At 50.0% G+C, this 115,343-nt stretch carries 109 protein-coding genes, 1 tRNA gene and 2 pseudogenes (1 of these 112 running past the window's edge); 92 read left to right on the top strand and 20 right to left on the bottom strand.

The annotated features are described in order from the left end of the window. Window positions 1-78: 78 nt before the first annotated feature. From HMPREF1246_RS01130 to yfcE, 7 genes are all read left to right on the top strand, one after another. Window positions 79-1,476: a hypothetical protein gene (locus tag HMPREF1246_RS01130; protein ID WP_035224098.1), complete on the top strand. Its 1,398-nt coding sequence runs from the start codon at window positions 79-81 to the stop codon at window positions 1,474-1,476. A 759-nt stretch (window positions 1,477-2,235) separates the two neighbouring features. Continuing rightward, a complete protein-coding gene (locus HMPREF1246_RS10685; RefSeq protein ID WP_231368193.1) occupies window positions 2,236-3,057 on the top strand; it encodes an MATE family efflux transporter in 822 nt (273 codons plus the stop codon). After that, window positions 3,030-3,617, top strand: coding sequence for an MATE family efflux transporter (locus HMPREF1246_RS10690; RefSeq protein WP_231368199.1), 588 nt, complete (start codon window positions 3,030-3,032; stop codon window positions 3,615-3,617). Before HMPREF1246_RS10685 ends, HMPREF1246_RS10690 begins: the two co-directional genes overlap by 28 nt. A gap of 347 nt (window positions 3,618-3,964) precedes the next feature. Then, window positions 3,965-4,099, top strand: coding sequence for a hypothetical protein (locus HMPREF1246_RS10945; protein ID WP_021736494.1), 135 nt, complete (start codon window positions 3,965-3,967; stop codon window positions 4,097-4,099). A 138-nt stretch (window positions 4,100-4,237) separates the two neighbouring features. Further along, window positions 4,238-5,026, top strand: a complete 789-nt coding sequence (locus tag HMPREF1246_RS01145) for a putative hydro-lyase (RefSeq protein WP_016459460.1) — start codon at window positions 4,238-4,240, stop codon at window positions 5,024-5,026. Window positions 5,027-5,090: 64 nt separating this feature from the next. Next, a complete protein-coding gene (locus tag HMPREF1246_RS01150; protein WP_009015210.1) occupies window positions 5,091-5,633 on the top strand; it encodes a TIGR00730 family Rossman fold protein in 543 nt (180 codons plus the stop codon). Continuing rightward, window positions 5,630-6,184, top strand: coding sequence for a phosphodiesterase (gene yfcE, locus HMPREF1246_RS01155; protein WP_021736513.1), 555 nt, complete (start codon window positions 5,630-5,632; stop codon window positions 6,182-6,184). Before HMPREF1246_RS01150 ends, yfcE begins: the two co-directional genes overlap by 4 nt. Window positions 6,185-6,638: 454 nt before the next feature. Here the strand turns inward: yfcE and HMPREF1246_RS01160 are convergent, their stop codons facing one another. From HMPREF1246_RS01160 to HMPREF1246_RS01180, 5 genes are read right to left on the bottom strand one after another with little or no spacing between them, the layout of a single operon-like run. Then, complete coding sequence (locus tag HMPREF1246_RS01160; protein WP_021736480.1) at window positions 6,639-7,955, bottom strand: CapA family protein; 1,317 nt, start codon at window positions 7,953-7,955, stop codon at window positions 6,639-6,641. Between the two features lie 10 nt (window positions 7,956-7,965). Beyond that, entirely contained in the window at window positions 7,966-8,706 is a 741-nt protein-coding gene (locus HMPREF1246_RS01165; RefSeq protein WP_035224110.1) for an amino acid ABC transporter ATP-binding protein, read from the bottom strand. Between the two features lie 24 nt (window positions 8,707-8,730). Then, window positions 8,731-9,483 carry an amino acid ABC transporter permease gene (locus tag HMPREF1246_RS01170; RefSeq protein ID WP_021736487.1) on the bottom strand — a complete coding sequence of 251 codons (753 nt, stop codon included), beginning with the start codon at window positions 9,481-9,483 and terminating at the stop codon, window positions 8,731-8,733. Between the two features lie 27 nt (window positions 9,484-9,510). After that, the gene (locus tag HMPREF1246_RS01175) at window positions 9,511-10,377 is read right to left on the bottom strand and encodes a transporter substrate-binding domain-containing protein (protein ID WP_021736485.1); all 867 of its coding nucleotides are present in this window, start codon (window positions 10,375-10,377) and stop codon (window positions 9,511-9,513) included. 27 nt (window positions 10,378-10,404) lie between these two features. Further along, window positions 10,405-11,286, bottom strand: coding sequence for a transporter substrate-binding domain-containing protein (locus tag HMPREF1246_RS01180; RefSeq protein WP_021736512.1), 882 nt, complete (start codon window positions 11,284-11,286; stop codon window positions 10,405-10,407). A gap of 651 nt (window positions 11,287-11,937) precedes the next feature. Between HMPREF1246_RS01180 and HMPREF1246_RS01185 the strand changes: the two genes are divergently transcribed. Then, entirely contained in the window at window positions 11,938-12,372 is a 435-nt protein-coding gene (locus HMPREF1246_RS01185; RefSeq protein ID WP_009015201.1) for a hypothetical protein, read from the top strand. Between the two features lie 478 nt (window positions 12,373-12,850). Here HMPREF1246_RS01185 and HMPREF1246_RS01190 read toward each other — a convergent pair whose 3' ends face one another. Beyond that, complete coding sequence (locus HMPREF1246_RS01190; RefSeq protein WP_009015200.1) at window positions 12,851-14,029, bottom strand: MalY/PatB family protein; 1,179 nt, start codon at window positions 14,027-14,029, stop codon at window positions 12,851-12,853. A 603-nt stretch (window positions 14,030-14,632) separates the two neighbouring features. On the opposite strand from HMPREF1246_RS01190, the gene HMPREF1246_RS01195 reads away from it, so the two are divergent. Further along, the gene (locus tag HMPREF1246_RS01195; RefSeq protein ID WP_021736483.1) at window positions 14,633-17,326 is read left to right on the top strand and encodes a YadA-like family protein; all 2,694 of its coding nucleotides are present in this window, start codon (window positions 14,633-14,635) and stop codon (window positions 17,324-17,326) included. A 64-nt stretch (window positions 17,327-17,390) separates the two neighbouring features. On the opposite strand, the gene bioB is transcribed toward HMPREF1246_RS01195, so the two are convergent. After that, entirely contained in the window at window positions 17,391-18,362 is a 972-nt protein-coding gene (gene bioB, locus HMPREF1246_RS01200) for a biotin synthase BioB (RefSeq protein ID WP_009016193.1), read from the bottom strand. 299 nt (window positions 18,363-18,661) lie between these two features. On the opposite strand from bioB, the gene garD reads away from it, so the two are divergent. Next, window positions 18,662-20,182, top strand: a complete 1,521-nt coding sequence (garD, locus tag HMPREF1246_RS01205) for a galactarate dehydratase (RefSeq protein ID WP_016459464.1) — start codon at window positions 18,662-18,664, stop codon at window positions 20,180-20,182. Between the two features lie 93 nt (window positions 20,183-20,275). Then, the gene (locus tag HMPREF1246_RS01210; protein WP_016459465.1) at window positions 20,276-20,515 is read left to right on the top strand and encodes a DUF1653 domain-containing protein; all 240 of its coding nucleotides are present in this window, start codon (window positions 20,276-20,278) and stop codon (window positions 20,513-20,515) included. A gap of 905 nt (window positions 20,516-21,420) precedes the next feature. Here HMPREF1246_RS01210 and HMPREF1246_RS01215 read toward each other — a convergent pair. Continuing rightward, a complete protein-coding gene (locus HMPREF1246_RS01215) occupies window positions 21,421-21,639 on the bottom strand; it encodes a DUF1858 domain-containing protein (protein ID WP_021736499.1) in 219 nt (72 codons plus the stop codon). A 142-nt stretch (window positions 21,640-21,781) separates the two neighbouring features. Then, window positions 21,782-21,922, bottom strand: a complete 141-nt coding sequence (locus HMPREF1246_RS10470; protein WP_155883600.1) for a hypothetical protein — start codon at window positions 21,920-21,922, stop codon at window positions 21,782-21,784. 130 nt (window positions 21,923-22,052) lie between these two features. Here HMPREF1246_RS10470 and mraZ point away from each other — a divergent pair, with 130 nt between their 5' ends. From mraZ to HMPREF1246_RS01325, 22 genes are all read left to right on the top strand, one after another. Beyond that, a complete protein-coding gene (gene mraZ / locus HMPREF1246_RS01220) occupies window positions 22,053-22,475 on the top strand; it encodes a division/cell wall cluster transcriptional repressor MraZ (RefSeq protein WP_016459466.1) in 423 nt (140 codons plus the stop codon). A 21-nt stretch (window positions 22,476-22,496) separates the two neighbouring features. Further along, window positions 22,497-23,426 carry a 16S rRNA (cytosine(1402)-N(4))-methyltransferase RsmH gene (gene rsmH / locus HMPREF1246_RS01225; RefSeq protein ID WP_016459467.1) on the top strand — a complete coding sequence of 310 codons (930 nt, stop codon included), beginning with the start codon at window positions 22,497-22,499 and terminating at the stop codon, window positions 23,424-23,426. 64 nt (window positions 23,427-23,490) lie between these two features. Next, window positions 23,491-23,946 carry a cell division protein FtsL gene (locus HMPREF1246_RS01230; protein WP_035224104.1) on the top strand — a complete coding sequence of 152 codons (456 nt, stop codon included), beginning with the start codon at window positions 23,491-23,493 and terminating at the stop codon, window positions 23,944-23,946. Window positions 23,947-24,051: 105 nt separating this feature from the next. Continuing rightward, a complete protein-coding gene (locus HMPREF1246_RS01235; protein WP_021736501.1) occupies window positions 24,052-25,542 on the top strand; it encodes a UDP-N-acetylmuramoyl-L-alanyl-D-glutamate--2,6-diaminopimelate ligase in 1,491 nt (496 codons plus the stop codon). Continuing rightward, window positions 25,539-26,918 carry a UDP-N-acetylmuramoyl-tripeptide--D-alanyl-D-alanine ligase gene (murF, locus tag HMPREF1246_RS01240; RefSeq protein WP_021736506.1) on the top strand — a complete coding sequence of 460 codons (1,380 nt, stop codon included), beginning with the start codon at window positions 25,539-25,541 and terminating at the stop codon, window positions 26,916-26,918. The genes HMPREF1246_RS01235 and murF overlap by 4 nt, the downstream gene beginning before the upstream one ends. Beyond that, a complete protein-coding gene (mraY, locus tag HMPREF1246_RS01245) occupies window positions 26,915-27,880 on the top strand; it encodes a phospho-N-acetylmuramoyl-pentapeptide-transferase (protein WP_009016202.1) in 966 nt (321 codons plus the stop codon). The genes murF and mraY overlap by 4 nt, the downstream gene beginning before the upstream one ends. Before the next feature lie 16 nt (window positions 27,881-27,896). Continuing rightward, the gene (murD, locus tag HMPREF1246_RS01250) at window positions 27,897-29,276 is read left to right on the top strand and encodes a UDP-N-acetylmuramoyl-L-alanine--D-glutamate ligase (RefSeq protein ID WP_021736481.1); all 1,380 of its coding nucleotides are present in this window, start codon (window positions 27,897-27,899) and stop codon (window positions 29,274-29,276) included. Beyond that, window positions 29,276-30,391: an undecaprenyldiphospho-muramoylpentapeptide beta-N-acetylglucosaminyltransferase gene (gene murG / locus HMPREF1246_RS01255; protein WP_009016204.1), complete on the top strand. Its 1,116-nt coding sequence runs from the start codon at window positions 29,276-29,278 to the stop codon at window positions 30,389-30,391. The genes murD and murG overlap by 1 nt, the downstream gene beginning before the upstream one ends. A gap of 4 nt (window positions 30,392-30,395) precedes the next feature. Continuing rightward, window positions 30,396-31,787: a UDP-N-acetylmuramate--L-alanine ligase gene (gene murC, locus HMPREF1246_RS01260; protein ID WP_021736486.1), complete on the top strand. Its 1,392-nt coding sequence runs from the start codon at window positions 30,396-30,398 to the stop codon at window positions 31,785-31,787. Further along, window positions 31,784-32,722 carry a D-alanine--D-alanine ligase gene (locus HMPREF1246_RS01265; protein WP_009016206.1) on the top strand — a complete coding sequence of 313 codons (939 nt, stop codon included), beginning with the start codon at window positions 31,784-31,786 and terminating at the stop codon, window positions 32,720-32,722. The genes murC and HMPREF1246_RS01265 overlap by 4 nt, the downstream gene beginning before the upstream one ends. A gap of 5 nt (window positions 32,723-32,727) precedes the next feature. Further along, window positions 32,728-33,588 (top strand): cell division protein FtsQ/DivIB, encoded by an 861-nt coding sequence (locus HMPREF1246_RS01270; protein WP_009016207.1) that lies wholly within the window; start codon window positions 32,728-32,730, stop codon window positions 33,586-33,588. A 15-nt stretch (window positions 33,589-33,603) separates the two neighbouring features. Further along, complete coding sequence (locus tag HMPREF1246_RS01275; protein WP_009016208.1) at window positions 33,604-34,296, top strand: DUF881 domain-containing protein; 693 nt, start codon at window positions 33,604-33,606, stop codon at window positions 34,294-34,296. 1 nt (window position 34,297) lies between these two features. Next, window positions 34,298-34,624, top strand: a complete 327-nt coding sequence (locus HMPREF1246_RS01280) for a small basic family protein (protein WP_009016209.1) — start codon at window positions 34,298-34,300, stop codon at window positions 34,622-34,624. Window positions 34,625-34,794: 170 nt separating this feature from the next. After that, on the top strand, window positions 34,795-35,916 hold the full coding sequence (gene ftsZ, locus HMPREF1246_RS01285; protein WP_009016210.1) for a cell division protein FtsZ: 1,122 nt from the start codon (window positions 34,795-34,797) through the stop codon (window positions 35,914-35,916). Window positions 35,917-35,939: 23 nt separating this feature from the next. Next, complete coding sequence (nrdR, locus tag HMPREF1246_RS01290) at window positions 35,940-36,407, top strand: transcriptional regulator NrdR (protein WP_009016211.1); 468 nt, start codon at window positions 35,940-35,942, stop codon at window positions 36,405-36,407. A gap of 328 nt (window positions 36,408-36,735) precedes the next feature. Continuing rightward, window positions 36,736-37,923 (top strand): type II secretion system F family protein, encoded by a 1,188-nt coding sequence (locus HMPREF1246_RS01295; protein WP_009016438.1) that lies wholly within the window; start codon window positions 36,736-36,738, stop codon window positions 37,921-37,923. Between the two features lie 54 nt (window positions 37,924-37,977). Further along, window positions 37,978-38,376: a type II secretion system protein gene (locus tag HMPREF1246_RS01300; RefSeq protein ID WP_014128683.1), complete on the top strand. Its 399-nt coding sequence runs from the start codon at window positions 37,978-37,980 to the stop codon at window positions 38,374-38,376. Further along, window positions 38,357-38,821 carry a hypothetical protein gene (locus HMPREF1246_RS01305; RefSeq protein ID WP_009016440.1) on the top strand — a complete coding sequence of 155 codons (465 nt, stop codon included), beginning with the start codon at window positions 38,357-38,359 and terminating at the stop codon, window positions 38,819-38,821. Before HMPREF1246_RS01300 ends, HMPREF1246_RS01305 begins: the two co-directional genes overlap by 20 nt. Then, window positions 38,802-39,134: a hypothetical protein gene (locus HMPREF1246_RS01310; protein WP_009016441.1), complete on the top strand. Its 333-nt coding sequence runs from the start codon at window positions 38,802-38,804 to the stop codon at window positions 39,132-39,134. The genes HMPREF1246_RS01305 and HMPREF1246_RS01310 overlap by 20 nt, the downstream gene beginning before the upstream one ends. After that, window positions 39,121-39,624: a hypothetical protein gene (locus HMPREF1246_RS01315; RefSeq protein ID WP_014128681.1), complete on the top strand. Its 504-nt coding sequence runs from the start codon at window positions 39,121-39,123 to the stop codon at window positions 39,622-39,624. The genes HMPREF1246_RS01310 and HMPREF1246_RS01315 overlap by 14 nt, the downstream gene beginning before the upstream one ends. Beyond that, on the top strand, window positions 39,611-40,477 hold the full coding sequence (locus tag HMPREF1246_RS01320) for a hypothetical protein (RefSeq protein WP_021736520.1): 867 nt from the start codon (window positions 39,611-39,613) through the stop codon (window positions 40,475-40,477). The genes HMPREF1246_RS01315 and HMPREF1246_RS01320 overlap by 14 nt, the downstream gene beginning before the upstream one ends. Window positions 40,478-40,491: 14 nt before the next feature. Beyond that, window positions 40,492-41,343 (top strand): protease inhibitor I42 family protein, encoded by an 852-nt coding sequence (locus tag HMPREF1246_RS01325; RefSeq protein ID WP_009016444.1) that lies wholly within the window; start codon window positions 40,492-40,494, stop codon window positions 41,341-41,343. A 72-nt stretch (window positions 41,344-41,415) separates the two neighbouring features. Here the strand turns inward: HMPREF1246_RS01325 and HMPREF1246_RS01330 are convergent, their stop codons facing one another. The 3 genes from HMPREF1246_RS01330 to HMPREF1246_RS01340 are packed head-to-tail and all read right to left on the bottom strand — an operon-like array spanning window position 41,416 to window position 44,562. Continuing rightward, window positions 41,416-42,291: an IS3 family transposase gene (locus tag HMPREF1246_RS01330; protein WP_021736474.1), complete on the bottom strand. Its 876-nt coding sequence runs from the start codon at window positions 42,289-42,291 to the stop codon at window positions 41,416-41,418. Further along, window positions 42,222-42,788, bottom strand: coding sequence for a helix-turn-helix domain-containing protein (locus HMPREF1246_RS01335; protein WP_035224106.1), 567 nt, complete (start codon window positions 42,786-42,788; stop codon window positions 42,222-42,224). Before HMPREF1246_RS01335 ends, HMPREF1246_RS01330 begins: the two co-directional genes overlap by 70 nt. 49 nt (window positions 42,789-42,837) lie before the next feature. Continuing rightward, a complete protein-coding gene (locus HMPREF1246_RS01340; RefSeq protein ID WP_021736514.1) occupies window positions 42,838-44,562 on the bottom strand; it encodes an NFACT family protein in 1,725 nt (574 codons plus the stop codon). Between the two features lie 159 nt (window positions 44,563-44,721). On the opposite strand from HMPREF1246_RS01340, the gene HMPREF1246_RS01345 reads away from it, so the two are divergent. Genes HMPREF1246_RS01345 through coaBC form a run of 6 tightly spaced genes read left to right on the top strand, consistent with a single transcriptional unit; the run spans window position 44,722 to window position 48,626 of the window. Next, complete coding sequence (locus HMPREF1246_RS01345) at window positions 44,722-45,345, top strand: hypothetical protein (RefSeq protein ID WP_016459477.1); 624 nt, start codon at window positions 44,722-44,724, stop codon at window positions 45,343-45,345. Between the two features lie 12 nt (window positions 45,346-45,357). Continuing rightward, a complete protein-coding gene (locus tag HMPREF1246_RS01350) occupies window positions 45,358-46,260 on the top strand; it encodes a YicC/YloC family endoribonuclease (RefSeq protein WP_016459478.1) in 903 nt (300 codons plus the stop codon). A gap of 16 nt (window positions 46,261-46,276) precedes the next feature. Then, window positions 46,277-46,561 (top strand): extracellular matrix/biofilm regulator RemA, encoded by a 285-nt coding sequence (gene remA, locus HMPREF1246_RS01355; protein ID WP_009016427.1) that lies wholly within the window; start codon window positions 46,277-46,279, stop codon window positions 46,559-46,561. Next, on the top strand, window positions 46,554-47,183 hold the full coding sequence (gmk, locus tag HMPREF1246_RS01360; RefSeq protein ID WP_009016426.1) for a guanylate kinase: 630 nt from the start codon (window positions 46,554-46,556) through the stop codon (window positions 47,181-47,183). Before remA ends, gmk begins: the two co-directional genes overlap by 8 nt. Before the next feature lie 21 nt (window positions 47,184-47,204). After that, the gene (gene rpoZ, locus HMPREF1246_RS01365; protein WP_014128678.1) at window positions 47,205-47,411 is read left to right on the top strand and encodes a DNA-directed RNA polymerase subunit omega; all 207 of its coding nucleotides are present in this window, start codon (window positions 47,205-47,207) and stop codon (window positions 47,409-47,411) included. Window positions 47,412-47,423: 12 nt separating this feature from the next. Next, entirely contained in the window at window positions 47,424-48,626 is a 1,203-nt protein-coding gene (coaBC, locus tag HMPREF1246_RS01370; protein WP_021736502.1) for a bifunctional phosphopantothenoylcysteine decarboxylase/phosphopantothenate--cysteine ligase CoaBC, read from the top strand. 211 nt (window positions 48,627-48,837) lie between these two features. Here the strand turns inward: coaBC and HMPREF1246_RS01375 are convergent, their stop codons facing one another. From HMPREF1246_RS01375 to hydE, 3 genes are all read right to left on the bottom strand, one after another. Continuing rightward, entirely contained in the window at window positions 48,838-49,581 is a 744-nt protein-coding gene (locus HMPREF1246_RS01375; protein ID WP_021736488.1) for a DNA/RNA non-specific endonuclease, read from the bottom strand. After that, the gene (locus HMPREF1246_RS01380) at window positions 49,578-49,985 is read right to left on the bottom strand and encodes a hypothetical protein (RefSeq protein WP_009015832.1); all 408 of its coding nucleotides are present in this window, start codon (window positions 49,983-49,985) and stop codon (window positions 49,578-49,580) included. Before HMPREF1246_RS01380 ends, HMPREF1246_RS01375 begins: the two co-directional genes overlap by 4 nt. 232 nt (window positions 49,986-50,217) lie before the next feature. Beyond that, the gene (gene hydE, locus HMPREF1246_RS01385) at window positions 50,218-51,276 is read right to left on the bottom strand and encodes a [FeFe] hydrogenase H-cluster radical SAM maturase HydE (protein WP_021736482.1); all 1,059 of its coding nucleotides are present in this window, start codon (window positions 51,274-51,276) and stop codon (window positions 50,218-50,220) included. A gap of 147 nt (window positions 51,277-51,423) precedes the next feature. On the opposite strand from hydE, the gene HMPREF1246_RS01390 reads away from it, so the two are divergent. From HMPREF1246_RS01390 to tnpA, 7 genes and pseudogenes are all read left to right on the top strand, one after another. After that, window positions 51,424-51,512, top strand: a tRNA-Ser gene (locus tag HMPREF1246_RS01390). Window positions 51,513-51,736: 224 nt separating this feature from the next. Continuing rightward, window positions 51,737-52,279, top strand: coding sequence for a nitroreductase family protein (locus HMPREF1246_RS01395; protein ID WP_009015830.1), 543 nt, complete (start codon window positions 51,737-51,739; stop codon window positions 52,277-52,279). Between the two features lie 260 nt (window positions 52,280-52,539). Next, complete coding sequence (locus HMPREF1246_RS01400; protein ID WP_009015829.1) at window positions 52,540-54,117, top strand: TerB N-terminal domain-containing protein; 1,578 nt, start codon at window positions 52,540-52,542, stop codon at window positions 54,115-54,117. Then, window positions 54,114-55,421, top strand: coding sequence for an ATP-binding protein (locus tag HMPREF1246_RS01405; RefSeq protein ID WP_009015828.1), 1,308 nt, complete (start codon window positions 54,114-54,116; stop codon window positions 55,419-55,421). The genes HMPREF1246_RS01400 and HMPREF1246_RS01405 overlap by 4 nt, the downstream gene beginning before the upstream one ends. Before the next feature lie 37 nt (window positions 55,422-55,458). Next, window positions 55,459-57,729, top strand: coding sequence for a DEAD/DEAH box helicase (locus tag HMPREF1246_RS01410; protein ID WP_009015827.1), 2,271 nt, complete (start codon window positions 55,459-55,461; stop codon window positions 57,727-57,729). A 16-nt stretch (window positions 57,730-57,745) separates the two neighbouring features. Next, window positions 57,746-58,627: a DMT family transporter gene (locus HMPREF1246_RS01415; protein ID WP_021736509.1), complete on the top strand. Its 882-nt coding sequence runs from the start codon at window positions 57,746-57,748 to the stop codon at window positions 58,625-58,627. A 1,063-nt stretch (window positions 58,628-59,690) separates the two neighbouring features. Further along, window positions 59,691-60,135: pseudogene (gene tnpA / locus HMPREF1246_RS10185) on the top strand (IS200/IS605 family transposase). A 113-nt stretch (window positions 60,136-60,248) separates the two neighbouring features. Here the strand turns inward: tnpA and HMPREF1246_RS01425 are convergent. Beyond that, entirely contained in the window at window positions 60,249-60,653 is a 405-nt protein-coding gene (locus HMPREF1246_RS01425; protein WP_009015824.1) for a hypothetical protein, read from the bottom strand. A 336-nt stretch (window positions 60,654-60,989) separates the two neighbouring features. On the opposite strand from HMPREF1246_RS01425, the gene HMPREF1246_RS01430 reads away from it, so the two are divergent. Together HMPREF1246_RS01430 and HMPREF1246_RS01435 are read left to right on the top strand one after the other, a co-directional pair. Further along, window positions 60,990-62,600 carry a gamma-glutamyltransferase family protein gene (locus HMPREF1246_RS01430; RefSeq protein ID WP_021736464.1) on the top strand — a complete coding sequence of 537 codons (1,611 nt, stop codon included), beginning with the start codon at window positions 60,990-60,992 and terminating at the stop codon, window positions 62,598-62,600. A gap of 14 nt (window positions 62,601-62,614) precedes the next feature. Then, window positions 62,615-62,893 (top strand): glutaredoxin domain-containing protein, encoded by a 279-nt coding sequence (locus tag HMPREF1246_RS01435; RefSeq protein WP_021736490.1) that lies wholly within the window; start codon window positions 62,615-62,617, stop codon window positions 62,891-62,893. Window positions 62,894-62,954: 61 nt separating this feature from the next. On the opposite strand, the gene HMPREF1246_RS01440 is transcribed toward HMPREF1246_RS01435, so the two are convergent. After that, complete coding sequence (locus HMPREF1246_RS01440; protein ID WP_014128671.1) at window positions 62,955-63,743, bottom strand: HAD-IIA family hydrolase; 789 nt, start codon at window positions 63,741-63,743, stop codon at window positions 62,955-62,957. Window positions 63,744-63,987: 244 nt separating this feature from the next. Here HMPREF1246_RS01440 and HMPREF1246_RS01445 point away from each other — a divergent pair, with 244 nt between their 5' ends. The 17 genes and pseudogenes from HMPREF1246_RS01445 to HMPREF1246_RS01525 all read left to right on the top strand — a co-directional run bounded on the left by HMPREF1246_RS01445 (window position 63,988) and on the right by HMPREF1246_RS01525 (window position 82,352). Beyond that, on the top strand, window positions 63,988-65,358 hold the full coding sequence (locus HMPREF1246_RS01445; protein ID WP_016459482.1) for a sodium-dependent transporter: 1,371 nt from the start codon (window positions 63,988-63,990) through the stop codon (window positions 65,356-65,358). 133 nt (window positions 65,359-65,491) lie between these two features. Beyond that, entirely contained in the window at window positions 65,492-65,902 is a 411-nt protein-coding gene (locus HMPREF1246_RS01450; RefSeq protein WP_009015819.1) for a MarR family winged helix-turn-helix transcriptional regulator, read from the top strand. A 13-nt stretch (window positions 65,903-65,915) separates the two neighbouring features. Further along, the gene (locus HMPREF1246_RS01455) at window positions 65,916-66,761 is read left to right on the top strand and encodes a pirin family protein (protein WP_009015818.1); all 846 of its coding nucleotides are present in this window, start codon (window positions 65,916-65,918) and stop codon (window positions 66,759-66,761) included. A gap of 517 nt (window positions 66,762-67,278) precedes the next feature. After that, on the top strand, window positions 67,279-68,484 hold the full coding sequence (locus HMPREF1246_RS01460; RefSeq protein ID WP_009015817.1) for a dicarboxylate/amino acid:cation symporter: 1,206 nt from the start codon (window positions 67,279-67,281) through the stop codon (window positions 68,482-68,484). A gap of 1,017 nt (window positions 68,485-69,501) precedes the next feature. Next, a complete protein-coding gene (locus HMPREF1246_RS01465) occupies window positions 69,502-70,554 on the top strand; it encodes a sugar-binding transcriptional regulator (protein ID WP_009015816.1) in 1,053 nt (350 codons plus the stop codon). 31 nt (window positions 70,555-70,585) lie between these two features. Beyond that, a complete protein-coding gene (gene gap / locus HMPREF1246_RS01470) occupies window positions 70,586-71,590 on the top strand; it encodes a type I glyceraldehyde-3-phosphate dehydrogenase (protein ID WP_009015815.1) in 1,005 nt (334 codons plus the stop codon). Between the two features lie 95 nt (window positions 71,591-71,685). Beyond that, window positions 71,686-72,698 (top strand): annotated as a pseudogene (pgk, locus tag HMPREF1246_RS10695) (phosphoglycerate kinase); the annotation flags it as partial. A 147-nt stretch (window positions 72,699-72,845) separates the two neighbouring features. Further along, window positions 72,846-73,535, top strand: coding sequence for a triose-phosphate isomerase (gene tpiA / locus HMPREF1246_RS10700; protein WP_231368200.1), 690 nt, complete (start codon window positions 72,846-72,848; stop codon window positions 73,533-73,535). 8 nt (window positions 73,536-73,543) lie between these two features. Further along, window positions 73,544-75,076, top strand: a complete 1,533-nt coding sequence (gpmI, locus tag HMPREF1246_RS01485) for a 2,3-bisphosphoglycerate-independent phosphoglycerate mutase (protein ID WP_009015813.1) — start codon at window positions 73,544-73,546, stop codon at window positions 75,074-75,076. Between the two features lie 28 nt (window positions 75,077-75,104). Beyond that, window positions 75,105-76,388: a phosphopyruvate hydratase gene (gene eno / locus HMPREF1246_RS01490; RefSeq protein WP_009015812.1), complete on the top strand. Its 1,284-nt coding sequence runs from the start codon at window positions 75,105-75,107 to the stop codon at window positions 76,386-76,388. Window positions 76,389-76,883: 495 nt separating this feature from the next. Next, window positions 76,884-78,713: a glutamine--fructose-6-phosphate transaminase (isomerizing) gene (gene glmS / locus HMPREF1246_RS01495; protein ID WP_014128670.1), complete on the top strand. Its 1,830-nt coding sequence runs from the start codon at window positions 76,884-76,886 to the stop codon at window positions 78,711-78,713. A gap of 171 nt (window positions 78,714-78,884) precedes the next feature. Beyond that, the gene (locus HMPREF1246_RS01500) at window positions 78,885-79,262 is read left to right on the top strand and encodes a metal-dependent transcriptional regulator (RefSeq protein WP_009015810.1); all 378 of its coding nucleotides are present in this window, start codon (window positions 78,885-78,887) and stop codon (window positions 79,260-79,262) included. Window positions 79,263-79,387: 125 nt separating this feature from the next. Further along, window positions 79,388-79,723, top strand: a complete 336-nt coding sequence (locus tag HMPREF1246_RS01505) for a YlbF family regulator (protein ID WP_009015809.1) — start codon at window positions 79,388-79,390, stop codon at window positions 79,721-79,723. Next, entirely contained in the window at window positions 79,720-80,637 is a 918-nt protein-coding gene (gene murB, locus HMPREF1246_RS01510) for a UDP-N-acetylmuramate dehydrogenase (protein ID WP_021736476.1), read from the top strand. The genes HMPREF1246_RS01505 and murB overlap by 4 nt, the downstream gene beginning before the upstream one ends. 15 nt (window positions 80,638-80,652) lie before the next feature. Next, entirely contained in the window at window positions 80,653-81,579 is a 927-nt protein-coding gene (locus tag HMPREF1246_RS01515) for a DMT family transporter (protein ID WP_009016343.1), read from the top strand. A 12-nt stretch (window positions 81,580-81,591) separates the two neighbouring features. Beyond that, window positions 81,592-81,957, top strand: coding sequence for a VOC family protein (locus tag HMPREF1246_RS01520; RefSeq protein WP_014128667.1), 366 nt, complete (start codon window positions 81,592-81,594; stop codon window positions 81,955-81,957). 32 nt (window positions 81,958-81,989) lie between these two features. Then, window positions 81,990-82,352: a helix-turn-helix transcriptional regulator gene (locus HMPREF1246_RS01525; protein ID WP_009016341.1), complete on the top strand. Its 363-nt coding sequence runs from the start codon at window positions 81,990-81,992 to the stop codon at window positions 82,350-82,352. Window positions 82,353-82,461: 109 nt separating this feature from the next. Here the strand turns inward: HMPREF1246_RS01525 and HMPREF1246_RS01530 are convergent, their stop codons facing one another. Then, window positions 82,462-83,355 (bottom strand): LysR family transcriptional regulator, encoded by an 894-nt coding sequence (locus tag HMPREF1246_RS01530; protein ID WP_021736461.1) that lies wholly within the window; start codon window positions 83,353-83,355, stop codon window positions 82,462-82,464. A gap of 360 nt (window positions 83,356-83,715) precedes the next feature. Here HMPREF1246_RS01530 and HMPREF1246_RS01535 point away from each other — a divergent pair, with 360 nt between their 5' ends. The 5 genes from HMPREF1246_RS01535 to HMPREF1246_RS01550 all read left to right on the top strand — a co-directional run bounded on the left by HMPREF1246_RS01535 (window position 83,716) and on the right by HMPREF1246_RS01550 (window position 87,708). After that, window positions 83,716-85,344, top strand: a complete 1,629-nt coding sequence (locus HMPREF1246_RS01535; protein ID WP_009016339.1) for a malolactic enzyme — start codon at window positions 83,716-83,718, stop codon at window positions 85,342-85,344. A gap of 35 nt (window positions 85,345-85,379) precedes the next feature. After that, window positions 85,380-85,547, top strand: coding sequence for a hypothetical protein (locus HMPREF1246_RS10705; protein ID WP_231368195.1), 168 nt, complete (start codon window positions 85,380-85,382; stop codon window positions 85,545-85,547). Continuing rightward, the gene (locus HMPREF1246_RS01540; protein ID WP_231368196.1) at window positions 85,495-86,343 is read left to right on the top strand and encodes an AEC family transporter; all 849 of its coding nucleotides are present in this window, start codon (window positions 85,495-85,497) and stop codon (window positions 86,341-86,343) included. The genes HMPREF1246_RS10705 and HMPREF1246_RS01540 overlap by 53 nt, the downstream gene beginning before the upstream one ends. A gap of 113 nt (window positions 86,344-86,456) precedes the next feature. Beyond that, entirely contained in the window at window positions 86,457-87,218 is a 762-nt protein-coding gene (locus HMPREF1246_RS01545) for an HD domain-containing protein (protein ID WP_021736517.1), read from the top strand. A 19-nt stretch (window positions 87,219-87,237) separates the two neighbouring features. Continuing rightward, window positions 87,238-87,708, top strand: a complete 471-nt coding sequence (locus HMPREF1246_RS01550; RefSeq protein WP_021736462.1) for an LURP-one-related/scramblase family protein — start codon at window positions 87,238-87,240, stop codon at window positions 87,706-87,708. Window positions 87,709-88,456: 748 nt separating this feature from the next. Here the strand turns inward: HMPREF1246_RS01550 and HMPREF1246_RS10710 are convergent. Further along, window positions 88,457-91,309, bottom strand: coding sequence for an autotransporter outer membrane beta-barrel domain-containing protein (locus HMPREF1246_RS10710; RefSeq protein ID WP_021736484.1), 2,853 nt, complete (start codon window positions 91,307-91,309; stop codon window positions 88,457-88,459). Window positions 91,310-92,108: 799 nt separating this feature from the next. Next, window positions 92,109-92,774 carry a metal-dependent hydrolase gene (locus HMPREF1246_RS01565; protein ID WP_021736519.1) on the bottom strand — a complete coding sequence of 222 codons (666 nt, stop codon included), beginning with the start codon at window positions 92,772-92,774 and terminating at the stop codon, window positions 92,109-92,111. 201 nt (window positions 92,775-92,975) lie between these two features. On the opposite strand from HMPREF1246_RS01565, the gene HMPREF1246_RS01570 reads away from it, so the two are divergent. The 22 genes from HMPREF1246_RS01570 to HMPREF1246_RS01675 all read left to right on the top strand — a co-directional run. Further along, the gene (locus HMPREF1246_RS01570; RefSeq protein WP_021736497.1) at window positions 92,976-94,397 is read left to right on the top strand and encodes a sodium:solute symporter family protein; all 1,422 of its coding nucleotides are present in this window, start codon (window positions 92,976-92,978) and stop codon (window positions 94,395-94,397) included. 3 nt (window positions 94,398-94,400) lie between these two features. After that, on the top strand, window positions 94,401-95,282 hold the full coding sequence (locus HMPREF1246_RS01575) for a glucosaminidase domain-containing protein (protein WP_021736500.1): 882 nt from the start codon (window positions 94,401-94,403) through the stop codon (window positions 95,280-95,282). A 16-nt stretch (window positions 95,283-95,298) separates the two neighbouring features. Continuing rightward, window positions 95,299-95,766 (top strand): tRNA (cytidine(34)-2'-O)-methyltransferase, encoded by a 468-nt coding sequence (locus HMPREF1246_RS01580; RefSeq protein ID WP_009016409.1) that lies wholly within the window; start codon window positions 95,299-95,301, stop codon window positions 95,764-95,766. Further along, complete coding sequence (gene queD / locus HMPREF1246_RS01585; protein WP_021736467.1) at window positions 95,763-96,125, top strand: 6-carboxytetrahydropterin synthase QueD; 363 nt, start codon at window positions 95,763-95,765, stop codon at window positions 96,123-96,125. The genes HMPREF1246_RS01580 and queD overlap by 4 nt, the downstream gene beginning before the upstream one ends. Beyond that, window positions 96,119-96,886 carry a GTP cyclohydrolase FolE2 gene (folE2, locus tag HMPREF1246_RS01590; RefSeq protein ID WP_009016411.1) on the top strand — a complete coding sequence of 256 codons (768 nt, stop codon included), beginning with the start codon at window positions 96,119-96,121 and terminating at the stop codon, window positions 96,884-96,886. The genes queD and folE2 overlap by 7 nt, the downstream gene beginning before the upstream one ends. Window positions 96,887-96,889: 3 nt before the next feature. Continuing rightward, a complete protein-coding gene (gene folP, locus HMPREF1246_RS01595; RefSeq protein ID WP_021736492.1) occupies window positions 96,890-98,086 on the top strand; it encodes a dihydropteroate synthase in 1,197 nt (398 codons plus the stop codon). After that, entirely contained in the window at window positions 98,077-98,544 is a 468-nt protein-coding gene (gene folK / locus HMPREF1246_RS01600; protein ID WP_009016413.1) for a 2-amino-4-hydroxy-6-hydroxymethyldihydropteridine diphosphokinase, read from the top strand. Before folP ends, folK begins: the two co-directional genes overlap by 10 nt. Before the next feature lie 38 nt (window positions 98,545-98,582). Continuing rightward, entirely contained in the window at window positions 98,583-99,308 is a 726-nt protein-coding gene (locus HMPREF1246_RS01605; RefSeq protein WP_009016414.1) for a hypothetical protein, read from the top strand. Between the two features lie 10 nt (window positions 99,309-99,318). Next, window positions 99,319-100,530 carry a glycosyltransferase family 2 protein gene (locus tag HMPREF1246_RS01610; RefSeq protein WP_009016415.1) on the top strand — a complete coding sequence of 404 codons (1,212 nt, stop codon included), beginning with the start codon at window positions 99,319-99,321 and terminating at the stop codon, window positions 100,528-100,530. A 99-nt stretch (window positions 100,531-100,629) separates the two neighbouring features. Further along, window positions 100,630-102,231, top strand: coding sequence for a DUF4127 family protein (locus tag HMPREF1246_RS01615; RefSeq protein ID WP_021736473.1), 1,602 nt, complete (start codon window positions 100,630-100,632; stop codon window positions 102,229-102,231). Window positions 102,232-102,265: 34 nt separating this feature from the next. After that, window positions 102,266-103,564, top strand: a complete 1,299-nt coding sequence (locus tag HMPREF1246_RS01620) for an amidohydrolase (protein ID WP_009016355.1) — start codon at window positions 102,266-102,268, stop codon at window positions 103,562-103,564. A 178-nt stretch (window positions 103,565-103,742) separates the two neighbouring features. Continuing rightward, window positions 103,743-105,011, top strand: coding sequence for a uracil permease (uraA, locus tag HMPREF1246_RS01625; protein ID WP_009016356.1), 1,269 nt, complete (start codon window positions 103,743-103,745; stop codon window positions 105,009-105,011). 107 nt (window positions 105,012-105,118) lie between these two features. Beyond that, on the top strand, window positions 105,119-106,666 hold the full coding sequence (guaA, locus tag HMPREF1246_RS01630; RefSeq protein WP_009016357.1) for a glutamine-hydrolyzing GMP synthase: 1,548 nt from the start codon (window positions 105,119-105,121) through the stop codon (window positions 106,664-106,666). Window positions 106,667-107,031: 365 nt separating this feature from the next. Beyond that, window positions 107,032-107,199 (top strand): hypothetical protein, encoded by a 168-nt coding sequence (locus HMPREF1246_RS10715; protein ID WP_231368197.1) that lies wholly within the window; start codon window positions 107,032-107,034, stop codon window positions 107,197-107,199. Between the two features lie 189 nt (window positions 107,200-107,388). After that, a complete protein-coding gene (locus HMPREF1246_RS10550) occupies window positions 107,389-107,628 on the top strand; it encodes an aldo/keto reductase (RefSeq protein ID WP_021736511.1) in 240 nt (79 codons plus the stop codon). 257 nt (window positions 107,629-107,885) lie between these two features. Then, entirely contained in the window at window positions 107,886-108,899 is a 1,014-nt protein-coding gene (locus tag HMPREF1246_RS01645; protein ID WP_009016359.1) for an aldo/keto reductase, read from the top strand. Window positions 108,900-109,530: 631 nt separating this feature from the next. Next, the gene (locus HMPREF1246_RS01650) at window positions 109,531-110,310 is read left to right on the top strand and encodes an ABC transporter ATP-binding protein (protein WP_009016360.1); all 780 of its coding nucleotides are present in this window, start codon (window positions 109,531-109,533) and stop codon (window positions 110,308-110,310) included. 4 nt (window positions 110,311-110,314) lie between these two features. After that, window positions 110,315-111,112 (top strand): ABC transporter permease, encoded by a 798-nt coding sequence (locus HMPREF1246_RS01655; RefSeq protein WP_014128655.1) that lies wholly within the window; start codon window positions 110,315-110,317, stop codon window positions 111,110-111,112. A gap of 598 nt (window positions 111,113-111,710) precedes the next feature. Then, window positions 111,711-112,277: a TMEM175 family protein gene (locus HMPREF1246_RS01660; protein ID WP_021736493.1), complete on the top strand. Its 567-nt coding sequence runs from the start codon at window positions 111,711-111,713 to the stop codon at window positions 112,275-112,277. A 125-nt stretch (window positions 112,278-112,402) separates the two neighbouring features. Beyond that, window positions 112,403-113,314 (top strand): LysR family transcriptional regulator, encoded by a 912-nt coding sequence (locus HMPREF1246_RS01665; RefSeq protein WP_014128654.1) that lies wholly within the window; start codon window positions 112,403-112,405, stop codon window positions 113,312-113,314. Window positions 113,315-113,528: 214 nt separating this feature from the next. Beyond that, entirely contained in the window at window positions 113,529-114,407 is an 879-nt protein-coding gene (locus tag HMPREF1246_RS01670; protein ID WP_021736471.1) for an alpha/beta hydrolase, read from the top strand. Between the two features lie 20 nt (window positions 114,408-114,427). Then, window positions 114,428-115,343, top strand: partial view of an aldo/keto reductase gene (locus HMPREF1246_RS01675; RefSeq protein WP_021736475.1) — the 5' portion only. Its footprint extends 83 nt past the window's final position; 916 of the gene's 999 nt are visible here — the first part of the coding sequence; it begins with the start codon at window positions 114,428-114,430; the stop codon falls past the right edge of the window.

The raw sequence follows: 115,343 nt of genomic DNA on the forward strand, positions 1-115,343 counted from the left end.
GATTTTTGCTCTGACTAAAAAAGGTTCTTCATCCCGCCTTCACTTCATTCCCTTATGATAGAATCCGAGGTGATTGCCATGAAAAAAATGACAGCGGCCGTATTGGCGGCCCTTCTTATGAGTCCCCTAGGGACATCTTTTTATGCTGCGTGTGAAGCGGCAAGTACGGACCTGCGTGTTTCCAGTGCCTCTTCACAGCCACTGCCGCCTAGTCCTCCGCCGGATGGAATGCCCCCGCAAGGAATGCCGCCGCAAGGGGGAATGGGCGGCTTCAATCCACCGCAAACGGTGATGCAGGGAACTGCGAAGGTGACCGTAACTAAGGCGCAAACCCTTACGGAAAAGACCTATACCTCCACAGGGAGCAATGAAAATGCCCTGCGCGTCAAAGGTGCCACAGTCACGCTAAAAAGCAGCAAAATCGAAAAATTGGGCGGCACTTCGTCTTCTACGGAAGGCGGCGACTTCTACGGCATGAATGCAGCTGTTTTGGCAACGGATGGGGCAGCGCTTACTGTGGAAGATACAGCCATTACGTCAAACGCACCCAATGGCAACGCCCTTTTTAGCTACGGCAAAGGTACGAAAGTATCGGCACAAAATGTCACCATCCATACGACAGGACGCAATTCCGGCGGTCTTCAGACAACAGGCGGAGCCAGCATGAAGGCCGTTGACGTAAAGGTCTTGACAGAGGGAGATTCCGCCGCGGCCATTCGTTCCGACCGAGGGGGCGGAACGGTCCGCGTTACTGGCGGCACGTTTGAGACCAAGGGACATGGATCCCCGGCCATCTACTCCACGGCAGATATTGCCGTAACAGGAGCGGCTTTGCGTGCGGCCCATTCTGAAGGGGCCGTTATTGAAGGCAAAAATAGTATTTCCCTTACGGACTGCAGTTTGGAAGGCGCCATGGATGAATCGCGCCTGATGGGCCCTAAAACAATCCAAGAAGAAAATACGCAGGGAATCATGATCTATCAATCCATGAGCGGCGATGCGGAAGAAGGCAAGAGTACTTTTTCCATGGTCGGGGGATCCCTTATGGTTCATAAAGGCGATGTCATTTATGTAACCAACACGAAATGCCGTATTTTCCTGGACCATGTGGACATTAAGCAGGAGGATGCCCAAAAAGCCCTTATCCGTGTCTCGGGTAACAGCGCCTCGAGGGGCTGGGGGAAAGCTGGTGTCAATGGAGGAGATGCTGTCATTACGACCAAGGACCAGACTCTTTCCGGCCGCATTGTGACCGATACCATTTCCAAACTGGACCTCACTTTGGGGGCGGGAAGCACTTTTACGGGTTCGACCCAAATTGAAGAAAATCGTGCGGCGTCAAAAGCGGACGGCACCCTTTCTGTGACCGTTGAAAAAGGCGCCGTGTGGGACCTGACAGAAGACTCCGTTGTGACGCAGCTTGTCAATCACGGCACCATCCATAAAAACGGCCATACCTTGACCGTTAAGAAATGAAAGTGATAGGGGATTGATGCAGACGCCTAAACCTGCAAGCAGGAAGGCTAAAGCTGCCTGTGATAACTAGCTGAAAGGCCCAACGCACGGCGCCAAACCATCCCTCTTCAAGAGAGGGCGCCGAATATATTTTTCGATAACACGGTTTTGCGGTCTGCCTGGCCAGCAGAGCTTGTGCCTACGGACAGCCTTGAATCATCGAAAAATGCCCCTTGCTCCTTCTCGTGTGTAGACGTCTTACCAAAATCGCTCCATGAAGGGGTTCAATTCATGAACCCTTTCATGGTCTCCCACCCTGGTAAGGAAGAACAGCATATGCCGTCTCTAAGGAAAAAGATAGAACCAGATAGAGCTAATAAGAAGAAATTGCTTCCTAATTTCATGCTGTAAAACATCTTTAGGTTAATTAAAAATAAAAATATTGCTGGTCCAACAAGAAGGTCTCAAACCGAATTCGTGTCTTGATTCGGTTTGAGGCTTTCTTTATATTTTTTTTCTTTAGGTTCGATGCACGTCTTACGGTCTTTTCCCCTCCGATTTTCAGCCTCCTAGCCTCCTAAGCCAGGCGAATCGTCTTAGCCAAGGGTCATCTTTCATTTCATATCGCCCGCTTTAGCCAAGCTGCCCTAGCAGCGCCTTAGTTAACCGCTTAGGCTCCATCACCCGACTTTTCGCCCAATTTACCCCATAAATTGTTTACAAATAAATCACACAATATGGTAGAATAAGGAAATCATGGAAGCTTGGAGGAACATGGCTGTGAGAAAAAGACGCAATCTTGATATGACGCACGGACCTCTGCTTGGGAAAATTCTTCTTTTCAGTGTGCCCGTCATGCTGACAAGCCTTCTGCAGGTTGCCTTTAACGCGGCCGATGTCATTGTGGTCGGTCAGTTTGCGGGCTATAGCAGCCTTGCTGCCGTTGGCAGTTCGACATCAACCATCTTTCTCTTCATCAACATGCTGGTTGGGATTTCCGTTGGCGTCAATGTCCTCATTGCCAACTATGTTGGCGCCGGAGATAAGGACCGGGAAATTTCCCATGCCCTTCATACGGCGATGACCGTTGCCCTTGTAGGCGGTCTTATCATGGGGAGCGTTGCCATCATCTTCATTCCTTACGTCTTGCACTGGATGAGTACACCGCCGGATGTCTATGATAAAGCGCTCCTTTATATGCGTATCTATTTTTCAGGAACCCTCTTTCTCATGGCCTATAACTATGGGACGGCAGCGCTGCGCGCCATTGGTGATACGGAGCGGCCGCTTTTCTTCCTCATCATTAGTGGCGTGACGAATGTGGTGCTGAACCTCATCTTCGTCATTTTCCTGAAGCTTGATGTGGCCGGTGTAGCTCTTGCGACCATCATTAGTGAGGCCCTCAGTGCCTTCTTGGTCCTTCGCTGCCTTAGCAAGGAAACAGGGCCCTGGCGTTTGACGTTCGGCGCCTTGCCATCCATCGCAACGCCCTTTATGACCTTTGCCGTATCGGTGTTCCTGCGGGCATCCAGGCCTGTCTTTTCAGTCTTTCCAACGTCGTCATCCAAGGCGCTATCAATACTTATGGCAGTCTGGTCGTAGCAGCTTGCGGCGCCGCGGCCAACATTGAAAACGTCATGTATATCCTCATGAATGCCTTCCATCAGGCGAGCATGACCTTTGTGGGACAAAACCTGGGCGCCGGTAAATGGGAGCGCGTGAAACGGGTTGTTACAATCTGTGTCAGCCTTGTGACCTGTGTAGGCATCATGGAGGCCATTGCCGCGCGGCTCTGGGCACCGGAAATGATTGGCCTTTTTAACAGCAACCCTGATGTCATCGCTTATGGTGTAGAACGGCTTTTGTGGGTGACCGCCCCTTATTTTGTTTTTGGCATTGCAGACGTCCTCGTTGGCAGTATCCGCGGCTTCGGGATTTCCGTTGCTCCCATGGTCGTGAACCTTTTTGCGACCTGCGTCTTCCGCCTGGGCTGGATTGCCTACCTCGGCGCCCCGAACTGCCCTGTTTCCCTTGTTTATTTGTCTTGGCCCATTTCCTGGGTTATCCTTCTTACCGTCCTTTCAAGCTACTGGTTCTACCTCTATCACAAGATGGGGCGCCTTCAAAGACGCAAAGGGGATGTGACCATGACCGTTGCCTGAGGATGCTTGTTGTTCAGAAAAATACAGATCCTAAAAAATATTGCCCTCCACATGAGAAAAGGAAATCCTATCTCGTGTGGATTTTTACTGATAAAATAGAACGGTTAAATGAAAATAAACTCAAGAAATTGGTGAAATGTGATAAGTTTTTCGAGATTAAGTAAAATTAATTACAATATAAATGAACTTGCAAATTGAAATTGTGAAGGATTTGTGAAGGCCTTTACGTGAACGAAAAGGAGCGTATAATGAAAAACATTCAAGAAAGGAATAATCAAAATCCGTTTCTTGAAGGGAAACTGATCTTCCCAGCTCATTTGAACCAATCTGAAAGGGAGGGATTCTTCATGATTAAAATGGCAGAAGAAAAGATGTTTCGTACCTGGGACCTCGTTATGGTCTTTCTAGCAACAGGTTCCTTTTCCTCAAAAAAATCTGGCATGACGGGTCCTGCCCGTCAGTGGAACGCACTCATTTCCTGAAATGAAGGCCGCTGCCTACGGGCGGCGGCCTTTGCCGCTGAAAAAAGAGTTCACAAAGCCATCAAGATAGGGTATAGTGAAAGGAGCATAAGTATATTTTACAAGGATGCCGCTTAGACGGCAAAAGGAGGCATGACAATGGACTGCAGTACCATGAAACCGACCGCTTTTCGTGAGCTTGTTCGTTCCGGCCGCTTTACAGGTCAGACTTCTGGCGTTTGCAATGGCTACGCTCAAGCAAACCTCGTCATTTTGCCCAAGGACCTGGCCTTTGATTTTCTCCTTTTTGCAACACGCAATCCCAAACCTTGCCCCATCCTTGATGTAACGGAAGTGGGAAACCCCGAGCCGCGCCTTGCCGCGCCCGGTGCCGACCTGCGCTATGACATTCCCAAATACCGCATCTATCGTCACGGCGAGATGGCAGAAGAAGTGGCCACCCTTGAACAATATTGGCGTGATGACCTTGTCGCCTTTCTTCTCGGCTGCAGCTTTTCCTTTGAAGGACCGCTCCTTGACGCGGGCCTTGAAGTACGCCACATCACGGAAGGGCACAACGTTCCCATGTATATTACGAACCGCGAATGCATCCCCGCCGGCGTCTTCCATGGACCAACTGTTGTTTCTATGCGCCCTATGAAGATGAAGGACGCCATCCGTGCCGTCCAGGTCACAAGCCGTATGCCCAACGTCCATGGCGCTCCCATTCATATGGGGGACCCTGCCGCCATCGGGATCAAGGACATCAATCATCCTGATTTTGGGGAACCAAGCACCATTGGTCCTGGGGAAATTCCTGTATTCTGGGCCTGCGGTGTAACGCCTCAAGCCGTCGCCATGGCCGTAAAACCTGAGTTTATGATTACGCATGCTCCTGGTCACATGTTCGTCACCGACCTTCTTAACTCAGAACTAAGCATTCTCTGATTACTTTGGATCCACGCCCCTTGCGGAGTGGGTCCTTTTCCTCAATTATCCAAAGGAGTTTTCTATGAATATCACCGTCTACTGTGGATCCCAGTTTGGTGCGGATCCCATTTACCAAGAAAAAGCCAAAGAACTGGGACACTGGATCGGCACAAATGGCCATACCCTCATCTATGGAGGTGGCAAGATTGGCCTTATGGGTGCCGTAGCGGACGCGGTGCTTGCCGAGGGAGGTCCCGTCATTGGGGTCATCCCGGAATTTTTGAAGACCCCGGATAAGGTCCATGACCGGCTCACAAAGCTTTATACGGTGAAAACCATGGAAGATCGCAAAAGACGGATGATCGACCTGGGCGAAGCCTTCATTGCCCTTCCCGGCGGGCCAGGAACCTTGGAAGAGATCTCTGAAATCATGAGCCTAAGACGCCTCAAAAAGTGCACCGCGCCCTGCCTCATCTACAATGTAAGCGGCTATTATGATCCTTTGGAATCCATGTGTCAGCGCATGGGCCGGCAGGAATTCATCGTTTCTGACTATGAAGAAATTGTGCTCTTTCCTCGCTGCCTCGACGAGATCCGTTATTATCTGGAGGAGGAAGAAGGATGAAGAAGATTATCGTAGCGTCTGACCTTCATGGTTCGGGTTTTTACACGAAAAAACTCATGGCAGCAGCCGCACTGGAAAAGGCGGAACGAATGCTTCTGTTGGGGGACCTGCTATACCATGGGGCCCGCAATGATCTTCCCAAAGGCTATGCCCCTAAGGAAGTCATTGCGCTACTTACGAACGCGCCTTGCCCCATATCGGCTGTACGGGGCAATTGCGACAGTGAAGTTGATCAAATGGTCCTTGCTTTCCCTATCATGGCGGATTATGCCCTCATGATGGTAGGGGAACGGACCTATTTTGTGACCCATGGCCATCATTATAATCTGAGTGCCTTGCCGCCCTTGGGCCCAGGTGATATCCTGCTCCATGGCCATACCCATGTGCCTAGTTGGACGCCCTTTGGGACAGATCACTGGGTTCTCAATCCTGGGTCCGTGACCTTACCCAAAGAGAATTCGCCCCATAGCTACCTCGTCATAAAGGGCAGCAAAGTCACGTGGAAAACCCTTGACGGGGAGATTTTTCATGAGATGGATCTTGCAAATTAATCCTTATAAAGGAAATTTACGAGAGGCATGAAAAACAGAAGCTGTGAAGAAATGAGTTTACCATTTCTTCACAGCTTCTGTTTATATTGACAAGAAGTATAATTTCGACAACACATTGGATGCTTGTGTCTTGCGGTCTTTTTGCCTTAGAACTCGACTCGTAGAATCAATCCGCCTTTGTCAAAGCGATGGACCGAAATTGGGGAATTTCCATAAACGGCTATGATTAATATTTCCCGGTTTTGGTGGTAGATGAGAAGCAACGTACCGTTTTCCTGAGAGCGCGGCTAGCGAGGCAGATTCGTCTGGATTCTGAGGGTGCTTTAAAGCGCTAGCGGAAAGTCGAAGAAAATGTGTAAGGGTGAATCTAATCGGTGCCCACAACAGTTGGGAGAAGGTTTGGCACCGGCCTTCGTGTTTGTTCCTTGCGGTCTTTATCCTTGTTGTTCACGAATTATTTAATGACGATACGGGTGCCTTTTATTCCGAAGATGGTTCCATATGGTTTACTAATGGCATTTAAACGTGCCAAAATGGATTCCTGTTCCTTTTTACTAGCAAGATGGGGGATTCCACGTTCCAGTGGATTCCTTCGTGTCATATCAAGATTGAGAGGAACTAGAGAAAACGTCATCTCGTTCGGCGTGATTTCAAAATCAATCAGAGCGTTTTGAGAGAATCGGCGTTCCGATCCAAACCCTATGAAATGACCCTCCTTATCCTTACTTCGGTTCCCATGCAAGGTGGAGGGAAGGGTCTCTGGACCATAACCATAGGATTCATACATTTCAGGACAAATGATGGATTCACCGGCTTCAAATTCCATAATGAGACTTCCAATGTTGTAGAAAATTGGTTTTCCTTTATATATTTCAACGCCTCTCATGAAATGCGCACCATGACCAACAAATGCTGCCGCTCCCGCATCAATGGACTTATGAGCATAATCGCGGATAAAAGCGGGCGGCTCATCTGAATACCAGTTTTCATTGACGCCCTCATGAGTGTGGAGGGAAGCTAGAACAAAATCGGAACGCTTTGCAGCATCTCGGATACGAGCCAGTAACGCTTCTTCGTCATAAGGGTTGGCATAGGTCCGAACATGAGGCGTTTCCCCTTTTTCGATGGTGAGACCCCCTTCAAAAAGTGATCCGAATAGGAATGTGTCAGCAGGAAAAGGTTTAAAGGTTTCAATCTTTGCCCCAACACGGTAACTTTCTGCTGTTCCAAGGAGTTCGTCAATTTTTCTCAGCTCATTATATTCCTTTTCTGGAAGGACGAAGGAACGTTTCCAACGTAAGGGTGCGCATCCTGGTCGGCCTTCAACTCCATTTCCGGGATTACTTGCCGCAAACACTTCGGAGCGTGTAGAAGAGGCAGCAACAATGGCGATACGGCCATCTTTGCCATCAAAAAAATGGGCCTTTCGAGCTTCATCGAGAGTTCTTCCAATACCAAGGGCTGTTAGCCCTTGGGCTTTTGCTGCATCTATCGTGTTCAGTATTCCCTCGACACCAAAGTCTCCTGTATGGTTATGAGCAAAATTTACATAGGAGATATGTAAATCGGAAAATTCCTGAAGTGTCTCCGGCGGGACGGATGTAATGTAACCTCGTCCTGCCGCTGGGTAGGAGGAACGTTTTGGTGTACAAAATTCGGCATTTGCAAATGCTACATCAGCATGATCAAATAATGAAATCAATTCTGGGTCTAGTCGGTTTCTAAGATTTCTACTTGAAAACAGCGCATCACCACAAACTAAAAAATGCATGGCAGCCTCCTTATTGTGCCAGAGAAATTGTTTCAAAAAACTGCTTAGTACGGAGTTCTTTCGGATGATCAAAGATTTCTTCCGGTGTTCCTTCTTCTATGACCATGCCGTCAGCCATGAAGACGACTTTATCGGAAATAGTTTTGACAAAATTCATTTCATGAGAAACGATAACCATGGTTTGGCCCTCTTCAGCCAAAGTTCGAATGACTTGAAGTACTTTACCAATCATCTCGATATCAAGGGCTGATGTCGGTTCATCAAAAAGCAGTACTTGGGGAGAAAGAGCAACGGCTCTAGCAATGGCGGCACGTTGTTTTTGCCCACCTGAAAGTTGGGCAGGATAGAATTTACAGCGTTCTTCCATATCGACTTTCCTCAAAAGTCGATGGGCAATTTCCGTTGCTTCTTCCTTTTTCATGTGTTTGACCTTTATAAGGCCAAACACAATATTTTCAAGAACTGTCATTTCACTGAAGAGATTGAATTGTTGAAAAACCATTCCTGTATGAAGGCGGAGGAAATCGATATCATTGTTGGACATATGGGCTGCATCAAACCGATGCCCATCAAAGAGATAGGTGCCGGAATCCGGGTGCTCTAAATAGTTGATACAGCGAAGGAGTGTGGATTTACCGGCACCTGATGGACCAATAATCGAGACAACCTGACTTTTGGCCACGGATAGATAAACGTTTTGTAAGATGTGATTTGTGCCGAAATATTTGTTAATGTTCTGCAGGGAAAGCAATGTGTCATTTTCCATAATGATTCTTTACTCCTTTACCAAGGCTTCTTGCGTTTTGACTTTATTTGAACGAATTGCATTGTCACTACGTTTAAGTCGACGTTCCAGATAGGCAAAAATTCGTTCTGAGATAAGGGATAGAACCCAATAAATGAGGGAGAGCGCAATGTACATTTCAAAGAATCTTAGGTTTCTCCCAGAAATCAATCGGCTAGCGGCTGTCATTTCCACGACAGAGCAGACAAAAGCCAGTGATGTTCCTTTTAGGAGTCCAATGAAAATGTTTCCTAAAGAAGGAATAGCAATCTTTAGTGTTTCGGGAAGAATGATATAGTGAAAAAGTTGCGCTTTGGTGAGACCAATGGAATAACCGGCTTCAATCTGCCCTTTATCAATGGCTTCTAATGCCGCACGGATAGTTTCACTGGCATAGGCGGCTTCATTAAGTGAAAAGGCAACAATGACAAAAATCATTCCCGACAGGGAGTTGATGGAATATTGGGTCTCAAAATAACGGTTAGCGTATTCCAGCGCAATGGGCACGCCGTAAAAGGAAATGTAGAGTTGGACCAGAAGTGGTGTTCCTCTCATATAGGAAACATATATTGTGGCCAAGCGACGAAGGATTGGAACGCGGTACGTCTTGATTAGGGCAATGGCAAAGCCGAGAATCAGGGCGAAGCATGCGGATACCATTACAATTTCCATTGTAATAGGAAGGTATGGCAGTAATTGGGGAATCCCGTCAATGACGACCTGAGGGTCAAATAGTTTCGGCATGATGGTACAGTCCTTTCTGGTACTGAATTATTTTTGGTGGGCTTTATCGTAGTTTGCTTTGTTGGAGTAGTCATTCCCCAAGGTTTCCTTGGATAGTTTGCTCAGCGTATTGTCATCCAGCATGGATTGAATGGCCTTGTCAAAGTCTGCGGCTATCTTGCGACCTTCTTCTGTCTTGGGGAAAATGAACCATTTGTATGGATCTGCCAATTTACTGACTTTATCCATTTCATCCTGAGGAAGGGAGACGTAATCGTATTGGTAGCCAAATTCTTCTGTATAGAGTTTCAAACGTGATTCCATCCCTTTTAAGAGGTTCATGCCATCTCCCATATTGAGCCGCCGGAAATAGGACCCCCAGTCTTCGTCAGAATAGTGGAGAATGATGGGATTGTTGGGGAACATCCTATTGTAGGCCTCGACAAATTGCTGCCACGATTCTCCTTTCGGATTGGTGTAGGTTTCAAGACCTCCCAAGTCTTCTAATTTTTTGATGGGATGAGTCTTCAGAACGCCCTTGGTAACAAAAAAACCTGCCGGTTCATAGTAGTGGGGAACTGAAGTAAATGTATATTTTTCAGCTCTCTGAGCCGTTTTATTGAGGCTCCCAAAACCAATTTGATAGCGTTCAGAATCGATACCTGCAAAAACACTGGCAAATTCCGTTTTATCAAATTTAAGTTCGTAGCCTGCCCGTTTGGCAGCTTCTTTTAGGACAGCGACTTCATACCCCGTTAGCTGTCCATCTTTTCCTATATAGGAAACTGGACGAACCATCCCCTCTGTTGCTGCAACGAGCGTTTTTTTCGGAGCGGAACCTTCTTTTGTTCCGCAGCCTGCCGCTAGGACAGCAACAACCAATAATGAACCTAGAATCCAGGACTTCAAATTCATTTATAATTCCTCCCTAATTGATAGACTTCATCTTAGATGAGCTTTATCATAGTTTTCTTTGCTGGAATAATCATTTCCTAAAAACTGCTTGGAAAGTTTGCTGAGCGTACCATCCTTTTGTAGGGCTTCAATGGCTTTGTCAAAGTCTGCCGCCATTTTGGCACCTTTTTTTGTCTTGGGGAATACAAAATAAGTGTTAGGATTGGTCAACTTTCCAACTTTATCCATTTCCGTTTGGGGTAGAACTACAAAATCAAATTGGTAGCCATACTCCTGCGTTAAGAGGTAAAGACGCGTTTCATTTGTCTTTAGGACATCGATACCATCATCTTGATTCAGTCTCCTATAATAAGCAGCCCATCCTTCGTCAGAGTAGGTGACTTTGATGGGGGAATCAGGATGCAGTTTGTTGAATGCTTCCACATACTGCTGCCAAGCATTTCCTTTGGTTGGGTTAAGATACGTGCGTAGCCCACCGAGATCTTCAACTTTTTTCACGGGATGTTTTGCAAGGAATCCTCTGGGGAAAGCAAATACGGCTGGTTCATAATAATGGGTGACTTTAGTAAAATTATATTTTTCTTCGCGAATTGGCGTTTTTGAAATACTGCCAAATCCGATTTGATATCTTCCTGAATCAATTCCGGCAAAGATGCTAGCAAATTCAGTTGTTTGGAACTGAATATTATAACCAGCTTTCTTAGCAGCTTCCCGCAGAACTTCAACTTCGTAGCCTGTCAGCTTATTATTCTTATCCATGTAAGCAATTCCTTTCATGGAACCTTCCGTTGCTGCAACAATGGTCTTTTTTTGAGTTGGGGAGGTAGTATTGTCAGAACTTCCGCATCCTCCAAGGAGTAAGACAACTGTCATCAAAAAAAACAGCCAGCTTTTTGTCATTTTATTCATCGTGGCGACCTCCTCATCGTAATAAAAGCCCTCATCCCATTTTTTTGTATGGGACGAAGGCTCGTGGTTCCACCCATGATTTACCCCCTATATCGCTATAGGAAATCTTAGCAGGTACAAAGATCTGCATGCGTGATAACAGACGCTGCTGGTGCCGCCTACTCAAGATGTTCGGGGCACAGGCTCCAAAAGGCACTTCCATTGCTGAGACTGCATCCGCTTTCACCATTCGGACTCTCTGTTTCAGTCGTAAAGCAATGTACTCTCTTTCTTCATGGTCTTATTGGGATATTGAATTCATGTGAAATATGTTATTCATAAATTCCTAGTAAGTCAATAAAAATTAGAGAAAAATTATCTATTATTTAGTGGCTGCATAAAAATGTAATATATAATACAGATAAAGTCTTTTAATATGACTAGAAAACAGATTGGAAATCATACTATTATGATGACAAAAGGTGTAAAAAAACGGTGGCTGGAAGAAATTTATAATTATTAAGTTATGAGATACAGTTCTCTAACCAACAAAGGAAAAAGGATGTTTTTTGCTTTCTCAGGAATAACGGGTTTTTCTTTTTGTCACACATTGTCCAATTCTTTTGGGTACAATAGAGAAAACATATCTGCCAGGAAGCAGGAGGACAAAATATGATCAAGAAACAGTTTATTGCAGGTGTTCTTGCCGCATCCCTTTTTGGCTTTGGCGGTGGGGTGATGACGGCTCAGGCTTTTGATTTTGGATCCGTTCTGAAACTCGGCGGTATCAGCTACCTCGTCAATCAGTTTGGCGGAGAAATCAATACCTTCATTAACAAGATTTTTTCCCAAAATGAAGTCAGTACGGACTATGCAACAAAGGTCGTGCCCATCCTCAGTATGGGGACGGGCGGCTACATCGGTGCTGTCCAGGTCGTGGGGCCAAAAGCCCAAGTGGATAAGGTAAAAGCCGTGGGCCAGCTTGAATTCAAATTCAGTAAGATTGCCCGTATCAAAGGCCTCATCCCCATTGACAACATCAATATTACAAACGTGAATCGCGTCGAAGGCGTCGGCGTCTCCGCTGTTATCGATTTTAAGCTGTAAGAGAAAAAGAAAAAGGCCGCACAGAAATGATGGAATCATTTCTGTGCGGCCTTTTTCTGTGATGATGGGGGATGGGCTAACTCGTCACTGGCCTCTCTTTTTTCTGCAGGGACAAGAAACGTACCCCCGACAACACGATGGTCGCGCAGCAGCAATCCGTCCCTTTGCCGGGGCGGGGGACCATCAAGCGGGTGGGAAGGGGGTGCCCCGACATTACAATATGAGCGGGAGCAAGGAGCATTTTTCGATGGTTCAAGGCTCTCTGTAGGCAGACCATTTACCATATCAGGCAGACCGCAGAACCGTGTTATTGAAAAATCAATTCGGCCTCCGGTTCCGAAGGGTGGTTTGGGTCCGCACCCTTAGAGATTGTCTCTTGCGGTCTTTTGGAATCATAACATCAATCGGTGTATTTGGGCCGCCCGATTAAGAGCATATTAAATAAAAGGGTAGCCCGATTTTTGGACTGACCTTTTATTTAATTTTCCAGTGCCTTCTTTAATCTCCCAAAGGCCTCCTCAATCACAGCCCTCGGTGCCGCCATATTGAAGCGCTCGAATTGGGCGGTTTCCGGCCCGAAGATCTTTCCCGAGTCAAGCCAGAGTTTGGCTTTATCCGTAACGGCTTCTTCCAAGCCTTCATCCGAAAGACCATATCCGGAAAAGTCAATCCATACCAGATAGGTGCCTTCGGGATCGGTCATGACTGCTTGAGGAAGGTTCTTCTTGACAAAGTCCCTCGTCCAGTCGATATTGCCCTTGATGTAGGCTACAAGTTCCTTTACCCAGGCGTCCCCTTTGGTGTAGCAGCTTTTTACGGCAATCTGCCCCATGATGCTGCCCTGACTGTAGCCAGACGCGGCATTGGCCCGGCGATACGCTTGGCGGAGTGTTTCATCAGGGATGATGATATTTCCCGGTTGGAAGCCTGCAACGTTGAATGTTTTGCTGGGCGATGTAAAGACAGCGAGGTTCCTGCGATATTTTTCATCAAGGGTCAGGAAACTTGTGAAGTGATGGGGCGCATAGACAAAATCGCAGTGGATCTCGTCGCAGAGGATGATGACATGGTGGGTAAGGCAAAGGTCTCCTAGGCGTTCCAGCTCTTTTCGTGACCAGACGCGTCCCACAGGATTATGGGGACTGCAAAGGAGCAGGGCTTTCACGTTGTGGGCGATCATCTTTTTTTCTACATCGTCAAAGTCAATCGTATAGCGGCCTCCTTCATTACGAAGCTGGCTATTGACAAAGACGCGGCCATTATCTTCAATGACTTCACGAAAAGGGTAGTAGACCGGCTGCTGAATCAAAATCGCGTCATTTGGGCGTGTAAAGGCCTTGATGGCTGTAGCAAGACCATAGACGACGCCGCAGCCCACTGTCACCCATTCAGGTTTGATGTGGTACCCGTGGTGGCGGGAAAACCAGCCATCCAAGGCTTCGTAGTAGTCCGCGTCAGGGTCGGTATAACCAAAGATTCCGTGATCGATACGGGCGTGAAAATCAGCGAGGATATCCTTTGGGAGAGCAAAATCCATATCAGCAACCCACATGGGAAGAAGGTCCGTACGGCCTTTTCGGGCAAGACCAAAATCATATTTGAGGCAGCTTGTTCCGTGTCGGTTCACCAATTCGTCAAAGGGGCTGTTGGGAGCCATTGTGCATCCTTCTTTCCTACTAATTATGTGTGATACATCCTATCATATCGGGGAACACTTTTTCTGTCAATGAATCGCAGGCAGCTTTACTTTTTTAGCTAAGAATAACTTTTTGCTGAAATGTGATATTAAATATCGCAAAAGATTAAATAAATAGCGATAAACAAACTAATATAATATAAAATATAAATATAATTTAAAATAAAATTTAACCGTGATTAATCTAAAATTATCCGTAATATTTACAAAATCATAAAGTTAATATATACTATCAATTAAATAAAGGCCTTTTTTGAGAAAAAGAACCGATAGCCATTTAAAATTATCAATAAAAAACAATGGCTTGTTCGTGAGAATGCCGCTTTGGAGAGCGGTATAAAAAACATACTCCGGATGGGGGAAGGGCTTTACCATGAAGCACTGGGGAAAAGGGTTACCCATACTTACCTTTTATCACCACGGCCATATGAATGGAATTTCAGGACCAAATAATCCAGGGACTATCATCCATACGGTCTTTTGTGCTGTAAATCGTGAAGCGGTTTTTATTTCTGCCGATGGGACCAACAAAAGGGCCATTTTTCAGTGAGAGGAGTCATGACAATGAAACAACACAAGAACCTTTTAACCAAGGGAACGCTCGCCGCTGCCGTGCTTGCCATGGTTTTTGCTGGTACGGCTTATGCCGCTGACACGGCGACCGGTACCGGAAATGGAGTTGCCCAAGGAACCAATTCACAAGCAACGGATGCTACGGATACAGCAGTTGGAAAAACTGCGAAAGCGACGGGAAAGGGAAGTACGGCGATTGGCAACGGTGCCGCTGCGTCCGGGGCTAATTCGGTAGCAGAAGGAAACGGTGCCACTGCATCTGGGGTTAATTCGGTAGCAGAAGGCTACCAAGCGAAAGCAAGTGCTTCAAGTGCCTTGGCTGTGGGAAATGGCGCAAATGCAACGGCAGAAAACGCTGCCGCTTTTGGTGCGTTGTCCCGAGCCATAGGAATCGGCAGTGTTTCGCTGGGTGCTAGTTCAACGGCTAATTCAGAGGGAACCGTGGCGTTGGGCAGAAGTTCGTTCGCCGATGGAAAATCCTCTATAGCGATTGGTGATTATGCCCAGGTAAAATCCAATGGATATTCCCTAACCAGTATCGCTATCGGTCGAAATGCCTACGTCCTCAACGGAACGGGACAGCAGGAATACGAATTCAGCTTTAACAAGGATTCTTGGATAAAGACGAGTAGTGGTTTTTTTAGTTACAAGTATGATCCCAAAGAGGGAACGGATGCACTAGATCGACTTCCCGGCGGCATTGCAATCGGCACCAATGCCTATGCCCGTACGGGTTCTGTGGAAATCGGCAGTCATACTATGCAGGGGATGACTATGGCTGGAACGACTGTTGATAAGACATCGGCGAATATCATTGACATGACGACCATCGGTACGAACTCATACAACAAAGGTATGATGGCGACCATCGTCGGTGCCTATTCCATCAATACCGGAGACTTTGATGGCAGCGGTGGGTCTAATAGCCTTTCTTACGGTTCGCAGAACATGGGGTCCGTCCTCATTGGGTCCTTGAACCAGAACCGTTCCAAGGGAAATGGCCGCTATAGTGGCATTGCCAATACGATGGTCGGCGTTGCCAACATTGCAGAAAACGCGAATGGGGCACTCATTTACGGGGCGGGAAACAAGATTACGAATTCCAATAGTTACATCAACTTTAGTGGAAATACTGGCGCTGATTCGGCAGACGACCTGTTGGATAAACTTGCCACTGCGGTAAAAAATAGCGATGCTGGTGGAGCGGTTCTTGCCATTGGCGGCGGCAACACGGCAGATTACGCAAAGCATTCGATGATGATTGGCGTCAATACCACGCTTACTGGTACACAGAGCGATGTAAGTGAATTCAACATGATCAATGGGTTTGATGTGACGGCAAAAAATGTTGATCATGTGACGTCCATCGGGTACAAGAATACAATCAGTGATTCGAGTACGGTCCAGCTTATAGGCGACAACCGGAAATTGACAAATGTTAAGAACTCCGTGATTCTCGGCTCTGCCGAAAGCGAAATGGAACTGACCGCTTCGAAGGCCACCATCCTTGGCTACAATGCGAACGTACAGGCTGAAGGCGGCGTGGCTCTGGGTGCCGGATCCATTTTGAATGACTCGGAATCGGGATTGGATCAGTCCGGGTATAATCCGGCGACGAAGACAAACTCCACCGACACAAGCTACATTTGGCGTCCGACCCTAGCTGCTGTGTCTGTTGGTGTCAGCGGCACGGATACGCGCCGCATTACGAATGTCGCTGCCGGCATCAATGATACGGATGCGGTCAACGTGGCCCAGCTGAAACAGGTGGCAGGCAGCGCCGGCGGTTCGGCAAACCTCATTGCCGGCGACGGCATCAAGCTCGTCAAGGGTACCGACGGCTCCTGGACAATCAGCACGAACTTCGAGAACTCTGGCTCGGATGAAGTGACGTATAAGGATGCGACGAACACGGGGGATACGACCAACACGGACAGTGGCACGACTTCGGACACAGGCAAGGCGGCTGTCATCGAAACGAAACTTACGGCCGATGACGGCAATACGACAAGCCTTGGGGACAATAAGGACAATCAGCTTGGCATCAAGGGCGACGGCGAAAACATCAAGACCAGCGTCAGTGGCAGTGATGTGAAGGTTGCCCTCAGCAAGGACCTTAGCGTAAGCAGCATCACCATCAATAACGGCGGCCCGACCATCAACGAGGGCGGCATCGACATGAACAATACGAAGATCACCAATATCGCCGACGGGGATGTCTATGAAGGCTCCAAGGATGCCGTGAACGGCGGCCAGCTGTGGAGCGTCCAGCAAGGCATGAATGGACGCATCAGCCGCCTTGATACGAAAATCAATCGTGTCGGTGCCGGTGCAGCGGCCTTGGCAAACCTTCATCCCCTTGATTTTGATCCTGACGACAAGTGGAGTTTCTCCACTGGCTTTGGGAACTATCGCAATGCCAATGCCCTGGCTGTCGGTGCCTTTTATCACCCCGATGAAAAGAGTATGGTAAACATCAGCGGTACCTTTGGCAACGGCGAAAACATGGTTGGTCTGGGTGCAAGCTTCAAGCTTGGCAAGGAATCCTCCGTGACAAAGGGAAATCTCCAAAAGACCATTACAAACCTCCAGACGCTTGTGGCAAGTCAGGATAAAGCCATGAAAGCGCAAAATGAAAAAATCGCCAAGCTGGAAGCCATAGTGGCCCAGCTCATGGCAAAATAAGCTCACCAAAAACAAAAAAACTCCGCCCTTCGGGGACGGAGTTTTTTGTTTTTGGATGATGTGATCAGTGGTTGACTAGGCCAAGGCGGGCAATCATTTCCATGTCTTCTTTGATGGTTGTACCGCTTGTGGTAAGCATATTTCCCGTAATGGAAGCAGATGCACCGTGAAGCAGGGCCGATTCCCCGTTATCAGGAAGCAGCTTCCGGCCTGCGGCAAGACGGATGTTTGCCGTCGGGTTAATGAAGCGGAAGAGGGCGATGGTCCGCAGGATGTCTTCGGCAGGAAGGGAAGGGCGGCCTTCCATCCCTGTTCCGGGAATGGCCATAAGGGCATTGATGGGGATGGACTCGATGCCGAGCTCTTGAAGGGTAAAGGCCATATCGATGCGGTCCTGCCAAGTTTCTCCCATGCCGATGATGCCGCCGGAGCAAACACAGAAACCCGCGCGCTGGGCGGCCTTGATGGTGCGGATGCGGTCATCGAAGGTATGGCTCGTGCAGATATGAGGGAAAAAGCGGCGGCTGGTTTCAATGTTATGATGGTAGCTTGTGACGCCGGACGCAAAAAGGCGGCGCAGCTGGTCTTCGCTTAAGATGCCATGGGACGCGCAGAGGTCAATCGTCAGGTCTTTTTTCATGGCCTTGTAGATGGAAAGCGCTTTATCGAAATCCTTTCCCGTGAGGGCGCGGCCGCTCGTGACCATGGCAAAGCGGTTGGCACCGGCGTCCTGGTCCATTTTGGCCGTTTCCATGATGGTCTTTTCGTCAAGAAAATCGTATTCTTCACAGCTTGTGTGATGGCAGGCAGCTTGGGCGCAGTATTTGCAGTTTTCGCCGCAGCGTCCGCTTCGAGCATTGATGATGGTGCAGAAATCAACATGGTTGCCGCAAAAATGGCGCTGTAGGGCGCCGGCACCTTCTTGAAGTGCTGCAAGCGGCATGGTCAGCATATCCTGAACAAAGGCATCGTCTTTCTTGAGGCGATAGCCATCGATGATGGATTGTGTCATGGTTTTGATCGTTTGATCTGACATGGTCTCATAACCTCCCTTAATTGTACAGGTATCAGTATAACGAAAAAGAAAAACGAGAGTCAACGGTTAAATAATTATGGTTAACATAAAATGAAAGGGAACCGTGGAAAATCAGTTCATTGATATTATCGTGATAAAATCACGAAAATATCATAAATCACTTAATTAAATTAAGTAAAGTACTAAAAAACTAGAAGATACTGGGTGATTGTAATCGTCCGACAACTTGAATTATAATGAAGTCAAGAGAGATGACGGGCTGCCGCGCAGCCTGTCCAAGGAAAAAGGGAGGTTTATTTATGACAGCTCCTCTTGTCATTCGTGTCAAGGACCGCGATAATGTTGCCATTGCCGTCCATGACCTGGAAACGGACGTTGAAGTCATGCCCGGTGTTGTTACCCGTGACCCCATTCCACAAGCCCATAAGGTGGCCCTTGTGGATATACCCAAAGGGGGTGAAATTATCCGCTACGGGGTTGTCCTCGGTTATGCCAAGGACGACATTGCCTGCGGCAGCTGGATCAATGAACATATGCTGAATCTGCCCCAAAGTCCTTCCGTAGAACATATGGAATATGGGACCCATATTGTGCCGATGGAGGAACTCCCCACGCCGCCACGCACGACATGGATGGGTTATAAAAATACCGTCGGGCCTGCCGGTACGCGCAATATCCTCGGTATTGTGACGACTGTCCAGTGCGCTGCCGGTGTGGTCAACGTAGCCGTTCAGAAGATTAAACAGGAACTTTTGCCCAAATACCCTCACGTTGACGACGTTGTTGCCGTGAACCATCCTTATGGCTGTGGGGTTGCTATCAACGCCCCCCTTGCCGTCATTCCCATTCGTGCTGTGAGGAACCTTATCCGTCACCCGAACTTTGGTGGAGAAATCATGCTGGTTGGTCTGGGCTGCGAAAAACTGACCTATGACCGGCTTCTTGAAGAGAATGAAATCAATGCTGAAAACTGTCTCACCCTGCAGGACTGCAAGGGGCATGACGCCATGATGAAAGCCTTGATGGAAATGGCGGAACGGAAACTGCAACGCCTCAATCAGCGGCACCGTGAAGTCCTGCCTTTATCGGAACTGGTTGTAGGTATGCAGTGTGGCGGCAGTGACGCCTTCTCCGGCCTTACGGCAAATCCCAGTGCCGGGTATGCTGCTGATATGCTTGTTAAGGGCGGCGCCACGGTCATGTTCAGCGAAGTTACGGAAGTGCGTGACGGTGTCCATATGCTGGCCGCCCGCTGCGTCAATAAGGAAGTGAGGGACAAACTGGCTGCCGAAATGAAATGGTATGATGATTATCTGGCTGAAGGCGGCGTTGATCGCGATGCCAACCCGACGCCAGGCAATAAAAAAGGCGGCCTTGCCAATATCGTGGAAAAAGCCATGGGTTCCATCGCCAAAAGCGGTACAAGCCCCATTGTGGAAGTCCTGTCGCCGGCTGAAAAACCGACCAAACATGGACTCATCTATGCCGCTACCCCGGCAAGTGACATTGTCTGCGGGCCGAGCCAGCTGGCAAGCGGCATTGGGCTGCAGGTCTTCATGACGGGCCGCGGCACCCCTTATGGCCTTGCCATCGCTCCTGTCATCAAAGTCTGCAGCCGCAATGAAATGAAGGACAACTGGTTTGACCTCATCGATATCTCGGCTGGCGGCGTTGCGACGGGAGAGAAGACCATTCCTGAAGTCGGAACGGAAATCTTCAATTATATCCTGGATGTAGCAAGCGGGACGAAAATCCCCTATTCCGACCAGTATGGCTTCCATAACGACCTATGTATCTTTAATCCGGCCCCGATTACCTGATAAAAAATGAAGCCCTTGCTCCATTTCATAGAGAGCAGGGGCTTTTTTTGCATCTATTTGCTGTGTTACAATGGAAAAAAGGAGGAAAGAGCCATGGAAAGAGCACTGCCTAAAGCTGGGGAAACTTGGCTTCATTTTAAAAATAAACGCTATGAAATCATTGCCTGTCCCGTCATCCATTCAGAAACACGGGAACAGTACTGCGTCTATAAAGCACTTTATGGCGATGGCGGCATCTACTGCCGCCCCCTCGACATGTTCATGAGTGAAGTGGACCATGTCAAGTATCCTGACGTAAGGCAAAAATATCGGTTTGAAAAGATTGGGAAGTAGAAGAAAATCGCTTGGCACCGGCGTAAGGCAAAAGACCCGACAGGGACGGTTCGATGCATTCTGCATCAAACCTAAAGAAGAATAAAAGAGGGAAAGCCTCAAACTGAATCAAGACATGCATTCGGTTTGAGGCTTATTCTTTGGGCTGGCAACGCAGATGGACCGATAGGGACCGTAGGCGAAAAAGGTTTCCTACATCATCCGAAAAAAATCCAAGGAGCGGCCCGCCCAAGGGCTCCATTTTTTCGGACGTCTTAGAAATGAGATTGTGGTACGTACCTTCTTGCGACGGGACATGTCATCATTGGCATCAGATATATCTTTTTAAAGCCAATGATGACACGCAACTGCATCGAATCGGAGCGATTTTTGCTCCGAGTAGATTCTACAGGCAGAAAGGGAAACTTCGTTTTCGTTTGCATGCAAAATCCTCAGCAAAGATGAAGGAGAAGGTGAGGGCCATTCTAGACAGCAACAAACCAACTTCGAATGAGGATAGGTCCATCAGGCTGAAACAGTTCATCTAAGGATGGATCAATGATTTCAAGCTGGCAGACATGAAACAGCTGCTCACGGAAGTAGACACATGGATACGGCGGAAAATCCTGGGCAATCTACTGGAAACAGTGGAAGAAGGTGCGAACAAGGTGCCGCATGATACGCCACTGCGCGATTCCAGAATGGAAAGTGCATGAACTGGTAAATTGCCGAAAAGGACCATGGAGAGCGGCGCTTATGCTGAGCTCGGTCCTTACGAACAAAAAAATAGCCCGCCCTGGTTATATATCCATGACGAGCTATTACAAATAAGTATGTGAAAATGAGGAAACCGCCGCGCTTTGAACGGTACGCACGGTGGTGTGAGAGGAGTGATTTCTATTTAGAAATCACTCCTCTCGATTTTCTTATTCCTTGTCTCCTTCAGCAGCAGCGATGCAGTCGTTGATGTCTGCAATGAGGGCATCGACGTCCAGCCCGTGGGCAGCTGCGCCCTGGCCGATGGTTTCAAAGTTGGCGGCCATGCAGCCGACACAGCCGAGGCCATATTGCATGAAGATTTCGATGATCTCCGGATGCTGCTGCACCGTGAGGATAATCGGGGAATCTGCAGTGACTTTTTCCATGGTAGGATAACCTCCTTGTTCTTTTATCCTAGTCATTATATCGGAGAGGTACAAAGAATGCAATACTTCCCAAAAAGATGGAAGGGAAAGAATACAAGTTCCATACCTAGGTAGGGTAAAAAAGAGGCTTTTTGTTAAAATTTCATATATCTAAATAAAGTGATATAAAAATTTCATAGAAACCACCAAACATACAAGGTATTGTACCTGTTTTCATACCAACCACAATACCTTGTGCTTTTGTTTCTTTGCTTCTTTGGCTGTCCAATTTGATTTCCCCCACATGGGAAAACCCTAGGTAAAATCAGGCTTTTTCGCTCCTAATTGAATTGATTTTTTGGATATTGTGCTTTATAATGGGGAAAAGTGGTGGAAAGTGGTGAATTTCGGAAAGAAAGGTGGGAATTGCAGCCATGCTCATGGGTGAATATGAACATAGTGTAGACGCCAAAGGCCGTCTTTTTGTTCCTGCCAAACTCCGGAGTGAATTGGGAAAGACGTTTGTCATCACCAAAGGAGTCGATGGCTGTATCGATGTCTATCCCATGGATGCCTGGGATCGTCTGCAGCAGAGCTTTGCTCAGCAGACGCTCCCCAAGAAAAAAGCCCGTGATGTTTCCCGCTTCCTTTTTGGCAATTCCATGGAAGTGGAACCGGATAAACAGGGCCGCATCCTTCTGCCGCAAACGCTTCGCAAATTTGCCCAGATCGAGGGCTTGGCGACCATTATCGGTACGGGGACCAAGGCGGAAATCTGGGATACCAAGCGGTATGAAGCTTATAGCAGTGAAGTGGAAAGCGATGTTGCCGCCATCGTGGAAGATCTTGAAATTTAGTGACTGAAAAGAGGGATGACGGTGAACTTTGTACACAAAAGTGTGCTCCTAAGGGAAAGCGTTGACTGGATTGTCACCGATCCCAAAGGGATTTACGTCGACTGCACGTTGGGCGGTGCTGGTCATTCCCATGCTATAGCTGAAGAATTGGACCCGGAAGGTCTCCTTATTGGCATCGATCAGGATGAAGACGCCATTATGGCTGCCTCAAAACGTCTTGAGGATGCTGCGTGCAAGGTCAAGATTGTTCATTCCAATTTCCGAAACCTGGGAACCATCCTTGAGGGACTGAATCTACAGGAAGTGGACGGCATCTTTTTTGACCTCGGCGTTTCTTCTTATCAGCTGGATACGCCGGAACGGGGGTTTTCCTATATGCATGATGGTCCTCTTGATATGAGGATGGACCAGGAGGGAAAACTGACGGCTGCTGACGTGGTGAATACATACAAGGAAGAAGACTTGGCAGACCTGATCTATAAGTATGGGGAAGAACGCTGGAGCCGTCGTATCGCCCAGTTTATTGTGGAAAAACGAAAGGAAAAGCCGCTGCGCACAACAAGCGATCTTGTTTCAGTAATCAAGGCCGCCATTCCGAAAAAGGCCCGTCAAGATGGACCTCACCCCGCCAAACGGACTTTTCAGGCGATTCGGATCGAAGTCAATGATGAACTGAAGATCCTTGATTCGACAATGGAAACGGCTGTCAAACACCTTAAAAAAGGGGGACGCATTGGCGTCATTACCTTTCATTCTTTGGAAGACCGCATCATCAAGCAAAGTTTCAAACGAATGGCCAAAGGCTGCATCTGTCCGCCGGAACTGCCCGTTTGTGTGTGCGGGCACAAACCAGAACTAAAGAAACTGAAGGAATTTATTCCGTCGGAAACGGAATTGGAGGATAATCCTCGCGCTCGGAGCGCACGGCTCCGCGGAGCCATCAAGATATAGGATCCTTACCTTATAAAGGACCATTCCTGATGCGTAAGAAAAGCGGGGAGAGAGTACTCGCTGGATGAATGAATCAGTAGTAGGGGACATTGCCATGCTTAAAAATAAACACAAGGTCTATGGGACCTTTGCCTATCATACGGCTTATAACTATGGAAATACGGCAACACAAGAGGAACCGCTTTACGAGGTACCTTTCTACGAGCCTGCCAAAAAAAGCCGAACTCGGTCCAAGGTGGCTTCCGCTGCTAGCAAGAAATTTGTACTTTCTATCGTAATCATGTTAATATTAGTAGCTGCCAATACCTTTCTTGCAAAAGTTGTCATGGATCAATCCTATAACCTGATCCAGATGAAGAAGCAGGAAGCGGCGCTCATCGACAAGAATGTAACCCTTCGGATTGATGTGAGCCGGCTCAAGAGCCCCAACCGCATTGCTTCGATTGCCAGTAAAAAATTAGGCCTCAATACAGCGAGAGAAAATATCTACGTCAATATTAACGTGCCCCCAATAAAATAGGGTTCCTTTGGCGTGCTGTATTGGGCTTATCCTGAAAAAAGGCAGCCACCATTGGCTGCTCTTTTTACGTGGCAGCGATTTTGTAACCATTGAGGAGGAATTATTATGGAAAGAACGCTTCAAGACGTGATTTCCCATATTAAGGGATGTACCGTGACAGGCGACCCAAAAAACAAAATCATTACGAACCTTACGATTGATTCACGGACGGCAGGCAAGGGCAGTCTCTTCATTTGTCTTGTTGGCGTCCATACAGATGGTCATGCCTATATCGAAAAAGCAGCAAGCTTAGGGGCGGAGGCAGTCCTTGTGGAAAAGGACGTGCCGCCTGTACCGGGACTTGTCATGATCCGTGTGAAGAGTACACAGGAAACCATGACGGAACTTGCTCCGTGGTTTTATGATTATCCTGCTCAGAAGATGCGCATGATTGGCATTACAGGGACCAACGGCAAGACAACAACTACCAATATCCTGCGAACCTTGCTCACTAATACGGGCCATAAAGTAGGGCTCATTGGAACCATCAATATCATGATCGGCGATGAGGTGGAAGCAAGTCACAATACAACGCCCGACGTGGTGGATCTGCAGCGGACCCTTTGCCGCATGGCAGATGCAGGCTGTGATTATGTCGTAATGGAAGTGTCAAGCCACGCCTTGGCCCTGAATCGTGTCGCCGGCATCGAATATGATACGGCGGCCCTTACAAACATTACCCAGGACCATCTTGATTTCCACAAGACCATGGAAAATTACCGTGAGGCCAAGGCACTGCTCTTTACCCATCTCCATGAAGGCCGCAAAAAGGGAAAGACGGCCATCTTCAACATGGATGACGCGTCCAGCCCACTGATCATGAACCGCGTGAAGACAAAGGTCATGACCTTTGGCAAAGCACGGACCAACGATGTGTATCCCATCCGCTTCCATGTCGGGGCCAAACATATGGAACTGTCCCTTCATACGCCGGAAGGGAATATGGACTTAAGGCTTCACATTACAGGGGAATTCAATGTTTATAACGTCATGACCGCGGTCTGCGCTGCGTTAGCGGAAGGCCTCAAGCATGATGATATTGTCCGCGGCCTCGACAATTTTGCCGGTGTGCCCGGTCGCTTTCAGCTCATCGATGCAGGCCAGCCCTTTACGGTTATCGTGGACTATGCCCATACGCCGGACGGTCTGGACAATGTCCTAAGGACTGCAAGACAGATCACCAAGGGCAGATTGTGGGCCGTCTTCGGCTGCGGCGGTGACCGGGATGCCAAAAAGCGTCCCATCATGGGAAAGCTGGCTCTGGAGCTTGCTGATATCCTTGTTGTTACGAGCGACAACCCGCGCAGTGAAGATCCGGACACCATCATTCGCGATATCGAGACGGGTTTTTCAGACAATCCGCAGCATAAAGAAATCTATACTATTTCCGACCGTCGGGAAGCAATTCAATTTGCTATCTCCCATGCACGCCCGGAAGATGTTATAATGATTGCCGGAAAAGGTCATGAGAACTACCAGATCCTCAAGGACCGGACCATTCATTTTGATGATGGGGAAGTTGTTCGCGACTTCTTCCGGAAGGGAAACAGAGCATGATCAAAATCAATCTCATAAAAAAAGCAACGCAGGCAAAGACGCTTCTTCCTGACAGTGTAGATTTTATTGATGTTTCCACTGATTCCAGAAGCATAGGGCCGGGGACGCTCTTTGTAGCACTCCGGGGTGAAAAGTTTGATGGTCATGATTATGTGGCAGCCGCCCTTGAAAAAGGAGCTACAGCCGCTCTCGTAGATCATAATCCGGGTGTGGCGCCGCAAAAATGCATCCTCGTGCCTGACACACTTAAGGCCTATCAGGAGATTGCCTCAGCGTACCGACTTTCCAAGAAGAACCTCAAGGTCATTGCCATTACCGGGTCGAACGGAAAGACGAGTACGAAGGATATGACGGCAGCGGCTCTTGCTGCCCGTTACAACGTCGTTAAGACGCAGGCAAACTTCAATAACGAAATTGGCCTTCCTATGACGCTCCTGCGCATCAAGGACAATACGGAAGTAGCCGTTGTCGAAATGGGAATGCGCGGTCTTGGACAGATTCGTGAGATGAAGCAGATTGCCTATCCTGACGCCGCCATCATAACCAATGTGGGGGAAACCCATTTGGAACTTCTTGGCTCTTTGGAAAACATTGCAAAGGCAAAAAGTGAGATTCTGGAAGACTTTACGAAAGACAACTGGGCCGTGCTCAATGCCGATGACCCCCGCGTGTCTGTCATGAGGACCGGGGCCTCGGTGCGGACCTATGGCATCGACCATGACTGTGATGTAAGGGCACGGGATATTACGACCATTGGCCTTGTGACCTGCTTTACCTATGAAAGCAAGATCACTGGCGCTAAACAGAAGGTGGCCCTGCCCATGCTGGGACGCCACAATGTCATGAATGCTCTTGCGTCCATCACCATGGCGGAACTTTACGGTGTACCTGATACGGCCATTGCGGAATCCCTGCAAAACATCAAGATGACAGGGAAACGGCAGGAATTCCTGCGCCTTGGCGATAAGACCATCATCAATGATGCCTATAACGCCAGTCCCGCTTCCGTGGCCGTGGCTTTTGAAACGCTTCAAGAAGTGGTGAAGAACCAAGGCTATGGCAGAGAGATTGCCGTCCTTGCCGATATGCTCGAACTGGGGAGCGTCAGCGAAGAAAGCCATCGCAAAGTAGGACGCTGGACGGCAGTCTATGGAATCGAGGAAGTCATTTGCTACGGGAAAGAGGCCCGCTTTATTTATGAGGAAGCAAAAAAGGCCGGCGTTTCCGCCCATTATGCATCTGATAAAATTGAAGCTGCGTCCCTCTTGAAGGACCTTGTGAAGACTGGAGACGTGATCCTCCTTAAAGGTTCCCATTCCATGGAAGTTGACACGGTTGCGGACCTTGCTTTTGGGAAGGAAGGCCTCCAGAAATGAATATCACGTTCTTTTGGCAGTTTGCGACAGCGTTTGCATTGACCGTTTTCATTGGAAAATTCCTGATTCCGGAACTGCATAAATGGCATTTTGGACAGAGCATCAGGGAATGTGGCCCGAAGGAGCATCTCAAGAAAGGCGGTACGCCCACCATGGGTGGAATCATGATGATTCTGGCCGTCATTGCAGCAAACCTTTTATGGAACGGTCATGACCGGACCATGTACCTTGCCCTTTGGCTTTTTGTGGGGTACGGACTCATCGGATTTATTGACGATGGCCTCAAGATTTTCTTTAAACGCAATTTGGGGCTTACGTCCAAACAGAAGATGGCCCTGCAGATCCTTGTTGCTGGTATCTACCTATTTTTACCCGGTGACGTACTAAGTACCCGTCTTTGGATTCCCATCCTTAATGTGACCGTCAACCTTGGCACGGCTGGGTATGCTCTTTTTATCCTGCTGCTCCTTGTAGGAACCACCAATGCCGTAAACCTGACCGATGGCCTTGACGGCCTTGCTGCCAGCGTAACCGTCTTTGTGATGCTGGCCTATTCGGCCATTGGCTTTTTGGCCGGCGAGCGTTCCATCAGTTTGTTCAGTCTTTCCATTGTAGGCAGCTGCCTTGGCTTTTTGGTCTATAATCATCATCCGGCCAAGGTTTTCATGGGCGATACCGGTTCCCTTGCCCTTGGCGGAGCGGTTGCTGCGGCGGCCATTGGGTCCCATACGGAACTGCTGCTTGTGATCATTGGCGGCGTCTATGTCTTGGAAACCCTGTCCGTCATCATCCAGGTAACGTACTTTAAGCTGACGGGCGGTAAACGTGTCTTTCGCATGACACCGATCCATCACCATTTTGAGCTGGGCGGCTGGAAGGAAACGAAGGTCGTTGCTCGGTTCAGTATGCTGAGCTTACTTCTTTCCCTTGTGGGATTTTTTATCTATACAAACCGATTTTAACTAGGGGGCGTCTATCTTGGCACAACATGATTTCGTATTCGTTTATGGCGCTGGCATCAGCGGCCAGGGCGTGTCCCAGGTCCTACTCGACCAGGGCGAAAAAGTAATTTTATATAATGATGAACAAAAGGATTTGGAACAAACGTTTCGTGAGGATATGAAAAAACGGGGTGGGGAAATCGTCTTTTCCGAAGACCCCCGACCCTATCTGAAAAAGAGCAAGCTTTTCATCATTTCCCCAGGGATCCCCTTTACGACAGATGTCGTAAAAAAAGCCCGCGAGGAGAAACTCGAAATCATTGGTGAAGCAGAATATGCAAGCCGCCTCTATAAAGGCCACTGGGTGGGCATTACGGGAACGAACGGCAAGACGACAACAACGACCCTTGTTTCTCGGATGCTTGCAACGCTGCCGGTTCCGACGACGGTTGCCGGCAACATCGGCTATGCCCTTTCCAAGGAATTGGAACACATGGGACCGGAATCCTATGTGGCGGCTGAATTGTCAAGTTTCCAGCTCGAGGGAATGACGACCTTCCATCCGCAGATTGCCTGTATCGTCAATATCACGCCTGACCATTTTGAACGGCACGGCAACATGGAAAACTACATCAACGCCAAGGCTCAGATTTTTGCCCATCAAACGGCAGAGGATGTGCTGGTCTTGAATTATGACAATGAACCTGATCGTAAGCTTGCATCCCGCGCGGCAAGCCGTGTCTTTTTCTTCAGCACCGAAGAAAAACTTGAAAAGGGAGCCTGGATCGAAGAGGGAAACTTTGTCTTTGATGTCGATGGCTCGAAGCATGTGGTCTGCAAGGTGTCCGATCTGAAAATTTTTGGCGCCCATAATGAGCAAAACGTTCTTGCAGCCATCCTTTGCTGCCACTTTGCTGGCGTCACCGTAGAAAATATGGAAAAGGTCCTGAAAGCCTTTGAAGGGGTGGAGCACCGTCTTGAATATGTGACGACTATCAAGGGCGTGCCGTATTATAACGACTCCAAGGCAACGAATACTGATTCTGCTGTGAAGGCCCTTGAAGCCTTCAAGGAAGGGCATGTGATCCTTCTTGCCGGTGGTCATGACAAGATGACGGACCTTACGGAATTCATGCAGGTGACGGCTAGGAAAACAGATGCCTTGATCCTTTTGGGAGAGGCTCGCCAGCGTTTTTTAAAAGCGGCCAAAAAAAATGGTGTCAAGAACATCGTCATGTGTGATGGCTCCTTTGAAGACGCTGTGCGCCTAGCGTACGATATGGCCAAACCGCCTCAGGTTGTGCTCCTGTCGCCGGCCTGCTCTTCCTATGATATGTTTGCAAACTTCCCGGAACGGGGACGTGTCTTTAAGTCCATTGTCCATACACTCAAAAAGGAAGCAGGGGAGGAAGCATAATGAAGGTCCTCATTGCTGGCGGTGGTACGGGCGGCCATATCTACCCGGCCCTGACCATTGCTGATGCCATTCGGCACAAGGTCCCTGATGCGGAAATCACCTTTGTCGGGACGCGTAAGGGACTCGAAAGGGATATTGTTCCCCGATATGGATATCCGTTGGAATTTATCCGCGTCGCCGGGTTTGAACGCCATCTGGGTGTGGGAACGCTCAAAAGCGCGGCGGCTCTGGTCAGCGGAATGAGCGACGCCTACAACCTGGTGAACCGAATCGAACCTGATCTTGTTATAGGCACGGGCGGCTATGTTTGCGGGCCTGTCCTTTTTTGGGGCGCCATGAAACGGGTACCTACGGCAATCCAGGAACAAAATGCCATGCCCGGCGTGACCAATAAGATCCTTTCCCATTTTGTGGATAAGGTCTTTTTGGGTTACAAGGATGCGGAAAAATATTTTTCCACTCATGCTAAGATGATTGTTACAGGCAATCCAGTTCGCCGAGATGTCACGGAAGCGGATCGGCAGGAAGGGTATAAGAAGCTCGGCCTTGATCCCATGAAAAAGACCCTCCTCGTCTTTGGCGGGTCAAGGGGAGCGCGGACTATCAATGAAAGTATGGTCTATGTGGAAAAGAAACTTGCTGGAAACCGAAGAATCCAGATTCTCCACGCGACGGGAGATTTAGGCTACAAGGCCCATTTGGAGGCTTTGGGAAGCTTTCTTGAAGGGGCTGACAATCTTCACATTGTGAATTATCTCCATGAAATGCCCCTTGCACTTTCTGTTGCCGATCTTGCGGTTTCACGGGCTGGGGCCATTGGCCTTGCGGAACTCATGGCGCGTGGCATCCCGTCCATCCTTGTTCCATATCCCTATGCAACGGCGAACCATCAGGAGTACAATGCCCGGGCCCTCAAGGCTCAGGGAGCAGCCGAAGTCATTCTCGATAGGGAGCTTACGGGAGAGACTTTGTATAACGTGATGGAACGGCTTTTGAAGGACCCCGATCTTTTGAACATGATGCATCGGGGGGCCCTGAAAGCAGGACAGAAGGATGCGGCGGACCGTATTGCCGCAGAAGCCCTTGCCATGACCGGTGAGGGTAGGGAGGGATAACAGCGTGATCGATTTGGATCAGATCAAAAACATTCATTTTATCGGCATTGGCGGCGCCGGCATGAGTGCCCTTGCCAATGTCCTCATTAAACGCGGGTTCCATGTCTCTGGGTCCGATGCAAAACCGGGAGACATGGCGACCAAGCTCGCAAAAGAAGGTGCCCTTGTCTTTATCGGCCATGCTGCCTGTCAGATTGAGCGAGCCGAGGTCATTGTCGTTTCAACGGCCATCCATCCAGACAATCCAGAGCTGGTGGAAGCTCACAAGCGCGGTGTTCCTGTCATTCATCGCAGTGACGTCCTGGCTTATCTCATGAATAAGCATAAAGGCATTGCTGTAGCCGGTGCCCATGGAAAAACAACGACAAGTTCTATGCTGAGCCTTATTACCTGTGATAACGGCATCGATCCGACTGTCGTCGTAGGTGGCGTGGTCAATAATCTAGGAACCAACTCCGTCAATGGCAAAAGCGATTATGTCGTAGCAGAAGCTGACGAAAGCGATGGGTCCTTCCTTAAGTTCCGTCCTTATTTGGCTGTCATTACAAATATTGAAAATGACCATCTGGACCATTATGGAACGGAAGAAAAGATCCAGGAAGCCTTCCAGCAGTTTGTCGATCAAGTCAAGGAACAAGGCAAGGCCATTCTTTGCTATGATAATGAAAAGGTGCGCCGCGTCGGGGAAAAGACCACGACCGAGGTCATCAGCTATGGCATCGACGCAAAGGATGCGGACTACCGCGCCGAAAATATCGAATATGGTAAGGATGGCACCCACTATGATATCCTTTTCCGCGGTAAAAAGATCGGAAAAGGCCATCTGATCGTGCCGGGCCGGCATAATGTCCTCAATGCCTTGGGCGCTTTGGCAGCGGCTCGTGAACTGGGTCTTTCCGTGGAAGAAATTTCTAGGAGCCTCGAAAAGTTTACGGGAGCTAAACGGCGCTTTGAGACCAAGGGACGGGTACGCGGCATCTGGGTCGTCGATGATTATGCCCATCATCCTACGGAAATCAAGGTTACGCTAAAAGCTGCGCGCCAGACGCAGCCCAAACGGCTGATTGTTGTTTTCCAGCCCCACCGTTACACGCGGACACAGCTCCTGCTTGACGAATTTGCCGTTGCTTTCAAGGAGGCTGATGAACTCATTGTGACGGATATCTATGCTGCCAGTGAGGATCCCATTCCCGGCATTTCAGGCAAGATGCTGGCTGAGACCATCCAACGGACGACGGGGCAGGATGTGAGCTATATGAGCGGTTTTGAATCCATAAAAAACTACCTTGTGGATCATGCAGCCGCCGGTGACCTTGTCATGACCATCGGTGCCGGCAGTATCAATCAGCTGGGCGCAAGCCTTGTGGAAGCATTGGAAGGGAGTCATAAAGCATGATGAAGACAAAACGAATTGGCGTTGTTATGGGCGGCCCCAGCAAGGAGCGGGAAGTATCTCTGAATACAGGCTCGGCCATTGTGGAAGCGTTAAAGGAAAAAGGTTATGACGCGGTACCCATCGACCTTGATCCGTCCCTTTTCCCCTCCCAGATTGAGGATGCAGGAGTTAAAGTCGTTTTTAATGCCGTCCACGGTCTTTATGGAGAAGATGGAAGGCTGCAGGCCGTCCTTGAAATGCTTGGCGTTCCTTACACAGGGTCGGGCGTTCTTTCAAGCGCCATTGCCATGAATAAGTTCTACACCAAGCGAATGTTTGAAGCAAACGGCGTAAAGACCGCTAACTGCCTTTATCTAACCGATAAAGACAGACAAACGGCCAAACAAGATATCATCCGTAAGCTTGGAATTCCTTGCGTCGTCAAACCGGCAGAACAGGGTTCGAGCATTGGCGTGACCATCGTCAAAAAGGAAGAAGACCTGGATAAGGCCCTTGAAGAAGCGTTTTCCTATGGAAAACTGGTCCTTGCCGAAGCTTTCTTTACGGGTAAGGAAGTGGCCGCGGGCGTCATGATGGATAGCAGTGGAAACCCGATTGCGATGCCCCTTGTCCTCATTGAGCCCCATGTCGACTTTTATGACTACCACAATAAATATACTAAGGGAGCCACGACCTACACCTGCCCAGCACCTTTTGATGAATGCCTCACAAAGGCGCTCCAAGAAGAAGCCGTCAAGGCCTATAAGGCCCTTGGCTGCAGTGGGGTCGCCCGCGTTGATGAAATGGTTGACGCAGAAGGCAACTTCATCTGCCTTGAAGTAAATACCATTCCTGGCATGACGGCAACGAGCCTTGTGCCAAAAGCAGCAAAGGCCATGGGTCTGTCTTTCCCGGATCTGTGTGAAAAGATCCTTGAGACGGCTCATTTGGGCTAATTGCTATGGAACCGCCAAAGTGGAATCGGCAGCCTTTTCGCCCGCCCGTGCCGCCTGCCCCTCATGAAAAGGGGAAAGGAAAGGAGGCTGGGGAAAGACGGACCGGTAAAAAACGAAAGAAACACTGGCATTTCAGGCCGTCCCTCATGCTCCCCAGTCTTTCCCCCCGTGTGGTGAGCGCGCTCCTTGCCTTCTTGGTTGCCTTTGGACTCTTTTGGTTCCTGATCCATCGTCCGGGTCTTCATATTGGGAAAATCCGCATCATAGGGGCCACCTATGTCACGCGGGAAGAAGTCTTGGAAGAAGGCGGCCTGTGGGAACCTATCAATGTCCTTGATATTGACCGAAAGCAGCTGATCCAGAATCTTGAAAAGGATGTACGCATTGAAAAAGCGAGCATTTCCTTTGCCTTTCCTACGTATTTTGATATCCATATCACGGAACGGCTGCCCGGCCTGTACGTGGAATGTGATGGTCCGCAGTTTGCTAAGGTTTCCTATTCAGGACACGTCCTTGCCGTCCATAGCAGCATCCCTGACGCGACAGCACCGCTATTGACAGGCTATCATGGGGGTAACCTCATGGAAGGAGACGAAATCGAAGATGAGGATGTAAGGGGGCTCTTGCAGTTTTTGGGCCGCTTGGAACCTTCCATTCAGGACCAGATTACGGAAGTTTCCATGGATGGGCGGAAGCAGATCACTATCCATCTGCGCCGGAGCCTTCCCATTATCGTTGGCGATGCGGAAAATGCCAACAAAAAGATCGATACCTTTGTGATGCTCTGCCGGGAAATGGGGAACCGGAAATTCAAGGGTAAATATATCGATATTACGTATGAACAGCCTTATGTCAAGCTCGAGTAGAAGGAGAACGCTCTAATGGCTTATAAAGATAAAAAAGAGAAGTTCTTCATGTTTCTCGTTTTCCTTGTGCTCGGAATCATGGTCTCCACGCAGTTTCGCAGTGCCGAAATGCAGCGGAGCCATAATATCAACCAGCAACGGGCCGAGGATTTGGTAGAGAAACTCAAGACTTCGGAAAAGGAAAAGACGGCCCTTCAGGAACGGGTCAAGAAACTGGAAGAAACCGGTGCAGGCAACAGCGATCCCAAGGAAACCTTTGCCATGAAGATGCGGGCAGGGGAAGTGACCATGCAGGGACCCGGCGTCGAAGTGACCTTGGATGACAGCAAAGTGCCGGCCAAACAGGGGGAAGACCCAAACCTTTACATCATCCACGATGATGACCTCCTGCGTATCCTCAATGAATTGCGGGCAGCTGGCGCGGAAGCCATTTCCCTGAACGATCAGCGCATCCTCGATATTTCGGAAGTGCGCTGTGCTGGACCGACCGTTTCCGTCAACAACACACGGTTTTCACCGCCTTATGTGGTCCGTGCCATTGGCGACCCCAAACGACTTGAAAGTGCCCTGCGCCTGCGCGGCGGTGTGGTCGAGACGCTGAAGTTCTGGGGGATTACGGTCGATGTGATCAAAAAGGACCAAGTGACGGTTCCCGCCTTTGAAGGGACCCGCCATTATGAGTTTGCCAAACCAAAGGAGGAGAAGTGATATGGTCTATGCCATCTTTGGTCTAGCTCTAGGTATTGCACTGGGTGCTTACCTGCCGGTCTTTCCCCAGGTCTACAGCAAGCTTGTTGCCGTTGCCTTTATGGCGTCCCTTGACGCTGGTTTTGGCGGACTTCGTGCCGTAAAAGAAGGAACCTATGACAGCAGTGTCTTCATTAGTGGCTTTTTTGCAAACGGTCTTTTCGCTGTTTTTCTCTGCTATTTTGGCATGAGATTAGGCATTGACCTTTATTATGTAGCCGTTTTAGCCTTTGGCCTCCGGATCTTCAATAACATTGCCATTATCCGCCGGCTATTCATGAAAAAGTAGGAGTTCAGATCGGGGTTCCCAATAAAGAACTCAAAAAGCGAAAGGTTTCTTGAATTTTCTTGTAAAAGTGCGTGAAATAAAGCGCGCCAAATGGTATACTATAGTACAGGATATTTTTAAGATTACAATCTAAATCTATTCAGATAATCGATGTGAGGAGGACCATGGAGATGTTTGAAGCGGAAAAGCAACAGGCTGGGCAACAGCCGCTGGAAAAAATCAAAGTTATCGGTGTCGGTGGTGGCGGAAACAACGCCGTAAACCGCATGATCGATACGGGTCTGCAAGGTGTTGAATTCGTGGCTGTAAACTGCGATGCACAGGCACTGATGACCAGCAAGGCCCCCACCAAGATCCAGATTGGTGAAGAAGTAACGAGAGGACTCGGCGCAGGTGCCGATCCGGAAGTCGGTGAGAAAGCGGCCCAAGAAAATAAGGACCAGCTGGCAGATCTCCTCAAAGGTTCGGATATGGTCTTTGTTACGGCCGGCATGGGCGGTGGTACTGGCACGGGTGCTGCCCACATCGTGGCTGAATGCGCAAAACAGGCTGGCGCCCTGACTGTTGGTGTTGTCACCAAACCGTTCACTTTCGAAGGCCGCCGCCGCTATAATGTTGCCGAACAGGGCATTGCCAACCTCAAGAGCAAGGTTGACGCCCTCATTACCATCCCGAACGACCGTCTTCTCCAAGTTGTGGACCGCCGTACGAGCATGGTTGATGCATTCAAGATTGCCGATGACGTCCTGCGTCAGGGTGTCCAGGGCATTAGTGACCTCATCAGCGTGCCTGGTCTGATCAACGTTGACTTCAATGATGTGAAGACCATTATGTCCAATGCTGGTTCTGCTATGATGGGTATTGGCTCTTCCAATGGGGAAGAAGGCGCTGCCGCTGCTGCAGAAGCGGCCATCAAGAGCCCGCTGCTTGACAGTACCATTTCCGGTGCCAAAGGGGTGCTCCTTAACATCACGGGCGGCCCGAACCTGTCCTTGATCGATGTCAACGAAGCCAGCAAAATCATCACCGATGCCGTTGATCCGGATGCCACCATCATCTTTGGAGCTTCCATCGACGAAAACATGGGTGACACCATCCGTGTCACTGTCATCGCCACGGGGATTGATGACACCAATGGCGGTTCCATCAAGGCTCCGAAACCGGCTCCTTTCACCAAACCGGAAACCCCGCAGAGCCGTTTTACCAAGGCTGCTGAAAAAGAAGCTGCTGGCAAGGTTGGCTCCTTCGGCGCTCCGAGCTCGGAGATTCCGCCCTGGATCCGCAATAAATAAGGAATCCTTTTGAGGTAACGCTTATGAAATGTCCATTCTGTTCCTATGCTGACAGCCGTGTCATTGACTCCCGTTCCGTTGATAACGGGACTTCAATCAGACGCCGTCGGGAGTGCCCGGAATGTGGGCGCCGTTTCACGACTTACGAAAAATACGAGGAAACGCCGCTCCTGGTCATCAAAAAAGATGGCCGCCGGGAACTGTTTGACAGCCAAAAATTGACCAACGGCTTGCTGAAAGCTTTCGAAAAAAGACCTTTCTCCTATGAACAGATCCAGTCCATCGCGTCTGGTATTGAACGGGACCTGAGGGCTTTGGGCGAAAGTGAGGTCAAATCGACCCTCATTGGCGAAACCGTCATGAAGGCACTGGAAAAGATTGACCAGATTGCCTATGTCCGCTTTGCTTCTGTCTATCGTCAATTTGCTGATGTAAATAGTTTTATGCAGGAAATCCAAGGCATGCTGAGCAAGATGGACGACAAAAAATAATTACTGAAACCGAGGAAGAGCTGTGAAGCAAGATGCTTCATGGCTCTTTTCCTTTTGCCCGAACAGGTGCGCCTTTGCGGTAAAAGTTTTTTCTTCCTTCGCAAGGGTCCAGGGTTCTATTATTTTCGCGGCACTTTTCCTAGGGTCTTGATGACTAACCTGCCATCCCTTTTGCGTCTTTTCGGTCCTTTTGCTTTAGCACAGCAGCGCAGGTCAAGACGGTCCTTTTATTTTCCAGTTGCAGCGTGAAAACGCACATTTATCTGGGGTAACAAGGAATGAATGGCTCCATCTTGAATAAAGAAGACGAGCAAAGGAGGAATGACTCATGAAACGATACCGCTACAAAGTACGGACAGGAAAGGGGGCGATCATGAGCGGCGTCCTTTTGGCGGAGCATAAAGGCGAAGCCTTACAGGTCCTTAAGGGGGAACATGACCGCATACTCTCCCTTAAGGAAGATTGGTTTTCAGTGAAAGGAACGAGGCAGCATTTTTCAGATGGAGAGCGGGAACGGCTCTTCAAGGAACTGGGTATCCTGCTTAAAAGTGAGATTCCCATCTTGCGAGCCTTGGACATCATGGGACTGCGGGGAAATGCGAAAGTAGCCTTCCTCTGTCGGCGAATCGGCGAGGAACTGAAGAAGGGAAGATCCTTATCGAAGGCCCTTTTGCGGTACGAACAGGCGATTGGGGCCTTGGCTCCAGTCCTTTTGGAAGCGGGAGAAAAAAGCGGCAGGACCTCCGTTTTGTGTCTGCGTCTATCTGATTCCTATCGCCGCAAACGGGAGCTTTGGAAGGAAATGATGGGAGCCCTTTTTTATCCCCTCTTGGTCCTGGGGCTAGGCGGTCTCGTCGTCCTTTATTTCATCATCGCCATCCTGCCCCTATTTGTTGGTCTTTATGGAGAGCTCAATCTTTCTGTTCCTACCGGGCTTTCGCTGATGATGATCTTACGGAGGACCCTGACAGATCATCCTTTAGTACTGGTCTTTGTCATGTTGGGACTTGTTATTTTTCACCATGGGATTCGCCCTTACAGGCTTCGCCTTTTTCTTGTCATTCCCCCCTGCCAGAGGGCTTATGGCCGCTTTTGGGAAGTTCGCTTCGTGGGATTATTGGCCCTTCTGCTTGAAAGCGACCTTTCCCTCCATGAAGCCTTGGAAGAAGCACGGAACCTTTTGCCCAAAGGACCGTTGCGTCTTGAAGGACAAAAGCTCCTGCGTGCAGTGACGAGCGGTGATTCATTTTCGGAAGCAGCCCTTACGGCGCCGCTTTTGATCTCACCCCTGACGAGGGAACTTCTTAGCATGGGGGAAGAAAGCGGGCGCCTTCCGCAAATGCTTAGCGAGGCTTCAAGCCTCTTGATGGAGGAATTGACCTTGACCCTAAAGACAGTCAAGCGTCTGATGGAACCAATCCTTTTGGTTTTTATGGCCGGTGTCAGTGTCCTTATCCTCTATGGGGTCATGTCCCCCCTAATGGGCCTTATGAATGGGCTGCCTACAGCTATATAGTACAAAAAGGAGAAATGAACCATGCTAAAGAATATCAGTTGTCATCAAATCATTATGAAGCAAGACAAAGGATCCCAAATAAAAAAGAAAAAAGGCTTTACCCTCCTTGAAATCCTCATTGTCCTTGCCATCTTGGGCGTTATGGCAGCAGCCTTGATTCCTTCCATCAAAAGTGCCATGAATAAATCCCACGATACGCAGCTGGTCATGAATTTGACCACACTTGACAGTGCGGCGAAGGTCTATGAAATGGAAAAGGGCATGGCTCCTCAGTCCGTTGACGAGCTTGTCAAGGGAAAGTATGCCCCGGATAAGGACTATGGGGGGATTACCCTTGAAAGCGCAGAAAACGGGGGAACCGGATGCGTTTTTTCTGGCACCTTGAGCAGCGGCGAAACGGTGCGCAGCAGTGAATTAGGAAAGAAGGGCGGTCATGGCGGCACTGATGCGTAAGCGCGCTGGTTTTCTCATAGGGGACATGCTGGTCGGAATCAGCTTTCTGACCTGTTTCCTCGTCTTTTCCCTGCCCCTATTGAGGACCATCCAACATGAACAGGATTATTCCCGCCTTGCCCTCTGGACCTACGAGGCAGCCAGCGTCATTGCCGCGGCCCAGGATGGGGCCCTCCTTGAGAATCGTCCCGTCTATAGGGCGGACGTAGGGCCAAAGGGCATCTGTGTCAGGCATGAAAAGCTTAGGGAATGGCCCCTTTCCTTTGACCTTGAGGCGCCTTCCATTACCATCAGCGGGCCACGGCAGCTTGTCTTTACAACGAGCGGTGCCCTTAAAGGCGGGATGGAGACCATTTTCCTTGAAACAAATAATAGAACGGAAAAACGGGAATTCACTTTTGAACCAGTAAGGGGGCGGCTGACCTATGCTGCGCACCTGCCCTAAGGCTCGAGGATTCGTCCTCATCGATTATTTATTTGCCACATGGCTCATGTCCCTTTTGTGTTTTTTCATCCTGGAGGCCTTTTCTCTCGGATTATGGTGGACGCGTACTTGGGAGGCCCGGGCCTACGCTCAAAAGGTCCTGCGTCATTTTGCCGCTACAGGTCAGAAGGCTCCCCTTTTGGATCCCTATCTGTGGGTGGAAACAGAGCGAATCGTTCCTGAACTGCCCCAGATCAAGGAACGGCAGGCAGCCATCTATGAACGGCCTTGTCGGCGGCTTCTTGCCCGCGTGGTACGCTATGAAAAAAGATAAGGGCTTTGTGGCCTTTGAATGTATGCTGTTCGTCCTTCTTTTCGCACTCCTCATCAGCCTTTGCGCAAGGGCCGGCGGGCGATTTGTCGCGTTGTCATCGAAGCTCCTATCCAGCTGGGAACTGCGCCGGGCAGCGGTGGATCTTGACTGCCGCTTTGAACATTATTTTCGTTATGAAGCACTTGCTGTTTCCATCAAAAAAGGGAGCTCCGGCGATGTGCTGGAGCTATGGACCCGTTCCCCGTATCAAACGATCCAGTACTATGCGGCGCCCTCGCCCCAATCTGGAAGGGAAACCCTTTACATCAGCGCCCAGGAAGGAATGAAGCCGCCTGGCATCAATCCGCTCACGGGGCCTCATTTACGGATCCTTGATTTTCATGCTGAAAAACAGGAAAGTAACCAGATTGCGGTTTCCTGTACCTTTGTCCTTGTCAAAAACGGGGCAAGGCGCCCCTTTAAGGAGGTCTATGCCTATGGACTTTGGTAGAAGAAGGGGGGTTGTAACGGGGGTTATCCTTGTTCTCATTGTGGCGGCCGCGTCCCTTATCATGAATCTTGTCCGGAGTCTTTATTCAAGATGCGAAAAGCAGCGCTTTCTTTGGCAAGCGGAGCAACGCACTGCCCTTTTCTTTTCCTTCTGTAAGGCAAGGGAAGGAGAGTCTTTTGCCCGAGAAGGCCATCGCCTTGTTGTGCGCGGTCCAAAAAGCGGAAGAGAGCCTATGTATCGCTTGGTTGTGAAAACACGCAAAGTAGGAAAAGCGCTTGTGAAGGAAGAAAAAACGGAACTTCAAAGCACTGACGAAGCGGTCCTGCGGTCCGCTTCGCGCTATGAAGTTTCGACCCCAGGTGGAAGGATGCACCCTCATTATCAAACGTTGTTTGCACCGGGAAAGACGACTTACACGGCGGCTTTTCCCCTCTTCCTGGAAGGCGACTTTGACGAAATCAGCAAGAAGGGACCTGATTTCCCTACAGGGCCGTTCCTTCAGATGCCACTTCGGGGCTACGCTTATGTGGCCCGCAAAAAAGCACTTCGGATTCCCCCGAACATGGCGGTCACAGGAAGGGCCCTTGTAGTAGCGCCCTATGGGGCAGTTCTCAATGACGGCGTCCAACTGACAGGGCCCATGGTCATCTTTAGCTTTTCTGATATTGTTGTCGGGCAGGGGGCCGTACTCAAAAAGGTTCTTCTTTTTACGCCGAAACGACTGATTGTCGGAGATTATTCACAAATTGATGGTATAATGGCTGCAGGGCGGTCTGTGACCCTGGGGGAAGGCACGCGCTACAGGCGGGATGAATCCCTCCTTACCCCCTACCGGACACCCTATATCTTTTAGGCGGAGGTTACCTTATGATTGGAAAGAAATGGATGTTGGCCCTTTCCTGCGCAGCCCTCTTGGCAGCGCCAGCGGCAGGCTTTGCTTTTGGCCATACGACAGTTGTCGCAGATCCACGTTTGGGGGGATCGGTCCCTTATATTGATGGGCTGCGGGAAACTTATCTGCAAAATAATGTGAATGGAATTCTGCGGTCCCGGGCAGAAGCCCTGCAGAAAAAGGCTGGGGAAGGTGCTCGCCTTTCCTATGAAATCACTCTCAACCGTCCGAGCCTTGTTAGTTTTGTTCTGAAAGCGGAAGGCCAGCGTACGGTCTATGACGGTGTCACCATTGATACGGAAGCTGGCAGCGTCCTTGATGAAAAGGACCTGCTCTACACAAAAAGTGCAGACTATGAGCGGCTCCTTGACGGCAAGCATTATGTCTTTGGGGAAACGGGCATCCTGGCAGAAAGTACGGATGGAGGCCCCTTTACGAACCTGATTCCTTATGCTGACCTTACGGGGGCCATCAACGTTGGCGGTGGGGCGCGCCTTCTCACGAGCTACAAGCTGACCAAGGAAGCAGCCGGAAAGACCCTATCCGTGAAGCCGGGCGAGCTTGTTGCCCTCTATCTTGATGCCAACCCGTCCTTAGGTCTTGAGTGGACCCTTACAGGCGCGGACCTAGGTCGCGGCGTTGTCGACATGGGGCATTCCTTCTATTTGCCCATGGAAAACCCTACGGGCCGCGGTGGTTCCCCGGGTCAAACCATTTTGTTCCTGACGTTCAGTCAGCCTGGAAACTATGAGGTTACGGCCCTTTATGGAAAGAAGACGGCCAAGACGCCTTTTAATGAACTTGTCTACCATTTTGCCGTCAAATAAAAAAGTAAAAAGAACCGGACCTTTGTGATGTGTACCCCAAAAACTGGACGCATATAAATTAGTTAAATGGCATTAGTGGATGTTTCCCGATATATTTCGGGAGGCATCCATTTTTTTTTTCTGAATCCTTTCCTTGTTGAAATCGTGAATGTATTCTTTCACTGCTTTAGCAAATACCTTGAACGAAGTGTATTCTTTTTCGCTTCCGTAATACATTTCATTTTTCATCCGACCAAAAAAGGTCTCCATAATATTGTTGTCATAGCAGTTGCCCTTACGCGACATTGACTGTATAATTCCATGCTTTTTCAATTCACTTCTGTAAAATTCATGCTGATACTGCCATCCCTGATCCGAGTGCATAATTAACCCCTGTAAATTCCTGAATTTCTTAAAAGCTCGGTTCAGCCTCCTTTTGATTTGGTTAAGATTAGGAATCATCGCTAAATCATAGGAGATGATTTCGTTCGTATTCATATCCAGGATAGGGGAAAGGTAGCATTTTCCCCATGAGAAATGAAACTGTGTTACATCCGTTGTCCATTTCTGCAGTGGCCTGTCCGCTTTAAAGTTTCTCTGGATGATGTTGCCGGCCACTTTTCCGACTTCTCCTTTATACGAATGGTACTTTTCTTTCGGACGCTTGCCAAACAACTTCAGGTCATGCATGATACGCTGCACCCGTTTGTGATTGATATGGAAGCCGCGGTTCACCAGCTCGTGACAAACGCGCCGAACACCATATCTCTGCTTATTTTTCTCGAATATGTGACAGATTGTTTCCGTAATTGATTTGTTTCTTTCTTCTACACGATCGGTACGCTTCAATTCATAGTCGTAGGTCGACTTCGCTAATCCCGAGAATTTTAACAGGTACTTTAACGGGTGTCCTTCCTGGCGGAGTTCCTGGATGACTGCTGCTTTTTCGCCTTGAGCTGCGCAGCCCATTTTTGTCGTCTCAAGGCGATTTGTTTTTTTATTACAGCATTCTCCGCTTTTATGTAGGCATTCTCTGCGCGCAGACGAATTAATTCTTCCCGTTCACTTTCATTTAATGGTTTGGGGCTCTTCGTATTTCTTTTCATGGTCTGACCCTTTCTATGCTGACCTTTCTTTTTACTTACGAGCCCATTATACCCCTCTTCTCTGTATTTACGAACCCATTGGTACAAAAGACCATAGCTCATACCATATTGACAGGCGACAGCCATCATTGACTGTCCGGCATTTACTTGTGAAACCAATTCAAGTTTCTCCTCTGGGGACCATGCCTTGTAATGTGCTTTGTGACACAATGCTCCCGGTCCGCCAGCCTGTTCGATACGATTCCAAGTACGAATCTTGTTACGGAAATTTGCTGTTTTAATTCCTTTAGGTGTTTTTACCCACTTACCTTGACGATAAAGTTCTACACACATCAGCTTAAATTCAGTCGTATAACGCAAATGTACCCTCCTTACTGGGTGTCTAGTAAAGAGGGTACATTTCATTGGGTCACGGTTCTTTTTTTGGCTCCGCGTTGATGGTTTTTTGGTTGGTGAAAATGACAAAGCCCGGCTTGGCTCCGTTTGGCTTTTTTACATAGCGGCGCTGCGTGCAGTCGATGGAAACGCGGCTGGAAAAGCGTCCTTTGCTGTAGTAAGCGGCGATTTGAGCAGCCCGCAGGATATCTTCTTCCCTGGGGCTTGGAAGGGTCGTTTTCAGAATGACATGGGAGCCCGGAATGTTCTTGGCATGGAACCAAAGATCATGGGCGCGTCCTAGTTTGAAGGTGACATAGTCATTCTGCTTGTTGTTTTTTCCCACATAAAGGAGGGTGTCTTCCGAAAGAACGACTTTAAGCGGAACTGATTTGGACTGGACCGCCATCTTTTTACGGGGCTTGGGAAGGAGGCCAAGGGCAATGATTTCTTCCTTGATTTCTGAAACATCCCCTTTGGTGATGGCTGTATCCAGGGACGCGTCAAGACTTTCCAGATAGGCAAGGAGACTATCCGTTTCAGCTTGCTGGGTATGAATCTCGCTCACTGCCCGTTTGTACTTGTTATAGCGTTTGTAGTAGGCCTGGGCATTTTCTATGGCCGTCAGCTGGGGCTGGAGCGCAATGGTAAGGGGTTCATTGGTATAGATGTTTTGGAGCGTTGCTGCCTGTTCCCCCTTCTTTATGGCAGTTCCATAAGCCATAAGTGTATCGGCCATGATCTTTTGAGTATCGGCGTCTTCGGCCCGCAGGAGATCTTTTTCTAGGGCCTTCTGTTTTTTCTTGGTTTTTGCCATGTGGCTGAGGACGAGCTTTTGCAGTGTGTCCTTTTCGGGAATCTGGATGGGAACGAGGCTGGCGCTATACAGCAGGGCGGCTAAGAGGGAAGGAAAGGAACGGGCTGTCATCTTTTCCGCTACATGGGCCTCATAGGCAGTTAGGTGCTTCATCCGGTTGCGCCCATCGATTTGGGCCATGACGGTCTGGATTTCCCCTGTCAGATGGGCTTTTACCTCTTCTTGGATGGAGAAGATGGCTTTTTCAAGGGCCGCTGCTTCCTTTAGGGAAAATAGGGCCGGTGCCTTGTCAAAGCCTGCACGGTAGACGGTCTCCTGGGCGGATTCTTTTCCGATGCCGACAGTTACCGCAATGAGGGCGGCGGTGAGACTATCTTTCCCGCTTGCCACACAAGCCTCCCTGATGGCATGGGGGTCACCTTCAAGAAAGGAAATGCCTTCCCCAAGGGGCGGCGCTTCATAGGGCTTATTTGGCAAGATCTGGCGCACGCGGCTTTCTTTCTTTCCAATGTGGCGGAGAGCGTCGACGATGAGCCCTGTTTCATCAACAAAGATGATGTTGCTGTTTTTTCCTGTCAGTTCAAGAATCAGTTTTTTTGTGATGATCTTGCGTTCCCGGCCAATCAGATCGATGCCTATGACAAGAACGCGGTCAAGGCCCAGCTGCGTGATGGACGTAATGCGGCCTTCTTCAAGGTGTTTACGAAGGAGCATGCAGAAACTGGGCGGCCTATCTGGCCGTTCAGGAAGACGCTCGGGAAGTGTCACGAGGGGGGAATCCCCGGATAGATCAATGAGCAGGTTTTCGGTATGGGTTTGGAGCGTAATCTGAAGGAGCAGGGAATTGCGGCTCGGCATGAAAATCTTATAAATCCTGCCGTTTTCCAGATGGTCCCGCAGCTCTTTAGTAAGAACGCGTAAGGTCATGCCTTCGAGGTTCATGAAAAAGCCTCCTTTTGGCTTATATTTGCACGATTTCCCGTTTTTTTATATAATATATGGATACATTATGCGTGGTCTGCAATCGTAAGATGCCAGACGGCACTTCACACAGTATAATATGTGGATTCTTTCTGGTCAAACCGCAAAGGAGATTATGGAATGAAAAAAACAGGATTGCTGCTTGTTGCCCTTCTGACACTGACCCAATCGGCTTACGCCATGCTCCCCCTTACGGAAAACAATATTGCTGCTGCCCAGCTTTACGGATCCCAGCGCAAAGGAGCGTCAGACCTTGAACTGGTAGCGCCTTGGACCGTCTACGACCGTAAGCAGACGAACCGTTATGGCGTCGGGGAAAAAACGGTTATGTACACGCCTTATCTTATGGCAGCCATCGATGCCAAGAGTCTTGCGGAAAATGGGGGAACTCCCACAATCAGCCGGGGCATGAAGGTGGCCAAGGCCTATGACGGTGTGCTTGCCCTCGGTGTCACAATCAGTACGACGACCAAGCTTGAACCGAAATTCCTCAAGGTCAAGATGTATCAGGGCACCAATGTGGTGGAACCCTATTACACGAATCTCAACCATGCGGCTCGGCGCAAGATGAAGGTGAACAGTGCCGCCGCGGGCGGCGTCGTCACGGTCAATGTCTGGGATGATCAGTACTATATCTATTTTGACCTCAAGAAGCTCGATCCCAAGCGGACCATGGTCCTTGCTGTAACTGATGAGGTCGGTGGAACGCGGGAGTACGTGCTGAAACTTGACAAAGTAAACTAAGGGGGCCCTACGTTGTTAAAGAGTATGACCGGCTACGGACGTGGCGATTATCAGGATGATTCGTTTTCCTTTACCTTTGAAATCAAGACCGTGAATCACCGTTATGCGGAACTGTCCATCCGCATGCCGCGCTTCTTGGCACCCCTTGAAAACCGGATGCGCAAGGTGATCTTGGATGATGTGAGCCGGGGACATATGGACGTTTTTGTCAATGCAGCCTATACGGGAACGGAAGGCCGTCAGATTACAATTGACAAAGGCCTTGCAAAGGCTTATCATGATGGTTTGAAGGAACTTTCAGCCCTTTTGGGCGCTCATGAAGGCGCGGTTGATGAGGGGCGGGAGGTTCTTTTTGTGGCAAAGTGCCCCGATGTGGTCATCCCCGGAGAGGCAAAGATCGATCTTGAAACGCTCTGGCCCCATATGCTGGGTGCCGTCCAGACGGGACTGCGCCATTTGGACGCGATGAGGGAGGAAGAAGGCCGCAACATCTCCCAAGATGTGGCGCGCCGCGTAGACCTTATCGAAGAAAAGCTTTCCTTCCTGGAAGAACGCGCCCCTGAAGCGGTCAAGGATTATGAAAAGCGCCTTGAAGAGCGGCTTCTTGAGGCCCTTCGTGCCCATGGAGCCGGGGACCTGGATGAGTCACGTCTCATCCAGGAAGTTGCTCTTTATGCGGATAAGGTGAACACGACAGAGGAGATGGTCCGTCTCCACAGTCATATCAAGCAGTTCCGCCAGATGCTCCAGGAAGATCATCCTGTCGGTCGGCGTATGGACTTCCTGGTACAGGAATTTAATCGTGAAGCCAACACCATTGCCTCCAAATGCAGTGATTCGACGATGACCCAGACTGTCGTTGAAATGAAGGGTGAGATTGAAAAGGTCCGGGAACAGATCCAAAATATTCAATAGTGGCAAGGAGTAGGAAATGGACATCAAACTGATCAATATCGGATTTGGCAATATTGTATCGGCCCAACGGGTCGTTACCATCATCGGCCCGGAATCGGCGCCTATCAAGCGGATCATCCAGGATGGCCGCGACAAGGGTGTCGTCATTGATGCAACCTATGGGCGCCGGACCCGTTCCGTCCTCATCATGGACAGCGGCCATTTGGTCCTTTCGGCCCTGCAGCCAGAGACCATTGCCAACCGGTTTGCCGTTGACGATGACGTTGACGACGAAGCTGGAGAAGGAGGAGACCATGAATAAACCACAGGGAATCTTACTTGTCCTTTCTGGACCGAGCGGTGCCGGCAAAGGAACCATCTGCGGACGGCTCCTTGAGAAACGGGACCACATGGCCTATTCCGTTTCCTGCACGACCCGTGAACCCCGCAAGGGAGAAGTGGACGGCAAGAACTATTTCTTCAAGACCCGTGAGGAATTTGAGGAAATGATCAAAAATGGCGGCCTTTTGGAACATGCTTCCGTTTATGGAAACTATTACGGGACCCCGCGTCAGTACGTGCTTGATAAGCTGAACGAAGGCCTTGACGTCGTCCTTGAAATCGATCCCCAAGGCGCGCTGCAGGTCAAAAAGAGCTACCCTGACGGGGTGTTTGTTTTCATCGTCCCGCCATCCCTTGATGAACTCAGTAAGCGCATTTATAAACGCGGGACTGATGCGGTTGATGTCATCAAGCGCCGACTCAGCGCAGCGACATCGGAACTAGCCTATGCTTCGAAGTATGATTACATTGTCGTCAACGATGAAGTGGAAAGAGCCACGGACAAGGTTAGCAAAATCATCGATGTGGAACATCTCAAAGTGGGACGCACCTACTACATTGTTGATGAAATCTGCCAACAAAAGACGACTGAACAAGACTAAAGGAGTGTTGTTATCATGACTATGATTGATCCGTCCATTGATTATCTGGCTGAAAAAGTAGGTTCCAAATATGGCCTTGTCATTATGGCTGCCAAACGGGCTCGCCAGCTTGTTGACCATGCACCGGCCCTGGTGGAAAGCAAATCCAATAAGCCCGTTTCCATCGCTATGGAAGAAATTGCCCAGGGGCTTGTAACGGCGGAACCCAAGTCGAACACCAAGAAATAAAAGGAGTCCACTGTGTTAGAGGGCAAAAAGATTGCAATCGGTGTGACCGGTGGAATTGCCTGCTATAAGGTGGTCACCCTTGTCAGCCGTCTCGTCCAGGCCGGGGCAGAGGTCCGTGTCGTAATGTCGGAGGCCGCCACAAAGCTTGTGTCCCCTCTGTTATTTAAGGAAATCAGCGGCGCGCCTGTTGCCTATGATATGTGGCGTGGCAATGATGAATTCAATGTGGAGCATGTGGCCTTGGGCCGTTGGTGTGACCTTATGGTTGTGGCACCGGCTACGGCCAATATCATTGGCAAGATGGCTGGCGGCATTGCCGATGACCTTCTGTCGACGACGCTTATGGCTTGCGATAAGCCCAAGATCATCTGTCCGGCCATGAACACGAATATGCTCGATAACCCCGCTGTCGTGCGCAACCTGGAAACGCTGCGCAGGGATGGCATTCTTATCATGCCGAGTGGAGCGGGCTACCTGGCCTGCGGCATCAACGGGGCTGGACGCCTTCCTGAACCGGAAGACATCAAAGCCTATCTTGATGACTTTTTTGCAAAACGGGATGGTGACCTTCGGGGACGCCGCATCCTCGTGACGGCGGGAGGAACCCGGGAAGCCATTGATCCGGTGCGTTTCATCGGCAACCGGTCAAGCGGCAAGATGGGCTACGCCATTGCTTGCGATGCAGCGCGCCGCGGCGCCGATGTGATCCTTGTCTCAGGACCGACGGCCCTTGCGGCCCCGCGAAATGTAACACTGATTCCCGTGGAATCGACCCAGGAGATGCTGGATGCCTGCCTCACCGTCTATGATTCGGTGGATGCCGTGATCAAGGCTGCTGCTGTTGCCGATTACCGGCCCCATGAAAAAGCCGCGCAAAAGATCAAGAAAAATGAGGAAAGCCTCACCATCGACCTTGATAAGAACCCTGATATCCTGAAACTGTTAGGAGAAAAAAAGACCCATCAGTTCCTCGTCGGCTTTGCCGCGGAAACGCAGAACCTTATTGCCAACGCGGCCGCCAAAGTGCAGAAAAAGCACCTTGATATGATTGTCGCAAATGACGTTACGGCTCCAGGCGCTGGTTTCAGCACGGATACAAACATCGTCAAGCTGCTTTTCCCCGATGGAAGCATCAAGGAACCGGGTCTTATGTCAAAAGAGGATGTCGGAAATCTCATCCTTGATATCGTGCGAGACCAAACGGCTGAAAAATAAAAGCATAAAATGGTCTGCAATCACTGTATGTGACTGCAGACCATTTTTCATTGTTTCTTGATATTGACGCCATAGGTTCGATGCTGCGCATCGAGTACAAAGGAAAAAGAAAAAGGCGGGACGTGGCGGTATTATTGTGATTCTGGGTTTGGCTCTCTTCTTTTAAACTTACAGCTCTCTCAATCGGAGCATTTTTTGCTTCGACGCAGCCTCATGCTTTTTTGCTCCGACCAGTCTCGTAATTGATGGAGATTCCAGGCTGGTTGTTATATACATAAACATTGAACTGGACTCCAGCACCTTTATCTTCGACACTGTAGGCTTCCATCTGAACACCCCGCGCCACAAGTTCCCGCTCCTTAAAAATGGGGGTGACCCGATAGAGTACATGGTGATTGGTTTCTTTGACATAGTCGGCTACCATGTTTTCAAAGGGCAGCATCCCTGTTACGTTAAGATATCGTGTCCCAGTAATGAGATTGCGCGGATTGGCGTTTTCTGCCGTCAGCTGATACCCAATCAAGTGGCAGCGGTTGTATAGATATTTGCCGTCAATGCCTTCATATTTGACTGTATGCCAGCCTGAGGGTTTGATGTTTCCGATGGCGCCTCGTTTTTTAGTCGGCATGGTAGAACGGCTTACGTTGGCAAAGGCTGCGCCGCAGCGCCCTAGACTGTCGAGCTTGCTGTAGTGTTCAAAGGAACTGGTGGAAGCCTTGTCCTTATCGGAAAAGCTCGGCACATTGTCATTGATGACAACATAAGGTTTGCCGGAAAAATCAGGAATGCTTGCTAAATCAAAGGAGGTTTGTGCCGCTGATCCCTTTTGGGTGGCGACGGGCGCCGCGGCGGGCGCACTCTTTCTGGATGCTGCTTCCTTGGACTGGCCGCAGCCTGCTGCCATGAGTGAGAGGGAAAGTAAAAGGGATGCCGCGAAGTTCATGAGTTTTTTCATTTTTCGTATACCTCTTCTGTAATCTTGTCATGGGAAGAACCGGCAAAACTCCTTGTAAAGACGCAGTGCCAGGCCTTTGTTACATCGATATCAAAGAAAAAATCACCTGGATAGGACCGGTTCCAGTGATAGAGCACAATTTTTTCAATCCGGTCCAGGTAAGGGGCCGCTTCCCGGTCTTCAAGAAGGGCATATTCCTTAGGACCTGCTTTTTGAAGAAAATCTTCAGCCACTTCGATAGAAGCATTTTCTCCTTCAAAGAGGGCTGCCGTATAGGCGTCCATCCAAAGTTTTTGACCCGATACCTGGGCAAGGATTTCCTTCCTAAGGATCCGGTCCTGACTTTGACGGCGGTTGTTAAAGAGCAGGCCGCCTGCATCGTCGACACATGTGATGAGAATCATTGTAACATCGTTCCTTTCCGCAAAGTTGGGTACTTTGTCTATTATAACAAAATCCTTGCTGCGAATGCCTGTTTTCTTAAAAAAGAAGAAGCAGGGAAAAGATTATTTGGATAGTGAAAAGAGTCTTTGGCTGGAGCTTAGGTATCGTGAGCGATAGAAAACGTTTGTTTTATAAAATGAGCCCGTCTTTGAACAATCAAAGACGGGCTGACTCCATTGAAATGAAGTCCAATTAGTTTTTTTGAGCAGGTGCTTTAGGATGGCGTTCCAGAAACCTGAGGGAGTCGCCGCGGTCTACGACCATTTCATAGTTATGGCTAGAAAGGCTCGCATAAAGGGACTGGAGACGGCGCAGGAGGGAAACACCTCCACTGCGCCTTGTGACGCCAGGCACGGGCGGCGGGAAGAGGGGGACACGAAGTACATTGGCCCCGGAGTAAATCGCCATGACTTGTCCTTGGACATGGATGCTGTTAACAAGGGGAGAGGCGGCGATATTGGCCTTAGGGAACATCACGCGCAGGATGGCCGTGAGGCGCAGGAAGGTTTCCAGGTTACACGGCAGCTGATGACGGAAACTCGTTCCTTCCCTTGGAACAAAAGGAGATAGGCTGATTGTATCGGGATTGATTTCCTGGAGCATGGTAAGGTCACGGGCAAGATACTCCGCCATCTCATAAGGAGCCCCGACAAGGAATCCTGTATCAAGCTCATAGCCAAGGAGCTTAAGGTCGTTTAGGCAGTCTATTTTGGTTGATAGGGAATCCGACGGGGGATGGAGTCTTGAAAAGTGCAGGGGATCTGCCGTTTCAAAACGCAGGAGATACCGATCGGCACCGGATTTTTTCATTCGGCTGTAAGATAGGCGGCTTCGCTCACCAATGGAAAGGCCCAGCGCACAGTCCGGAAACTCCCCTTTGAGCGTTGAGATGAGGTTGCCCATGATCATATCTGTATAGTAATGATCTTCCCCTGATTCCAGGATGAATGAGCGCAGACCGAGTTCATACCCTTCTTTCAGGGCGCCGCGGATTTCCTCTGAATTGAGACGGAATCTTTTTTTATCCCTGTTTTCTTCTCGGAGGTCACAATAAAAGCAGTTTCGCGGGCAGTGATTGGTGAACTCCAGAACGCCCTGCATATAGATCCGGCGATGAAACAGATAATTCACCGCTTCCTGCGCGGCCGCAAAAAGCTTATTGCGCAGCGAAGGATCCTGGGAGCGCAGAAGCTCCAAATATTGTTCATCCGCAAGGGACGAACGCTGCATGAGCAGGTCGACAACATCCATGACAATTCCTCAACTTCCCTTTATTCGGTCACTACCGTCTACTTAACATTCCTATTATACTATATTGCGCGGCTTGTTACTAGATGGGTATGAAAAAATGCCCCATCTTGACAAGAGCGTTCCATTCCGATATACTTCATTTGTTATGGAGAGGTGGCCGAGTGGTTTAAGGCACCAGTCTTGAAAACTGGCGATCCTGCGAGGGACCGTGGGTTCGAATCCCACCCTCTCCGCCAATTAAAAATGAGATATGCGGACGCTTTCCGCATAAATTCAAATAACACCGCATGAGTCTTTGAATAAGGACTGGTGCGGTGTTTCAGTCTTTTATCATTTCCACATATGTTTACATGAGTCCGTACCATCAAGCAAAGCTTGCGCACCAATTGCGCACCAGCTGCCCCTAAAAACATCCTCTTTTGATTCACCCCTATGGACTGTCCGAAAGGAGAAATTTCCCATGAACTTTTTTGATCTTTTATCGGCCCGCCGCAGCGTGCGTCAGTATACGGAAGAACCCATCGAGCGCAATAAGCTCCAACAGATTGTTGCCGCCGGACTCATGACGCCGAGCAGCAAGAACCTTCACAGTACAGAATTTTTAGTCGTCGAGGACCGGAGCCTCATTTCCCAAATGGCCCGCTGCAAGCCTCGCTTTGGGGAAATGCTTACACAAGCGACGGCGGCTGTCGTTGTATTGGGGCGCCTTGAATCCCATGCTTGGGTGGAAGACGCGTCCCTTGCTATGCTCGCGATGATGCTTGAGGCCCGGGAACTGGGAATTGGCAGCTGTTGGGTGCAGGTAAGGCATATGGTCTCCGAAAAAATAGGCTCTGATGGAAATCCCCTTACGTCGAATAAGGATCTGCAGGAACTGCTCCATTTTCCGGATGGGCTTGAGGTTGAAGCCATCCTTTCCTTGGGATATCCGCTCCATCCCATTCGTCCAAGAAAATTGGCTGACGTGAGACCTTTCCGGGTCCATTGGGGCAAGTGGGAGTAGGGCCGTTTCCTCTTGCTGTTTGGGCAGCCGTAAAAAAGGGACGCAACGCATAGACATGGACAAGCGACAGGATCTGTACGTATGGAATGTGCGCTGCAGGTCTTGTTTTTTTGTCGTCTTTTGTCCCTTCCCACGAGATTTTTGAAAGTCAAGTTGTATCGACCTTCCTTTCTTTGGTAAAATGAAGGACAAAGCATTGCTTTTTCACCAACTTGCACTATAATGAAAGTGAATATATGTTTAGGATAGGAGGGGTGACAATGGGGTCCAGGACCATTGATGAGCTGCGGAAGCTGCTCCATCTGCCCGATGTGGAATATGGCCGGGAAAGCATCAGGCGCAGGAAGTGGCAGGAACCGCTTCCTGCCGCACTGCAAAAGCTTCGGGAATACCAATGGCAGGCACGCAACAAGTATAGCCCTTCCGAACTTTTTGTCCTACAGGGAAAAGCCGCGGAAAACTATAGCGATGAAACGGTTCACACTGGCCCTTGCCTTCACTATTATCCATCTTATTCGGCGCTCAGTGACAGCGAGCTGCGGGGCTACTTTGGCTGGCGTACGCGGGTTCGTCGGGGACAGGTGGAACCATCAAACCTCACCTTTTACATCCTTTATGCCAATGAACTGATCAATCTTATTGGTGTCAAATCGCCGGAGGAGGGATACGAACGGCTCCTAAAGCTGCGGGACGACTATGGGCCGAAGGAACCGACCCTTATTATGCGTCTGAATGAGTGGCTCTTTCATTTCATGGTCTATTATGGGGTGACGCCCGAAAAACTCCCGCCCGTCGTGCAGAGTCTCATGGCCCTTGGTAAGGACCTTACGTATCTGGAAACGGAAGACCTAGTCCTTCATCATCATGAGACCGTTGAGGTCCTTTCTAGACATTCCAATTACAACCTTAAGAAATCCCTTCTCTATCATAAAGATCCTCTGCATTATGAACGCTTCATTGCCCTGATCTATCAAAAGATTGTGGCCTATTTCAAGGACCATCGACAGATGGGATTCATGGATACGTGCCTTGCCAGTGAAACCTATCGCTGGCTCGACCTTTTTGAAACGGCTTATTTTCTTCCTGAACGCCGGGAACGAAAAAAACTGATTTATCGATTCGATCAGTATGCATATGTAAAGACTGATGGGGAAATCTGGACCCTATGGTACCGAACGGCGGATAATAAGCATAGGCGGAGACTGGGATCCTATCTGCGCATGGCCGAGGTCCATTATCGAAAGCTCATGGAAGAGCCGCCCCTCCAGCCGCTTGAAACGCCGCCTAAATGGCTGGTGAAAAGTGTGGATGCCATTGTGGCCCATTTTCAGGAAGAAGCCGCACGTAAGGCACGGCAGGAAGTGTCCTTCGATTTGAGTAAATTGGGCTTAATCCGCAAGGATGCCGCACAAACGCGGGATAAGCTCATGACAGAAGAGGAAACGCGGGAAGAAAGCCTTCGGGAGTTGTCCAAGGAAGAAAGGAAGGAACCCGCTTTGACGCGGGTTGCTGAAAAGGCCTCTGAGCAAGGACCTCAGCTCGCCTTCTTGGAAAAAGAAAAAAGTACAGCCCAGATACCGCCCCCTCACAGAGTGCCCGTGGTGGAAAAGAAGGCACTTCCCTATGGCCTTACGGAGGCGGAAGCCGCTTTTCTTAGGGCACTGCTTACGCATGCATCCTATAAGGAAACGCTTCCTCCTGGCATGATGGTTTCCCTCATGATTGACCGGGTCAACGAGAAACTTTATGATGAATTTATGGATACGGTCCTTGCTGATGACGGAGGGCCGATGATCCTTGCCGATTACGTCGATGACCTGAAAGGAGTCCTACTGTGATCAAAATCCCAAAAAGAATTGCCCGGACCCTCATCAGTTCCTTAAAGGGCGGTGTCGTGCCCCGCATTGGCCTGCCTTATATTACTGTGGGGCGTAAGAACGAGATTGACGCGCTGCTCCACGATGTCTCCGTGATTGAAGAAGGCGGCGCCTCCTTCCGTTTTGTCGTAGGGCGCTACGGAAGCGGCAAAAGCTTCCTGCTCCAAACCATACGCAACTATATCCTTGAAAAGAACTTTGTCGTGGTGGATGGGGACCTGTCACCGGAACGGCGGCTTCAAGGAACCCATGGGCAGGGGCTTGCCACGTACCGTGAACTCGTGCGCAACATGTCGACCAAGACCCGCCCCGAAGGGGGTGCCCTTACGCTCATCCTCGACCGCTGGATTGACCGTGTCCAGGCCCTGACCATGGAAGAAACCGGCCTTGCCATGGGGGATGGGGCCCTTATTGACGCTGTGGAAAAAAAGATCCGCAAGGTCCTATATTCCCTGGGGGACATGGTCCACGGTTTTGATTTTGCCCGTCTCCTGAGTCTTTACTACGAGGCCTACCGCAGCGGTGATGATGCCCAAAAGGCCCTTGTCATCAAATGGTTCCGCGGGGAATACGAGACAAAGACAGAGGCCAGGAAAGAACTCGGCGTCAATATCATCATCACCGATGATGACTGGTATGAATACCTTAAAATCTTTGCCTATTTCCTGAAACAGGCTGGTTATGCCGGCTTTTTTATCCTGATCGATGAACTGGTCAATATCTATAAGATTCCCAATGCCATTTCCCGTCAATATAACTATGAGAAGATCCTTACCATGTTCAACGATACCATGCAGGGAAAGGCCCACTACCTAGGCATCATTCTCAGCGGTACGCCTCAATGCATGGAAGATCCGCGCCGCGGCGTCTATAGCTATGAAGCGCTGCGTTCTCGCTTGGCGGCAGGGCATTTCAGCGGTGACTACAAAGACCTGCTGGCACCCGTGATCTACCTTCAGCCCCTGACGCCGGAAGAACTGCTCATCTTGACGGAAAAACTGACGGAGATCCACGGCTTGCTCTATGAATATGACAATAAAGTGACCCAGGAAGACCGCATTTCTTTCATTCGTCAGGAATTTGCCCGCGTCGGGGCCGATTCGCATATTACGCCCCGGGAAATCATCCGTGATTTTATCGAGCTCCTTGATCTTGTCTACCAGCACCCGGATAAGACAATCGGTGATTTCCTCCAAAGCGGTGAGTTTGTCTATGCCAAAAGTGAGGAAACGCCCGACGGAAAGTTCGCCGAATTTACGCTTTGACTCGGTTGCTGTTTGTTGACAGGAAAGGATCCTGATTTTGTCTATTTTTGATGAATATGCTCCTTTTGTGCAGGATTTCATCTATCGAAATGGCTGGGACGAACTGCGCCCCATCCAAGTGGCCGCAGGGGACGCCATCTTCCATACCGATGATAACCTGCTCCTCACGGCATCGACGGCGTCAGGCAAGACGGAAGCCGCCTTTTTTCCCATCCTGAGCCTTTTTGATGCCAATCCGCCCAAGTCTGTGGGCTGTATCTACATCGGACCGTTAAAAGCCCTCATCAATGATCAATTCCAGCGCCTGACAGACCTTTGTTCCGATGGGAATATCCCTATCTGGCACTGGCATGGTGATGTTTCCCAGTCTCACAAAGCAAAGCTCATGCGCCATCCGTCGGGCATCCTGCAGTTGACCCCGGAATCCCTGGAAGCCATTCTGCTTCATAAGCATATGGCCGTTCCTAGGCTCTTTGGGGATTTGCGCTTTGTTGTCATTGATGAGGTCCATTCCCTGCTGCGCGGTGACAGGGGCGGACAGACCTTGTGCCTTATCGAGCGAGTCAGCCGCCTTGCTGGCGTCAATCCCCGCCGCATTGGGCTGTCAGCTACGATGGGGGACCCTGAACGAACAGGGGCTTTTTTGTCCCTCGGCACGGGGCGGCGCACCATCATTCCCCGTATACAGTCAAAAGGAAGCCGCTGGCGTCTTTCCCTTGAGCATTTTTATGTCAAGGATACCCAGGCCGGGGAAGGGCGGACCGATATCAAAGCCCTGCCCGTTCTCGATGAAAAGACCGATACGGCTCCTCGTGAGGCGGATCCCGGTCTTGGTTACATTTTTGAACATACGCGGGGAAAGAAGTGCCTTGTTTTTGTCAATTCCCGCGAAGAGTGTGAAGGAGTGACGACAAGCCTGCGCCAATACTGCGAACTGAACCATGAGGCGGACCGCTTCCTGATCCACCACGGAAATCTCAGCGCAAGTTACCGGGAAACGGCGGAAATGCTTATGAAGGATGAAAGCAAACCCTTAACGACGGTTACGACGTCGACCCTTGAACTAGGAATCGACATTGGTCGTCTGGAACGAGCCTTCCAAATCGACGCGCCCTGGACGGTCTCGAGCTTCCTGCAGCGTATGGGACGCACGGGACGGCGCGCCCTGCCGCAGGAAATGTGGTATGTCATCAGGGAAGACGAACCGGAAATCCGGGCCCTGCTGCCAGCGACCATCCCTTGGAAGCTCCTTCAAGCCTGTGCCTTAATCCAGCTTTACCTGGAAGAGCGCTGGGTGGAACCGCCGCGGCTTGACCGGCTGCCTTTCAGCCTTCTTTATCACCAGACCATGAGTGTCCTTGCTTCCTGCGGGGAGATGAGCCCTGCTGAGCTTGCCTCCCGCGTACTGACACTCAATTATTTTCACCGCATCACCCCTGATGACTACCGCGTCCTCCTGCATCATCTTATCCAAACGGACCACATCCAGTTGACGGAAAAAGGCGGCCTCATTGTCGGTCTTGCGGGGGAGCGGGTCATCAATTCCTTTAAGTTCTATGGCGTCTTTCAGGAAAGCGAGGAATATACTGTCCGCAGCGAATCCCAGGAACTGGGTACGGTTGTTGCACCCCCGCCGCCGGGTGAAAAGATTGCCCTAGCCGGCCATGTATGGCGCGTCCTTGAAGTAGACCGCAAACGGCATCTGATCTACTGTGAAATGGTAAAGGGCAAAGTACCGGCTTACTTTGGTGAATGCCCAGGTGACCTTCATACAAAGGTCCTGAAACGGATGCGCCAGGTCCTGCGGGAAGATACCCTTTATCCCTATCTCATGAAAAATGCTGTCAGCCGCCTTACGCAGGCGCGCTGCACGGCAACCCAAAGCGGTGCTGCTGATGAGAATCTGATTTTTTTGGGCGGCAAGATGTGGTGCTTCATTCCCTGGCTTGGGACCTATGGATTTCTTGCCATGGAGCGTTTCCTGCGCCTTAAATGCGGAGATAAGCTTGGCCTAAAGAATTTGGACCCCTTCCGGCCCTTTTTCATGCAGTTTACCATGGAAGCGGATGCGCCTACCTTTTATGCCGTCCTGCGGGAAGAGGGGGAAAAGCTCAATAATCCGATGGATCTGGTGTACCCAAACGAGGTCCCTTTATTTGATAAATATGATGAATATTTGCCCGAGGAACTTGTAAAGAAAGGATTTGCCTACGGCGTGCTCCGCATGGATGAAGTCAAGGACTTTTGCCGCAGCCTTTCAGCAGAAAAGGCAAGGCCGGCGGAACTGGTTGACGGGGCACCATCATGAAAAATAGGAGAAAAAAATGACCCAAACCATGGGAACCCTCATTGTCCTTTTATCGACAGGCATGTGGGGCATCTCTGGCGTGTGCGGCCAGTATCTGTTTGAACACACGCAGATTGATTCGACTTGGCTGATTGCTGTGCGGCAGATCCTTGCCGGTCTCATGTACATGATGGTAATAGTCCAAAGGGGAAAGGAACCGCTATTTGCTATTTTTCGCGCTCAGCGGCAAACCCTTTGGGAAATGCTCTTTTTTACCTTGGGCCTTCTGGGGTCCCAGTATGGTTTTTATTATGCCATCAAGCTCTCAAACGCTCCTACAGCAACGGTCCTCATTTACACAGCGCCTGTCTTTGTCGTGCTCCAGCAAGTGCTGATGCAGCATCGACCTGTGGAAAAAAAGGAAGCCGTGGGAATCTTTACGGCTCTTATGGGTGTCTTTCTTGTTTCCACCCATGGCAACCCGACTAGCCTTGTCATTTCGCCGGCTGCTCTTTTTTGGTCCATTTTGTCTGCCATTGCCATGACCCTTTACACGGTGGCGCCAGCGCATATCCTTAAAGAATACAGCAGTCCTTACCTGATGGGGTGGGGGCAGCTCCTTTCAGGATTCATCCTTCTTCCTTTATGCAATCCCTTTCATTCCGGGGTGGAAAGCTGGACGTTTTTTAGCATAGGAGCCATGGGCTATATCATTGTCTTTGGGACGGTTGTGCCATTTCTCATGTACTTTAACGGCCTCAAGGTCATTGGCCCCGTCAAGGCATCTCTCATCAGCTGCAGTGAACCTCTTTGTTCCGTCTTGTTTTCTGTCGCCTTTTTAGGAACCTTCCTTGCCCTGCCGGACTATTTGGGCGTTGTGTGTATTGTAGGGACGGTGGTGATGCTGAGTTTGAAATAGATTGATGGGGGAGCGCAAAAATCGGGCTCAAATTCCAGAATACTGTGCCTCCATTGCATCCATAAAATAAAGAATCAAGCATAGTAGGAAGTACTTGCTTCGAATCGGATCGATTTTTGCTCCGAGTAATAATACGGGATGAGGCGCGGACCTAAACCGCCCCCTTGCGGGGGAAGGGGTCCGAAATGATTTGCTCTCAAACATTTTTCTCGGACTTACGATGACGCATCAAAAGCGTCCTTCGAAACTCCGGGCGAAGGTTCCTCACTACCGTTTGCAGGGAAACGGCGCTTTGCTTCTCATCCACCACCAAAATCGGGAAATGATCATGATAAATGCTTGTAGAAATTTACCGGTTTCGGTCCCCTCCTTTGCAAAAGCGGATCGATGTTGCGCATCGAGTACAAAGGGAAAATACGAACACGGGTCGTTCCAAGCACTATCGTGGTTTCTATATTTTCAAAAGACAATCCTTTTTTCAGAACTCACATAAACGTTAAGAACCCTAAACGGGATCCTTGTTTATATTCGTTTGGGGTTATTTCTCACGATCTTTTGGGTTATAATCTTTTGTCTCCGTGTTTTGCCTAGGTAAAGGCGAATCGACACTACGAGTCGATCTCAAAGGGAAATCGCGAAAGCGGATTGTTCCGGATGCTATTGTTATCTTTCTATAAAAAGATCTTTTTTTTCAGAACCCAAATAAAAACGAAGAGCCCTGTCCCGAACCAGTGACTGCGTTCGGGGCAGGGGTTACTTTTGGAATCATACCTTACGGGTCTTATGCCTTACTGTTTTTCACCGATCAATTCCCAATCTGCAGTTTTTTATAAAGGGGAAAGCAAGCGTCCTATCAGGGCGTTTCGGTGAGTCGTCTTTGAACGAGCTTTTTATCTTAAAAAAACACCCCCGCTCTTGCGGGAAGTGTTTTCTTGTATCTTTTGAAAACCGCGCCATAGTGGCGTGGTTCCGGAAAGCCTATAGCTATAAAAGACCTCCTAATGAAGTACCATGCAGTCGACCTGTCAGTCAAGCAAAGTAAAACATTAGGAGGTGCACTGCCATGCCAAGTGGGCAGAGTCATGTCGTTCATAGTTTAGTACACACAAAGTGGAATTGTAAGTATCATATTGTGTTTGCACCAAAGTATCGTAGAAAAGTTTTCTATGAGAAAAAACGGTTAGCAATAAGAGACATCTAGCGACAGCTTTGTGAATGGAAGGGCGTAGAAATTCTTGAAGGTGAAATTTGCCCTGATCATGTACATCTGTTGGTAAGTATCCCACCAAAAATTAGCGTTTCGTCTTTTGTTGATTTTCCAGCAGTTTGGAAATATGAAATTTGCCTACCGAAATCGCGAATTTTGGTGCAAGGGATACGCTGTCGATACAATAGGTAAAAACACTACTGCAATAAAACATGATATAGCCAATCCGCTAAAACGCGACCGGGAAGGGAATCAACTGAGTATATTCGATTCACGAGACCCGTTTACGGATAGCAAGTAACCCCGTGCATGGCTGATAGGCCAATTTTTTAACGTACTTGTACGTCGCCAGTAATATGATGGCTATGCCCGAAAATGAAAAACCACCCGCTATGCGGGTGGATAGTTATTTCCTTACCCAAAAATGACTTCATCAATCTCTTTCTGCACGGCCATATACTCCCGAATGGAGGCTTCACACCGCTCCGTGAAGGTGGGGCGCAGGTCGAGTTTTTCGCCAAGAAGCTTGAAGAAGGCCTTTTCTTCATCGGCATAGGTTCCATCCACAAGGGCAAGCCCCATCAGTTCGAAGACAACAATACGTTTTTGAATGCGGTCCGTTGCGGCATTGAGGTTCGTCGCTAGGGCTTCCAGGGATTTCTGAGGCGCGTCAAGGGAAATGGTCATCTGCAGTTCCTCGCCATAGGCTGCGAGCAGTTTTTCTTCCCGCTTATCGACAATTCCATCGGCATTGCACAAATATTTGGCAATATCAATAAAAACTTCCTTTGCAGGTTGAGATAATCTCCGTAAATACATAAGGACCCCCTCGTTCAAGTTTGCTCCACGGAAAGCTTAAGAAAATTCTATGGGTGCTTCCTTGCTTTTTATTATAGCAAAGCGCGTAGGGAGACACAATGACAAAAGGGAGAGCTCAAGAGATAAAAGTAAAATATGTAATAAATTTGACAATTGAACTCGTTGAAAAAAGGCGTTTCTTCGACCTTTTTAGCTATGCGTGAACAAGGAAATCGAAAAAAATGAATCTTGATGAAGATGCTGTGTTTTCCAGTGTTCTTCATGATATAATGAAGAGCAAGAATGTGCTGTCAGATTCCATGGACTTGCTTCATGATACGTAAAGGAGGTCCTTTCATGGACTTTTCGCAAATAAGGCATCCTTATCCTTCGCGCCGCAGCGTGACCTACGGCAGACGCGGCATGGTGGCTACCAGCCAAACCCTTGCGGCGCAGGCGGGTCTTGCCATGCTGAAACAGGGCGGGAACGCGGCCGATGCCATTATCGCCACGGCGATTGCCATGACCGTTCTTGAACCAACGAGTAACGGCCTGGGAAGTGACGCTTTTGCTCTTTATTGGAGCGCAAAAGATCATCAGCTTTTTGGCCTTAATGGCAGCGGATGGGCGCCCCAGGCACTGACGCTTGAGGCCATGCGCGAAAAAGGCGTTGCTGCTATGCCGGAGCGGGGCTGGGCTTCCGTGACCGTTCCAGGTGCTGTTTCAGCATGGTCCGTCCTACATCGTCGTTTTGGCAGGCTGCCCTTCAAGCGTCTTTTCGAGCCGGCGCTGTCTTACGCCGAAGAAGGGTATCCTGTCCAGCCTGTGACAAGTCTCCTCTGGAACCGGAGCGTCCAAACCTTTGCGCCTTTAAAGAAGGACGAAGTGTTTGCCCCGCTGTTTGAAACTTTCTTCAAGAACGGGGCCCCTGGCCCTGGCGATTTGGTCCGTCTTCAAGATCACGCAAAGACCCTGCGCCTTCTTGCTGAAAGCCACTGCGAAAGCTATTACCGCGGTGAGATTGCTCGGGCTATCGATGACTTTTCCAAAAAGACGGGCGGCTATCTTCGCGCAGAAGACCTGGCTACCTATGAAGCGGAATGGGTGACGCCTGTATCCCGTTCTTATCACGGCTTTGAAATCTGCGAAATCCCGCCCAATGGGCATGGCATTGTGGCCCTCATGGCCCTTGCCCTTGCAAGCCGTCTTCCCATCAAGAACCGAGCGGAGCCGCGGAGCGTTCATTATGCCATTGAAGCCATGAAGCGTGCTTTTGTGGACGGTATGGAATATATTACCGATCCCCGTTACATGAAAGTGGACGTGAACGATCTTTTAAGCGATGATTATGCTGATCGTCGTGCCCAAGGTCTTACGGAAGACGCCGAAATGCCGCGCGCCATCGATCCGGACTGCGGCGGTACAGTCTATCTCTGCGCGGCCGATGGGGAAGGTAATATGGTGTCCTTTATTCAGAGCAACTTCCGTGGCTTTGGCAGCGGAATCGTCATTCCTGGGTATGGCATTTCCTTTAACGATCGTGCAAGTTCCTTCCGTCTTGATGAGAAGGCGGCCAATGTCCTCGTACCGGGTAAAAAGCCTTACCACACCATTATCCCTGGTTTCCTCATGAAACAGGGAGAACCCCTTGGCCCTTTCGGCGTCATGGGCGGCTATATGCAGCCCCAGGGTCATCTCCAGGTCATGATGAACTATATCGATTTTGGCCTTAATGAGCAGGAAGCCCTTGATGCACCGCGCTGGCAGTGGATGGGCGGCAAAAAGATTGAAATTGAGCCGGGCTTTGGCCCTGCTGTGATTGAAGACCTGAGACGCCGCGGCCATGAAGTGACGGTCAAAGAGGATTTTACCAGCTTTGGCCGAGGTCAAATGATCATGCGTCAAAAAAACGGGTCCCTTGCTGGAGCCACAGAACCCCGGGCGGACGGCACTGTCGCCGCTTGGTAAAAGGAGGAATTTCCATGAAAAAAGTAACAATGATCGTCATGCCGGGCTGTCCCTACTGTGCTAATGCCAAAAAGGCATTGGCAGCCCTTCAGAAAGAGGCAGCCTATCGAGATGTCCAGGTGGAACTTGTCGATGAAACAAGTGAAGCCGACAAAGTAAAACCTTATGCCGGTGCGTATTACTATGTACCGACCCTTTTTGTGGATCACGATAAGAGTTACGAGGCGCATCCCGGCGATACGTATGAAGTCATCTGCGAAGCTGTGGAAAAAGCGCTGGCTGCTGCCAAATAATTTCCCCGCAAATAGAAAACCTGCAGCAAGAGGAGTCCTCCTTTTCTGCAGGTTTCTTTTTTCATTTTTTGGGGACGATGTCCCCAATTCCATTAAGGACATAATGGGGCTGGTAGGAGTAGTGCTTCATTGTGCTCCGCGTTGTCACGCCTGAAAGGACGAGTGCCGTTTCCATCCCTGTTTCTACACCGGCGATGATGTCCGTATCCATGCGGTCACCAATCATGACGGCATCTCCGGAATGGACCCCCAATTTTTTTAGACCTGTCCGCATCATAAGAGGATTTGGCTTGCCGATGAAGTAGGCAGCTACCCCGGTTGCTAGTTCAATCGGGGCAACGAGGGCGCGGCAGGCGGGGATGATGCCTCGGTCGCTGGGCCCCGTAAGATCGGAGTTTGTGGCAATGAGCTTGGCTCCTTGATTGATGAGCTGCGTTGCCTTAATGATCATTTCATAATTATACCCTGTCGTTTCACCCACAACGACATAATCAGGGTTCACATCATTAAAGGGGATCCCTGCATCGTAGAGCGCGTTCATGAGTCCGTGGGCACCGATGATATAAGCGCTGGAACCGGGTGCCTGTGTCTTTAGGAATTGAGCTGTTGCCAGGGCGCTTGTGTAAAAGTGGGATTCGTCGATGTCAATCCCCATGGCAAGGAGCTTTTTGTGGAGTTCAAGAGGTGTGCGTTCGCTGGAGTTGGTGAGGAAGAGAAACTGCTTTTTTTCCTTCCTGAGCCAGTCCACAAATTCCTTGACACCAGGAAGAAGCTGGGAACCTTGGTAAATGACACCATCCATATCGCTGATAAAGCCATGTTTGGAACGAATGATTTCAAGATCTCTCATATTGACCCTCCTTTGTGATTTTGTTTTTATTATCATTCACAGCAAAATAAATAGCAAGCGATTTACCGTGATTTTACAGTTTTCTCACGTCTTTTACGAAAACGGTTCAAATGGGGCGGAACGGACTCCCAAAAAACGGAAAAGTTTTGCTTTCTCCCGTACAATCCGTTATACTTGAAAGCATGATTGTGGAAAAAATTGCACTAAGAGACTGATTCAGCAGTATTGTAGGAGGGCAGCAGTTATGAAGGAAAGAGAAACTCTTGGATCACGGCTTGGCTTTATTTTACTGAGTGCAGGATGCGCCATTGGCGTTGGCAATGTGTGGCGTTTCCCTTACATTACAGGACAGTATGGAGGCGGCTTCTTCGTTCTCGTCTATGTGCTTTTCCTTGCCATCTTGGGAATTCCCATCATGACCATGGAATACGCCATGGGGCGGGCCACAAAGCGCAGTATCCTGCCGGCGTACCGCCTGCTTGAACCGAAAGGCAGTCACTGGCACCTCATGGGATATCTATCCATGGCAGGCAACTATGTCCTGCTCATGTATTATTCCGTGGTTTCGGCGTGGATCTTTTACTACGCTTATCTCATGATGAAAGGCACCTTCCTGGGACTTGATACGGCTCAGGTTGAGGCCATCTACGGCGGGATGATGGGGTCCCCGCGGATTCTCGTATCGGTCATGCTCGTCGTGGTTGTCCTCACGGCCGTCATCTGCAGTATGGGACTCAAAAAAGGCGTTGAAAGCATAACCAAGTTCATGATGATGGCCCTTCTGGCTCTTATGGTCATTCTGGGTATCCGGAGCCTGCTCCTTCCCGGTGCCATGGAAGGCATTTCCTTCTATCTCAAACCCAATCTTGCTAATATGGAAAAGGACGGCATCTGGAACGCGGTCTATGCAGCCCTCAACCAGAGCTTCTTTACCCTCAGCATCGGCATGGGCGGAATGGAAATTTTTGGCAGCTACATTGATAAAGATAAGCGCCTTATGGGAGAAGCCGTCACCGTGACGGCCCTTGATACCTTTGTTGCCATTACAGCAGGCCTCATTATTTTCCCTGCCTGTTTTGCCTACGGCATTGCACCAGACGCAGGTCCCAAGCTGATTTTCCTTACTTTGCCGCGAGTTTTTAGTTCCATGGCCGGCGGTGTGGTCTGGGGATCGCTCTTTTTCATCTTCCTGTCCTTTGCCGCCCTTTCGACCATGATTGGCGTTTTCGAAAATCTTCAGGCCTTTGCCATTGACCTTAAAGGTGCGAGCCGGAAGGCGGCGGGGCTTGTAAATGGAATTATCATTGCCATCGGTTCCATTCCCTGCGCCCTGGGCTTTAACCTATGGGCTTCTTTCCAGCCCCTGCGGCCTGGCAATACGGTCATGGACATGGAAGACTTCTTTGTCAGCAATATTTGTCTTCCTGTAGGTTCCTTTATCATCACCCTTTTCTGTACTTGGAAGTTGGGGTGGGGGTTCGACCGCTTTATCGAAGAAGCAAACGAAGGGCAGGGACTTTCTGTAGCTAGAAAATTCCAATGGTACTTTAAATATATCCTGCCCTGTATCGTCGGGTTCCTTGTCGTTTATGGCATTGTGACCTATTTTAGATGAGCATCTGTTCCAGCTCTTTTCATGAAGAAAGGGGCTGTTTTTTTCTGCCCGGACGCGAATCCAGGGGAAAAGTTGACAAATCATCTAACTAGAGTATAATATAACTAACTAGAGGTAAAAGCGGGGGAGCCCTATGAAAAAACAAGTGGAACTGATTGCCATGCATCGAATTGTCAATGAATTGGATAGGCGGACGGCGGCCATTGCCCGTAAATACGGGCTAACCTTACCTCAGTTTGCCGTGCTCGAGGCTCTTTACCATAAAGGGGACCTATCCGTGGGAGAACTGAAAGAAAGCGTTCTGTCAACAGATGGGACCATTCCCGTGGTGACACGGCATCTCAAGCAGCAGGGGCTTATAGTAGGGACAACAGACTCCAAGGATAGGCGCCGGACCATTATGACGCTGACCGATAAGGGCCGCGCTCTCATTGCCAAAGTCTATCCAGAAAATGAAGCGATGCTCGACGCGATTTTTGGAAAATGGAACCATGAGGAAAGAAAAGCCGTGCTTCGGCTCCTTTCCCTGCTGGAACTGGATTAAGGAGGAATGAATAATGGAAAGAAAAATAGAAACACAGGTTAAAGGATTCCACGCCATTGATGGGGGCGGCGTTCATCTCGTGCGGGTGCTCGGCAATACGACGGTAAAGGCATTCAATCCTTTCCTCATGCTGGACTCGTTTGACTCAACAAACCCCGAGGATTATGTGGCTGGCTTTCCCATGCATCCCCACCGCGGCATCGAGACCATCACCTTCGTGGCTCATGGGAACATGCGGCACAAGGACAGCATGGGCTTTGAAGATATCGTTCAGGATGGGGAAGTGCAGTACATGTCCGCTGGATCGGGCATCCTTCACGAAGAAACCATCCCCGCGTCACCGCGGATGTGCGGCCTTCAGCTTTGGCTGAACCTTCCGGCCAAGGATAAAATGACAAAGCCGAGTTACAAGGCCATCAAAAAGAATGAAATCCCGGAAGTCCCTCTTATTCATGGCAAAGTCCGCGTCCTCATGGGAAACTACGAGGGAACCCAGGGCTATCAATCACATCATCTGCCTCTTGACTACTACGATATCCATCTGGACCCAGGGGCATCTTTGACTTGGAAAGTTGACAGGGAGCGGGCAGCAATGGGCTTTACCCTTCAAGGTGAAGTCATTGTAGCCGGAAATGTTATTCCTGAAAAGACTGCCGTTCGCTTTACGGAAGGCGATACAGTCACCATCACGGCTGGGAAGGATCCTGTGGAATTCATGTTCATGAGTTCCCTGGAACTTGATGACCCCATCCATTGGGGCGGCCCCATTGTCATGGATACTCGTGAAGGCCTGCTCACTGCTTTTCAGGAACTTGAAACAGGTACTTTTCTCAAAGACAAAATGGACGTGGAAAAATAAAGCGGCATATAGGGCTGTTATGATAACAACCTGTTTGATTGAGAATGTGAGCCCTTTGCTCTAGAAAAGATTGGAGTGCACAAGGGGCTCATGGTCTATCAGAATGATGCGTTTTATCGAGCACAAAAGGAAATACGAATATTCCAGAAGACTGCCCTTTTACAGAAACCGAATATAAGATGATAGCTCTAAACCGAACCTGCGCTTACGTTCGGTTTAGGGCTTGCTTTGTTGTCTTATCTCTTCCGGTCTTTCTTCTATTTGCTTTTTGCGAATTTGGCGCAGATGGGTTCAGTTGCCAGGAACTTCCGCTTCCACCAACGACGATGAAATTGTGTACCGCAATATGTTACGATGCAGCATACCTTTATTGCCATCCCTTCCAATCCATAGATTTTCCTCAAAGGCACTTTTTCATTCATGAAATCCTTGCATAGTCCTTTCCTCCCTATTTCGTGATATAATGAAAAAACTTAATATGAACATTTTGTAAAATTCATAAAGGGAAGGATGATTGATGATGTGGAAAAAATACCAGTCCATTCCGCTCATCTATAAGATGATTGCGGGGATGCTTGCAGGGATTTTTGCTGGCTGGCTCATGGGGGCGGGGACAGAACTTTTTGCTCCCCTTGGCAAGTTTTTCCTGACCTGTCTCAAATGTATTGCCATGCCGCTTGTCATCGTAAACCTCATTGCGGGAATCTCAAACCTAGATAACCCGGAATCCTTTGGCCGGATTGGCATACGGATCATCCTCTACTATATCCTTACAAGTGCCGCCGCCATGATCGTTGGTTTTGGCGTTGCGACCCTCATCAAACCGGGAATAAATCTACCTTTGACGGGCACCTACAAAGGCGTCGTTGGGGAAATCCCCACCATTGGTTCAACGCTCCTTGCCCTCGTGCCAAGCAACATTTTTAAAGCCATGATGGAAGGCCGATTTGACCAGGTTGTTATTGTCAGTGCAGTTACGGGCGTGTCCCTTCTTATGATGCCTGACGCTCCAAGAAAACGCCTGACAACGCTCTTTCAAGACCTGTCGGATCTGATGAACCAGCTTGTCCATATCATCATGATCCTTGCGCCTTACGGAATTTTTGCCCTTGTTGCCCAATCTGTGGGTAAATACGGCAGTGCTATCTTTGGAACACTTGCCAAATACATTGGCAGCGTCTATTTGGGAATCTTCATCATGTGCTGCCTCTATGCCCTCATGGTCTTTGTTTTTACGGGCATTCGGCCAGGTGAATTTTTCCGCAAGGCCTCACGTATCATGGTTACGGCTTTCAGCACCTGTTCGAGCACCAGTTCCATTCCAATCAACATGGAATGCGCCGAAAGCTTGGGCGCCCCGAAAAAGGTCTACTCCTTTACTATTCCGCTGGGTGCCCAAATCAATAAAGACGGGACCTGCGTGTGTCTGACCACGGTTTTCATTATGACTGCTCAGGCTATTGGTGTATCGGTCGACGTTGGTCTGATGCTCAAAGTCCTTGTAATTGGCCTGATCCTAACAACGGGGAGCGGTGCAGTACCGAGCGGCATGCTCGTCATCCTGGCGATTTTATTGGAGAGCCTGGGCTTTCCGCTTGAAATCGTAGGCCTTGTTGCTGGCGTCCATGCTTTTAATGACATGGGCATGACCATGATCAATTGCTTAGGTGACCTGTCCGGTACCATCATCGTTGGTCATAAAGAAAAGCAGCATGCTGTCTAGAAAGAGCTGCGAAGCCAGGGCCTATTTATTGGTCGTGGACAAGCCAGCCGTAATCGATAGCACTCTTAAACAAGGTTTTTGCCATCCTTTTTCAGCTTGCCTTACCATCCCTTTGCCTTGTGGTTTTATGCCCTCTGAGCTCGACTCGTAGAGTCGAGCTCAGAGGAAAAAAGCGAACACAGGTTGTTCCGGGAGGTATCGTGTTCTTTCTAATCAAAAGATTAACCACTCGCAAAAGCCAAATAGACACTAAGAGTCCTCACTCGAACCTGCGCTTACCTTCGGTTTAGGTCATGCTCTGTTGTCTTATCCCTTCCGGTCTTTCTTCTATTTGTTTTTTGCGAATTTAGCTCAGATGGGTTCAGTTGCCAGGAGCCTCCGCTTCTACCGACGACGGCGGAATTTCCCGTTATTACGTCTTTTAGACAACGCAGATGGGGACGATATGGGCCTCAGGCGAATCATGTTTCCTCTAAAAACCGAAAAAATTCCAAGAAGTGGCTCGCCCGCCGAAAGCATTTTTTCGGACATCTTAAAAATGAGATTGTGGTACGCACCTTCTTGCGGCGGAGCATGCCATCATTGGCATCAAATCAATCTTTTAAAGGCCAATGATGACGCGTAGCTCCATCGAAGCGGAGCGATTTTTGCTCCGAGTAAAAATAAAAGGGGCCCGACGTCTCATTACGAGCGAGAGCAAGGAACATTTTTCGATGGGCCAAAACCGCTGCGCAGGAAGCAGCTTGTTTCCTAGCTGCTTGCAGGACCGTGTAATCGAAAAATCAATTCGGCGTCCATGGCCGATAGGCAGACGGTTTGGCGCCATGCGCCACGGTCAAATCCCTTTCAACCTAGAAACGTCCAAAACCGTTTGTTTCCTATTCCTCCGTCCATTTTTCTACCGCACAAAAACAAAAATGTTCCCCATCTTCTTCACAATATGGTATAATACGAGTAGCCATCGTTGCTATTTTTTTACGAGGAGGGTGGGACGCAAAACGTACCACGTGGGACAAAATGGAAAGCATTGATTTGGGTAAGGTAATCAACCTACAAAACAAACTTGTTCCAGAAATGGTCCAGCTGCTCACGGAACGCTATAGCATCCTGCGTCAGATCAGTCATGATCAGCCCATTGGACGGAGGAGCCTCGCACGCAAACTCTCGCTGAGCGAGCGGGTACTGCGAAGCCATGTCGATTTCCTGAAAGAAGCTGGGCTCTTGGAGTTTGGCCTGACGGGCATGACGCTCACCGAAGAAGGCAACCATCTTTTGCAGGAACTGCGGGACTATGTCAATCGTCTCCAGAATCTATCTTCCTTGGAAGCAATCCTCGTCCAGAAACTGAAGCTCCGAAAGGTTTACGTGATCCCTGGCAATGCGGATGATAATCCCGTTGTTGTCCAGGAGATTGGCCGCGTAGCCGCCGGAATCCTGCTTCGTCTCCTCGCGGATAAGAAACCTCATACGGTGGCAGTGACAGGCGGCACGACCGTGGCGGCCATGGCAGAAAACATCTATGGCAAGGAACCGGAAGCGACCATTGTCCCGGCCCGTGGTGGGCTGGGGGATCGCATCGAGCTCCAGGCCAATACGATTGCTACGGTTCTTGCACGCAGACTGAAGACCAAGTACCTTCAGCTCTACGTGCCCGATAGTGTGAGTGAATCCGTCTTGGACCGCATTCTTGAAGAGGACGCCGGTGTCAAGCATGTCATCAACACCATCAAAAGTGCTGATATCCTGATTCATGGTATGGGTGAGGCCTTTGTCATGGCCAAAAAGCGCGGTGTTTCGGAGACGCTGATCCAAAAGCTCAAGGAAGCCGGTGCTGAAGGGGAAGCCCTGGGACAATACTTCGACCTTGACGGGAAGGTTGTCTACAGTACAGATTCCCTAGGCCTTATGGCCAATGACCTTGCGACAATCCCTACGGTCATGGGGATTGCCGGCGGTGCTTCCAAAGGCCGCGCCATCTTGTCCGTCCTGCGCAGCGGTCATGACCAGATCCTGGTTACGGACGAGGCCGCTGCCCGCGAAATCTTAACGTTGCTTGCAAAATCAAAATGATTTTCTAATGGTATCTTTGGGAGGTAGTAAAATGGTAAAAGTTGGTATCAATGGTTTTGGTCGTATCGGTCGCTGTGCACTCCGCATTGCTGTGAAGAATCCGGAAGTCGAAGTTGTTGCAGTAAACGCCCGTTCCGGCATCGACACCTATGCTCATCTGCTCAAATACGATACCCTTCATGGGACGTTTGATGAGGATGTCCGCGTTGACGGCGATGTCATGATTGTTGGCGATCGCCGCATCAAGTTTACCCGCTTCACCGAACCGAAGGAAATTCCTTGGGGTGAACTGGGTGTTGATGTTGTCCTTGAAACGACGGGGAAGTTCAAGAACCGTGAACAGGTCCAGCCGCATCTGGATAACGGGGCCAAAAAGGTCCTTATCGCGGCTCCGGCTAAAGGCGAAGACCTGACCATCGTGCTTGGTGTCAATGATGATATGTACGATCCAAAGAAACACAATATCATTTCCAATGCTTCCTGCACGACAAACTGCCTGGCTCCTTTCACTAAAGTCCTTCTGGACAACTTCGGGATTGAAACGGGCCTCATGACGACGGTTCATTCCTACACGAATGACCAGAAGATCCTTGATGCTGCCCATAAAGACCTGAGACGCGCTCGTGCCGGTGCCTGCTCCATCATTCCGACCACGACTGGTGCAGCCAAGGCTACGGGTCTTGTCCTTCCGGAACTTGCCGGTAAACTGAACGGCATGAGTGTCCGCGTCCCGACTCCGGATGTTTCTTTGACCGATCTTGTGGTTACCCTCAAGAAAGAAACAACGAAGGAAGAAATCAACGAAGCTATGCGCGTTGCTTCCGAAACGACCATGAAAGGCATCCTCGGTTACAGCGAACTGCCCCTTGTTTCCAGCGACTATAAAGGCTGCCCGCTGAGCTCCATTGTTGATGGCCTTTCCACCATGATGGTTGGCCCGAAGATGGCTAAAGTCGTTGCTTGGTATGATAACGAATGGGGTTATTCCAACCGCCTTGTTGAACTGGCCCTCTTTGTTGCTGAAAAAGGCCTCTAAGATCAAAGGAGCATGCCTTCATGGAAAAGAAAACCGTAAGAGATATCAATGTCAAAGGGAAAAAGGTCCTCGTCCGCGTGGACTATAACGTCCCTATGAATGACAAGGGGGAAATCACCGATACCATTCGCATCGATGCTACCCTGCCGACGCTGAACTACCTCCTAGACCAAGGGGCCGCCATCATCTTGATGGCGCACCTGGGCCGTCCAAAAGGGAAGGTTGTTCCGTCCATGAGCCTCAAACCCTGCGCGGAATACCTGTCCCAGGTCATGAAAAAAGAAGTGAAGTTTGCTCCGGACTGCATTGGTCCCGAAGCAACCGAAGCTGCCCGTGAACTGCAGCCCGGCGAAATCCTCATGCTGGAAAACCTGCGGTTCCATCCGGAAGAAGAAAAGAACGATATGGCTTTTGCCGCATCCCTGGCTTCCTTAGCCGACATTTATGTCAACAACGGCTTTGGTGTGTCCCACCGGGCCCACGCTTCCGTAGAAGGGGTTGCCCACTATTTGCCGGCTGTATCGGGTTTCCTTCTGGAAAAAGAAATCAAGTACCTCGGCAATGCCGTCGATCATCCGGTCCGTCCTTTTGCCGCCATCGTCGGCGGTGCTAAGGTGGCAGATAAGATCGGTGTCATCCGCAGCCTTATTGAAAAAGCGGATATCATCCTTATTGGCGGCGGGATGGCCAATACCTTCCTGGCTGCCCAAGGGTACGACTTGGGAAAATCCCTTGTCGAAAAAGAAAGCATTGACGTGGCCAAAGAGCTCATCGCCCTTGCCAAGGAAAAAATAAGAAGATGCTGCTTCCGATTGACCTTGAAATGGCGGCTTCTTTCTCGGCCGACAGTGAACATGCTTCCCAGACCTTGGATCAGCTCAATCCGGAATGGATGGCCCTTGATATTGGACCCAAGACAGCACAGCTGTATGCCGATACCTTGAAGAACTGCAAGACCATCGTCTGGAACGGACCGATGGGTGTCTTTGAAATGGCGCCTTTCGCTGCCGGTACGCGCCGTGTAGCCGAAGCTATGGCCGATAACGAAGGCATCACTATCGTCGGCGGCGGTGACAGTGCGGCTGCTGTCAAGCACATGGGTCTTGACAGCCGGATGAAGCATGTGTCGACAGGCGGCGGTGCTTCCCTTGAATATCTTGAAGGGAAGGTGCTTCCTGGCGTTGCTGCCTTGGATGATCTCCGGGACCCTATGGTGGCCGGAAACTGGAAATGTAATAAGACCGTGGAAGAGGCCATGGAATTGGCCCATACCTTGATGCATACCACGGAACAGGCAAATTGTGAAATCGTTCTTTTCCCGCCCTTTACGGCTCTTGAATCTGTAGCGGCAACGGTGGAAGGATCCCATCTGGGATATGGTTCCCAGGACCTGTTCTACATGGATCAAGGCGCTTTCACTGGCGCAGTTTCCGGCCCGATGATTGCCGAAATTGGTTCCGAATATTCCATCGTAGGCCATTCCGAACGGAGAACTTACTTTGGGGATACAGATGCGATTGTGGTCAAGAAGGTCCAGGCCTGCTATCGAAATGGTCTCGATCCTGTTCTCTGCGTTGGCGAGAACGAAGAGGAACGGACGGAAGGCCGTACGGAAAGTACAATCTTAAGCCAGCTCCTACCGGTTCTTGCCGTCTTGACTGACGACGAGGCACGCCGACTCGTCGTTGCTTATGAACCGCTCTGGGCCATTGGCACGGGCAAGACGGCATCCGTAGAAGATGCTCTTGCTGTCAGTGCCATCATTCGCCGCGCCGTTGAAGAACGGTTCAATCATGAAACAAGCCGCCGTGTCCGTGTCCTTTATGGCGGTTCCGTAACGGCCGAAAATGCGCATGCCTTCCATCAGCCTGGTATTGATGGCGTTCTTGTTGGCGGGGCCAGCCTCTCGGCTGAATCCTTTGCCGCCATCTGCAATACGTTTTGAGGCGCATCATGAAGAAACCTGTTGTACTTATGATCCTTGATGGGTGGGGGATTGCACCGCCTTCATCTACGAACGCGGCGACCAAAGCCCAAACACCCCATCTGGATTTCTATTTCCATCGCTATCCCCATGGTAAGCTCCAGCCAAGCGGTGAAGCTGTTGGCCTGCCGACTGGGCAGATGGGAAACTCTGAAGTGGGTCATCTGACCATTGGTTCCGGACGCGTTATCTATCAAAACCTGACGCGCATCACTCGGGCCATCAAAGATGGATCCTTTGAGCAAAATGCCGTGCTTCTTGAAGCCATGAACAAAGCCAAGGAAACAGGCCATAAGTTCCATGTCATGGGACTTTTGAGTGATGGCGGCGTCCACAGCCATATGGATCATCTGCTGGGCCTGCTGCGCTTAGCGAAAAAAGAAGGCCTTTCCGAAGTGTATATCCATGCCTTCCTGGACGGGCGAGATACGCCGCCCCAAAGTGCCGGTACGTACCTGAAAGCCCTTCAGGATGCTATCAAGGAGATTGGCATTGGAAAGATTGCTACCGTGAGCGGACGCTATTATGCCATGGACCGCGATAAACGCTGGGAACGGATCCAAAAAGCCTATGATGCCATGACCGGGGCGGAGAGCCTTACGGCGCCGTCCGCCTTGGAAGGGCTCCAAGCCGCTTATGAGCGGGGCGTAACCGACGAATTTGTCGAACCTTTTTCCATCTTGGGAAAAGAAGGATCCATTGCTTCTGGCGATAGCCTTGTGTGCTTTAACTTCCGTCCCGACAGGGCTCGGGAAATCACCCGTGCCTTTGCCGATCCTTCCTTTACGGAAGTGACGCGCCGCGACGGGGAGCTTCCTGTGACGGTGGCGTCCATGACGGAATATGATGCCACGCTGCCCATTCCCGTGGCTTTTCCACCGGAACATATTGCCGATACGCTGGCAGAAACGGTTTCCAAAAAGGGCCTTCGCCAGCTACATATTGCAGAAACGGAAAAATACGCCCACGTTACGTTTTTCTTCAATGGTGGGCGGGAAGAAGTTTTCCCTGGGGAAGACCGCATCCTTGTTCCGTCGCCGCATGTCGCGACCTATGACCTACAGCCTGAGATGAGTGCCTATATTGTCACGGAAAAACTTCAGGAAGCATTGGATCAGGACCTTTATGATCTCATCATACTGAATTTTGCAAACCCTGACATGGTGGGGCATACGGGGGTCATGAAAGCCGCCGTAGCAGCAATGGAAGCCGTAGATGAATGTGTCGGCGGCCTCGTGGACAAGATCCTTCAAAAAGGCGGTGCCGTCTGCATTACGGCAGACCATGGCAACTTGGAAGAAATGGAGGACCCTGTAAGCCACATGCCCATGACGGCCCATACGACAAACCCTGTTCCTTTCCTGGTCATTGGAGCCGAGGCGGGAACGGCCGTCATGGATGGCGGACTGTCGGACATCGCGCCGACCCTCCTTTCCCTCATGGGCCTTGAAAAACCGGAAGCCATGACAGGACACAGCCTGCTTGTAAAAAATCCTGACTGATCCCAGCAAAAAGAAGAGGTGCATAACAATGGGACTTATTGAAAATATCTGTGCAAGAGAAATCCTGGATTCCCGCGGCAACCCCACCGTTGAAGTGGAAGTCCTCCTTGATAACGGCATCATCGGCCGCGCTGCTGTTCCGAGCGGTGCTTCCACAGGTGTTCATGAAGCCGTGGAACTGCGTGACGGGGATAAGAACCGTTACCTCGGTAAAGGCGTCTTGAAGGCTGTGGATAACGTCAACGACGTCATCTGCGATGCCCTCATTGGCCTTGAACCGTCTCGTCAAATCGAGATTGACCAAGCGCTCCTGAGCCTTGATGGAACCGAAAATAAAGGCAAACTTGGTGCCAATGCCATCCTGGGCGTCAGCCTTGCCTGCGCCAAGGCAGCCGCCGAAGACACCGGCCTTCCCCTGTACCAATACCTGGGCGGTGTCAACGCCAAGGAACTGCCTGTTCCTATGATGAATATCCTTAATGGCGGTGCCCATGCCGATAACAACGTTGATATCCAGGAATTCATGGTCATGCCGATTGGGGCCGTGAACTTTGCCGAAGCCCTGCGCATGAACGCTGAAATCTACCATGCCCTGAAAGCGGTCCTTAAGGAAAAAGGCCTTGCAACCGCTGTGGGTGATGAAGGCGGTTTTGCCCCGAACCTTGACAGCAACGAAGAAGCCCTTGCCGTCATTGTCGACGCCATCAAAAAAGCCGGCTACAAACCGGGCAAGGAGGTTGTCCTTGCCATCGATACGGCTGCTTCCGGTCTTCTTGAAGATGGCAAATACGTCCTCAAAGGAGAAGGTGTGGCAAAGACCAGCGCTGAGATGGTTGACTGGTATGAAGCCCTTTGCGAAAAATACCCCATCATCTCCATCGAAGATGGCCTTGGTGAAGATGATTGGGATGGCTGGAAGCTTCTTACGGATCGCCTGGGCAAGAAAGTCCAGATCGTGGGCGATGACCTTTTTGTCACGAATGTGGAACGCCTTGCCAAAGGGATTGAAATGGGGGTAGCTAACGCCATTCTGATCAAACTGAACCAGATTGGGACCTTGACAGAAACCCTTTCCGCCATTGAAATGGCAAAACGCGCTGGCTATACGGCCATTGTTTCCCACCGCAGCGGGGAAACGGAAGATACGACCATTGCTGATGTCGTTGTTGGCACCAACGCCGGTCAGATCAAGTCCGGGGCTCCGTGCCGTACGGACCGTGTCGCTAAATATAACCAGCTCCTGCGCATTGAGGAAGACCTTGGTGCGGCAGCTCAGTATAACGGCAAAGCCGTATTCTATAATCTGAAATAGAACGGGACTTGAAACAGCAAGAGGCAGTGAAGATGAGAATTCATCTTCACTGCCTCTTGGTTTACGTAAAATGAGGAACCCTTTTTGATGGGTCTTCGGTCGAAAAATCAATTCGGTGCCTACGAGTGATGGGGAGGCGGTTTGGCTCCGGCTTCGCATTCTGCATCAATTCAGTTCGATTTTCGGGCTGAGTTATAGGAAAAGGGACGCTTGACGTCCCACCCCAAACATAGTATGATTAGGGAGCTAAAGCAACAAGTGTTCCTGCGTGCCGAGCCGGGACACCAAAAGGGCAGGGAGGGCCCTTTAAAGGGATTGCAAGGCCTAGAGCGCAAGTGCCTATCCTGATAGGCAGACGAGGAAGAGGCTTATCGAACCGTCAGCGGATACCTCTCGGTGTGCTGCAACCGTAAACAGATGACAAACCTTTCCGGTAACGGGAAGAACAGAGAGTCTGGGGCAGACGGCAAATCACTTCATGAGGAGGCACAAGCTATGTGCGGAATTGTTGGATATATTGGGCGCCATCAGGCTGCCCCGTTTTTGATTGATGGACTGAGTAAATTGGAATATCGCGGGTATGATTCCAGCGGTATCGCCGTTTATCATGACGGTAAGATCGATGTGGAAAAATGTGTGGGCCGTCTTGATGCCCTGCGTCAAAAACTCATCGGCCATGAACCGGAAGGAGTGGTCGGCATTGGCCATACGCGCTGGGCCACTCACGGAAAACCGTCCGACGTCAATGCCCATCCCCATACGGATGACAGCGGTGAATTTGCGGTTGTCCATAATGGCATCATCGAAAATTACATGCCCCTCAAACTGGATCTTTTGAAGAAGGGCCATCAATTCAAATCCGAAACTGACACAGAAGTGGTCGCCCATCTTATGGCGGACCAGTATAATGGCAACTTTGAAGAGACCGTGCGCAAGGTCCTTCATATCATCCAAGGTTCCTACTCCTTGGTCTTCCTGTGCGCCAAGGAACCGGACGAGATTATCTGTGCCAAAAAGAACAATCCCCTTGTTATTGGCCTTGGTAAAGGGGAAAACTATATTGCCTCCGATATTCCGGCCATCATCAGCAAGACGCGGGATACGTATATCCTCTCCGATGGGGAAATGGCTATCGTCAAAGCTGACAGCGTGGTTGTCAAGGATCTTGAAGGTCACCCTATTGATAAAAAGGTCTTCCGTGTTACTTGGGACGCCGAAGCTGCAGAAAAGGGCGGGTTTGAGCACTTCATGCTGAAGGAAATCTATGAACAGCCCAAATCTGTCCAGGATACCCTGCGGGGCCGCATCAGCGAAGATGGAACAAAGATTGTCCTGCCGGAACTTTCCTGGACGCCGGAAGAATTCAAGAAGTTTAAGAAAATCTTCATCGTCGCCTGCGGAACGGCTTATCACGCCGGTCTGGTCGGTAAGTACTACATCGAAAAGATGGCTCGCATTCCTGTGGAAGTCGACATTGCCAGCGAGTTCCGCTATCGTGACCCTATCATCGGGGAAGACTGCCTGCTCATTGTCGTCAGTCAGTCCGGTGAAACCAGCGATACTCTGGAAGCCCTCAAAGAAGCCAAACGGCGCGGGGCCAAGACCATGGCCGTTACGAACGTAGTAGGTTCTTCTATTGCCCGCGAAGCAGATCAGGTCGTCTATACCTATGCCGGTCCGGAAATCGCCGTGGCTTCAACGAAAGCCTATACGACGCAGCTTATTGTCATGCTGCTCCTTTCCCTGTATATTTCCCAGCTTACGGGAACTTTGACGCCGGAACGCATCAAAGAACTCATCGATGGGGTACGGACCATTCCGGAACAGATGCATGTGATCTTGGATCACGTGGATCCCATCAAGGTTTTTGCCACTAACTATGGCAACTGTGAAGACGCGTTCTTCTTGGGCCGCTCCCTTGATTATGCCGTCGCCCTTGAAGGCGCCCTGAAACTCAAGGAGATTTCCTATATCCATGCAGAAGCCTATGCGGCAGGTGAACTAAAGCACGGGACCCTTGCCCTGATTGAAGAGGGGGTACCTGTTATTGTTCTTGCTACCCAGGCGCATGTCTACGAAAAGACCATCAGCAACCTGCAGGAAGTCAAGAGCCGCGGTGCTATCGTCATCGGCATTGGCATGGATGGTGACACGGAGCTGGCAAAGCACGCCAACAGCGTGATTACCATCCCAAGAGCAGATCAGGAACTGGCGCCGATCCTCGCCGTCATCCCCCTGCAGCTCCTTGCTTACTATGCAGCTCTTGCCCGTGGATGCGATGTGGATAAACCGAGAAATTTGGCAAAATCCGTTACAGTTGAATGATGCCTTGACTGAAAGAAGCTGCGACAACCTCGCAGCTTCTTTTTTCGATGCTGTTGCCCTATCTTCATAGCAGGAATCTCTACTTGTTTGCATCCCTTGAGGATTTGTAGTAAAATAAGGTACATATGATTATTAAATGCCGTAAATGCGGCCGAAAAAAGGTGAAAGCTTATGGAATTACACGAATCAGGTGAAATGTACCTGGAGACCATCCTGGTCCTCAAAAATCGCCTCGGTCTTGTGCGCTCCATCGATATTGCCAATGAAATGGGGTTTTCCAAACCCACCATCAGCGTTGCCATGAAAAAGTACCGCGAAGATGGGCTGGTCTCCATGGACGATCAAGGCTTCATCAATCTGACGGAAGAAGGTCGGGATATTGCCGAAAAGATTTATGAACGGCATCAAGTCATCTCCCATGTCCTGATGGCACTCGGTGTTTCTGAAAAACACGCGACCGAGGACGCCTGTAAGATGGAGCATGATATCAGTGATGAGACCTTCGCCGTCCTCAAAAAGGAATACGCAAGGCTTCTTCAAAAAAGATAAGAATCAGCAAGATCGGTCAGGATATGAAGTCCGGGCCGATTTTTTGCGTGCCTTTCCTGTTATTGGAAGCGGCTGAAAACTATGATAAAATGATAAGATGAGCATATAGTAGGAAGGAATCATCCATGAACGTATACGATGAAATGAATAAACTTTGTGAAGGCATCAAAGAAACCCACGAATTCACCAAGATCCAGGAAGCCAAAAAGAAACTATCCGCCGATAAAGACGCAGAAGCCATGGTCAAGGATTTCCTGCAGCAAAAGTCCCAACTTGAACTGCTCCAGTACCAGGGCAAGAAACCGGACGAAGAAGCGGTGAAAAAGATGCAGAAACTTTATGAAGTCCTTCAGCTGAACCCTGTAGCCAATGAGTATATCCAAAACTATATCCGGTTTCAGATGATGATCGGGGATCTGTCCAAGACTTTGGGGGATACCATTAAGGAAGCCGTGGAATGATGAACATCGAAGCGCTCCTAGCCTATGTACGGGAACACTTCCCAAATCGCTATGGGGAAAAGGTCCCCATGGCCCAGTATACTTCCTTTCACATTGGCGGCCCTGCCGATTTGTTGGTGGCGCCGGAAAGCGTGGACGAGCTCCAAGGGCTCCTCAAGGAAGCAAAAAAATACGCTGTTCCGACCTTTATCTTGGGAAACGGCTCCAATCTCCTTGTCCGGGATGGCGGGATTCGGGGTCTTGTCATCAAGCTCGGCAATCACTTGAACGGACTGTCTGCCTGCGGCGTCACGATGGAAGCCGGTGCCGGCGTATCCCTTGCCCAAGCCGCCCGCTTTGCCGCGGAATCAGGCCTTTCTGGCCTTGAATTTGCTGTTGGCATCCCCGGCAGTCTCGGCGGTGCCGTCATCATGAATGCCGGCGCCTATGATGGTGATATGGGGCATGTCGTCAAAAGCGTGACGGCTCTCAATGGAACCGGGGAAATCGTAAGGCTTACCCAAAAGGACCTTGATTTCTCCTACCGTCATAGTGCGCTGCAGGATCAGGATCTAGTCGTCCTGTCCGTTTCCTTTGTCCTAAAGCCAGAAGAGCAGCAGATCATTGAAGCGAAGATGGCGGACTTTTCCCGGCGGCGCCGTACCAAACAGCCTCTTGACTACCCCAGTGCCGGTAGCACCTTCAAAAGGCCCTTTGGACACTATGCAGCGGCCCTTATCGACGAGGCAGGACTCAAGGGTATGCGTGTGGGGGATGCCATGGTTTCCCCAAAGCACGCTGGCTTTGTCATCAATTGCGGGAAGGCAACGGCCCGCGATACCTTGCTGCTCATGAGATCCATAGAGGACAAGGTCTTTGCCAAAAGCGGCGTCCGCCTCGAACCGGAAGTCATGATCATCGGCGAAGACGTATAGAAAGGGGAGGCCATCGTGAACAAAGGATATCTCTTCATCCTTACCACGGCTTTTTTGTTTGGAACTATGGAGACGGCCCTGAAATTTTTTGGCAGCCTTTTCCATCCCATCCAAATCACCGTGCTGCGCTTTTTCATTGGCGGCTTCATGCTCCTGCCCCTTGCCCGGGCAGCCCTAAAAACGCACGGTGCCGTGCTTACCAAAAAGGATTACCTTTTCTTTGCCAAAGCCGGCTTTATTGGTGTTTTTGTGAGTATGATCTTTTATCAGCTGGCCGTGGTTTATGGAAAAGCCGCTGTCAGCGGGGTCCTTTTTAGCTGCAACCCTATTTTTGTGGCCGTGTGGGCCCATTTTCTTCTCCACGAGACCATTGACCGCTATGTCATATCATCCCTTGTCCTCAGTGCCGTGGGTATCCTTTCCATCGTCAATCCCTTTCACTTTCGTGGGACTTATCTCAGCGTCATCCTCATCATGCTCGCCGCTGTCACCTTTGGCCTCTACAGCGTAATGGGGCGGCCGGCCTGCCAGCGACTGGGCGGAGTGACGGTAACGAGCTATTCCTTTATCTTTGGCGCGGCAGAACTGCTTGTCCTTGTCCTTTTGGGACGTACCGCGCCTATAGGCCATCTATTGACTTCTGCCGGTCTTTCCGTCTTTGCTGACGTCCCGCTTCTTGAAACGCTTACTCCGTCACACCTTCCTGCCCTTTGCTATATTGCCTTTGCTGTCACTGGGGCAGGTTACGCTTCGTATTTTATGGCCATCGAGCTGACGAATCCCTTGACGGCTTCTTTGGCCTTTTTCATCAAACCGATTCTTGCGACTTTCTTTGCTGCCATGTTCCTAGGGGAAACTGTGATGCCCAATATGCTTGTTGGCGTAGGGCTGATTCTTATTGGTTCCCTGACGAACCTCTATCCTAAATTGAAGGCAAAATAAGGAGTGACTTCCATGAAAGCAAAATTTCTGCATAATAACTTTAACGTCCTTGATCTTGATAAGAGCCTTGCTTTTTACAAGGAGGCCCTGGGTCTTACGGAAAAACGCCGCCTTGAAACGCCGGGCTTCATCCTTGTTTACCTGACAGATGGACAAACGAGCCATGAATTGGAACTGACGTATCTCAAGGACCGCAAAGAACCCTATAATCTGGGAGATAATGAATTCCATCTCGCCTTTGGCGTGGATGATTTTGAAGCCTTCCACAAGAAACATGAGGAAATGGGCTGCATCTGTTTCGAAAACCCGCAGATGGGCATCTATTTTATCGAAGACCCCGACCATTATTGGCTAGAAATCATCCCCAACAACCGCTGATTTATGTGTGAACATCGAAAGGAGCGATGCTGATGGTCCAACTGCCGCATCAGCATGGGAAGAACCCAAGCTATGTTCTTGAAGATATGCCCAAGGACGGCGACTTTTCCGCTGTATCGGAAATCTTTCACAGTGTGTCGGATCCCAAAAGGCTGAAACTCTTTTGGCTTCTTTGCCACTATGAAGAATGTGTCATCAACCTGTCTGCCCTGATGGGAATGAGCAGTCCGGCCCTTTCCCATCATTTAAAAGTCCTTAAAGCGCAGGGGCTCATCAAAAGCCGTCGCGTCGGTAAGGAAATGTATTATACGGCGGCAGACGGAGAGGCTTCCCGTCTTCTTCACCATATGATTGAAATGCTCGTCGATATTTCTTGTCCCCGTGAAAAAAAGTGAGCCCTTTACGAAAAAAGAAACAGCCCATTGCCAGATCATCCTGGTGTGGGCTGCTTTTTAAATTGGGAAAACGAGAAAACCGCGAGGATTTTTCCCTTTCCCACGGCTTTTAAAAGGTGGCCGGGTTTGTGATGAATTCGATGGCTTTTAAGGCGGCAAGACCCCGAACCCGTTGCGGGTGATAGACAAGATGCGTTTCACGCAGGATGGGGGATAGGTCAAGCGGAACCTTGACAATCCGGCCGGCATCAATGAATTCCTGCGCCGCAGAGGCCGGGAAAAAGCCAACGCCCAGATTATGTTCCACAAGGGACAGAACCTGGTCGGCCGTTTCTGTTTCAATCATGGGTTGGTATTTCAGCTGCTCTTTAAAGAAATAGGACACATAAAATTCATAGCTGCTGCTGTTTCTTGGCAGAGAAATGAGGGGGAGCGCGGCAAGATCCTTGAGGGAATGAATGTTCTTTACAACCGGCAGCGCCTCAGCGCTTGCAATCAGGATATCCTCAAACTGATAGATGGTCTCATCGTGGTATTCCTTCCCAATCTTGAAAGGGGCGGAAATGATCGCCATTTCCACTTGTCCGCACTCAAGGGCTTCAAGGGTATCCGGAGTTTGGCTGTTGCGGATCTTGAGATGGACACCGGGATAGGCCCTGTGGAATGATACGATGCGGTCCAAGAGAAAAAGGCGCAGGGCCGTTTCACTGGCTCCGATGGAAACGATGCCCGTCTTGAGTCCTCGCATTTCAGAAATGACTTCTCTTCCCAGGTCAAGCTGTTCACAGGCAATGGCTACATGCTTGAAGAGGGCTTCTCCTTCTGGCGTCAGTGTGACCCCGCGATGGGAGCGGATGAAGAGTTTGCAGCTCAGTTCACTTTCCAGGCGGGTAATGGTTCGGGCAATATTGGGTTGATTGCTGGTAAGGACTTCCGCCGCTTTGGAAAAACTTTTGAAAAGGGCGGCGTAATAGAAGATGCGGTAATAATCATAAGTCACCATAGGGCTTTCCTCCTGATCGGTCAATAAAGCGAATCTGATTGTGATCAGACTACTTCCAACTATATCATAGATTGAAAGCTAGAGGATATGTCAATTTGAAAGAGAAGAGGTGTCAGAATGAGACTTCATCAAAAAAGTTTCTTTTGATATAATATAAAAATAAGGAAAGGATCTCATCCCCATAAGGGAAGAGCTTCCGCCATGAGGGAAACATCCTGAAAGGCGTTTTCCCTCATGGCGGAAGCTCTTGGAAGATAGGCCCGCTTTGGACTTACTTTCCCGTATATGAGTTTTGGTATGGGTCATTTTCTTTATTGAAGTAGTTTAAAAGAGAAGGGAAACGGAAAAGGAGAGGATAACATGAAAAAAGGATATGCCTTATTAAACGATCCATTTCTTAACAAAGGAACGGCCTTTACAGAAACCGAACGCGAGCAGTACGGGCTGGTAGGTATCCTCCCTCCAACCGTCCAGTCCCTGGAAGAACAGGCTAGTCAGGTGTATGCCAATGTCGAAAAAAAGCCGAATGTGACGGAAAAACGGCATTATCTGATGAATATATTCAGCCGTAATCGGACCTTGTTCTTCCGTGTCTTTAAAGAGCATATTGCGGAATTCATGCCCATTGTCTATGATCCGGGCATTGCTGAAAGCATCCGCGGATACAGTGAATTTTTTGTAACGCCGCAAAACGCGGCCTATCTTTCCATTGTCCATCCAGAACAGATGGAAACGGCAATCCGAAATGCCGCGGAAGGCCGTGACATTGACCTTATTGTCGTCACGGACGCGGAAGCCATCCTCGGTATTGGGGACTGGGGCACCAATGGCGTGAGTATTTCCGTGGGAAAGCTCATGGTCTATACAGCCGCGGCCGGTCTTGATCCAGCCCGCGTCCTGCCCGTCGTCCTCGATGCCGGAACCAATCGGGAAAGCCTCCTTCAAGATCCACTCTACCTAGGACTTCACGAAAAACGCGTCACCGGCACCGCCTATGATGATTTTGTTGATCGCTTTGTTGCCCTTGTGGAAGGGATGTTCCCGCACCTTTATCTGCACTTTGAAGATTTTGGACGGTCACATGCTGCCAAGATCCTGAACCGATATGTGGATCGCTATCCCGTCTTTAATGACGACATTGAAGGAACCGGCATTATTTCCCTTGCCGGTATCTTGGGCGCCCTCCGGATTTCCGGTGAGGCCCTCAAGGACCAGACCTATCTGTGCTTTGGCGCTGGGACGGCCGGCTGCGGCATTGCCCATCGGATTTACCAGGAAATGCTCGACCAGGGTCTTACGGAAAAGGAAGCCCGTCAGAAATTCTACCTTGTTGATCGGCAGGGCCTGCTTTTTGAAGATATGGATGACCTGACACCAGAGCAAAAGCCCTTTGCCCGGAAACGCAGTGAATTTGCCGATGCGTCTCATCTGACGACCTTAGAAGCCGCAGTAAAAGTCATTCATCCGACTATCCTTGTTGGGACATCGACACAATCAGGGGCCTTTACAGAAACGATTGTCAAGGAAATGGCTTCCCATACGAAGCGGCCCATCATCTTTCCGCTTAGCAACCCGACGGAACTTGCCGAAGCTAGGGCCAGTGACCTCATTGCCTGGACCGAAGGCCGTGCCCTTGTCGCTACGGGGATTCCTTCCAAGCCGGTGGAATATAAGGGCGTGACGTACGAAATCGGGCAGGCTAATAACGCCCTCATCTATCCGGGCCTTGGTCTTGGCGTCATTGCGTCCGGGGCAAAGCTTTTGACAGACCGCATGATTTCTGTTGCAGCCCATTCCATTGGCGGCATTGTCGATCCGACCAAACCGGGTGCAGCCGTCCTTCCGCCGGTGACCCAATTGGACCGTTTTTCTGAAACCGTGGCGGCCGCTGTGGCGGCGGAAGCTAAAAAGGAAGGCCTCAACCGGAATGAAGTCAATGATCCTGACGCGTGCATTAAGGCCTATAAATGGGAACCGCAATATAAATAATCAGAAAAGAGGTGGGGAAAATGCTGCAAATTTTCATGGAAGTCCTACTAAGTATATTCCCCATCTTTGCCATCATCGGGATTGGCTGCATGCTCCAAGGCGCTCATTGGTTCAGCCCCCCCCTTTTCGTCGGAGCTTTCAAGGCTGATCATGAAGATTGCCCTGCCCGCATCCATCTTTACCTCCGTCATCCGTATGCTTGACGCCTCAAACCTGGCTTCTTTTGGCGGCGGGCTGGTGCTCGGCACAGTTGCGATCCTCCTCAGTTACGCGGTGGGATTCCTTTTGTGCCGGCTCTTTAAGGTGCGGCATGGCAGGCGGGGCACCTTCATCAATACCTTTGCTAATGCCAACACCATTTTCATTGGTATGCCCCTGAACCTTGCTTTATTTGGCCCTCAAGGGGAAAGCGCTTTTCTTGCGTATTACGTCCTTAACACCTTATGGACATGGGCCTTTGGCTCCTTCCTCATTACAGGAGACCCCACTGAGTCAGGAAGCCTTCAGGAGAGAAATCCTAAAAGCGCCTTGAAACAGGTCCTATCTCCGCCGCTATTGGCGTTTTTTGCAGCCCTTTTGCTCATCCTTGGGAATGTTGGGATACCTGCTGCGGTGCTGACGACCACCCAGTATCTGGGCAGTCTTGTGACGCCCTTGGCGCTTCTTTATATCGGCATCGTCCTTTATCATGCAGGCCTTGCTTCCCTGCGGATGGATCGGGATACAGCCCTTGCCCTTGTGGGAAAGTTTGCCGTTGCACCCTTTGCCATGATCCTTGTCCTGATGGCTGCCGCACAGGGCGGCGTGACCCTTGAAGCGACAGAAAAAGGCACCTTTATCATGCAGTCCGCCGTTCCCGCGCTTACGGTCCTGCCCGTCCTTGCCCATGAAGGGAAAGGCGACGTTCATTATGCAACCAGTCTCGTTGCCTTTAGTACCCTCCTTTTTGCCGGCGTGGCGCCCGTCATGATGCTCATCATTGATCACCTTCCCGGCTGATTACGCCATTCCCCCAGAGCCCTAACTGCTTTGGGGGTTCTTTTTTGCTCAAATTCAGCAAAACAGGTATACTACGGGGTAGGGGTGTGCCCCAATCTAATAGGAGTATGACGATGGAAATCTTACGAAAAAACATCCTGGACACCTTTAAATCCTATGTGGATGGGTTTTGTGGCATGGGGCCGGGAGTGAACCTTAAATATGCCCATTCCCTGCGCGTGGCAGCCCTTTCTGAACGGATTGCCCAAAGCCTTTCCATGGAAAAGGAGGAGATTGATTTGGCCTGGCTCATTGGTATCCTCCATGATATTGGCCGCTTTGAGCAGCTGCGGCGCTACCAGACATTTTTCGATTATCGTTCCATGGATCATGCGAAATACGGCGTCCATGTTCTTTTTGAGGAAGGCCATATCAAGGATTTTATTGCGTCCTCTGAGGAAAATGACGTCATCCGGGCTGCCATTGGGGAACATAACGTCTATGAAGTAAGAGGGGATTTATCCAAGCGGGAACTTCATTTTGCCCGCCTCATCCGGGACGCCGACAAGCTTGATATCTTTCGCGTCTACGTCATGTACAGGGAAAAGAACATCAACGTCTGGAACGTCGACTGGTCGGACCTTGAAAGGCAGTCTATCTCTGACTCCGTCATGGATCAGGCGAGGGCAAGACGCCTTGTCAAAACGCAAAGCAAAGCAACCTTTATGGACTTTTACGTTGGTGCCCTGTGCTTTTATTTTGACTTGAACTTTTCCATCAGCCGGAAGATTGCCTGGGAGGAAGGAAACTATGCCAAGCTTCTGGACTTTCATTCCCAAAATTCCGAGACCGAACAAAAACTTGATGAAATCCGTGAACTTGTACATACAATCTGATGATTAAAAGGAGAACCCCATGAAACTACTGTTCCGTCAGCGCATCTTTTCCTGGCTCGATAGCTATGATATCTATAACGAAAACGGGGACAACCTTTTTGTTGTAAAGGGCCAGCTATCCTGGGGTCACTGCCTCAAGATTTACGACGCCTTTGGAAGGGAAGTGGGTAAAGTCAAGGAAAAGATTGTCACACTCCTTCCTAAATTTGAACTTTCTGCAGACGGCCGCCACTTGGGCAGCGTCAAAAAGAACATCAGCCTCTTTTCACCAAGTTATTCCCTCGACTTTTTGGGCTGGAAAGCAAAAGGCAATATCTTCGAATGGGACTACACCATTCGCGATAGGAACAGAAATCGCATTGCGAGCATTAGTAAAGAGCTTCTCAATCTTACCGATACCTATGTTCTTGATGTAGCAGATCCTGCTGACGCCCTCTACGTCCTTATGTTTGTCCTTGCCGTGGACGCCGAAAAATGCAGCAGGGACTAGAGGGAGAAGAGTGAGCCTAGCTGTCGGCTCATTGCCATTTGCATTTAAGTAAGCAAGCGAAAAGCGGCAAGCTGGGCATGCGACCAAATGAGGCTTGAGGCTTTTTGCTGGGGAAAAGCATCCCTTGGGGGCCGCACAATCGCAACAAGCCGGAAGTCTTTTTCTCACGGTCTTTTTTCTTTGAATTTGACTCGTAGAGTTGATCTGACTTGAAAAGGCGATACATCCATCGCCGATTGCTTCGTAAGCTCCCTGTGTCTTGGCATAAAAAAGTGTGAGATTATGATCGGACGCTTAAAAAGTCGCTGAAAGTTCCACGATAAATGAGGCAATCAAATCTTTTGATCTCAGGTCTTCTGTCTTCTTCTTTACGCCTTAGAGACGGCGAAGCATCGAGTTCTAAGGCAAAAAGAGCTGTCAGGTTGCTTTCTCCTTTGAGATTGCTCGTTTTGGCTTTTAGGGACAAAACGATTTTCTACGATCAAGGATTTTGTGGTGCTGGTGTTAATTTTTTCCTTCGTTTCTTTAGCTCCAAGGCTCTGTATCAACCCTACCTAACCGCATATAAATCAAGCCTTAACCCGAATCAATTCGCAAAATCGGGTTAAGGCTTTTCCTTATTTTTCCATATTATCTTTTCGTCATATTCTTCTCAGATCTGGGTCTACAAATCAATGATTTCGGAAGAAACGGCCGTTGTGTTTTACTCAACACTCACAACCGCCTCAAAGCGTACCACTTTCAGCCTTTAAAACTCATATCTCAATCCCACTTCCACGCGATATTTTGATTTGAGGTCGGCGCCAAAGTTCTTTTCTGCATCGAAGTAGAAGGCGTATTTGTCGTCAAAGTGGACATTCGTACCGATCCCCACGGTGTACCACGTATCTCTAAAGTCGTTGCTGTCATAGTAGGACATGCCGTTTTGCTGGAGATGCTGGCTTCTGTCTCCAAGGAAGTCGTGCTGGACAGAGGCTTTGACGTAGAAGCGTTTCGGATTCCTTGTTTCTTTATCGTATTCCTTGGTAAGGACGGCCCCGAGGCGGCCAACGAGGTTATCCGTGTTGTCTTGGTTTACGGTGGCGCCGTTTTTCGTCGTGTAGTTATCGCCTTTGAGGAAGTAGTAGGTGAGCTGGGCCTGAGGTTCGACAAACCATTCATTTCCCAGGGCTTTCTTGCGGCCATATTCAGCACCGGCACTGAAAGCCCAGTTGTCAAAGTCAGCACTGTCTCCGTAGGTGGTCTTATAGTCAGAGCTGAGGTAGCCGACTTTGGTGACAAGGTCGAGGTAGTGGCCTTTATTGCCGATTTGTGTTGCGTAAAGGGCGATGTCGGTGAGGTGCTGCTTGCCGTCGCCGCAGCCAGCGTATTCACTGCTGCCCCAGGTGTGCTCGATGGCACCGCCGTAGTACCAGTCGCGCTTTGTGCCCGTTTCTTTCTTATCATAACCCACTTGCAGAGTTTTCATGGTCGTATCGAAGTTATTCCTGCCATCCCAATTTAGTTTGTTGTTAATGTAGCGTGCCCAAAGGCCCTGGTCTTCCTGATTGTAGCGAAGTTCGCCCAAGCGTTTCAGGAGGGTATCTGATTCACGCCAAATGGAGACGGCGGCATGGTGGGCGGAACCTGGCGTAAAGGCGTTCGAGTTCGGCGTCTTGCCGTCACCGATAGGGGTGATGAACCAGTCTTCATAGTCGGTCTTTTCCGTATCCGTTTCTTTCTTGACAGAAAGGGTGCTGTCAAAGAGGCTGTTTTTGTTCTGGAGCTTGATGTCCTGATCCACTTTGAAGGCAGCAGCTCCTTCTTTTACCTGGGCAAAGTAAAGCTTGTCTCCGGACTTCATGGCATCGACGGAGGCAATGGCCGTGGGCTGGACTGTAAAGGAACTCCCGGTGCCGCCGTGGGCGTAGAGAAAGTCGCTGTCTGTAGCGTTTTCGTAGGTATCAACCTTGTTATCATGATAGGCAAGATCCATTTCAAAAATGCCGGACGCGCCGCTTGCGCTCAAGGTCCCCACATCGAGGCTGTGGGCATCGCCTGCAAGGGAAGCCATAGCGCCGGAAGAAAGGTCGAGGGACGATACGTTGCTGTTAGCTGTCAGGTCCCAACGGGAGCCATTTGAAAGGGTAATGGCCGTCGTGGCGTTTTCCATCGTTGCAGCTTTGCCTTTCCAGAGACCGTGATTTGTAAGGGCGATATTGGCTTTGCTCGTACCGGCCGAGGCAAGGTCGCCTGTATAGGAAGCGCCGGAGCCGGAAAAGTCAGCTGTGACAGTACTATTATTGGAGGATTCGACAGAGCTGCCAGATTGACCCGTTTGGGACGTTTTCGTCGTATCAATATTTCCCGTAAAGGAAGCGTTCTTGCCGGAGAAGGCGGCCGTTATGGTCGACTGGTTAGGGGCATAGCCAGTTCCCCATTGGTAACTCGTTGCTGTCGTATCGATATTTCCTGTAAAGGAAACATTTTCACCGGAGAAGGCGGATGTTACGGTGGAATTATCGGCGGCCGTGATGTTACCCATCATGGAAGCATTCTTTCCGGAGAAGGCGGCATCGATGGCTGCAGTATTGCTCGTCTTCATATCCCCGGTCATCTGGGAATCAGCGCCCTTGAAGTCTGCCAAAATTTTTCCCTTTTCACCAGAAGACGTCATGTTGCCTTTAAGGAAGGATTGGTCCCCGGCAAAATCAATATCGGCCGTACCGTTGCTGGCAGTGACTGCACCCGTGATTTCTACGACGCCAGAGGTCCTTTTATTGATTTCAATGAGCCCTTTTCCGTCCCTTGACGCCTGGGCGCTAACAGCGGTCCCGCCATCTTTTTCATTTGTGATGATCGTTTTATCGATGCCGTTGATTTCAATCTGGCCGCCTGTAAATGCGTAGTGCGTTTTTGTCTGCACAATTGCGGAAGAGCCATTTGCATGGAGATAGATGCTGTTAGCCGTGATGGTCGTTTTCGTGGACCCCGCCGTACTGCTGTTATCGGCAACTACAGCTCTTCGCCCCGTGTTGGTCATTTCAATTTCGCTATTTTCACCGCCAATGATATTGAGGTAATTATCGATCCCATTGTTCATGATGGCATAGCCGGAACTGCCTTTAGTCGGCATTCCTGACGAATTGAAAATGAGCTTCTTGAAACCTGTAATATCTACTGTGTGGGCAGGGGAGTTCATGTAGATACAGTCATCATAGGTTTTAACCATGATAGTCCCCGATGCAGTGATTTTGCCGTGAGTAACCTGCTTGTTGTCATAAATGATGCCTTTATCGTTCCATTGATTGCCTTTTTTCCCGACAATGACCGTAATATTTTTGGCTGTGACTTCCGGTGCGTTAAAAATCGGTGAAATACCGGTAGAGCGAGGAAGCCCCGTGTCTGTCCCAATATTGGTCCAATCTAAGGTAATGCTGCTTTCTGGATCGGAAAAGCTCTTTATGTCATTGCTGCCTTTTTCGCTGTAGCTTGGCATGACGCCGTTGATGGCAGTGTGACTGTCAAAGACAAAGTCTTCGGCGTGGACGGGCCGCGCCAAAGTCGGCGCCAGTAAGGCTACGCTGACGAGTAAAGTAGTGCGTTTAAGAGAGTTTTTCATAGTTTTCTCCTCTTTCTCCCCATAAAGATATAGATCGAAGGATTATGTGGTAAGTGCTGTTATCTCCAGTTTTTATATAATATTATTAACAGATACTTACACATATATATTATCATAATAAATTTAAACTAGCAATAAAAATATTTAGTAAAAAATAAGGGGCGGCATGAAAGCCCCAGGCAATCGCTATTCCCAATCAGGAACGAAACATCGTACGAACCGATATCCCTCCATGGCATCCGAAAAAAGGAATAAGGCAATGGAGGGAAGTTGTGGTGGAAAATGGGTGCGCCTTACAGCTGTCTATGCAGGTCTTAAGAGGCTGAACGCACGGCGCCAACCCGCCTACGGGAGGGCGCCGAATTGATTTTTCGATTAAACGGTCCAGCAGATGAATCGCTTTGACAGCATCTTATGATTAGAGGCTTTGACCCATCGAAAAATGTTTCTCGCACTCGCTCATGCGGAGGCGCCTGACAAAAAACACCCCTCCTTATCTACCACCCACCAGGCCTGTTTGGTGGATCCCCCCGCTTTGGTAAGGCTGGTCGATATCAAAGAAATCGAGCTCCAGGGCAAAAAATCATAAGAGAAGCCCTAACCCGAACGTAGACGCAGGTTCGGGTCAGGGCCTTTAAATTTTAGCGGAAGGGCGCAGGTACATGTTTTCTGGCGAATTATTTCGGATCTGTTCCCCGCAAGGGGCGGTTTGGGCGGCATTACAGGTTTTAGCATCAAAGCGTCACAGTTTTTTTGCTCACAACTGCTTTACCGGAGCGATTATGCGCTGAGCAATAACCTACAAGTCTACTCTAGTGCCACAAGGAACAATTAATACCTTCGAACTTGTCTCCTTCTCCACAACGTTCTTGAATTCTTCTGGATCCTGATCGATGAGGGGCCACGTGTTGTAGTGGATGGGGATGACGGTCTTGGCGTTAAGGAGCCCGGCGGCATAGGCGGCGTCATCAGGGCCCATGGTGAAGTTATCGCCAATGGGGAGGAAGGCGTAGTCGATGGCATTGCGTTTGCCGATGAGCTCCATATCCGCAAAAAGCCCTGTGTCACCGGCAAAATAAAAGACGCTGCCGTCAAAGTGGACGATGAAGCCGCAGGCGTGGCCGCCTGCAATGCCGCTGCCATGGAAGGCCAAGGTGAGTTTGACTTTGCCAAAAGGGAATTCATGGCTGCCGCCGATATGCATGGCGTGGGCGTTAAGGCCATGGGCTTTGGCGTCGTTTGCGATTTCAGCAGTCGTGATGATTAGCGCCTCCGTTCTTTTGGCAATGGCATAGGCTTCTCCTACGTGGTCGCCGTGGAAGTGGCTGATAAAGATATAATCGGCTTTGAGGTCACCAGACGATAAGCCTTCGGGATTATTTTCAAGATAGGGGTCAAAAAGCAATGTTGTCTTGCCATCGTTGAGGCTAAAGGCCGCATGATGGATATAATGCAGGACGGTCATGGAAACTCCTCCTTTAGGGCATGAAACCCAGGTATTTTCTCTATTGTAGCGCATCTTCGGCGAAAGGAAAAGGGAATGGATGGGATGGGTAAGAGGAAGGTTAAGCCGTTTGAGGCGCTAAAAGGACAACCTAACTTTACAAGTTGCAGTAAGTACAGTAAAATTGTATGCAGTATGAATTTACCTCGGGAAGGTGACGTTGTGAACTCCTATCTTGTTGTCATTATTGGTTATGCTCTTTTCTTGATTCTGCTCGGCTACGGTATTGGAAAGCACGTCAAGGGGGCATCGGATTTTTTTGTCGGCGGCCGGAGCTTTTCCTGGAAGCTGCTCTTTACGACACTCATTGCGGCCAACATCGGCGCTGGTTCGACGGTGGGCGTGACGGGGCTTGCCTACCGGCATGGTGTATCGAGCTGGTGGTGGATTGGCTGCAGCGGGTTGGGGTCCCTCATCCTTGCTTATGTGGTCGGCCCTGCCGTGTGGCGCGTGGCGAAAAGATATGATCTTTTTACCATGGGCGACTATTTGGATCATCGCTATTCCCATGCTTTTCGCGGCGTGACATCGACCATGATGGCCATCGGGACCTTGGCCCTTTTTTCGGGGCAGCTGTTGGGCATTGCTTGGATCCTTAATGTGGTCGCAGGTATGCCGAAACTTTATGGCATCATGATGGCGGCGATTGTGGTGACCCTTTATTTTTCATCGGGGGGCCTGAAATCGGCTGCTGTGGTGAACATCATTGAACTTGCCGTGATCCTCGTGGGCTTTATTGTGGCTGCACCTTATGCGTTAAACTATGTCGGCGGCTGGAACGGTCTGGAGACAAAAATTGCGGCAAACCTAGGCAATACGGCAAAAACGGCTTCTTATTTTTCCTGGAACGGGATGGGAAATTCAACGATCTTGGGCTATTTCCTTATGCTGACGCCGGCCTTTTGCATTTCCCCCGGTCTTATTGGCAAGGTTTACAGTGCCAAGGATGAACCGGCCATCCGCAAGGGGACGCTCCTTAACGGAATTGTGCAGCTCTTTTTTGCTTTTTTCCCGATGCTCATCGGCATGTGCGCTTTTGCGGCGTTTCCGGATCTTTCCAACCAGGAACTGGCTCTGCCCAAGGCGATGAAGGAAATGATGCCCTTTGGCATTTCGGCACTGGCTCTTTCCGCTATTTTTGCAGCTGAGGTCAGCACTTGTGACACGGTGCTTTATATGCTGGCAACGAGCCTGTCAAAGGATCTCTACCAGACCTTTATCAAACCGGACGCAACGGACGCGGAGCTCCTTTCCATGACGCGAAAGATTACGGCTGTTTGCGGCGCATTGGGCATCATCATTGCCTATTATCTTGCAAGCATCATTTCGGCCATGGCTATTTTTTATTCCCTCATGACAGTGTCCCTTGCGGCACCATTCCTTTTTGGCCTTTTTACCAAGAAGGCTTCGACGAAGGGAGCTTTCCTTTCGGCCGTTTTGGGCGTTGCCGTAGTCATGGGCCTGCGCCTTTTCAATGGGGGAATGGGCATCGGCATCCTCAACGCGACAAGCTGTGGGATTCTTGTGGCGGCCCTTGTCATGGCCTTGAGTCTATTCGTATTTTCTCCTAATAAAGAGGCATAAATCGTGAAATCATATCATTTGAAACGATGGGTCCTGCCCCTTGCCATGGTGACGCTCCTTTCGGGAATCCAATCCTCGGAGGCGGGTTCCTTCAAGGAACGCATCATGGGGGAACGGGCCCAGAAAGAAAAGCGTCCTGCCCAGACAGCGGTGCTCAAAAAGGAAACCGCCATGAAGCCGCCCAAAGGGGCCGTGGTCTTTATTTATGGGGCGCCTATGGACATTCCCCAGACGGAGCCGCCCCTGGTGCGCCGCCAGCGGGCCATGGCGCACCGCGTCGTCACGGACCCGAACCTCCTTGTCATTTCAAAGCGGCTCATGACGCAGGGACAGATTTGGAAGATCCCTGAAAACTACGACAAGGTGAGCATCTTTGGTGAGCCCGAAGTGCGGCGCTCCCAGGCCATTGCACTCCTGACGCTCTATAACCCGCAGCTTCCCATCAAGGCGACGCCGGAAGAAATCGTGGATGCTTACTACGAAGAAGCGAGCCGGGAAGGCATTCGCTGGGATCTTGCTTTTTCGCAGGCCCTCCTTGAAACGGGGTTCTTTGCCTTTGGCGGTACGGTGGTACCGGAACAGAACAATTTCTGCGGCTTGGGCACAACCAGTGCGACTGTGCGCGGTGCTTATTTTCCTACGCCAAAGGACGGCGTGAGGGCCCATATCCAGCATCTGATGGCCTATACGACGGATCGGCTTCCCAAGACCGCCATCATCGATCCCCGCTATGATTTGGTGCATCGCATCAAAAAGGAGACGGGATACGCGACAACGTGGAAGCAGCTTAACGGAAAATGGGCGACAGGCAGCTACTATGCTGAAAAAATCATGAATATCCATGAACAGATGAAGGGCATGATTGCCATCATGGGTACGGATTAGAAAGAAGGCAGCCATTTTGCATATTGTTCTTGTTGAACCGGAAATCCCAGGCAATACGGGAAATATTGCCCGCTTGTGTGCGGCAACGGGGGCTTCCCTTCATTTGGTGCGCCCCCTGGGATTTTCTGTCGATGACCGCTATTTGAAGCGTGCTGGTCTTGATTACTGGCATCTAGTCGATATTCATTACTATGACAGTGTGGAGGAAGTTCTTGCGGCCTATCCTGATGCACCGCGTTTTCTTCTGACGACCCACGCGCATCGTTCGTATACGCGTGTGGAGTATACCAAGGATTCCCTGCTGATTTTTGGCAAGGAATCGGCTGGTCTTCCCGAAGCCTTTCGGATGGCCCATGAAGATGAATGTATCCGTATTCCCATGGTGCCTGAAGCCCGCAGTCTCAACCTTGCCAATTCTGTCTCAATCGTGCTTTACGAAGCACTCCGCCAAGTACATTTTGATTTAGAGGAGGGTACCATATGATCTGCTTAAAGGAATTTGATTTTGACGCCGCCCATTTTCTCCCCAATTACAACGGAAAATGTGAACATCTCCACGGCCATACGTATAAACTTGTTGTCAAAGTTGAGGGCACGCCTGACCATGAGGGCATGGTTCTTGATTTCGTGCGCTTCAAGAACCTCGTGAAGGAACTTGTTGTAAGTAAGCTGGACCACGCCTTCATCAACGACATCCTGCCTCAGCCGTCGGCGGAAAATATTGCCGTCTGGGTCTGGCAACAGCTGGAAGCGCCGCTTCATGGGCCGAACTACCATCTTTTTGAAGTGGAAGTCTGGGAAACGAAGACGAGCGGGATTATCTATCGAGGTGAAACATGCTAAAAGACGTACAAGGCCAAGTCGACCAGCGCCATATTGCACTGAAACAAGTGGGCATCCGCGACATCCGCTGGCCCATTACCTTAAAGGATCCCCATAAGGGCGTCCAGCATTCAGTGGCGGTGATTTCTCTCGGCGTGAACCTCCCCCATGAGCAGCGGGGAACCCATATGAGCCGATTTGTGGAGTGTCTCAAGGAAATGGGACCCATTCATCCTCATGATCTGGAAATCGTCCTTGATGGGCTCAAGGAAAAGCTAGGCGCCAAGAAGGCCATGTTGGATATGCGTTTCCCTTACTTTATTGAAAAAAAGGCACCTGTATCGGGGAAAACAGGTTATCTTGATATTTCCTGCCATTACCATGCGGAAAAAGGGGAGACCTTCCATCTGGATGTGGGCGTCAATGTCCCCATCCACACCCTTTGCCCCTGCTCCAAGGAAATCAGCAAATATGGTGCGCACAATCAGCGGGCCCGTGCCAAGATTACGATCCGTAGCACGAAACCTGTATGGATCGAAGAACTGGTGGAAATGGCCGAGGCTTCTGCTTCGTCTCCTATCTTTTCGTTGCTCAAGCGTCCTGATGAAAAGTTTGTCACCGAGGAAGCCTATGAAAATCCTCGTTTTGTTGAGGACGCGGCCCGGGAAATCGCCCTGCGGCTCAATCAAGATGAGCGGATTGATTGGTACCGCGTGACCGTAGAAAGTGAGGAAAGCATCCATAACCACAATGCCTTTGCTTGTGTGGAAAAGGAGGACTAGGCCTTGTATATCAAGATTCCTTGCGATCAAGTCAGCTTTGAACTAAAAAAAATGGGGGTCCATCCGACTGGGATTGCCCTCATGGCACCCAAGGCGGTTGTGGAACCGCTGCGTCTTGTCGGGGTACGGGCTCCCGGCGCCAATATCATCAAACAGGAAATGCTCGCCATGGGGACGGACGCTGCTAATGCCAAAGGAACCATCAACTGCAGTATAGAACGGACGGATGTGATTTTACTTGGAAGCCGTACCCAGTACCGGCACCTTGCTCACAAACTCAGGGCTAATCAGGGATGGTTCGGTCTTGATGAAGTCATAAGGGATATCGAGGACTATCTTACAGACCATGAGCTCGCGACGATCCTTGCGGACGGACGGACCCTTACGTATGAAAAGATGCGGATCATGGGAATCCTTAATGTAACACCCGATTCCTTTTATTCAGGATCCCGTGTCACAGCCGGTTCCCTGATCTTGAAGCGGGCCGGAAAGATGCTGGATGACGGTGCCGATGTCCTTGATATTGGCGGTGAATCGACCCGCCCTGGCAGTGATCCCGTACCGGCAGAAGAAGAAATCCGCCGTGTCGTCGGGGCCATTTCGGAAATCCGCCGGGCTTATCCTGAGGCCATCCTTTCCGTTGATACGTACCACGCTGCGACGGCCCGCGCCGCCCTTGACGCGGGAGCCGATATCATCAACGATGTTACGGCGGGAACGGGTGATCCCGACATGCTTTCCGTTGCCAAAGAAAAAGACGCGCCGCTCATCCTCATGCATATGCGTGGTACGCCCAAGACCATGATGAGCGCCGACATGAAGGCCTATCATAACGTAGTCGGCGATGTCATGGAATATCTTTTAACGCGGACAGAGGCTTGTGAAGCGATGGGAATTGGTCGCACTAAACTCATGCTTGATCCGGGTCTTGGCTTTGCCAAGGATGTCAGCGGCAACCTGGAACTGTCCCGCGGTCTTGCGGAACTTACGGGACACGGGATTCCAGTCCTTGTTGCAGGGTCCCGCAAGGGCTATATCGGTAAGGTCCTGGGAGACCTTCCGCCGGAAGAGCGCCTTGAAGGGACCATGGCCCTTTCCGCAGCAGCTGTTTTTGCTGGCACCCAAATGGTTCGCGTCCACGATGTCAAGGAAAATGTACGGCTCATCCGTATGTTGGAGGCGATTCTATCATGCCGGTAGCCTATGTGGCCCTTGGCAGCAACCTAGGGGATAAAAAAGCTTATTTGGAAGACGCTCTGAGCCGGATGAAGGTACATGGCATCAAGGTCCAGAAAGTTTCCACATGGATCCAAACAGCGCCATATGGCGTAACGGACCAGCCGGAGTTCCTGAATGGGGCGGCTGAAGTGATATGGGACCAGGATGCACAGAGCCTTCTTATGGAGCTTCTTGCCATTGAAAAGGAAATGGGGCGGGAGCGCAAGCGCCATTGGGGCGAACGGAACATCGACCTTGATTTGATTTTATTTGAGGATGAGATCATGGAGACTGAATTTTTGACGCTGCCCCATCCGGACATGCAAAACCGGGATTTTGTCCTCCGCCCCTTGGCGGAGATTGCCCCCCAAAAGGAACATCCTGTCCTGAAACGCAGCATGCTGGAACTCTGGCATGAGCTTCAGAAAAAAGGAAAGTAAGGCTTTTTTGCCAATCTCAATGAAAGCTGGTCGATGCAATGCTTCAACGTGTAAAAACGGCGGTTCTTTTGGTTCTGGTCTATAGCGCCGTCACTTATCTTGGCATGCGGGTCATGATGGTGCCCAGTGTCTCCGGTCTCTGTTTGGGTGCACTTTTCGCACTGACCTTTGGCCTTCTTTTTGGCCGTCTGGGGGCTTTTTCCGCAGGAATTGGCGCGGTGATCGGTTGCTCTTTTGGCGGACTTCATACGATGCTTCTGCCCATTCACTTTTTGGCCGTCTTTTTGTCTAGCTACGTTCCTTTCCGCATTTGGCAGGGAATGAGAAGCGAAAATGAACCGGTCCTTCTTGTCTATGATCAGCGGACCCGTATGATGGCCCTTGTCCTTTCACTGGCATCGTCAGCGCCCTTGGGGCTCACACTTGCCTTTGCTGGTGATCTTTTCCAGATTATCCCTTTTGAGCTGACCTATTTTCCCATCATGCTCCCTGCACTGGGCTTATCCATTTTGGGCGGGCAGACCGTCCTATCTTGGAGCGGCCGCTATTTTTGCCGCGGCGGCGGGATAAAATGGTGGGAAGCTGTGCGGGATGATAAATGGACCAGTCATCTCCTTTCGGTTGCCCTTTTGCGGATTTCCCTGACGGCCCTTGCAGTCGGTGCAGGGTTCTGCCTGATTTTTCCACCCCAATTGGGGGAACCTGTGGTCCTATATGTTTCAGGAGGACTTGCCGCCGTGCTTCTTATCCTGAGCGGAATGTGAGGGTCTTTTCATGTATTTTTTCACCCTTGCCGTGCAAGTCGTATTGCTTCTTGTTTTCTTATGGGGCGTCAGCACGATTTTCGTGGGTTTCATAACAAAAAAACGGATCTTGCCGCCTGCCGGACATTCCCATACCATGGCGGTCCTCATTTGCGCCCACAATGAAGGACGGGTTGTAGGAAAATTGCTCGAAAGCCTTGTGCAGCAGGACTATCCACACTCGTCCTACCATATCTTCCTTTGTGCCGATCACTGCACGGATGATACGGCTGCCATTGGGGAAGCGTTTCCCAATATCACGGTCTGGAAACGAGACGAAGGCCCTCGAACGGGAAAGGGGGCGGTCCTTTCCTGGGGGCTTCAAAAGATAAGGCAGGAGTGGCCGGAGTCTTTTGAGTATGCCGTGATCTTTGACGCCGATAACGTGGCAGATCCTTACTTTCTCAAGGCCATGAACCGCTCTTTTGACAGCGGCGCCCGCCTTGTCATGGGAAACCGGCTCCCACTCAATCCTTATGATTCCCTGATTTCGCAGTGGTATTCCATGTACTGGCTCAGCGTGGACGTGCTATTTTCCAAACCCCGTTTTAATGTCCACATGCCGAGCATTATCTCCGGAACGGGTTTTGGTTTTGACCTTTCCCTCATTGAGCCTGATGGGTGGCAGACGGTTACGGTTACGGAAGATATGGAATTTTCCATGCAGATGAATTTTAAGGATGTTTTTTCGGAATTTCAGGAAGACGCGCGCTTTTATGATGAACAGCCCATCCATTTCATGACCTTGGTCCATCAGTTCCGGCGCTGGTTTACGGGAAACTACCAGATTGCCCGGGTCTATGGAAAAATCTGGCTGCCCCATTTTAAAGTGCATCGGGATGGACGCCTCATCGATAATTTTATTCCCTACTTGATGAGTGTTGTGTTTGGCCTTTATTTTATCTTGAATGTGTTCTGGCTCTGTTATAATGCTCTTTGCGGGCTGCCGCTTTTCCACATCAAGGATATTGTTTGGTGGATCTTTTTGTACCTTTTGAGCCTTTACGTAGGTCATGCCGCCATTGCGGGAGCAGGCTACAAAAGCCGCCATTTTGCTAAGGGCATCCTGACGGGCGGTTTTTTCTGTATCCTCATTTCCCTGTTAAGTGTGTACTCGCTTTTCCGGCCCAATGCCCAGTGGATTCCCATCGAGCATGTGCACACGAAAGGTCCTGAAGGATAAGTTGTTGCGCACTGTCCTTGCTGGCTTTGCTGGCAGGGACTTTTTTTGTGGCTTTTTGCCTGCTATAATAGAGGAAAACATAAGAAGGAGGGGTCGCTTGTGTTTACTTGGGCCCGCAGGAAACTCATAGGGGCATTTTTCCTGTCCCTGCTTTTTGGGACCCTTACAAGGGGGGAGACAGTTTTGGCGGCAGAACGAATCTTATATATTCCCCTTGATGATCGCCCCGTTAACCTTGCTTATACGGTGGATACTTTTAAAAAAGCGGGGGTCGATGTTGTAACGCCGCCATCTGAGCTTCTAAGTTCGGCCTCGCGCAAGGGCAATCCCGATGCCCTAGGAAAATGGCTCCAAGAAGAAGGCCCCTTTGCAGAGGCTGCTGTTGTTGCCGCCGATTCCCTCATTTATGGGGGCCTTACCACGAGCCGAACCCACGAACTCAGTGAGGCTGTGCTCAATGAACGGGTCAAGGTCTTGCTCGATTTCAAGGCCCGTCATATCGATATTCCCATCTACGCCTTTGCGACGATCATGCGTTCCCCCAAGTGGAGCAGCGCCCCTCAGGAGCCTCAGTACTATGCGCAGTGGGGGCCGAAGCTCTTTTTGTGGGGCGCTTTGCGGGATAAAAAGGCGATGGGGCAGCTTAGCCGGAAGGAAGATAAGAAACTTGCGGCCCTGCAAAAGGAAATCCCGGTCTCCATCCAAGAGGACCTGCTGCAGCGGCGGCAGAAAAACGCAGCCGTCCTTTCCCAGTTGTACGACGCGGCAGAAGCAGGAACCTTTGATTATTTTCTGATTGCACGGGACGACTCGGCGCCTTATTCCGAGGCCCACCATGATGCTCGCAGTCTGCTCCAGGGCCGGAAAAAGTCCTATACGATCCGCTCCTTTTCGGGCACCGATGAGATGGGAATGATTCTTTTGACGAGGGCCTATTACAAAGCGCGAGGCCTCACTCCCCTTGTGTATGGGTTCTATGCCCCCGGTGCGGGAAAAGAGACTGTCCCTGATTACGAAGATGGAACCATTGCCCATAGTTACCGGGAACATGTCTGGGCCCTTGGCGGATATCCAGCTAAACGGGCCAAGCGGGCGGATCTAGTGGCGGGAATCTATACGCCTCAGGACGGCGTGACGCGCGGAGCGGATGGGATGAGCAACACGGACGTTGTGACGCTGGGGATGACGGCTTTTCTTGATCAGGCGGAGGCCTATCTCAGGGCGGGCTATGCCGTGGGCATTGCAGATATTGCTTTTGGCAACGGCAGCAGCAAGGGCCTCATCAAGGGGCTTTTTGAACGTCGCCTGCCTCACAGCGATGAGCCGATGGCTTATGACCTGGCGTCCTATGCCGGCTGGAATACGGCAAGCAATTCCCTGGGCTACACCTTGGGACAGGGCCTTATGGCGCGGCATATGTCGTCACAGGAAAGAAAGGATCTTCTGAACGTGCGCTATCTTGACGATTGGGCCTATGAAGCCGTCGTGCGGCAGCGCCTGCGTGCTGAATACACCTATCCCAATAAATGGCAGGAAGGAAAGTTTACCCCAAAGGAAAGGGGCATCCTCCATACGGCCCTTCAAAAGGAAATGAAGGAACAGGCTTTTCCTTATTTGGGTCAGCGTGTGGATGACTACACCTTTGACCTGCCGTGGAACCGGACGTTTGAAGTCTCGGTGGTCAAAAAGACACTGAAATGAATGGGCTGCCTTATGGCGGCGGAGGAGGAGAACCATGACGATATATGATGAAGCCATGCAGATGAAAGAGGAGCTGGTGGCCTGCCGGCGTGATCTTCACGCCCACCCGGAACTTGCCTGGACGGAATTTCGCACCGCGTCTCATGTAGCAAAATCCCTCAAGGCCTTGGGCTATGAAGTGCTCATGGGGGATGCCTGCATGAAGGCAGATGAAATGATGGGCGTGCCTGATAAAGCGGAACTTTCCCGCGCCATGGGGCGGGCCATTAAAGAAGGGGCGGACCCGGAGCTTGTGAAAAAGATGGAAGGCGGCAAGACGGGCGTCGTGGGCATCATGCATTTTGCAAAACCAGGGAAGACCGTGGGTCTGCGCTTTGACATGGACTGCCTTCTAGTTGAAGAAAACCCAACGGACGCCCATCGGCCGACCCGGGATGGCTTTGCGTCGACCCATCCGGGTCTGATGCATGCTTGCGGGCACGATGGACATACAGCTATCGGTCTTGGCGTGGCGCGCCTTATTGCCGCTCACAAAGATGAAATGGCCGGCACTGTAAAGCTCTGTTTCCAGCCCGGTGAAGAAGGGGTCATGGGAGCCCGCGGGATGGTGGCAAGCGGGATTGTCGATGATGTGGACTATTTCCTGAGCGGGCATATTGGTCTTGGCAATGGCGAAAATAACAGCCTAGTCTGTATGACCGAAGGGTTCCTTGCAACAAGCAAGATTGATGCGTTCTTTACGGGAAAACCGGCCCATGCCGGTGCCAATCCCCAAAATGGCCGCAACGCCCTTCTTGCAGCGGCCCAAGCTTCGCTGGCCCTCCATACCATTTCCCGTCACAGCGACGGCCCTTCCCGCATTAATGTGGGAATTCTCAAGGCAGGGACGGGACGAAACGTCATCCCCGACAACGCGGTCATCAAATTTGAGACCCGTGGCGGTTCGACGGCAATCAATGAATTTATGGAAGGAGAAGCCCGCCGCATGATCAAGGCCGCAGCTGATATGTACGGCGTCACCGTGAAGATGGTCGCCCGCGGGAGTGCGGCGTCAGGCAATTCTTCTCCTGACATGGGCGAAGAAGTCTATGAAGTCGTCAAGGGGCTTGGCGTCTACAGCGACATTGAAAAAAATCATACTGTCAGTGGCAGTGAGGACTGCTCGTACTTTATGAGCCGCGTCCAGGATCATGGCGGCAAGGCCGTTTACATGCTCTATGGGACGGAAGAAGCTTCGGGTCATCACACCAGTGAATTTGACTTCAACGAAGATGTCCTTCCCCTTAGCGTCTATACCGTGACGGAACTTGTGAAGCACTTCACGAACAAATAACAAGCGTTCTCCCAGCAAAGCGGATCTTGTTTTGGTGGGAGAATTTTTGCATCCTGTTTGGGATGGATAAGAGACACGAAGCTTTCAGAACACCTAAAAAATGACTGTACCACGGGGAATCCATTGTGATACACTAGTAGCGCAGTACCAACAAATTTGCTGAGGGGGATCAATCTTAATGAAAGAAAGACGCATTATCGAAGTCGAAGAAAAGCTGCCTATTCTTCAGACGCTGCCGCTTAGCCTGCAGCATCTATTTGCAATGTTTGGCGCCACGGTCCTTGTACCTTTCCTGCTGAATGTCGACCCATCAACGGCACTTTTTATGAACGGGGTAGGCACCTTGCTGTATCTCAGCATTTGTAAATGGCGCCTGCCAAGCTACCTGGGTTCAAGCTTTGCCTTTATTTCTCCTGTCCTTGCCGTTACGCACACGGCGGGCCTTACGTACGGGGACGCGCAGGGAGGCTTCATTGCTTTTGGGCTCTGTTTCATCCTTGTGGGCCTTCTTGTGAAGAAAATCGGGACCAAGTGGATTGATGTACTCTTTCCGCCTGCTGCCATGGGGGCCATTGTCGCCATCATCGGCCTTGAACTTGCACCGATGGCCATGAACATGGCAGGCTTTATGGATCCTGTAAAGGGCATGACGAACATCCAGGCCATGGAGATTTCGTCGGCAACGCTCATCATCACCATCCTTGCGACCCTCCTGGGGAAGGGCTTTATCGGCATCATTCCCATCCTCATCGGCGTGGTGAGCGGTTACGCCATTGCCTATGGTCTCGGCGTTGTCTCCTTTGAAAGCGTTGCGGCCGCGGCTTGGATTTCGGCTCCAACCTTTTATCGTCCCAGCTTCCATCTGAACGCCATCATGATGATCCTGCCGGCCGTCTTTGTCGTCCTTGCTGAACATTTGGGACACCTTTTTGTGACCAGCGACATTGTCGGCCGTGATCTCATCAAGGACCCAGGCCTTCACCGCTCACTCATTGCCGACGGACTTTCGAACGTGCTTTCCGGGCTTGCGGGCTCCACGCCGAACACGACTTATGGGGAAAACATGGGGGTTATGGCTATTACCGGCGTATACAGCACCTGGGTCATTGGCGGCGCTGCCATCCTCGCCATTGTCTTTTCCTTTGTAGGAAAGATTGCTGCCCTTATCCACAATATTCCCGGTCCTGTTATGGGTGGCGTCAGCATCCTTCTTTTTGGTTTCATTGCTTCGTCGGGCCTGCGCATGATGGTCGATCGCAAGGTGGATTTCACTAAACCGAAGAATCTGATTCTTTCTGCCCTGACCCTCATTTCCGGTCTTAGCGGTGCCACCATCGTCATTGGTCCTGTTCAGCTTAAGGGAATGGGCCTTGCTACGGTCGTCGCCATCCTTGCCAGCCTTGCCTTCCTGATTTTTGAAAAAATCGGCTGGGTGGAACGGGAATAAAGGACGAACTTTTTTCGCAAATGAGCGCAAAATGGGCGCATCTTTCATTGAAAATATGATAGAATTATGATATATTGTTCTGAATATAACAAATAGGGAGGAAGAACATGGAAAACTTACAGCATGAACTTGTCCTGGTCGTTGACTTTGGCGCCCAGTATGCACAGCTGATTGCGCGCCGTGTCCGTGAATGTGGCGTTTACTGCGAAATCATTCCTTATAGCTATACCATCAATCAAATCAAGGCCAAGAATCCAAAAGCCCTGATCTTCTCCGGTGGACCGAACAGTGTTTATGCTGAAAATACGCCGTCTATCGACGATGGTGTTTTCTCCTTAGGGATTCCTATCCTCGGTCTTTGCTATGGCCATCAGCTCATGGCAAAGAAACTGGGCGGCGTCGTTGCCCATGCGGGTTCTGCCGGTGAATATGGAAAGACCGCGGTTTCCCTCGATAACGAAACGCGCCTTTTCTCCGGGATCGAAAAGAACAACATCTGCTGGATGAGCCATCAGGATTATGTCGAAACCGTACCGGAAGGCTTTGTTGTGGCGGGCCATACGGAAGAATGCCCTGTTGCGGCCATGATGAACGAGGAAAAACGCTTCTACGGCGTCCAGTTTCATCCGGAAGTCATGCATACGCCCTTTGGCAAGAAAATGTTCAGCAACTTCCTCTTTGATATTTGCGGCCTTTCCGGTGACTGGTCCATGTCGAGCTTTGCCCAGACCCAGATCGAAGCCATTCGTGAAAAAGTGGGGGATAAGAATGTCCTGTGCGCCATGAGCGGCGGCGTTGATTCCTCGGTTGCTGCGGTTCTCGTCCACAAGGCCGTGGGTAAGCAACTCACCTGCGTCTTTGTTGACCATGGCCTGCTTCGTAAGAACGAAGGCGACCAAGTGGAACAAGTCTTCAAACGAGACTTTGACATGAACCTCATCCGTGTTGACGCCAAGGAACGTTTCCTGTCGAAACTCAAGGGCGTCAGCGATCCGGAAAAGAAACGCAAGATTATCGGCGAAGAATTCATTCGCGTCTTTGAAGAAGAATCCAAGAAAATCGGTCATGTCGATTACCTCGTTCAGGGCACTATCTACCCGGACGTCGTTGAATCGGGCGGCACCGGCACCAGTGCCACTATCAAGAGCCACCATAACGTCGGCGGCCTGCCGGAAGACATGGACCTTGACCTCATCGAACCACTGCGTGCGCTCTTTAAGGATGAAGTCCGTGCCGTTGGGGAAGAACTCGGCATTCCAAGTGAACTTGTTTGGCGTCAGCCCTTCCCGGGACCGGGTCTTGCCATCCGCGTCCTTGGTGAAGTCACGGAAGAAAAACTTGCCATTGTCCGCGAAGCCGATGCCATCTTCCGCGAAGAAATTGCCAAAGCCGGTCTTGACCGCAGTATCTGGCAGTACTTTGCCTGCCTGCCGAACATCCGCAGTGTTGGGGTCATGGGTGACTTCAGAACCTATACCAACACCATCGCTCTGCGCGCCGTCAACAGCACCGACGGCATGACAAGTGACTGGTCCCATATCCCCTACCATGTCCTTGATATCGTCTCCCGCCGCATCGTCAATGAAGTGCCTGGCGTCAACCGTGTCGTCTATGACATCACGAGCAAACCGCCTGCAACGATTGAGTGGGAATGAGAGAAACAAGAAGAGGAAACACCCGGCAAGTCTTTGGAGACTTGCCGGGTGTTTTTTGTTGCAAGTAAAAAAAAGAAATTCCTTGCGGTAATCCTTCTTCTTCGTGCAGGTCCTTCCCGTAGAGATCAGTACAATGCCAATTAGGCATTGCAGCTTACTTAAAATAGGTATTTAACATAGTAGAACAGATGCAATAAAATAAAATGGCTGCGAGAAGACCGATGATTATCTATGCCTCTCTTTCCTTATAGGGGAAAACCCTGATAGATTATTTGAAAAAGCAGACTTATAAGGATGATCATGACTATAGCGGAGAAGGATTGAATGAAATGAGGAATCCAAGTGGGATGAAAGGAACCTTTTCTATGGATGCCATAGAACTAAATCACCATGTACAGATGCCCTTGCTTGGAATGGGTGTTTTTCAGGTAACTGATTATGGATTGTGCAAAAGAAGCCTTCTGACCGCTTTGAACATTGGGTATCGACTGATTGATACGGCTGCCTGCTATGAAAAGGAAGGAGCAGAGTGAGAAGCCGTTAAGGAATGTGGGATTTCCAGAAAAGAAGTTTTCCTAACTTTCAAGATGTAGATTCAGGATGCAGGGTACGATAAAACCATGTGTTCTTTTGAAAAGACCTTAAAGAATCTTCAGAGGGACTATCTCAATCTCTACCTGATTTATATGCCATATAGGGATTGCTATGGAAGCTGACGAGCCATGGAGGAACTGTATCAAGCTGGTAAGATCAAGGCCATAGGAGTCTGCAACTTTATGCCAGACAGGCTTGTAGATTTGGTCATAAGCAATGAGATTGTTCCGGCCGTCAATCAAGTTGAGCTTCAGCTTTTTTCCCAGCAGGAGGAATTACAGCGTGTCATGGATCAGTACCATAACTGCCCCGTGGCTTGGACTTTTTTGCAGAGGGACATGCTGGCTTTTTTCAGCCTCCTGTTTTAGCTGGAATTGGTCCAAAGTATGGGAAAAAGACGGCTCAAGTCATCCTGCGATGGCTTTTCCAAAGCCGTATCGTTGATATTCCTAGATTGGTCCATGCTGAACGAATCTACCAAAATTTTCGTACGAACGATTTCATGCTTTTTAATAAAGATATGGCAGAAATTACTGGAGGTCCCATTCTGATTTTGGATGTCCATAGTCTGAAAGAGATATATCGGCCCACAAGATCAAACTTGAGCAATAAGGAGGCAAACGAAATGGAGTATACCAAATTAGGAACAACGGATATTGAAGTGTCTAAACTATGCGTTGGCTGTATGAGCTTTGGCAAGGCAGGAACCATGCATGACTGGACGCTGGATAAACAGCAGAGTGAAGCTGTGATTCGGCATGCCTTGGACTTAGGCATTAATTTTTTTGATACAGCCAATGGTTATTCTGCTGGAACAAGTGAAGAATATTTGGGGCGTGCGATAAAACATAATATTGCTAGGAATAAAGTCGTAATCGCTTCTAAGGTGTACTTTAATGAGGGCCGGTTATCGCGGAAGGCCATTATGCGAGAAATCGAAGGTAGTCTCAAACGATTGGGAACAGATTATCTCGACTTATATATCATCCATCGCTTTGATTATGAAACACCCATTGAAGAAACCATGGAGGCGTTGCATGAGTTGGTCAGAGCTGGTAAAGTGCGCGCTTTAGGCGCTTCGGCTATGTACGGATACCAGTTCTATCATATGCAGATGGCAGCAAAAGAGCATGGGTGGACGCCCTTTTCTGTCATGGAGAACCATTACAACCTGATTTACCGTGAAGATGAGCGAGAGCTGATTCCTATTTGCAAACAAATGAATGTTTCCTTGATGCCATACAGCCCGCTGGCCTCAGGTCATCTGACAAGAGCAAAGTGGTCATCTGGGTCTCTTAGGGGGCGAACGGATAAGGTGGCTGCTGGGAAATATGATCGTATGAAGGAGCAGGATGTCAAAATAATTAAAAGGGTACAGGAGCTTTCTGAGCGCCACCACTATACAATGGCTCAGATAGCGCTTGCCTGGCAGTGGGCAAAGGGTGTTTCGTCTCCCATTATTGGAGCAACGAAAGCACATTATTTAGATGACGCGTCTGCTGCGCTGAAGGTAAAGCTTTCCCCTCAGGAGATTGATTATCTGGAAGAAAATTATGTGCCTCATCCCATTGTGGGGGCAGTTGATAGAAATCCAAAACCAGGTGTTATGCTGCTGGATGTGAAGCATTCGTTATGTTAAGAAATGAAGAAGCTTTCAAGTGATGATGACTTGGAAGCTTCTTTATTTTCTGGAGGAGGCTCTTATATAAAAGTGAAGTTTTAAAGAGAATTACCGTCTTGACCTCGTTTATAGTTTCTATTTTCTTTAGGTACAATGCAGGAAGCCGCATACCGTCTGCGCTGGATCAGATGACGTCGAATCTTTCCCCTCAGGACCCGATTCCTTCGAAATGGATTCGCAAGCTTCCCATGTGTGAGGAGAGAAAGGAATGGAATCGTGACAGGGGGTACGTGAGACGCTGAATGATTTACTGAGCCTACGGCTCAAAAATTTGTGCAGAAAGCGTTTGCATAAGATAACGATAGGAGCCGGTGGAGCAAAGCGGGACAAGGGGACGCAAATCCCTTTTTTCCTTTTTAATAAAATATGCCCTTTTAGCCAAAGCCGCCTTTTTATCGTTGAAGTTCTCTTCCTAATAGGGCGCTTACCGGTTTGGCGCTGGACATCCAGTCTTTGGCATCACAGCCTCCTTCTCCTTTTTTGTTTAAGCTACTTCTTAAAAAAGTCCTTGCAATATACCTTATGGGGGTATATAATAAATCTCGTAATAAAATACCCATAAGGGGTATATAAAGAAAGGACGATAGGTATGAAAGAGACTGTTTTGCAGGTGGAAAACCTGCAGAAAGATTTTAAGGCAAAGTCGGGCGTCATCCACGCCGTAAAACATGTTTCCTTCCAAGTGGAAAAAGGCGAGATCTTTGGTTTCTTAGGTGCTAACGGCGCCGGTAAGTCGACGACCATCAACATGGTGACGACACAGCTGCTTCCTACGGGCGGTAAGATTCTCTATGATGGAAAGGATCTTACGGGTGATGTGGCTGCCATTCGCCGTAAGATTGGTGTGGTCGCTCAGCATAACAACCTGGAGCGGCAGCTCACGGCAGAGGAGAACCTCTATTATCACGGTCGTTATTTTGGCATGGACCCTAAGGTCATCCGTGAGCGTTCGGAAGCGCTGCTGCGGAAGTTTGGTCTATGGGAACGCCGTAAGGACTTTGTTCGTTCCTATTCAGGCGGCATGGCGCAGCGTCTCAAGATTGCGCGGGCCATGCTCCACAATCCGGAAGTTCTCTTCCTCGATGAGCCGACAACAGGCCTTGACCCAAACTATCGCAAGATTCTTTGGGACCAGATGCTTAAGATGAATCGAGAAGGGACGACCATTTTCCTCACAACCCATTATATGGAAGAAGTTGAGTCCTTCTGTGACCATGTCGCTATCATGAAGCAGGGTGAGCTTCTTGCTTATGGGACTGTGGAAGATCTTGAAAAACAAACGGGGACCCGTTCCCTCAATGATGTATTCCTGACCCTCACAGACCGTGACGGCGTCGATGATCGGCAAACTGCCAATAGGGAGGCGTAAACTGATGAGTACTTCAAATCATGAAACAAAAACGGCCTTTTGGGCCATGGTGTCCCGGGACCTTTTGGTTCAGTGGCGGGATCATAATGAATTCATCTTTCGGGTGGCCATGCTGCCCTTGATTCTCATTGTTGTCTATGGCTTTATGCTGCCGACGGTGGGCCTTTTGCCTGCGGAATTTCCGACCCATATGTTCTGCGGTATGATTGGTATGAGCATGCTCATTACGGGTATTCACGGAACGGCTGTACCGATTTCCATGGATTTCCATAACCTCCGCGAAATTGAAGACCGACTCCTGGCGCCTGTATCAAGCCGCACTGTTGCTTATGCCAAGATGACTGTCGGCGTCCTTGAATCCTTTGTGGGGGGCCTTATCGTTCTTCCCATTTCACTGATCTTTATGGGCCACGCCATTTCTATCGACCTTTCCCCGGAGCGACTGCCTCTCCTTGTTCTGGTCCTTCTTCTCACGGCGTTTGCTTCTGCTGCTATGGGACTCCTTGTGGGGACCATCATCAAACCCTCCCAGATTGCCGCCATGTTCCCCGGTTTTCTCATGCCTGTTGTTTTTTTGGGAAGCATCTTTTATACCTGGCACCAGCTAGCGCCCCTTCCTGTCATGCAGGCTATAACGCTCATCGATCCCTTGACCTGGATCAATGAAGCCATTCGCGCCGTCATGACGCCCCAAATCTACAGTCTGCCCCTGTGGGGAACACTCCTTGGCATGGTGATTTGGATCCTTTTTATGGGACGAGTGGCTTTTAAGCGGTTTGATCGGATGGTGTATCGTCATTGATTTGTTTCTTGGAGCACAAATCGTTCCGATTCTCCGGAAGAACGTACCTTCATTGCTTAATTCCTTAATTCCTTAATTTAAGGATGCGATGGGGGCATGCCGATTCGTGGATGTTTCGTTTCTGGTGGGGGAATAGCCTGCGCCTGGGCGCTCCCCCTCCTAACCATGTGTCGTCATCTCCCTCGCCCAGCTCATTAAAGCAGACGCTTTTTGCAATCTTCGGCCCATATGGGCCCATCTACTTTGTCGCCCACACTCCTAACCTCCTAGACGTACATAAATCGTACGCCGTCGTCGGTGGAAGCGGGGGCTCTTTAGATTTCGTTCATATCAGTATTTATTAGACTTAGAGCTGAGTATTGTGACCAGCGCGTACCGCCGTTTACTCTTTTGCTTCACCGTCTTTTCCCTTCCGGTCTTTTAGCATCACAGCAATACAGCTTTTTCCTCAGTATCTTTCGCTCGACAGCTAGATCCGCCGGATCGAAACAGCTTTTCAGGGCTGATGCCCTGAAAAGACAGCCTGACAGCCCACTTTAAATCACTGTCTTTTTCCTGTATAATACCCTTATCATCATCTCACTCTTTAGGAGGAAACATGCCTAAAAATAGACTGGAAGCGTTCAGTGACGGCGTCCTTGCCATCATCATCACCATCATGGTCCTTGCCATGGAGGCGCCGGAAGGAAAATCTTGGCGCGATCTTGGCGCCGTTATTCCGACGTTCATTGGCTACATTATCAGCTATACCTATGTTGGGATTTACTGGGTGAATCATCACCGACTGCTCCAGTCCGTGGAGACCATCAAGGGTCGAAGCCTGTGGGCCAATCTTTTGTGGATGTTTTTTGTGTCCCTCATTCCTTTTGCTACGGCCTGGGCTTCTAATACAGGATTTGCCGCTGTACCCGTTTCTCTTTATGGTGGGGTCCTTTTCCTTACGGCCATCGCTTATCAAACCCTTGATATGACCATCCGTCACGCCAAAGGACAAATGGACAGCCTTTGGACGGTGGCGACGGGGGACAGACGGAACCTTCTCACGGTCACAAGCTATGCCGTTACGGTGCCGCTTGCCTACATCTATGTTCCTGCGGTCTATTTGATTTATGTTCTGACAGCCTTTTTATGGATCTTTCCTGAAGTAGAAGGCCACGCTTCTTGAAACCCTGCTTGTCAGGCCCTTTGCTTTCTCAATCAGTGAGGAGGTAAGGGGCTTTTCTTGACGCGGTACGGTCCTCATTGTATCATGAAAGGAAGTAGAAACCGGTAAGAAGGGAGGATCCCATCTTGTATGATCCGCGTCTTGAGACATTTTTGTGCGTTGCCGACAATGGCAGTTTCAATAAAGCGGCCGAAGTTTTATACATTTCTCCGCCTGCTGTCATCAAACAGATCAATGGCCTTGAAAAAAGCTTGGGCTTTTCGCTTTTTCTACGGACTCACCGCGGTCTTTTTCTCACCGCAGCAGGGGCCTCCCTTGCCGAAGATGCCCGTTACGTCATTCAGTACAGCAAGGATTCCATCGTCCGGGCCCGGAGGGCCATGGAGCAGGGGGCAGAGACCATCCGCATCGGGTCTTCGCCCATGACGCCGGCCCAGGTCCTTGTGGATTTGATGCCTCAGTTGCAGGACTTTGATCAAAGAATCAAATTCCAGGTCATTCCTTTTGAAAACACGCCGGAAAACGCGCGGGAAATCTTGTCTCATTTAGGACGCAATATTGATGTTGTGGCGGGGATTTTTGACGAAACGATGCTGCGCCTGCGGAGATGCCAGGGTTTTGAACTTAAAAGGACCCCCCTTTGCTGTGCCCTTTCCCTGCATCATCCCTTGGCGAGAAAGGACTTTCTCACCGTAGAGGACCTTCATGGCGAGGCGCTCATGCTCATTCGGGAAGGGTGGAACCATTATGTGGATGAACTGCGTCACGATCTCATGGACGGGCATCCTGAAATCAAATTGATAGACTTTGATTTTTATGATACGGAAGCCTTTAACGAATGTGACCGGAAGAACGCCCTCCTTATGGCCGTTCCTCAGTGGGAAGCTGTTCATCCTCTTCTTAAGATCCTTCCTGTGAGGTGGGACTACACGGTCCCTTATGGGCTCCTTTACGGGCATAAGCCTTCGGCGCCAGTAAAGCGCTTTTTGCACGCCCTTGCGCAGATAACGGAAAGGTTTACTAAAAACGAGCTTTAACGAAAAGGTTCATACTGCAAAGCGAAACGAGACTTCTGTGGAGGTCTCGCTTTTTTTATAATGGGGACATAAGCGAAAAGGAGGATCCCCTATGAAGATAACCTTTGGCATCCTTGCCCTTTCGGCACTCCTGCTCTTTGGTTCCGGCTGCGGGGACATGCAGGCGAGCTAAGCGCTGCAAAAAGAGCAGACCATAGAGGAAAGGAACACGACGATGAACGGACATTTCACGCAAAAGACGCCCATCAAAGAGGTTATGGAATCGCCTGTTTTTAAACCTTACGGGTGGCTCCTTTTCCCCGTTCATACAGGCTACTGGAGCGGTCACACCTTGGAAGACCTCCGACTCATTTGGTACTGTCACATCGACCCCAAGGAGACGACAGCCATTGTCAATGACCTTTGGGAGCGGGCGCAGCAAAATGAAACGGTATTTTATGATATCTACAGCGTTGCCAAAAAGGCGGCGGACCCCCGCAAAAAGGACACGGGCCTTTTTTTCTTCAAAGGCCGGAAAGGGGCTCCTTTTGCCGTTGTGAACGCTGGCGGCGGCTTTATCTATGTGGGCGCCATGCACGATAGTTTTCCCCATGCTTATGAGCTTTCTAAACGGGGCTATAACGCCTTTGCCCTCATCTACCGACCGGGCGCGCAAACGGCCTGCGAAGACCTGGCGCGGGCCATCAGCTTCATCTTTGCCCATGCGGATGAACTGGGCGTTGACACCAAGGACTATTCCCTTTGGGGCGCTTCGGCAGGGGCCCGCATGGCGGCCTACCTTGGCTCTTACGGGCCCGCAGCTTTTGGCGGGAATGACCTGCCTCGTCCAGGGGCTGTCATCATGGAGTACACGGGCCATTCGGATTACACCAAAAACGACCCGCCAACCTTTGCCGTGGTTGGTGACGATGATGGCATCGCCAATTGGCGCGTTATGCAGCGCCGGTTGGAAATCCTAAGCAATCTTGGCATTCCCACGGAATTCCATCATTATCCCGGCCTTGGCCATGGCTTTGGTCTTGGCACCGGAACGGCGTCAGAAGGCTGGTTTGATAAGGCCGTTGCCTTCTGGGAAGCACAAATGAAAAAATAACCGAGGAGGAAAGAATCATCATGAAAAAAAGGATGCTTGGAAAAGACCTTGAAGTTTCTGCCATCGGTCTTGGCTGTATGGGCATGAGCCATGCTTATGGCGCGCCTAGTGACCGCAAGGAAATGACGGAACTGATTGCGCGCGCCGTCGAGCTTGGCTGCACATTTTTTGACACGGCTGAATCCTACGGCACGGAAGAAAACCCTCACGACAATGAAGAACTCTTGGGGATTGCATTAAAGCCCTATCGCAGCAAGGTGAAGATTGCCACGAAGTTTGGCATCAGTTTTGACTGGGACGCACCGTCCGTCAATAAACCGCTCATCGTCGATTCTTGTCCGGAAACGATCCGCAAAAGCGTGGAAGGCTCCCTAAAACGGCTTCAGACGGACCATATCGACCTGTACTACCAGCACCGCGTCGACCCCAAGATTCCTATTGAGGAAGTGGCGGGAACGGTGAAGGACCTTATTGATGAGGGAAAGATTACCCATTGGGGCCTTTCCGAAGTGGACGAAGAAACGCTGCGTCGGGCCCACAAGGCCTGCCCGGTGACGGCCATCCAGAACCGCTATTCCATGATGGCCCGCTGGTATGAATCTCTTTTCCCCGTCTTGGAGGAGCTGGGCGTGGGCTTTGTTGCTTTTTCGCCCCTTGCAAACGGCTTTTTGACGGCGGCCTACAAAATGGGCGCGGCCTTTACGGAAAAAGGCGATTACCGCTCCGTCATGCCCCAATTTTCCAGTGAAGGGCAGGCTGAAAATGCAGGCCTCGTAGCCCTTCTCGAAAAGATCGCCCGCGAAAAAAACGCCACGCCGGCCCAGGTTTCCCTTGCCTGGATGCTAGAGAAAAAGCCCTATATTGTGCCCATCCCAGGGACGCGGAAGCGCAGTCGTCTCGAAGAAAACTTGGGCGCTGCAACCCTTAGCTTTACGC

This window comes from Acidaminococcus sp. BV3L6 (assembly GCF_000468835.1).
In the GTDB taxonomy this organism is placed as follows: domain Bacteria; phylum Bacillota; class Negativicutes; order Acidaminococcales; family Acidaminococcaceae; genus Acidaminococcus; species Acidaminococcus intestini.

Excerpts from the sequence above, each read along its gene's own strand:
- HMPREF1246_RS01130 (WP_035224098.1), top strand. The coding sequence starts at position 79 with ATGAAAAAAATGACAGCGGCCGTATTGGCGGCCCTTCTTATGAGTCCC.
- HMPREF1246_RS10945 (WP_021736494.1), top strand. The coding sequence starts at position 3,965 with ATGATTAAAATGGCAGAAGAAAAGATGTTTCGTACCTGGGACCTCGTT.
- HMPREF1246_RS01145 (WP_016459460.1), top strand. The coding sequence starts at position 4,238 with ATGGACTGCAGTACCATGAAACCGACCGCTTTTCGTGAGCTTGTTCGT.
- HMPREF1246_RS01150 (WP_009015210.1), top strand. The coding sequence starts at position 5,091 with ATGAATATCACCGTCTACTGTGGATCCCAGTTTGGTGCGGATCCCATT.
- yfcE (WP_021736513.1), top strand. The coding sequence starts at position 5,630 with ATGAAGAAGATTATCGTAGCGTCTGACCTTCATGGTTCGGGTTTTTAC.
- HMPREF1246_RS01160 (WP_021736480.1), bottom strand. The coding sequence starts at position 7,955 with ATGCATTTTTTAGTTTGTGGTGATGCGCTGTTTTCAAGTAGAAATCTT.
- HMPREF1246_RS01170 (WP_021736487.1), bottom strand. The coding sequence starts at position 9,483 with ATGCCGAAACTATTTGACCCTCAGGTCGTCATTGACGGGATTCCCCAA.
- HMPREF1246_RS01175 (WP_021736485.1), bottom strand. The coding sequence starts at position 10,377 with ATGAATTTGAAGTCCTGGATTCTAGGTTCATTATTGGTTGTTGCTGTC.
- HMPREF1246_RS01180 (WP_021736512.1), bottom strand. The coding sequence starts at position 11,286 with ATGAATAAAATGACAAAAAGCTGGCTGTTTTTTTTGATGACAGTTGTC.
- HMPREF1246_RS01185 (WP_009015201.1), top strand. The coding sequence starts at position 11,938 with ATGATCAAGAAACAGTTTATTGCAGGTGTTCTTGCCGCATCCCTTTTT.
- HMPREF1246_RS01190 (WP_009015200.1), bottom strand. The coding sequence starts at position 14,029 with ATGGCTCCCAACAGCCCCTTTGACGAATTGGTGAACCGACACGGAACA.
- HMPREF1246_RS01195 (WP_021736483.1), top strand. The coding sequence starts at position 14,633 with ATGAAACAACACAAGAACCTTTTAACCAAGGGAACGCTCGCCGCTGCC.
- bioB (WP_009016193.1), bottom strand. The coding sequence starts at position 18,362 with ATGTCAGATCAAACGATCAAAACCATGACACAATCCATCATCGATGGC.
- garD (WP_016459464.1), top strand. The coding sequence starts at position 18,662 with ATGACAGCTCCTCTTGTCATTCGTGTCAAGGACCGCGATAATGTTGCC.
- HMPREF1246_RS01210 (WP_016459465.1), top strand. The coding sequence starts at position 20,276 with ATGGAAAGAGCACTGCCTAAAGCTGGGGAAACTTGGCTTCATTTTAAA.
- HMPREF1246_RS01215 (WP_021736499.1), bottom strand. The coding sequence starts at position 21,639 with ATGGAAAAAGTCACTGCAGATTCCCCGATTATCCTCACGGTGCAGCAG.
- mraZ (WP_016459466.1), top strand. The coding sequence starts at position 22,053 with ATGCTCATGGGTGAATATGAACATAGTGTAGACGCCAAAGGCCGTCTT.
- HMPREF1246_RS01230 (WP_035224104.1), top strand. The coding sequence starts at position 23,491 with ATGAATGAATCAGTAGTAGGGGACATTGCCATGCTTAAAAATAAACAC.
- HMPREF1246_RS01235 (WP_021736501.1), top strand. The coding sequence starts at position 24,052 with ATGGAAAGAACGCTTCAAGACGTGATTTCCCATATTAAGGGATGTACC.
- murF (WP_021736506.1), top strand. The coding sequence starts at position 25,539 with ATGATCAAAATCAATCTCATAAAAAAAGCAACGCAGGCAAAGACGCTT.
- mraY (WP_009016202.1), top strand. The coding sequence starts at position 26,915 with ATGAATATCACGTTCTTTTGGCAGTTTGCGACAGCGTTTGCATTGACC.
- murG (WP_009016204.1), top strand. The coding sequence starts at position 29,276 with ATGAAGGTCCTCATTGCTGGCGGTGGTACGGGCGGCCATATCTACCCG.
- HMPREF1246_RS01265 (WP_009016206.1), top strand. The coding sequence starts at position 31,784 with ATGATGAAGACAAAACGAATTGGCGTTGTTATGGGCGGCCCCAGCAAG.
- HMPREF1246_RS01270 (WP_009016207.1), top strand. The coding sequence starts at position 32,728 with ATGGAACCGCCAAAGTGGAATCGGCAGCCTTTTCGCCCGCCCGTGCCG.
- HMPREF1246_RS01275 (WP_009016208.1), top strand. The coding sequence starts at position 33,604 with ATGGCTTATAAAGATAAAAAAGAGAAGTTCTTCATGTTTCTCGTTTTC.
- HMPREF1246_RS01280 (WP_009016209.1), top strand. The coding sequence starts at position 34,298 with ATGGTCTATGCCATCTTTGGTCTAGCTCTAGGTATTGCACTGGGTGCT.
- ftsZ (WP_009016210.1), top strand. The coding sequence starts at position 34,795 with ATGTTTGAAGCGGAAAAGCAACAGGCTGGGCAACAGCCGCTGGAAAAA.
- nrdR (WP_009016211.1), top strand. The coding sequence starts at position 35,940 with ATGAAATGTCCATTCTGTTCCTATGCTGACAGCCGTGTCATTGACTCC.
- HMPREF1246_RS01295 (WP_009016438.1), top strand. The coding sequence starts at position 36,736 with ATGAAACGATACCGCTACAAAGTACGGACAGGAAAGGGGGCGATCATG.
- HMPREF1246_RS01300 (WP_014128683.1), top strand. The coding sequence starts at position 37,978 with ATGAAGCAAGACAAAGGATCCCAAATAAAAAAGAAAAAAGGCTTTACC.
- HMPREF1246_RS01305 (WP_009016440.1), top strand. The coding sequence starts at position 38,357 with ATGGCGGCACTGATGCGTAAGCGCGCTGGTTTTCTCATAGGGGACATG.
- HMPREF1246_RS01310 (WP_009016441.1), top strand. The coding sequence starts at position 38,802 with ATGCTGCGCACCTGCCCTAAGGCTCGAGGATTCGTCCTCATCGATTAT.
- HMPREF1246_RS01315 (WP_014128681.1), top strand. The coding sequence starts at position 39,121 with ATGAAAAAAGATAAGGGCTTTGTGGCCTTTGAATGTATGCTGTTCGTC.
- HMPREF1246_RS01320 (WP_021736520.1), top strand. The coding sequence starts at position 39,611 with ATGGACTTTGGTAGAAGAAGGGGGGTTGTAACGGGGGTTATCCTTGTT.
- HMPREF1246_RS01325 (WP_009016444.1), top strand. The coding sequence starts at position 40,492 with ATGATTGGAAAGAAATGGATGTTGGCCCTTTCCTGCGCAGCCCTCTTG.
- HMPREF1246_RS01330 (WP_021736474.1), bottom strand. The coding sequence starts at position 42,291 with ATGGGCTGCGCAGCTCAAGGCGAAAAAGCAGCAGTCATCCAGGAACTC.
- HMPREF1246_RS01340 (WP_021736514.1), bottom strand. The coding sequence starts at position 44,562 with ATGAACCTCGAAGGCATGACCTTACGCGTTCTTACTAAAGAGCTGCGG.
- HMPREF1246_RS01345 (WP_016459477.1), top strand. The coding sequence starts at position 44,722 with ATGAAAAAAACAGGATTGCTGCTTGTTGCCCTTCTGACACTGACCCAA.
- remA (WP_009016427.1), top strand. The coding sequence starts at position 46,277 with ATGGACATCAAACTGATCAATATCGGATTTGGCAATATTGTATCGGCC.
- gmk (WP_009016426.1), top strand. The coding sequence starts at position 46,554 with ATGAATAAACCACAGGGAATCTTACTTGTCCTTTCTGGACCGAGCGGT.
- rpoZ (WP_014128678.1), top strand. The coding sequence starts at position 47,205 with ATGATTGATCCGTCCATTGATTATCTGGCTGAAAAAGTAGGTTCCAAA.
- HMPREF1246_RS01375 (WP_021736488.1), bottom strand. The coding sequence starts at position 49,581 with ATGAAAAAACTCATGAACTTCGCGGCATCCCTTTTACTTTCCCTCTCA.
- HMPREF1246_RS01380 (WP_009015832.1), bottom strand. The coding sequence starts at position 49,985 with ATGATTCTCATCACATGTGTCGACGATGCAGGCGGCCTGCTCTTTAAC.
- hydE (WP_021736482.1), bottom strand. The coding sequence starts at position 51,276 with ATGGATGTTGTCGACCTGCTCATGCAGCGTTCGTCCCTTGCGGATGAA.
- HMPREF1246_RS01395 (WP_009015830.1), top strand. The coding sequence starts at position 51,737 with ATGAACTTTTTTGATCTTTTATCGGCCCGCCGCAGCGTGCGTCAGTAT.
- HMPREF1246_RS01400 (WP_009015829.1), top strand. The coding sequence starts at position 52,540 with ATGGGGTCCAGGACCATTGATGAGCTGCGGAAGCTGCTCCATCTGCCC.
- HMPREF1246_RS01415 (WP_021736509.1), top strand. The coding sequence starts at position 57,746 with ATGACCCAAACCATGGGAACCCTCATTGTCCTTTTATCGACAGGCATG.
- HMPREF1246_RS01425 (WP_009015824.1), bottom strand. The coding sequence starts at position 60,653 with ATGTATTTACGGAGATTATCTCAACCTGCAAAGGAAGTTTTTATTGAT.
- HMPREF1246_RS01430 (WP_021736464.1), top strand. The coding sequence starts at position 60,990 with ATGGACTTTTCGCAAATAAGGCATCCTTATCCTTCGCGCCGCAGCGTG.
- HMPREF1246_RS01435 (WP_021736490.1), top strand. The coding sequence starts at position 62,615 with ATGAAAAAAGTAACAATGATCGTCATGCCGGGCTGTCCCTACTGTGCT.
- HMPREF1246_RS01440 (WP_014128671.1), bottom strand. The coding sequence starts at position 63,743 with ATGAGAGATCTTGAAATCATTCGTTCCAAACATGGCTTTATCAGCGAT.
- HMPREF1246_RS01445 (WP_016459482.1), top strand. The coding sequence starts at position 63,988 with ATGAAGGAAAGAGAAACTCTTGGATCACGGCTTGGCTTTATTTTACTG.
- HMPREF1246_RS01450 (WP_009015819.1), top strand. The coding sequence starts at position 65,492 with ATGAAAAAACAAGTGGAACTGATTGCCATGCATCGAATTGTCAATGAA.
- HMPREF1246_RS01455 (WP_009015818.1), top strand. The coding sequence starts at position 65,916 with ATGGAAAGAAAAATAGAAACACAGGTTAAAGGATTCCACGCCATTGAT.
- HMPREF1246_RS01460 (WP_009015817.1), top strand. The coding sequence starts at position 67,279 with ATGATGTGGAAAAAATACCAGTCCATTCCGCTCATCTATAAGATGATT.
- HMPREF1246_RS01465 (WP_009015816.1), top strand. The coding sequence starts at position 69,502 with ATGGAAAGCATTGATTTGGGTAAGGTAATCAACCTACAAAACAAACTT.
- gap (WP_009015815.1), top strand. The coding sequence starts at position 70,586 with ATGGTAAAAGTTGGTATCAATGGTTTTGGTCGTATCGGTCGCTGTGCA.
- tpiA (WP_231368200.1), top strand. The coding sequence starts at position 72,846 with ATGGAATTGGCCCATACCTTGATGCATACCACGGAACAGGCAAATTGT.
- gpmI (WP_009015813.1), top strand. The coding sequence starts at position 73,544 with ATGAAGAAACCTGTTGTACTTATGATCCTTGATGGGTGGGGGATTGCA.
- eno (WP_009015812.1), top strand. The coding sequence starts at position 75,105 with ATGGGACTTATTGAAAATATCTGTGCAAGAGAAATCCTGGATTCCCGC.
- glmS (WP_014128670.1), top strand. The coding sequence starts at position 76,884 with ATGTGCGGAATTGTTGGATATATTGGGCGCCATCAGGCTGCCCCGTTT.
- HMPREF1246_RS01500 (WP_009015810.1), top strand. The coding sequence starts at position 78,885 with ATGGAATTACACGAATCAGGTGAAATGTACCTGGAGACCATCCTGGTC.
- HMPREF1246_RS01505 (WP_009015809.1), top strand. The coding sequence starts at position 79,388 with ATGAACGTATACGATGAAATGAATAAACTTTGTGAAGGCATCAAAGAA.
- murB (WP_021736476.1), top strand. The coding sequence starts at position 79,720 with ATGATGAACATCGAAGCGCTCCTAGCCTATGTACGGGAACACTTCCCA.
- HMPREF1246_RS01520 (WP_014128667.1), top strand. The coding sequence starts at position 81,592 with ATGAAAGCAAAATTTCTGCATAATAACTTTAACGTCCTTGATCTTGAT.
- HMPREF1246_RS01525 (WP_009016341.1), top strand. The coding sequence starts at position 81,990 with ATGGTCCAACTGCCGCATCAGCATGGGAAGAACCCAAGCTATGTTCTT.
- HMPREF1246_RS01530 (WP_021736461.1), bottom strand. The coding sequence starts at position 83,355 with ATGGTGACTTATGATTATTACCGCATCTTCTATTACGCCGCCCTTTTC.
- HMPREF1246_RS01535 (WP_009016339.1), top strand. The coding sequence starts at position 83,716 with ATGAAAAAAGGATATGCCTTATTAAACGATCCATTTCTTAACAAAGGA.
- HMPREF1246_RS10705 (WP_231368195.1), top strand. The coding sequence starts at position 85,380 with ATGGAAGTCCTACTAAGTATATTCCCCATCTTTGCCATCATCGGGATT.
- HMPREF1246_RS01540 (WP_231368196.1), top strand. The coding sequence starts at position 85,495 with ATGAAGATTGCCCTGCCCGCATCCATCTTTACCTCCGTCATCCGTATG.
- HMPREF1246_RS01545 (WP_021736517.1), top strand. The coding sequence starts at position 86,457 with ATGGAAATCTTACGAAAAAACATCCTGGACACCTTTAAATCCTATGTG.
- HMPREF1246_RS01550 (WP_021736462.1), top strand. The coding sequence starts at position 87,238 with ATGAAACTACTGTTCCGTCAGCGCATCTTTTCCTGGCTCGATAGCTAT.
- HMPREF1246_RS10710 (WP_021736484.1), bottom strand. The coding sequence starts at position 91,309 with ATGAAAAACTCTCTTAAACGCACTACTTTACTCGTCAGCGTAGCCTTA.
- HMPREF1246_RS01565 (WP_021736519.1), bottom strand. The coding sequence starts at position 92,774 with ATGACCGTCCTGCATTATATCCATCATGCGGCCTTTAGCCTCAACGAT.
- queD (WP_021736467.1), top strand. The coding sequence starts at position 95,763 with ATGATCTGCTTAAAGGAATTTGATTTTGACGCCGCCCATTTTCTCCCC.
- folE2 (WP_009016411.1), top strand. The coding sequence starts at position 96,119 with ATGCTAAAAGACGTACAAGGCCAAGTCGACCAGCGCCATATTGCACTG.
- folK (WP_009016413.1), top strand. The coding sequence starts at position 98,077 with ATGCCGGTAGCCTATGTGGCCCTTGGCAGCAACCTAGGGGATAAAAAA.
- HMPREF1246_RS01605 (WP_009016414.1), top strand. The coding sequence starts at position 98,583 with ATGCTTCAACGTGTAAAAACGGCGGTTCTTTTGGTTCTGGTCTATAGC.
- HMPREF1246_RS01610 (WP_009016415.1), top strand. The coding sequence starts at position 99,319 with ATGTATTTTTTCACCCTTGCCGTGCAAGTCGTATTGCTTCTTGTTTTC.
- HMPREF1246_RS01620 (WP_009016355.1), top strand. The coding sequence starts at position 102,266 with ATGACGATATATGATGAAGCCATGCAGATGAAAGAGGAGCTGGTGGCC.
- uraA (WP_009016356.1), top strand. The coding sequence starts at position 103,743 with ATGAAAGAAAGACGCATTATCGAAGTCGAAGAAAAGCTGCCTATTCTT.
- guaA (WP_009016357.1), top strand. The coding sequence starts at position 105,119 with ATGGAAAACTTACAGCATGAACTTGTCCTGGTCGTTGACTTTGGCGCC.
- HMPREF1246_RS10715 (WP_231368197.1), top strand. The coding sequence starts at position 107,032 with ATGGATGCCATAGAACTAAATCACCATGTACAGATGCCCTTGCTTGGA.
- HMPREF1246_RS10550 (WP_021736511.1), top strand. The coding sequence starts at position 107,389 with ATGGAGGAACTGTATCAAGCTGGTAAGATCAAGGCCATAGGAGTCTGC.
- HMPREF1246_RS01645 (WP_009016359.1), top strand. The coding sequence starts at position 107,886 with ATGGAGTATACCAAATTAGGAACAACGGATATTGAAGTGTCTAAACTA.
- HMPREF1246_RS01650 (WP_009016360.1), top strand. The coding sequence starts at position 109,531 with ATGAAAGAGACTGTTTTGCAGGTGGAAAACCTGCAGAAAGATTTTAAG.
- HMPREF1246_RS01655 (WP_014128655.1), top strand. The coding sequence starts at position 110,315 with ATGAGTACTTCAAATCATGAAACAAAAACGGCCTTTTGGGCCATGGTG.
- HMPREF1246_RS01660 (WP_021736493.1), top strand. The coding sequence starts at position 111,711 with ATGCCTAAAAATAGACTGGAAGCGTTCAGTGACGGCGTCCTTGCCATC.
- HMPREF1246_RS01670 (WP_021736471.1), top strand. The coding sequence starts at position 113,529 with ATGAACGGACATTTCACGCAAAAGACGCCCATCAAAGAGGTTATGGAA.